This is a genomic window from Capnocytophaga sp. oral taxon 338 str. F0234, from assembly GCF_000192225.1.
Lineage (GTDB): Bacteria > Bacteroidota > Bacteroidia > Flavobacteriales > Flavobacteriaceae > Capnocytophaga.
The window spans coordinates 2012567-2127909 of record NZ_GL872413.1 but is presented as its reverse complement, the minus strand read 5'-3'; the positions used below and the strand labels follow the sequence as shown (position 1 = coordinate 2127909).

The window sequence follows — 115343 nt, the reverse complement described above, 5'->3', positions numbered from 1 at the left end:
TAACAGGGAATATTTTTCTTATTCAAAATGGCATTGAAAAGTATTTCTACTTAAAGCAACAAAATGAATCCCTTTCACAAGAAAATAGAAGGCTACAGGAAGAATTACTTAAAATAAAAGCAGAACGTTTAGAGGAATTATCACAAAAACCTATTTTGTTATTCTCTCCAAATACTTATTCTGTTTTCCGTGCTGAGGTAATTAAGAATAGTTACCATTTGGCAAAGAATTACCTGATTATTAATAAAGGAGAGAAGGATAGTATACGTGAGGATATGGGGGTGGTTTCTCCACAAGGTATTGTAGGAATTATTGATAAGACTTCAAGAAATTTTTCTTCAGTACAATCTGTATTGAATTCTTTATCTAAGATTAGTGCAACCCATCTGAAATCTGGTTATTATGGTACTCTTTCGTGGGACGGCAAGGACCCTACAGTAGTGCAACTCTCGGATATCCCAAGTTTAGCTACTATCTCAGTAGGAGATACTATTGTAACTGCAGGGCATTCTAATATCTTCCCAAAAGGAATTCCTATAGGAAAGGTTAAAGATGTCAATGCCAATACAAGGGATAACTCTTTGCTTTCTAATGTAATACTGTTCTCAAATATGAGGCAATTACAGCATGTATATGTTATTAAGAATAGGGAACAAGAGCAGATAAAAGAATTAGAAGAAGAAATACAACAAACTCAGAATGAATAATCTAATCTATATTTTTCAGCTATTAGGATGGGTACTTCTACAGGGGATTATTCTCAGTAATATAAACTTATTTGGGTATGTGAATCCAGCCTTGTATTTACTTTTCTTTATGACCTTTCCTTTTTTTGAAAATAAAACACCTCTGCTTATTTTGGCTGTGTTAGCAGGGCTTATTATTGATATTCTTTCCCATACAGGAGGGGTATATACCTGTGCTACCTTGTGTGTGGTATTCTTAAGACCTATATTAGTACGTCTTTTTTTTGGACAAACTTTTGATGAACAGTTTATTAATCTGCGACAAGTAAGTCTTACCTTACGAATCCTTTATATCTTTTCTTTTGTTCTTATTTTTCATCTTATTTTTTCCATTTTGGAAACATTTCAATGGCAATTATGGTTATTTTCTCTTCATAAAACTTTGATAAATGTACTTTTTTCAGGAGTTGTATGCTTACTTGTAGAACAAATAATAGGAAATCCTAAGCGGAAAGAGGAATCTTATAGATAAAAAAATAAGGCTTTATACAAGCCTTATTTTTTGTTTTCATCCTATTCAGGGTTATAGGAGTCCTTTTAAAGTAGCTTCAATAGTTGGACTTGAAGGTCTCTCTGCATTGGCGCTTACAATTTTTCCATCTTTGTTAATAATGATAAAGGTAGGGAACTGAAGGATATTATATTCTTGTATGAACTCGGATTCAAGAGCTTTGTCTGCAATGAGTTGCACTCCTTTTAATTGTTTTTCAGTAACCATTTTTTTCCACGCTTCTTTGTTCTCATCAATAGAGATACTTACGAACTCTATATTTTTACCATGGAATTTAGCCTCTAAAGCCTTAAGAGCAGGAATCTCCCCAATACAAGGTTTGCACCAAGTAGCCCAAACATCTATGTATACTACTTTCCCCTTGAAATCATCTAAGGAAGAAGTTCCCCCATTGAAGTTTTCATAGTTGGTGAACTTAGGAGAAGGATTCCCTGCAACTAACTTAGTGGCAATATCATAAGCTTTCTTAGCTTCGTCTTTAGTTTTTTCATTAGTTGCATTTTTGTTGATGAAGTCAAAGATTAGTTTGTTCTGAGCATTCCCAGGCGTGATAAGAGGTAGAACTCCCTTTGCCAAATCAGCACGAATATTAGCAGATTTTAAACTATTTATAGTGTTTATAAAGTTTTCTACCTGTTTAGGGTCATTAGGATTACTTAAGAGATTAAAGTATTCACTACGTACTAAGTCTCTGTAGGAATCTACTAGGTCATACTCTTGTGCATCATCAAAATTGATACTTTCCTTCTCTGCAAAGAAACCATCTGGGAGTATAGCTTCCCTTCCAGAAAAATAGCTATAATAAGTAGGATATACAATTAGATATTCTATGAATTTATATTTAGACCATTTTTCTTGGTTCTTTACAAATTCTTCATTGAAATTATAAGGTTTTAACTTTTCATTGAGTTCATTAAGAAGAGACTTTATATTTTCTTTGAACTCCTGAGGTTTTTGTCCAAATAGGTTGGAGTCAGCGCCATTGATTTTATCAAAAACGAAAGCATTTTTTTCTATCAAGAATTGTGTCTTTTTAGCTTCTTCTCCGGATACTTGTGTCTTGCTAAGATCTTCATTAAGTGTAATATCAAGATTAACCCCTTTATTTAAATAAATAGGTGTCTGAACAGCGGGATTTTCATGCAAATAGTAGAAAGGATTCTCTCCTAAGTCCTTGATGGTATCTCGGAAGGTTCCATCTGCTGATACAGGAATTTCCCTTACTACCTCATCATTTTGTAATAAGAGTAACTTTTGATTTTCTTCTGGGGAGAATACCTTACCAGAGATAACGGCATAATCTATATCTTTTTTCGTTGCCTTATCTCTACAAGCAGATAACAAGCTAATGGCAGCTATACTTGTAATAAAAATTCTTTTCATTTTATTCCTTATTTCTGAATTGAATCACAAAGTTAAAAAAAAAGAATAAACAAACAACATTTACAGGATAGATAACAACCTAAAATATTGTTATTCAGTATTGTAAAGTTTTTAACAAAATAAAAAAGTTTGTTCATATCTTGTAATATGCATAAAAATTAGTATATTTGCTCTCCCTTAGCATAAGATATGTAATACGTGACAACAGAAAAAACACTCAATGAACAATGGGAAATTCTCTTACAGAAACTTATTAAGGACTTCTCTTTGCCTAAGCAAATGGATATAGATAAAGTACTCTATTTGATAGGAATTCAGGAGCTCGGAAAATATCATCAGACTTTCTCCAAAGAAGAGAAAATTAACCTAATACACATTGCTACTTGCTGCGTATTAGCCCCTTATGGATATTATTTTTTTGAATACAAAGATAAGGACGGATGGCCCTTTTACAGAAGAATAAAAGATCATCTCTGCTTACCTCAAAAAGAACAAAATATCCTTTTGAAGGAGGCTATTCTTACTTATTTTAAGCATATAGACTATTTATAATCAATCATATAATTCATTTAATAGTGCACTTATGAAAATACTTACTAATGAGCAAATGTTAGCTGCAGATCAGCAAACCATTCAAGAACAACAAATTACCTCTTGGGATCAAATGGAGAAGGCTTCTTCCACTATTTTAGCTTGGATTAAGAAAAACCTACCAGGAGATAATCCTTACCATATCTATGCAGGTGTTGGTAATAATGGAGGAGATGGACTTGCTTTGGCAAGAATGCTCTTTCAAGCTGGAAAGAAAGTTAAAGTAACGATTGTCCCCTTTAGCGAACTTCATTCAGAGGACTTTACCAAGAACTTAAACCTACTCAAGGAGTTCCATGAAGTAGAGATTACTACAATAGCTCAGCCTGAAACCTCAGAGGACTTCTTACAAGCCAATGAGAAACCTTTCCAAACCCTTAAGGGAAAGCCGGCTAAAGGCTTTGAGGACTTTATCGCTAATAAGTATAATGCTACTCAACCTATTACTATTGATGCTATTTTTGGGATAGGTCTCTCTCGCCGCGTATCTCCTTGGGTTCAGCGTGTATTTGAAGAGATTAACCGACAGAAGGGACTTATTATCAGTATTGATACCCCTTCAGGGCTTTATTTTGGAGAAGATAAGCAAGAGAAAGATATCTTTGTAACCCCTCATGTAGTACTTACTTTCTTTGCCCCTAAATTACCTTTCCTTCTCCCACAGACAGGACGTTATATTCCTTATTGGGAAATACTTCCGTTGCCTTTGTCCTATGACTATCTCAAGGAAGTAACTACTGAATATGACTATACTACAGAACGGGAAATAAAACGATTACTTCGTACGCGCCATCGTTTTACTAATAAAAGCACTTATGGGCATGCTCTTTTGGTAGGAGGTAGTTATGGAAAGATAGGAGCTCCTATCTTGAGTGGAAAGGCGACCCTGCGCAGTGGTGCGGGTCTGCTTACCCTTCTGCTGCCTAAGTGTGGTTATCAAATAGCACAAACCGCCCTTCCAGAGGCTATGGTACTGACCTCCTCCCAAGAGGAGGAACTCGCTCCCACCGATATTCCTTTTTCTCCCAGTGCGATAGGTATAGGAGTAGGCATGGGTACCTCTGCCTATGCACAGGGCACTCTGGCTGCCTTACTTAGGACTTTCCCTAATATCCCTTTTGTCATTGATGCCGATGCACTGAACCTTGTCGCCTCCAGCGAAGACCTCCAGCGAATTCTTCCTAAGAACGCTATCCTCACTCCACACCCTAAGGAGCTTGAACGCCTCATTGGTAAGTGGTCTGATGACCTTGACCGACAAGAAAAAGCCAAACAGTTTGCCAAGAAGCACAAAGTTATTTTAGTACTCAAGGGGGCTTTCACCATGATTACCGATGGTGATCATTTCTGGGTGAACTCCACAGGGAACCCTGCCCTTGCGACCGCAGGTAGTGGCGATGTCCTTACAGGAGTCCTTACGGGGCTCTTATCGCAAGGCTATACCCCACTCAATGCTGCTATTGTAGGAGTATATATCCACGGAAAAGCCGCCGATACCTATGTAAGGAGTACCAAAAAGAATATTATGATAGCCAGTGATATCATTGACTTCCTTAGTTAAGGATGAATGTCAAGTAATCTATAACGCCGATAATTAAGGAATGATTATCGGCGTTAATCTTTTAAACACACAGAAATATAAGTGAATTTGACGATTATTTAGTGAATGACTGCATCAATTACTAAAAATAACTCCCATGCAACAAAAAATTAAAACATTAGAAGACTTAAAGGATAAATTATATCTTTGGAAATCATATAATGAGGAGAATTTAGAGAAAATAGTATCAGAATTTGAAAAATTCCCAAGAAAGGAGTTTTCTATATCCTATATTCCTATGCTAACAGACTCTCTTTTGGCAGAACACTTAATCACCATAGGGAAAATATTCCCAGCCAATACGCACATGTTAATTAATATTATATCAAGTATAGGGAATATGGTTGGACGATATAAGCTATATCCTACGGATAAGGTTTTTGATTTCTTTAAGGAAGCTACCACTCACAAAAAGGTGAATTACTATGTGTCCTTAAATATCTCCTCATTTCCACAATATACCTCTTGGGAGGAAAGGTGGGACTATTTGATTTCAATACCTAATATAAGCCCTAAAAAGAAATCAATAGTAAATTTCCATACAGAAGTGAAGAAGATGCTTTCTGCTAAAGGAATAATTCCTTTTCAAGTGGCTGAAAAGATAGTAATTATATTAAAAAATCATATAAATACAGGTGAATTAAGCGATTATTCTATAGAAGATTACTTAAATACAATTCATGCATTAGAACAAAAAACTTAGATACTCAGGAATTATCTAAGAAGTGTTACCCTTATTAGTTGCTACCCCCTTTGCTAAAAGAGTTTATTTAGTGTTTATTGAAGATTATATCTATCAATACCCCAGCGATGATGACCATACCGCCTATGATAAGGGAGGAAGTGAGGGCTTCTCCGAAAAGTCCCACACTGATAAGCACCGCTACGATAGGCTCAAAAGCCCCCATAATTGCTGTAGGGGTAGAACCTATATAGCGTACCGCATACACTAAGGCGACTAAGGAAAGGGAGGTGGTGATAAGAGCAAACAAAGTAAGGTTACCCACCAAAGATAAGGAGGAAATGGTGATATTTTCTCTAAATATTATAGCCTTGACCAAGAAGTAAATAGAGGAAAAAAACATAGAATAAAAAGAAACCTTTACCCCTGAGGCTTCTATACGTACCTTGTTGATAATTAGTATATAGAGAGCATAAACCAATGCCCCTAATAGAGAGATGGCAAGCCCTACATAGTTAAAGGCAGCTCCCTTCTTGATGCTCAGCATCCCTACTCCTGCCACTACCAAGAGCAAGGAAAGCACTGTCGGTAAGGTGATTTTCTCCTTATAAAAGAGTACCAATATTAAAGCGACGATAATCGGATAACTAAAGAAAATGGTGGAGGCAATTCCTGGGCTAAGGTAGTCATACGCCAAAAATAGAAATTCTGCAGAAAGTGCGTAGAACAAGCCCAAAAGAGTCATAATACCCATTTCTCGAAAGCTAATACGAAGTCTTTCCTTTTGGTAGAAAAGGAAGATGAGGATAGAGCCACTGGCAATAAGAAAGCGATAAAAAAGAGTAGCATCTACCGAGAATGTCTCCGCTTTCTTGATGGGAATCATAAAAAGGGGAATCAGTCCGTAGGTAAATGCCGAAATAAAGGCACATAAGTACCCTTTTACTATATCTTTCATTGGATGATGTGCCGAATGCTACAACAAATCTTTAAAATAAGTGAGATACCAATCAATAGTTTTCACAATTCCCGTCTCGAAGTTCTCTTGTGCATGCCAACCTAACTGGTTTTCTATTTTAGTAGCATCAATGGCATATCTGCGGTCATGTCCGGCACGATCTTGTACGAAAGTGATGAGTTCTTTGTGGGATTTTCCTTTGGGAAGTGGGCGCTTTTGGTCTAACAACTCACAGATGTATCCTGCGATAAAGAGGTTATTACGCTCGTTGCGTCCTCCTATGTTATAAGTTTCTCCTGCTTTCCCCTTATGGAATACCAAGTCAATTCCTGTACAATGATCAAGAACATATAACCAATCCCTTATATTCTTTCCATCTCCATAAATAGGAATGGTTTCTCCTTGTAATGCCTTTCGTATAATAGTAGGAATCAGTTTTTCTTTATGTTGTTTTGGTCCATAATTATTAGAACAATTGGAAGTAGTTACATTCAATCCATAGGTATGAAAGTAAGCCCGCACAATCATATCAGAAGAGGCTTTGGAAGCACTATAAGGAGAATTAGGAGCATACGCAGTAGCCTCGGTGAATAAGCCAGTTTCTCCTAAGGAACCATATACTTCATCCGTGGAAATATGGTGAAAACGCGCTTCTTTGTAGCCTTCTTTGACTACAAAAGGCGCCTCCATCCAGTGGTGGCGAGCTACATCTAAGAGGGTAAAAGTACCGTGTATATTGGTGGTGATGAAGGTATCAGGATTAACAATAGAGTTATCTACATGGGATTCAGCAGCAAAATGAATCACTCCTTGAAAATGATATTTCTCAAAGAGATCTTCAATAAGTTTCCTATTACAGATATCACCTTGTACAAAAGTATAATTGGGAGCTTTTTCTACTTCAGTAAGATTGCCTAAATCCCCTGCATAAGTGAGTTTATCTAAGTTTACCAAATGATAGTTGGGATATTTTTTGGCAAAGTACACGACGAAGTTGGCTCCAATGAAGCCAGCTCCTCCTGTAATTAAAATATTTTTCATCTATAAGGGCTAAAGTTTATAATTGGTCATTAGGGATACCAAAGAATCTCTCCAGTAAGGGATGGGGAAGCTAAAATCTGTTTTTACTTTTGCCTTATCCAATACTGAGTAAGCAGGACGTGCTGCAGGAGTAGGGAAGTCCTCTGTCCTACAAGGAATTACTTTACAATCACTGCCAGCAAGTTTGAGGATTTCTACAGCAAAATCATACCAAGAGCATACTCCTTCGTTGGAGAAGTGGTATACATCTTGTCTACCGCGATAGAGCTTGTTTTCAATAACAAAAATAATAAATCGTGCTAAATCCTTAGCATAGGTAGGTGTACTTACTTGGTCAAATACAACTTTAATTTCCTTACGCTCTTTACTGATACGTAGGATATTCTTTACAAAATTATTTCCAAAGGCAGAATATAACCAAGAAGTTCTTAGAATGAGAAAATCAACATCTGAATGTTGTAAGGCACTCTCTCCTAATAGTTTTGTTTGTCCATAAGCCCCTAAGGGAGAAGTAGCATCAGTTTCTGCATAAGGAGTATTCTTCTCTCCTGCAAATACATAATCGGTAGAGAGATGAATACAGGCACTTCCTTGTTCAGTACAAGCATTAGCAATATTCTTTACCGCTAAGTGATTGACTAAGTTTGCGGTTTCCTTATCTATCTCAGAACCATTTACATTTGTATAAGCAGCACAATTGATAACCAGTTCTACAGCATTTTTCTTAAAGAAAGAATTTACCTTATCAGCATCTGTTACATCTAATTCATTTTTAGTTGTAAAAATGTAATTATTAGAAACAGAGTTATTTAATTCTTGTTTGATTTCCATAGCGAGTTGTCCGCTGGCACCTGTAATGAGTATATTTTTCATATAATTTATGTTTTAATATAATTTCTCTTTATAATCAAATTCCCAGACCTCATGTAAAAGGGGGTTATGTTCATCTTTTTGGGAAAGAATAATGTCCTGAGGAGGAATTCTCCAATCTATACCTATTTCAGGATCATTCCATAAAACTCCTCCCTCGTGAGTAGGAGCATAGAAAGCATCACATTTGTACTGGAATATAGCCTCAGGGCTTAGTACTACAAAACCATGTGCAAAACCTCGTGGAATGAAAAGCTGACGCTTGTTTTCCTCGGTAAGCTCCACACCTATATATTTACCAAAGGTAGGGGAACCTTTACGAATATCCACAGCTATATCCCATACAACACCTTGTACAACACGGACTAATTTGGACTGAGTATAAGGGGCTCTTTGAAAATGTAACCCTCTTAGCACTCCATAGGAGGATTTGGATTCATTATCTTGTACAAAAGTAGTATTACAGATATTCTCTACAAACTTCTTTTGAGAAAAAGATTCAAAGAAGTAGCCTCTTTCATCAGGGAATACTTTGGGTTCTATAATTACAACTCCTTCTATAGCTGTTTTTATTACATTCATGTTAATAGATTTATTGTATTAAGTCCAAAAGATATTGTCCATATCCATTTTTAGAAAGTTCTTTACCTATTTCTTGGACTTTCTCTTTGCTTATCCAACCGCGATGATAGGCAATTTCCTCCAAACAGGATATTTTCAGTCCTTGCCGTTTTTCTAAAGTCTCTACGAAGTTGGTAGCTTCGGTTAGGGACTCATGAGTCCCTGTATCTAACCAAGCAAAACCACGTCCTAAAAGTTGTACCTTAAGTTCTTTTGCTTGTAGAAATTCTTGATTCACTGAAGTAATCTCCAGTTCGCCTCGCGCTGAAGGTTTTATACTTTTGGCAATTTCAATAACCTTATTTGGGTAAAAATATAAACCGACTATAGCATAATTGGATTTAGGATGCTTAGGTTTTTCCTCTATAGAAAGGACATTTCCTCCTGTATCAAACTCAGCTACTCCATAGCGCTCTGGGTCTTTTACATAATAGCCGAAAACTGTAGCTTTTTGCTCCTGCTCAACATTGGCTACCGCATGGGAGAGCATCTGGGAGAAATGTTGCCCATAGAAGATGTTATCACCTAAGATAAGACACACATCGTCCTCTTTGATAAATTCCTCTCCGATAATAAAGGCTTGTGCTAAGCCATCGGGAGAAGGCTGTACAGCATACGAAAGATGGATTCCGAATTGACTCCCATTCCCCAGTAGGCGGTGAAAGGCAGAGGCATCCTCTGGTGTAGTGATAATGAGAATATCCCGAATACCGGAAAGCATGAGTACCGATAACGGATAGTAAATCATTGGTTTATCATAAATAGGAAGTAATTGCTTAGAGACTCCTTTAGTAATAGGATAAAGCCTTGTTCCTGAACCACCCGCTAGAATAATCCCTTTCATAGTAATTTTTTCGCAAAAGTAAAATAAAAAAATGAATCACTATATGATTTTATGTTTTTTTTAGTAATAAAATTAAAGAATTTTTAGAAATAATAAAGAGGGAATAAATTTATTTTTCATTCCCTCTTTAGATAATATTAATTATTAGGTCTCTTTATAGAAAGATACTGCTACTTTCTGCATCAAGACTAGAACTTAGAATGTCATTTAGGTCTTTTTCTATTTCTTCTTTAGGTACTTTGTATTCTCTTAGAGCATCCTCCACTATTTTATTTTCTGCTAATCGATCGGTGTAGATGTGTATAGGAATAGTAAGTTCAAATACTTTATCCTTAGGAAGTGTATCATAAGGCAAATGATTAGGCTTAGTATTAAAATATCCTAAAACAATTCTCATATCAAAATTAATGTATGATTTTCTTACATCAAAGAATCCTTTAAGACCTATGTGTTCTTTTCTCAAAACTCCTTTTTTGGCATTGGGATCCTTATCATGCTTTCCTCCTCGAATATAGAGTTCCTCGGGCTCTGTATCCCTATATTTATAGGAGAAAGCCTCCTTTTGAGAGGGAATATTAGTATTTCCTGCCACACCTACAAAATTCTCTGCAATAAAGAAAAACTGATAATGATTAGGTGCATCTCCAGTGGAGAGTTGGCTATTCACTCGTTTACCATCTTTGTCATAGAAAATGAATTCTACGCCTGATAGAGACAAAGATTGTCCAGGCACATCACTTCCCATCCAGCGGATAGCAGTGGGATTATCAGAGGAGGGAGTTATTTTTCCATCTTTATTCTCAAAATAAAAACGTTGTACTCTTTTGAGATGTTTTACAGGATAATCAGGGTCTCCATGGAAATAACCGTGTGAATGTCCCTGTGAGAAGCGTACCTCTAACTTACTCCATTCAATAGTCTTAGGAGTAGGAGTAGGAGTAGGATTGGGATTAGGATTGGGTACTTCTTTGTTATTATCTTTGCTACAAGAAGAAACAGCAATTCCTATAAGTAGTAATAAACTAATTTTTAAAAGATTGATAATTCTTTTCATGTTATAAATATTTAAATGACAAATAAATTATTTTATAAGTTTGATTAAAAGTTCCATATTGGAATCCAAAACAAAAGCATTGGAATATATCATCACATTGTAAGGACGTATTTTTCCCGTACTTGGTTCTAACTTGTTGGCTACTAAAAAGTGAGCCAGCTTGATACGTAGCCTAAAATCACCTTCAGTAGGATTTTGATTTATAGTGAAAATGCCCTTCAATCCTATAGGATCATTCTCTTGAGGATTCTTTTTATCCCAAGTGCGTTTAAGTAAGCTTACTCCTTCGTTTCCCAGGTAAGCATTTTCAGGGTTTGTATCTTGATATTTATAGCTTACTAAACTATTCATAGTGGAGACCATTTTTTCTCTTCCTTCTGTATTTTTAGGATATTCTCCTTGGTAGAGTTCAAAAAAATGCTGATGAATAGGAGCCATTTTCTCAGTTACGAATTCTCCATTCAATCGCCTACCATTGTTATAATAAATGATTTCAAATAGATAATCCTGTCCTGATTTCCAGACAATGGGGTCGGAGATATCATATTGTATTCCTTTGGGAGATTTGTTTGCTTCCCGTTTTTGCTGTTCTTTTGTAGCCATATTGGTAACAATAAATACCACTTTATCAGGCATTTCGTGACCTCTATCCTTGGTTTCATCTGTGGAGGAAGAAGGTTTGCTACAACTTACCAAAAAAAGTCCTATGGAGGCTAAAAGTAAGGTTGTTTTTAAAAAATTAGATATGATTTTCATATTTGAAAAAAAAATTAATATTTGCATTGATTTTAAAAATTATAACTTAACCGTAGGTGTATATTTCTACCTAAGTCATGCGCGTAATAGCGGAAACGATTGGTATACTCTTTGTAAAGTTGGTTAAGTAGGTTCTCTGCGGAAAGCCTTACCGAAAGGGTTTGTCGCTCTCCTACAGTAATAGTACCTCCTACAGAAGCCTCAAATAAGTGATAAGCATCAGGGGTAGTAGGTACCAGTTCTTGTGAAGGTTCAAAGCGTGTTTGCTTAGCCACAAAGGTATGTCCTATACTTGCTTCAAGACTCTGGAAAAGTCCTTTAGGAGCATTCTTCCACTCCAAGTATTGGGAGAATTTAGGTGCTGGAATGAAAGGGAAATATCGCTTTGTCTTGAATTCATTAGCAAAAACTACTGATCCATTTAATCTGTATGACAAGCCATTGGAGCAAGCTCCCCATTGGGCTAACCTTAGGGAAGCCTCTAGGTCAGTTCCACGGAAAAAAGCATCGGCTTGGGTATATTGGAAGATGGGATATACTCCAGAGAATAAGGTACGTGTTTCTCCCGTAGGATAATCATAGATGTAACCCTTAATCACCTGAGCATATATATCCAAGTTTAGAAATCTTCCCTTCTCTTGGTTATTATACTTAAGAGAAGTAATCCATTTGACTCCTGTCTCAGGGTTTAGTGAAGCATCTCCTAAATCATAAGTACCTGCTCCGTGGTGCAAACCACTACTGTAGAGTTCATTCACCTGAGGAGCTCGCCAAGCTACGCCTATATCACTACTCAGTGATAAGTGTGGGTTTGCCTCCCATGCACCCCCTAAGGAGTAGGTGATGTTATGGAAATTATGTTCTCCTCCGTAATGTTGTGAGAACATATCATAGCCATCGGCATTAAGGTATTTGTAATCATACCGAAGTCCTGCCTCCGCATTCCATTTTCCTGAATGATACTTCTCAATAGCGAAAAATCCATAGCCAATAGAAGCAAAATTGGGAATTACAGGAACTACTCCTGTACCTGGCTGGTTATAGTTGTCTTGATGAGAGAAACTACCTCCTGCCATAGTTTTCCAGCGAGGATTATCTATACTCTCCCAGAAAGCCTCCATTAAGTGGCTGGTGAGTTTCATATTTAAGGCAGGAATACGGGTTCTGTTCAACCTGCGTACACTGAACTCCTGACGGATGTCCTTTTGGAAGGCATATTGTACAGTTAGTTTTCCTCCGAAAGAAGGAAAATAGAATGCTTTAGTCTTAAGGAGATGATGTATTACCTTTTGTTTAGGGGCTTCTATACTATAGGAAAAAGGATAAGTGGTCAAAGGGCGACCAAGTTCAAAACGAGCTAATAAATCATCTAAGTTTCCTATATGAGAACCATAGAACACGCCACTTTCATTTTCATACCTACTATAGAAAAGTTCTGCAGATCCTTTCTCTTTCTGTATTCCTGTTGCTACTGAGAAATCGGCTTCACGGGCTGCAGTATTGTTCACTACATAATCGGCTGTATGGATATCGCCAGAGCGTTTGAGAGTTCCCTGTATACGCCATGCCCAGTGGTGGAGCTTAGGCACGGAACTTTCTACCTTTAGTGTAGTCGCTAACTTTCGCCCGTTGGAGGCAAAAGAGGGAGAGAGTTCTCCATGTAAGCCATCACCATAAGGAAGTTTGTTAGGAGCGATAATGATTACACCTCCTAGAGCATCTGAACCATAACGTACAGCGTCAGCTCCTTTTACAACCGTAATCTTGTCCGCTACAGAGGGGTCTATTTCAGGAGCATGGTCTGCGCCCCACTGTTGCCCTTCTTGACGTACTTCATTATTAAGGATAAGAATACGATTGCTATGCAAACCATGAATGACAGGTTTGGCAATAGTAGCTCCTGTCTGTATCATGGAAATTCCTGCAACAGAGGTAAGCACTTTAGCAAGTTCTTCCCCGGATTTCTGCTGAAGCTGAGACTTGTCAATATCAGTTACAACTTTCACCGGTTGAGTAACTCTTCCCACAAGAGTCGTACCTGAGAGTTGATTCACTTCTTCCTGCATAGTAATTATATAAGGATTTGAGGCAGGAATGGTAATGAAGGCTTCATAATCTAAAAATCCTAAATAGCTTACCTTGATAGGAAACTTTCCCTTGGAGAGCTTAGGAATACTTACTTGCCCCTTAGCATCACTCACAAAATGCTTCCCAATAAAGTGCACAACAGCACTTGGTAAGGGTTGTTTTTGGTTGTCTTCTATTTTTAGATTTAGTGTTTCTTGTCCATATAAGGAAAAAACGCTTACAAAAAGGAAAAGACATAAAATCTTTCGCATAGTATATGCTTGTAATAAACGACGGATATGATTAATAATTTTGGAATAAATGTCTAAATATAGTATAGGCACACATATACTTTTCTACACAAATAGAACTAACTATTTGTCTGAAAATATTTTAAACAAAGAATAAAGAAAATAATGGCGGAGGACCTCTTGAGAAGGTCTCCATGGAGGGAAGTTCTGTACTTTTCTCGTTAAAAAAAAAGGCGACTATATCATTTGTAGAAAGCAGATGATATACGAAAAGAGGGAGTACAAAGGATTGGTGTAACTGGAAGAGTATACAATCATGATGTTTTTCTACAGCAGAAAAATGCATATTGTGGTTACACTTTTTCCCATGAAGATGGGTACATAGCTCACTATCTGAGTGGTGATTATGGAAGAACTCACCCACAGGGAATGCTACTTTCAAGATGCATAAAAGCAATACAAAAGTAGAAAAGTGAATATGTAACTTTTTCCTCTTCATTTGAGAGCACAAAATTATAAAAGGAAAATGATATTTACAATAACTTTGTGAAAATATTTTTAAGGAAGAAAGAATTCCTTGATATCGGGAGAATAATGAAATTTTTTAAAGTCTGTTAGATGAATAAAATTTAACATTTTAAACCGTTAAAAATAAATAAATAATTGTACTTTTGCCTCGTTTAAAATAGGGATAATGTCTTTAACACTTATTGCAGCATTGGATTTGGAAAATGGAATTGGGAAGGATAATCAACTACTGTGGCATCTTCCTGATGATTTTCTGCATTTTAAACAATTGACGATGGGACATTGTGTAATTATGGGAAGAAGGACCTGGGAGTCCTTGCCCAGAATGCTTCCTAATCGCACTCATATTATTGTATCTAAGGAAGAACTCCTTCCAAGAGAACATTGTGTGATAGTCTCCTCTGTGGAAGAGGCTATCCTTCAAGCTTATGAAAGAGATAATACCCCCTTTGTTATAGGAGGAGGAGAAATTTATAGACAGACAATCTCCCTGGCAACAACATTGGAGCTTACACGTGTGCAGGCACACTTGCAAGCAGATGTTTTTTTCCCACAGATAGATACCTCTCAATGGGAACTCGTAAAGCAAGTTTTCCATTCCAAGGATGAGAGACATCTTTATGACTTTTATTTTGAAACATATATTCATAAACAATTGTAAGATGAAGAAGTTTATTCTATTTCTTTTAGGCATTTTTGCCTCAAGTGTACAGGCGCAAATCACCTCAGAGAATTTAAGTTCAAAATCATTAGATGGAACACGAAAGGTTACTGTAGTACTTCCAGAAGGTTATGATAAGAAAGAACAGTACCCTCTTTTTGTAGTACTTAATGCGGATCGGCTTTTGGAGCCAACGGTCAGCAGTATGCGCTATTTTTCCCATACAGGAGAAGTCCCCCCCTGTATTATAGTAGGAATCTATAATACTGAAGATGATGTTACTATTCCAGAAGAGGCAGGAGTACCATTTAATGACACAGCTAATTTCTTTGAATTTGTAGGACAGGTGGTTATTCCAAGAGTACAAAGTAAGTATTCTGTAAATACTTTTAAGGGAATTTTAGGGGATGGTGAAGCAGGAAACTTCCTTAATTATTATTTACTAAAAGAGAATTCTCTATTTAATGCTTATATATCACTGAATCCTAATTTGATGGAAAAAATAATAGAACCATTACCTAATCAGTTGGATTCTTTTAAAATACCTATATTCTACTATTTGGCTTGGACACAGAATGATGATAAAGCGAAAGTTAAGAAAATAGTAGATCTGGACAAACTGATGCGTACTAAGGAGCTTACACATAGTTTCTATTTCTCTGAGGATTTTCCAAAAGTTTCTCCTAGTGCTGTAGCAGCCTCAGGAATTCCTGAGGCACTTAATCTTTTCTTTGAACACTACCGACCTATTACCATGAAAGAATATGCAGAAAAGGTTGTGAAAGTACAAAGTAATACCACTCAATATTTGCAAGATAAGTATAAGACTATTAAGGATTTGTATGGTATAGATAAGTTTCCTCTTTTAGGAGATGTAAAGGCAATTTATGCAGCAATTCTTAAGAATGCGGATTTTGAATCATTACCAATATTGTCCAAGTATATCAAGCCTTATTATAAGGATACCGCTTTGCCTGATTATTTAGAAGGAGATTATTACCTCCGTGTACAAGAACCCCAAAAGGCTTTTCGTGCACTACAGCGCGCTTATGGAGCTAAGGAAATAGATTTTGTAACCAAAGAACTTATTAGCCAAACTCTTGAGAAACTCCAGAAAGAATCCAGAGGTAAACTGAAGGTAAAGAAAAAGGATCTCATTATTCCTGCTAATTCAGAGCAACCTACAGAAACAAATCAAACAGAAAATACTACAAATACAGAAAATGGTAATAGTCCAAAGCAATAAAAGGTATTTGAGGTAGAAAAAAACCTGATATAAAAAATAGTAAATATTATTTGGTGCAAAGGTAAAAATGTTTTACCTTTGCACCTCAATTTAAATAAAAGTTTTATGAATCATTACGAAACTGTTTTCATTTTGAATCCCGTTTTATCTGAAGCACAGATAAAGGAAGCAGTTGAGAAATTTGAAAATTTCTTAACCTCAAAGGGAGCTGAAATGGTAGCAAAAGAAGATTGGGGTTTAAAGAAATTAGCCTACTCCATTCAAAACAAAAAAAGTGGATTTTATCACTTGTTTGAATTCAAAGCTCCTGGAGATATTATTGAGAGTTTTGAAGTAGAATTCAGAAGAGATGAGCGTGTAATGCGCTATCTTACCGTAAAGCTCGACAAAGATGCCGTCGCTTGGGCTGAAAAAAGAAGAGCAAAGTTAAACAGTAAAAAAGCCTAAAAATGTCTATCGAACAACAAGCAAAAGGAAAAAAAGAAGGAGATATCAGATATCTTACTCCACTGAATATAGATACCAATAAGAACAAAAAATATTGCCGTTTCAAAAAATTAGGTATCAAATATATTGATTATAAAGACCCTGATTTCTTATTGAAATTCATTAATGAGCAAGGAAAGTTATTACCTCGCCGTATTACAGGTACTTCGTTGAAATTTCAACGAAAGATAGCAGTAGCTGTTAAGAGAGCTCGTCACTTAGCACTACTGCCTTATGTAGCTGATTTATTAAAATAATTAAACGAAAGGAATCAATGGAAATTATACTTAAAAATGATGTCCCTAACTTAGGTTTTAAGGACGATATAGTGACCGTAAAGAACGGATATGGGCGCAATTATCTTATTCCACAAGGATTTGCTATTCTAGCGACTCCCGCTGCTAAAAAAGTATTGGCAGAGAACCTAAAGCAAAGAGCCTTTAAGGAAAAGAAAATTATTGAAGATGCTAAGGAACTTGCTAAAGCTATCCAACAATTGGAAGTTAAAATATTTGCTAAAGCAGGTGCTGGAAATAAGTTATTTGGTTCAGTAAATCATGATGATATTGCTCAAGAATTGCTTAAGGCAGGTCACCAAGTAGATAAAAAATATATCTATATAGCAGGAGGCAATATCAAACAAACAGGTAAATATGAAGCCTCTATACGCTTACACAGAGAGGTAATCGTTGCGCTCCCTTTTGAGGTAGTCGCTGAAACTAAATAGATTTATTCATAGATTTTAAATAGCCATCTTTCCCTTAAAGAAAGATGGTTTTTTTATATTATTATTGTACAATGAACTTTTCTATCTATAAAGATATTTTGTCAATATTATTCCCTAAATATTGCTTAGGATGTTCTCAAATTATGGGTAGTCAGGAGGATTTTCTCTGTTCTACTTGTAGGCATGAATTAAGGGAAACGCTCTTTCATACACAGGAAGATAATCCTATGAAAGAGAAATTCTGGGGTAGAATTCCTGTAAATAAAGCAGCTGCCTTACTCTATTATGAGAAAGGAAGTATCACTCAGCGGCTCATACATGCCTTGAAATATCAAGGAAAAGAGAATATCGGGAAATGGCTGGGAGAATGGTATGCCTATCAACTTGCCACTTCTGGTTATTTTCAAGGGGTAGAGATGGTTATACCTGTTCCTTTACATCCTAAAAAACAGAGGAAAAGAGGTTACAATCAAGTAACTCTTTTTGGTAAGACAATTGCTCAAGCACTTCAAGTACCTTATTCAGAGAAAATATTACTTAAACAAACCTATAATTCGGCACAAGCTAAGAAACATTGGTTGGAACGACAGAAAGGAACCTCTGAGGAATTTGTCCTTGTGAATTCATCAGCAATTAAAGGAAAGCATATTCTTATGGTGGATGATATTATCACCACAGGAGCAACACTCGCTCGTTGTGCTTCCTTATTAATAGAAAAAGCAGAAGCCACAGTTAGCTTTGCCTGTATGGCATATAGTAATAATGAATAACTATGGCTTACTTAGTTGAGAAGTATTTCCTTATAAGCTTCGTATGAATTAGCAATGCACTTCTTATGACAAGAACTTAAATCCACCTTTGGAGTAGGAAAGGAAGGAATTACTTGTCTGATTACCTCATTAAACTTCTTCGGGCTAGCAGTACTTAGTACCGTTCCATATTGTGAGGGAAGTAATACTTTTTGCAGAGCCAAGTGTCCCACAGCAGAATGAGGGTCAAGTATGTATCCTATGGTATTATGAATATAGGCTATCTCATTCAGGGTTTCTTTATCGGAGATAGTTTCCCCTATAATCATTTTGCGAATAGCATCCAGATTATTATGGAAGAGTTCCTGAATACGTACAAAATTACTAGGATCTCCTACATCCATAGCATTGGAAAGAGTGGCTACTGATGGTTTTGCATGATAATTCCCTGATTGTAGATAGAGGTAAAAAGTATCATTGGCATTGTTGGCTGCTACAAACTTACTTATAGGAAGTCCCATAGCGTGAGCATATAGGCCAGCGGTTAGGTTGCCAAAGTTCCCACTGGGGACGGCCACTACCCAATCCTTACCTCCTAAGAGGTTTTTCACCTGCTTATAGGCAAAGAAGTAGTAAAGCATCTGGGGGAGAAAGCGGGCTATATTGATAGAGTTGGCACTGCTTAGCACGCGTTCTGCCTTGAGGGAAGCATCCGAAAGGGCTTGCTTGACAAGGGCTTGGCAGTCATCAAAGGTACCCTCTACCTCTACCGCTTGGATATTGGCGCCTAAGGAGGTCATTTGGTATTCTTGGAAAGGGCTTACTTTTCCTTTAGGGAAGAGAATGACTACTCTTACTCCCTCCACTTTGTAAAAGCCATTGGCTACAGCACTCCCCGTATCACCAGAGGTAGCCACCACTACCGTAGTCGGATTATCCTTATCGGAGAACTTGCCTAAGCAACGTGCCATAAAGCGAGCTCCTACATCCTTGAAGGCCATCGTAGGCCCATGGAATAGTTCCAATACAGAGGTATTACTTAAGAGTTCCTTTACAGGCGTATCAAAGACAAAGACTTCTTCCAAAACCTTTTGGAGCTCTTCCTTAGAGAAACTGTCATTGACATAGGGGTAAAGTGCCTCTGTAGCGATTTCTATGTTACTTTTCTGAGTAATTTCCTCAAAAAAAGCCGCAGGTAAGGTAGGGATATGTTCGGGAACAAAAAGACCTTTGTCCTTTCCCAATCCCCTTAGGGTAGCTTCCTTGAAGGAGACGATTTCGTCCTTATGTTTGATGTTATAATAGTTCATGTGCAATGTGTTTGGTGTGGTTCTGATATTTTTCTATGATTAGCCAGCAAAGTCGTCCAACATATCTAATGAAGGGACAAAGAAGAGGGTACCTGTTTGGGCAGTACTGAAATCCAACAAGCGATCATAATTACCTATAGGATTGCCTACGAACATATTGGTAAGCATCTTCTCTACAGTACTGAAGGTGTTCGCATAGCAAATAAAGTAAGTACCCATCTGGTGGCTCGCAGGGTCATGGAAAGGCATATTGTCTCTGACTACTTTTAGGTCGTCTCCCACATTGGCAAGGGCAGAATGGGCATTGGAAGGCTTGGTATCATCGTCCATCTCTAGCGTCCTATTACTTTTTCCTGTTCGCTAACAGGAAGGGCACGCCAAGCATTCATATCATGTACGTATTTTTGTACAAATAGATAACTTCCCCCTTGATAAAGGGGATCTTCATTACCTACTACGGCAAACTGTTCTCGTTCTTGTCCTTGAGGATTTTCAGTTCCATCTACAAAACCGATGATAGCACGTCCGTCCCAATACCTAAATCCTTGTACATTGACTATACGATCAGCTACAGGCTGCATCACATCGCTGATAGTCGTTGCCATATCATAAGCCAAGCTGGGGTTGTGTGCGCGAATATGAAAATGTAGATCACCTTCGGTAGCCACAGCCGTGTGTTTGCTACCTTTGATAGGCTGAAAATCTTTAAGTTCTTTAGGTAGAGGTTTAGGTAACCCCAAGGTAAGCCATCCGCTATGGCTGATACCTATAGTTACACTCGCACGGGCTTCGGGGAATCGGTCTGCAGCTGAGTGGTTGAGATTTCCTACCAAACTACATGCTTTTGCAAAAGTAACAGAAAGTTGTGCTTTGTCCAAATTCTTTTTAAATACCCATACCAAAAACACTGTGTTGTTATTGGGTAAGTCTGTTACGTTTTGATATTTTTTCATACAATTTTCTTTTTTAAGGAATAGACGAAATAACAGGAAGTTACATTATCTATTTCTGCTTGTTTTCTTTAGAGGCAAAGATAAAATATTTCTTTGAGCTTTGCAAAGAGTTTTTTACTTGTTTCAGTAAGATGGGCTATATACTACGTACCAAATACAATAGAATATTTCCAAAAAATTATTTCTTTTGTCTGTTTTTATGAGAGATTTGAAATAATTCGTTGTATTTTCTCTCTATATCATCTTTTATGTTTTCCCAACTTTCATTTATAAGGCTAATAACTTTATTATTTCTTTCTTTTTCATTATTTGCATCCTCAAAATATATTAGAGACCTTTTTGCCATTTCCAAATTATCAATATTATATTTTCTTTGATAGTCATCAATGATCTCTTTTAAGGTAAATTCTTTTAATAATTCATGTAAATCATAAAAATCTTTACGAGAACCTCTGTTGGTTATGGCACTAATTTTCATAGTACTGATATCAGATTTTGAGGCTAAGCGAATCCCCTTTATTGTTTCTACCTCGAAAAAAGGAAAAGGATATTCAATGATATCGACTTTTATCTCACCTATGTACAGGAAAATACCTATTTTATTAATACTGATAATCTCAGCAGTAGGGAAAACCTTTTTAATCATATTTGAGATCATCATATTTTCTTCTATATTAGCAGAAGGATTATGTCTAAATATATCTAAGTCTATTGATATTCTGTGTCCATACCTTAGAGCTAGATTAGTTCCTCCGACTAAACAATATTAGGAAAGGTACTCTAATGACATTAATTTATTGAGTAACTCTATTTGAGATTTTCCTACAGCTTTATTATCTTCTATTTCCATAGTTGTATAATTTTTGGTAATAATTTATACATATATCATCAGTTTCAGTAGATTTTTCCACAGCGTCTTTTATCTCTTTCAAAGAAAAGTTATCTTCTATAAAATGGATTTCCCTATCTGTTCCTCTCATCATAATTCTACCGATGATAAAGATTTTATCTTTCTCTAAATCTAAATCTTCAAAAGAACAATCCCAAAAAACTCTTGGATTTATATTTTTTCTAAATCTTTATTCATAAATTTTTATTTTTTAATCTATTTTAATTTGTACAGAAGTAAAATCTTAATTTCCTTGTGCCATTCCATATATAGCTATTAGTGGAATACAAAGCAATTCTAAGAATAACAGCAACCCTATTAACATAATGAGCCATAAGCTACGCATTTTGGGTTGTTTTCTCCAAAATAATATACAAAAAACGATACTTATGAGTAATTGTAAGACAGTAATAGGCAATATAATTTGAATAGGATAGGCAAACTTGCTATTATCATACCTTAAAAGCCCTCAAACTGCCATAAGATAGACTCCAAAAAGCACAATGGCTATTGAAATATTATATTTCCCTAAAACTTTTATGGAATTATTTATCATTAGTTATAGGCCTTTTATGGATAAATAGAAGCATCAAACAGCATATAACCAAGCTAAAAAAGAGAGATGTAAAAAGTCCTATGGTCATATCGTTTATACTTTCCATAACATTGGTTCCTATCATATCTTGTTGGCTATTGGATTTTAATCCATAGTAGCTATAAAATATAACAGATAATTGCAGGATAGTGTATATACAAACAAAAATAGGGATAGACTTCTTTTTTTCTTCAATTATATTTCTCTTGTTTCTGAAAAGAATATATTCCCCCAATAAAGAGATGATTAAAGCATTGATTATGGAAAAAAAGGCAACTTTATCAACAAAATTATATATTACATCTATGATTGTGGAGCTAACATTGTCTTCTATTTGGAATTTTAGGGATACATAACACCCTATAAGATACATAATATCAAATACAATAAAGAGCAACAATACTAATGTAATTAGTATTTTGATGATATTTTTCTTCATATCAATTTTTATTGCGTCTTAACGAATTAGACTATACAATCATTTTCTACTATTAATTGGCATTATTATCCTTTAGCTTCCAGATTGCCTCAAAGTAATCACGAGTGTTAGAAAGGCGCGGAATCTTATGTTGACCTCCTAACTTGCCGTTTTCCTTAAGCCAGTCGTGGAAGAGGTTCTTTCGGGCAATGTGTATCTTGGGCATAGCAAGGGTCATATCGTTATAGCGCTTGGCCTCGTAATCGGAGTTAAGTGCTTTTAGTTCAGTGTCCAAGGTACGGGTGAAGGCTTCTATATCCTCAGGGGCGGTTTCGAACTCAATGATCCACTCGTGCCCACCGCTCTTGTTGCCCTGCATGAAAATAGGTGCCACGGTGTATTCTATCACGCTACAATGGTGCTTATGACAGGCTCTCTTAAGCGCTTCCTCGGTGTTCTCTATGATAAGCTCTTCCCCAAATACGTTGATATGGTGCTTGGTGCGTCCTGTGATCTTGATACGATAGGGCGAGGTGGAGGTAAAGCGTACTGTATCGCCTATCTGATAACGCCAAAGCCCTGCATTGGTAGTAATCACCATGGCGTAGTTCTTACCAACCTCTACTTCCCATAGTGGAATGGCCTTCTGGGCAGGGGTGCCAAAGCTGTCCATAGGGATAAACTCATAGAATATACCATAGTCCAGCATCAGTAGCATTTCGTCGCTGTTGTTTCTATCCTGTATGGCAAAAAAGCCCTCGGAGGCGTTGTAGGTCTCATAATAGCGGAAACTATCGGAGGGAATAAGTTGCTTATATTGCTCTCGGTAAGGGACAAAACTCACCCCGCCATGGAAATATACCTCTAAGTTTTTCCATATCTCCAATATGTTTTCCTTACCTGTATAAGCAAGAGCTTGTCTTAGGAGTACCATCATCCATGAGGGGACGCCTACCAAGCTGGTTACATTCTCCCGTGAGGATTCGGCAATGATAGCCTTCATCTTGGCTTCCCACTCGCTCATTAGGGACACTTTAGTGGAGGGGGTACAGCTGAATTCCGCCCAGAAAGGGAGGTTGTCTATAAGTATGGCTGATAAGTCGCCAAAGATAGTCCCATTTTCCTCGTATAACTCCTTACTGCCCCCAAGGCGTAGGCTCTTTCCTGTAAAGAGGTTGGAGTCGGGATTATTGTTCAGGTACAAACAGAGCATATCCTTACCTGCCTTGTAGTGGCAATTTTGGAGGGCTTCCTCGCTTACGGGGATAAACTTGCTTTTGGCATTGGTCGTACCACTGCTCTTGGCGAACCATTTGATAGGGGTACACCAGAAAAGGTTCTGCTCCCCACGGCGGGCACGCTCTATCATGGGTTCTATGTCTTCATAGATAGTGATAGGGATACGGGAGGCAAAATCCTCATAGTTTCGAATGGAAATAAAGTCGTATTTCTTGCCCATTTCGGTGGCTTGTGCCGCTTCTAAGAGCTTGGCACAGACATTCTCCTGTACTTCGTGAGGGTGTTTGATAAATTCTTCTATTTGGTCTATACGCTTGCGTAAAAACCAAGAAGCTATGGAATGAATAATCGTTAAAGCCATATTTTTCTTTAAAAAGGTATATGAAGTTGATTTATTTTTATTATTTTTGTCTTTGATAAAAACAGGACGTAAAAGTACAAAAAATATGAAAACCTACCAAACGGTTTTAAGAAAAATGCGAACTGAGGCACAAGCCCCTGTACAGTATTACCTTCCCTTGGAACAGGGAGAGTTCCCAATGAACACCTTATTGGGGCAACGAATCTCCTTGTGCTTTGTGGGTTACCAGTGCTTGCATTGTGGGCAACACAAAGAGATCTATAGGCAGGGACTCTGTAAGAAGTGTTTCTTTGAAGCTCCTGAGGTAGGGGAATGGATCATCCGCCCAGAGCTAAGCAAGGCTCATCTGGGTATAGAGGATAGGGATTTGGCTTATGAACAGCAGATACAACTACAACCGCACCTACTTTATTTAGCCAATTCCAGCGAGGTAAAAGTAGGCGTTACCCGAAAAACACAAATGCCTACCCGATGGATTGATCAGGGAGCGCACCAAGCACTTATTATATTGGAGGTACCCAACCGCTACTTAGCAGGGATAGGGGAGGTCGCCCTCAAGGCGCATATCTCCGATAAGACCAATTGGCGTAAGATGCTTACCAACCAACTTCAGAGGGTAGACTTACCCTCAGTGAAGCAAGGACTCAAGTCTTTCTTACCTCAGGAGGTACTTCCCTATTTCAGTGAAGGAATACCTGTATATGATATTACCTATCCAGTCCTTAGGTATCCTACCAAAGTAACCAGCCTTACAATGCCCAAGACCCTACAATATCAGGGAAAACTTATAGGAATCAAAGGGCAATACCTCCTCTTTGAGGATAATACAGTATTTAATGTACGCGGACACGAGGGGTTTGTAGTGGAGATTAGTTTTTCTTAAATTACATTCGGTTGTTTTCCTCCTCACTCGTTTCTTTTCCTTTGTATTTGCTTTGGGTAGTGTTGAAGTTATAGCTTATCCCTATCTTGAAACTAAAATTACTGTAGCTATAGGCGGTACTGTTACTGATGTATGAGTTTTGTATACGGGCATGTCGGTTCAGCCCATTATAAAAGTCGGAGGCTACAGCATATACAGAAAGTGATTGGTGGAAGAATGCACGTGCTACTCCTACAAATACACCACTTCCAGGCTTGTATATGTAGGCTTCTTGCATAGAACCTTTGCTCTTATAGAGAAGCATAACTAAAAAAAGCCAATTTTCTGAAGGGGTGATTTGGTTCATCCATTCTACTGAAAAAAGTCCTTCACTTTTGTAAAACACCTTATCAGCAAAAGGCTTTTCATAGGTAAGGGTAAGTTTAGGCATCCACTTTCCTATTTGTTTTTGAGCATTAAGTGCACATTTCAGTAGGCTAAAATCGTCATAATTACGAAGGATTTTTTCTACTGCATCGGAGTTGATAGAAGAGAGTTGGTAATCGGCATAAATTCCCTTGTGAATATGGGAATAAGTAACGGAAGCTGATATAGGTCCATAGGTGGCCAGAGTGTTCCACTCATCAGTGAGTTGAGGTGTAATATAAGGGTTTCCGCGATTGTACAGGAAAGAAGAAACATAGCTATTGTAGTCACTGAGTTCATGGAAGGCAGGGCGCTTAATCTTGCGAGCATAGCTGAAAGTTATTTGAGTTTTCTCCCAAGGGAAAGCCACCGATACATTAGGCAACCAATCTCGATAGGTCTTACTTTTCGCTTCACTTTTCTGCTCGTTTTCATAATAATCAAAATCAGCATACTCATAGCGTGTGCCAAGTTTTAGATTTACCTTTTTGATAGGATAGGAAAAGCTAAGAAAAGCATCCGAACGAGTTTCGTTATTTTTAATATTGAAAGCAGAAAATACATTGTCTTGGTAATTCTCAGTGCGGTGTAGGTTACTTACCTCAACACCATAACCAAGAGTCCCTTTGCCTAACTGTTGAAAGAAGGTGGTCTTGAGTCCCCACCAATCGGAAATCACATCGGAATGCGTGTGTACGTTGCGAGAGGTTGTATTAAGGAGGTTGTGCTCAACAATGTCTGAAGTATTATCAGAACGCAGACCGATATAATCCACATCAGTTTGCATTTTTAGCACATCAGTGAGTTTGCCTTCGTAATAGGCATTGACACTGAGTTTTTTGTCTTGCTCAAATTGGTCATACTCGTTGCGCCCCCGAGCAGTAAGCAATTGGTCCTTATAAGTGGTCGTTTCTTGAGTGCTAAAGTTATGTCCGATGAAAGGTATAATACTCCCTCTTATGCTCATACCCAGAGAGTGTTCTTCAGAGAATTCGTGTGCAAATCCTATCTTTGTTTTAATGTTTTTGTTCTGATTTTGATGGGTTTCATCATTGAGTACTCGCCACTGGTTATTTTTGGTAAATACTTGCAAATCCTGAGCTACATTATAGTCTTCTTGGTTAAAATGATTATCATTACTTATGCTTGTAAACCAGTCGGTTTTCCCTTTACGATAGTTGAGGCTTAGCCAAGTTTCATCCATTATGCCTTTTTTGAAGAAATAGAAGGTGTTTTCAACTGCCCCACTAAGTCCATCTCCTGGTTTCTTTTTGAGTATGATGTAGATAACAGCGCCTACTGTATTATCGAAAGCGGCACCTGGTTGGGTTTCCATCTCTATACTCTCAATATCTTTTGGAGATAGCTGATACACTTCATCAAGGTTACGCACCCTGCGATTATTAATATAGAAGATGGGATTCCCCTTGCCAAAAACTTCGAAACCACCGCCTGTATAGGAAGTACTAACCCCAGGTAGAAAGTTCAATAGCATATCGGTAGTGGGCAATTTTTGCAAGGTAGATTGTGCTACATTGGTACTAATGCGAGTGCCTTTCTGTTCCAAAATAGGACGGCGGCGGGCAGTAACAACCACAGCATCTAATTCATTAGAAGTAGGAATTAGAACAATTGTACCCAAATTACTACTTGTAGGAGGAAATACTTCCCCTTGATATTCCAAATGTGTGATTTTAATAAGCACCTTTTTGCTGTTAGCGGGATTGGGTAGTTCAAAAAAACCATATTTATTGCTGATAGCTCCCTTTACTAAGGTAGAATCAGGGAGCGACATCAGAATAATATTCGCATCACTGATGGGCTTCTGATCGGGGTTGACCAATGTGCCTCTAAAAGTAGTCTGTGCAGCAGTGGTGGCACTAATGATTAAGAGTAGTGATAGGATAATATTTTTCATCTTTATATTTTTGGTTAATGAAGATGGTTGTTAATTCTTTATCACAAAAGTATAACAAAATAGAGTATTATGCAATACATGGTATTGTTAAAAATTTATTTTTCTAAGAGTAATCTTATTCCTGGTCATTATATCTTTATTATTTGGAATATAAATGTATGATGGCTAATTTACAACTATTGTAATATATAAAGCCCCAAACTTAAAACTTGGAGCTTTGTTATGTGTTAAAAAATTTGTATTGTTATCGAAGGTTTATAATGCCCAATTTAAGGGTAGTGGGGCTCTCTGAAAAATGAATCAAAAAGAGTGAACTTAGTTGTCATTTTACTATCCATTTTTCGTTTTTCTCTTAGAGCGGTGTAACCCAGAGGATATCATCTTCTTTGCTGACAGCTGCTACTTTCTTAGCAGTAAGTCCTTTGATTGCCTTATCCCATTTTTTATTAGAAAAACCCGTTTGAGTTTTCAGATTCTCCAAGAGAGATTTTCCTTCCTTTTTAAGGATTTCGAAGATCTGTTTTTCATCATCGGAGAGTTCTACTTCCTTGCGTTCGGGGCGCATTTGTGGGAAGAAAAGTACTTCTTGTATAGTCTCATTGTTGGTTAGAAACATAATAAGCCTATCCATACCGATACCCAATCCAGAAGTAGGCGGCATACCATACTCTAAGGCGCGGAGGAAGTCTTGGTCTATGAACATTGCTTCGTCATCACCACGTTCGGAGAGTATCATTTGTGCTTCAAAGCGTTCGCGCTGATCGATAGGGTCGTTTAGCTCGGAATAGGCATTGGCGATTTCCTTACCACATACCATCAGTTCAAAGCGTTCAGTAAGGTTCTTGTCGTTGCGGTGTTCCTTGGTAAGTGGCGACATCTCTTTAGGGTAGTCGGTGATAAAAGTAGGCTGGATAAAGTTGCCTTCGCACTTTTCTCCGAATATCTCATCAATGAGCTTACCCTTGCCCATGGTGTCATCTACTTCTATACCAATGGATTGGGCAAAGGCTCTAAGTTCGTTTTCGCTCTTTCCTGTAATGTCAAAGCCTGTAAAGCGTTTGATGGCTTCGGTCATCGTAACACGCGGATAAGGTGCTTTGAAATCCACTTCGTGCTTGCCAAAGGTTGCTTTGGTAGTGCCATTCACCGCCTTAGCACAGTACTCCAAGAGGTTTTCGGTGAATTCCATCATCCAGTTGTAGTCCTTGTAAGCCACATATATTTCCATTCCTGTAAATTCAGGATTGTGGGTTCTGTCCATTCCCTCGTTGCGGAAGTTTTTGGCAAACTCATATACCCCATCAAAACCGCCTACAATTAGGCGCTTAAGGTAGAGTTCGTTGGCAATACGCATATAGAGCGGAATATCCAAAGCGTTGTGATGAGTAATAAATGGACGAGCGGAAGCGCCCCCAGGAATCGCCTGAAGGATAGGGGTTTCTACTTCTATATACCCATGATTGTTGAAATACTCACGCATCGCATTGAATAGGCGGTTACGCTTGAGGAACACCTCTTTTACCTGTGGATTCACGACCAAATCCACGTAGCGCATACGGTAACGTTGTTCTACATCATTGAACTCATCGTGTACCTTTCCTTGGGCATCTACTTTGGGGAGCGGTAGGGGACGTAAAGTTTTGCATAATACCTTGAAATGCTTTACGTCTATGGATTTTTCCCCCATTTGAGTGGTAAAGAGGGTACCTTTCACTCCGATAAAATCGCCTAAGTCGAGAAGCTTTTTGAACACCTCGTTGTAAAGAGTTTTGTCTTCTCCTGGACATAATTCGTCCCGTTTGAAATAGAGCTGTACGCGTCCAGAACTATCTTGTAAAGTAGCAAAAGATGCCTTTCCTTGTATACGAAAGGACATAATACGACCGGCGACGGTAACTTCTTTTCCTTCCTGATATTGTGTTTCTATGTCTTTAGCGAGGAAGTCCACAGGGAATAACTCCGCAGGATAGGGATTGATGCCTAATTCTCTGAGCTTGGTGAGCTTCTCTCGACGGATAATTTCTTGTTCGGTCATTTTATTAAATTTATGAGGGCAAAAGTACAAAATAATGATTAATGAACAATGATGAATGAGTATTTATTATTTATTAATAGTATTCTTATTATGGTAAATATCCTTTTCTAAAAGTACTTTTCCCCGAGCTATTTTCCCCTGCAACCACTGTGATCCCGCTAATTTGAATAGCAGCATGACCAATGGTGCGGAAATTCTCAGTAACTACTTTTATATTGGATTGCATATTTTTTTACTTTTCACTTTTCATTATTCACTTAAAACAATGTCGGTTGCCCATCATGGAAGCGTACTTTTCCTAAGTGCTTATAAGCAAGGTCGGTAACCTCACGTCCGCGAGGGGTGCGGATGATAAACCCTTGTTGGATCAAAAAAGGTTCATAGACTTCTTCAAGGGTTTCGGCATTCTCAGAAACAGCAGTGGCAAGGGTGGTGATTCCCACAGGACCGCCTTTGAACTTGTCAATGATAGTAAGGAGGATCTTGTTGTCCATCTCGTCTAAACCATGGGCATCTACATTGAGGGCTTTCAGCGCAAAGCGAGTAATTTCTATATCTATCTTGCCATTACCCTTGATCTGGGCAAAGTCACGTACACGCCTTAGCAGTGCATTGGCGATACGTGGAGTACCTCGACTACGTCCCGCCAGTTCTATAGCAGCCTCCATAGAGATAGGTACACCAAGGATGTGAGCACTACGTTGGATAATATCAGCCAAGAGTTCGGTAGTGTAGTATTGTAATCTGCTCTGAATGCCAAAACGTGCACGCATAGGAGCGGTAAGCAAACCCGAACGGGTAGTGGCGCCAATGAGAGTAAAAGGATTGAGGTTAATCTGTACGGTACGGGCATTGGGGCCGGACTCTATCATGATGTCTATCTTATAATCCTCCATAGCCGAATAGAGGTATTCCTCTACGATGGGGCTAAGGCGGTGAATCTCGTCAATAAAAAGTACATCACGCGGCTCTAAGTTGGTTAGAAGCCCTGCTAAGTCACCAGGTTTGTCTAAGACAGGGCCTGAGGTAATTTTGATGCCTACTCCCAGTTCATTGGCTAAAATGTTGGCAAGGGTAGTCTTCCCCAGTCCAGGAGGTCCATGAAAAAGAGTATGGTCAAGAGCTTCTCCACGAAGATTCGCCGCCTTGACGAATATTTTAAGATTTTCCAAAATAGCTTCCTGCCCCGTAAAGTCGTTAAAGGAAAGTGGACGTAGTGCACGCTCTATATCCAACTCTTGAGGAGAAAGGTTATTTTTCTCAGGATTCAGGTTTGCGTTCATAGAATCATTGGGTCAAATTAACCACGCCACAAAAGTACAATAAATTTCCTTAGAAAGCAAGTCTATAGCACGCTTTTAAGGACTTCCCATGAGTGGGGAATCTTAAAGGCGGGTAGGTGCCAGCGATAGTAGTTCAGCAGTTGTTCTAAGAGGTCATTACGCTCCTCTCGGCTCATTTTCAGTTGGCTAATCTCCTCCATGGAGTGGGTGAGGAAGAATTTTAAGAGGAGGCTTTCCTTCTCATTCATAAGAAAATGCCCATTGTGCACAGAAACAAATACCCCTGCTTCCAGGTCAAAATAAGGCAATTCCATAGCAGAAGTATTGGGTAATACTCCTAAGTAAAGAGTGAGGTCTACAAGAAATTTTAGATGAAAATTGGTAAAACTTTCAGCTTGATCATACCACTGTAAACTTTCTTCCCAGAAGGAAAAAAGAGGGAGGTTGGGATGTTCTTCCTTCAGTACACTGCTCCCTATTTCTGCTAAAAAGAATAGTACAGAGCTGCGTATGACACTCTGATGTAGCTTCTTATAAGGATAGTTTATCTTTACTTCCTTGATATATTCTAAAGTCCCATCATTACGCTCTGTAGTGATAAGTTCCAACTGGCTTAGAGGCTCAAAATATGCAGGGGTAATAGCTTTTTTTTTAGGTACTAATACTCCCTTGAGTAGGTATGAGCGTACTCCTTCCAGTGTATAACAGCGTACAATAAGGCTGGTCTCCTGGAACTTTAAATGAGAGAGGACAATGGCTTTGGTATGTATCATTCTTTCGAAGGAGGTGTTTTGTGAGGATTGATAGTGAGGGTATCACTACTGTTTAGGAGTGTTCCAAGCTTATCATCAAGACTCTCTTCATTAAGAAAATTGATATAACGAATTACCGAAGAAAATGCATTACGAATGTTTAAGATTCCTTGTTGTACTTCTTCCTTGTTTAGGTTAGGATTTTCCTTTACTTCACTTGAGAGGCTTCTTACATAAGTTTCAAAGAGTTTGAGACGGGATTTTATCTCATCACGATTAAGTTTTTCAGGAAAATTTCCTTTCGCCCATAGCTGTCGGATTTCATCTTCTAACTGAAAAAGCCAAAAATAGATACTGTTATAGGAACTTTTGATGTTTTTCTCTTTACTTAAGAGTTTTTCAGCTGATTTTTCTATTTCTTCTTGGTATTTTTCAGGCAAAAGAAGCTCTGTTCGGTAAAAAGAAATGTAGTCCTCAGCTACTTCTTTTTCGTCATATATAATAGTAAAAGTATATTCTCCATACAAAGGAGTTTCTACTTGCATATCCACTTTAAGCCAACCTTCAGCAAGAGATGTAAGTTTGGTGTAAGGCTCTAATGTATTGAGAGAAAGACTATCCAAATGGAGGAACTGCTCTCGAATAGCTTTCTTGTCTTTCTGGCGAATGATTTCCATTTTTATTGTCTTGATACCAGAGGAAGGGGTAACCCGTATAGAAAAAGTATAAGGAATATCTTTGAGCAACATTTCTTGCCAAGCAAAAGAAGCATTTTCATCAGCTTTGCGCTTGACAAACTTATAAATAGTATCAGAAGGGCTCTCTGATGCACGCCAATCCTGTTGTATGCTTCCGTTAATCTGTATATTCTCCCTGGTGTTAGGGTAGAGCCTTTTATATACATAGAGGGAATCAGGATTAATATTTTGTAATATAGAGACTGCTTGACGTTCAGGAGAAATGCTCAACAGAATTTGGTAAATGGTTTTCAATTCATACCAATCACGAATATTCTCTGCAGCTTTCTCTGAGAGTTCAGGATAGGTGTATTTTTTGATATACACACTTTTTGATTCTTGTCTTTGAGATGTATTTTCTTTTTGATTGTGCTCGCAGGCTACTGCAAAGACAATGAACAGATATAGGGCTATTTTTTTCTTCATTTTTTATATTTAATGAAAAAAGGCTACCTCACATAATGGCAGCCTCTGAAAGTTTGTTGTAGTGCATTATTTATTGTATACACTTTCTTTCTTGAAATGTTTGGTCAATAAGTAATAAACTACTGCACGATACTTGTTCTTGTTGGACTTACCGTATTTTTCTAGTACACTATTAATGGCGGTATCCAGTTCAGGACTGTCTTTTAATCCTAACTTTTTGATTAGGAAATTGTTCTTTACCAAGTCCAATTCTCCTTGGTCAGAGCCTGAAACTTTGGAAGCATCATTATTGTAAATAGAAGGACCTAATCCCTTAGTTACTTTTGTTAGTAGTTCCATATCAGGTTCTGCTACACCACATTTTTCTTTTAAGTCAGCAGTGTAAAGCTCAATTAATTCAGCTTGTGTACTCATATTTGTATATATTTATGATTAACAGCCGTAAAAGTAGTACATTTTTTTATCTCTAGTGATACTTTAACAAAAGATTATCACTTGTAATATCTTATCAGATAATTTCTCCTTTGTACTGATAGAGAATAACTCTTTAATTTCCATTGTTTCATGATGGTTGATTTGATTTATACAATTTTCTATATACTAGAAGATTACCATATTGTTACTTTTACCTCTATAATTTCTACCTCAAAACTTAAAAACTCTCTCAGGAGTTAGTACGTAGTCTAAAGGAATATCTTCTTTCCTGATACCCTCTATAGCGGTTTCAGGCAGGAAGAAGGAAAGCCCCACTTTGAGGGTAGTTGTCAGGCATTCGGCTAAAAAATGGTCATAAAAACCCTTGCCATAGCCTACACGGTTGCCCTTGATATCATAGGCTAAGAGGGGAATAAAGACCACTTCGATCTCTTCACTTTTCACAAGGGTGCCCCCTTGTGGTTCAGGGATATGCCATTTGTTGTTGGTTTGTATTAGGGAAGGGTCATAAAGGAAGTGCTCCATACGTACGGTCTCCATAACGGTACGGGAGACGACCAATTGCTTGCCTCGCTCCAAGATAAGGCGGATAAGGTAGCTGGTATCTACCTCGCCAAAGGAGAGGATAGAAAGAAAGCAGTGGAAAACCTGCTTATCCCAAATGGGAAGCTGTAGCGTTTGCAGAGCTATCTGCTGGCTTAGTAGGGCTTGCTGCGTTGGGGTAATGGCTGCCCGCTTTTGCTTATAGAGGGTTCGGAGGGCTTGCTTATTCATAGATATTGTCCTGTATAGCTGTTTTTATTCTTTTTAATCTCCTCTGGGGTACCTGCCGCGACAAGGTTGCCTCCTAAGGCTCCTCCTTCTGGACCTAAGTCTATGATATAGTCAGCTCGGCGAATGACCTCTACATTGTGTTCAATGACGATGATGGAATGTCCGCGCTCAATCAAAGCATTGAAGGAGCGTAGCAGTTTGCCTATATCGTGGAAGTGAAGCCCTGTGGTAGGTTCGTCAAAGATGAATAGGGTAGGGGTCTCCTGATAGGATTTCACTAAGAAGGAAGCCAACTTGATACGCTGGGCTTCCCCCCCCGAAAGGGTAGAGGAGGGCTGACCTAAGGTTACGTAGCCTAAGCCTACTTCCTGCAAGGGAAGTAGCTTTTGGGCGATTTTCTCCTGCTTGTGCTGAGTAAAGAAGGCTATGGCATCGTCAATGGTGGTTTCCAAGAGGTCGTATATGTTTTTCCCTTGGAAGGTAACCTCCAGAATCTCAGGCTTAAAGCGCTTGCCATCGCAGGCCTCGCAAGTTAGGTGTACATCAGCCATGAATTGCATCTCTATGGTAACCTCTCCTTCACCCTTACAGGTCTCACAACGACCTCCTTCAGTATTGAAAGAGAAGTGTTTGGCAGTATAGCCCCGCATCTTGGCGAGCTTTTGGGAGGCAAAGAGCTGACGAATATCATCGTAAGCCTTGATATAAGTTACAGGATTGGAGCGAGTAGACTTTCCTATGGGGTTTTGGTCGACAAACTCAACCCACTTGATATGGGAGAACTTTCCGTCCATACTGCTGTACTCGCCTATCTTGTCCGTAGGTTGGTCGAGCTTGCGCAAAAGGGCAGGGTAGAGGATATGCTTCACTAAGGTACTCTTCCCGCTACCAGATACACCGGTTACTACGGTGAGCATATCCAAGGGGAAGGTAACATCTATATTCTTTAGGTTATTGGCACGGGCGCCTTTGATTTCGATAAAGTGCTTGGAGGTACGTGCTTTCTTAGGCATTTCTATAGTGCGCCTACCGCTGAGGTACTCCCCAGTAAGGGTTGGTGCTTGGAGGATTTCCTTATAGGTACCAGTAGCGACCACCTCACCACCAAGGGTTCCCGCTTCAGGACCTATATCTATGATATAGTCGGCAGCTTTCATAATATCTTCATCGTGTTCCACGACGATAACGGTATTGCCCAAATCTCTAAGAGATTTGAGCACATGAATAAGGCGCTCGGTGTCCTTGGGGTGTAGCCCAATACTGGGTTCGTCCAAGATGTACATAGAACCAACCAAGCTGCTACCCAAGGAGGTGGCCAAGTTAATGCGCTGGCTCTCTCCCCCTGACAGGCTGTTGGATTTGCGGTTGAGGGTTAAGTAACCCAGCCCCACATCCAAGAGGTAGTGTAGGCGATTGTGTATCTCCCTTAAGAGGCGTTCGGAAACCTTCTGTTCGTAGGGGCTGAGGGTGAGATTGTCAAAGAAAACTATCAAGTCGGAGATCGGCATAGAAACCAAGTCCGAAATAGACTTGCCTCCTATATGCACATAATTGGCTTCGGGGCGGAGTCGCTTGCCTCCACAGGCATAGCAGGTAGTCTTACCACGGTAGCGGGCAAGCATCACCCTATTCTGTATCTTATAGTTCTTTTCCTCCAATTCCTTGAAGAAGGCGGTGAGCCCTGTAAAATACTCATTACCGTCCCATACAAGTTGTTTTTCTGCCTCAGTCAACTCATACCAAGGACGATGAATAGGAAAATCAAACTTATAGGCATTATTGACCAACTGGTCTTTGAACCACGACATGGTTTCCCCACGCCAAGGGTAAATCGCATTGTCATACACCGAAAGGGAGGTATTGGGGACAATGAGCGTCTCGTCTAAACCTATAGTGTCGCCATAACCCTCACACACAGGACAAGCCCCATAAGGGTTGTTAAAGCTAAAGAGTTGTACATTGGGTTCCAAAAAGGTAATTCCATCGGCTTCAAACTGGTTGGAAAAGTGATGTTCCTTACCAGTGGTTAAGTCCTCCACGCTACAGATTCCTTTTCCCTCAAAAAAAGCTGTCCCTACCGAGTCGGCTAAGCGCTGAGCTGTTTCTTCTTCATGATCTACTACAATACGCTCTATGACTAATTGAAAGTCGCTTTTGACCTTCTTGAAATCCAAATCACTAAGGCGTACGACTTCCCCTTGGTACTTAATACGGGCATATCCCTGCTCTTCTAATAGGCGAAGGGTTTGCTCGTAGGTACGCCCAGCACTAAGGGTAATAGGGGAGAGGAGCAATAGCTTGTGCTCATCGGGAAAAGAAAGTATAAAATCCACCACATCGGAGACGGTATCTTTCTTAACCTCTCTACCCGATATAGGGGAAAAGGTATGTCCCACTCGTGCAAAGAGTAGCTTTAGGTAGTCATACACTTCAGTGGAGGTACCCACAGTGGAGCGAGGATTGCTGGTATTGACTTTCTGTTCAATAGCAATAGCAGGGGAGATGTTCTCAATGAAATCCACCTTAGGCTTGTCCAGCCTACCCAAGAACTGGCGGGCATAGGAACTTAGGCTTTCCACATAGCGGCGTTGTCCCTCCGCATAGAGGGTATCGAAGGCCAATGTAGATTTTCCAGAGCCTGAAAGCCCCGTTACCACCACTAATTTCCCCTTGGGAATAGCTACACTGATATTTTTAAGATTATGTAATTTAGCTCCTTTGATAAGGATTTGTTCTTCTTTCATTTTTTTTACTTTTCACTATTCATTTTTCACTCTTCACTCTTCACTTTCTTGGTACCACTGTGCATACTTCACATAAGCATTGGCGATACGGTTTATTTCTCCTTCGGTAAGTTCAGGGGATATGTTCTTAATCTTCTTAGCGGGGATACCTGCCCATACCTCACCCGAACCTATATGGGTGCCTTTGGTAACGACCGCTCCTGCTGCCACGATGGAGTTGCTCTCCACTACACAGCCGTCCAAGACAATCGCCCCCATACCAATAAGTACATTGTCCCTGAGGGTACAGCCATGTATGATGGCATTGTGCCCTATGGAGACATTGTTGCCGATAGTGGTAGAGGTTTTCTGATAGGTACAGTGTACCATGACATTGTCCTGTATATTCACTTTGTTACCGATAACAATAGCATTCACATCGCCCCTAAGGACGGCATTGTACCATACACTACAATCCTCTCCGAGGGTAACCTCACCGATAAGGACGGCTGTCTCGGCTATAAATACGTTCTTTCCTATAATGGGAGCTTTCCCCCTGAGTTCTCTGATGATAGACATAAAATAGTTTTGTAAAGGGTTCAAAATCAATCATTAAGTGATAGTTCTTTTGGGATACATCTATTGGGCAAAGATACGATAATTTATTTAGAGTATTTAACCCGATAGGCCTGAGTATATCAGAGTTATTAGTAGAAGCTACCTTTGTCATAGTGGTAGTAGGCATAAAATGGCTTTATAACTTCAAAAGTATTAAGGTTTTGAGGTCTTCTTTTTCTTTTTGTTCTCGAAAATATTTCCTTTGTCAGGGATTACTTCTACTTTGGGTTGCTGTGCTCTAAGGGCTTTTTCTTCTTCCCAAGTAGGAAATTTACGTTCCTTGATAGAAAGAAGTCTCTCCTTAAGAAAAGGGAGAAATGCTTCTGCATTAAAATCTGTAAAACGTTTCTTATACTTTAGTAGATAGTACTCTAAGAGGTCGTAAAGATCATCACAGAATTTCTTGTGTATTTCCTCATTGCTCAGTTCCTCATAGTCCTCAGCTATAAATACAGGGTCTATATGGAGGTATTCTTTTTTTATGGTATATTCCCTAATGACTTCTTCCTTTTTGTAATAACGGGCATAAGTCTTACATTGGGTAACTCTAGGGAATACCCTTATAGCTAGGCTTACCTTCTTAAAGTAATTAAATTTCATTATATCATATACCTTATCAGGATATTGTACAAAGATTTCATCAGGATATTCTTCAGCAGGTCTGAGTATCTTATCCTTATCTTTCCATTCTTTTATAAGGATACCTCCTATAGCATCTTGCCAGTCTCCCTCTAAATAATCCCTTATGTAGTGGATACTTTCGTAGAAAACCTCATATTTTTTATAAGCATATACTTGTGCAACACAACTAAAGAACCTCATATATTTTATAATTAGAGTTATCCGAAAATGTAAAACGATATTACCTTCTCATAGTACTCGTAACATGGTTATACAAAGACTTTCTTAAGGTATATATACATCATAGATAATGACTTCCTCAGCCCCATCATTTATATAGCAGGAAAGTGCAAGCATCAGGTCGCTTCTGCCTTCTTCTTTTGTCCAGAAGGGAATATATACATCAAGGCTCTTTTTCTCCTCAATAAAATAACTTTCCGCTAGGTCAAAGGCTTCATCAGGCAAAGGAATTATCGTATAAGGATACAAATGAATTACATAAGCCAAATCCTCTACAAGGATATCTCCATTTTGACCCTTGCGCTCTATGGAAGCATAATCATCAATAGAGATATGGTATACCATCTCCTTGATGATAGGGATAAAAGTACTCAGTTCTAAATCCATTGACACATTGTTCAATTGGTAATAAATTATATCTCAATTCATCGCCTCATCGCCAAATCGACTCATTGACTCATTGACTCATTACTACATCACCTACTTATTCAGTTCCCCTTTCTTTAGCAAGAAATAGGTAGTCTCGTAAGCGGAAATACATTCTTTCATCAGCTTTTCATCAGGTTGAGCTACTTTGAGCTGTTGGTAAAAAATAGGAAGCTCCGCCTTAGGTTGTTCTGCCTCTGGAACAATTTTATATTGTATCTGCTCACGCAAAGGCTTGATAATGGAAAGAGTGTCAGGGGTAAGGTATCCCAGCTCTCGGTAGGTAGCTATATAGGCACGCGGTTGGTAATACCATGTGCGAATATTCTGACCTAAGAACTTGCTCTCATAAGAAAAGTTTAAGAGTCCCATTACGGTAGGCATCACGTCTATTTGAGAAGCGAGCTTATCTATCTGTTCGGCTTCTAAGAAGTCAGCATAGATAAGGCAGGGAATACGGTATCTATCCAAAGGCAATTCGGTACGCCCAGCACTCGAAGCGCAGTGGTCGGCAACAATCACAAATACCGTATCCTTAAACCACGATTCTTTTTTAGCCAACTCAAAGAACAGCTTGAGTGCATAGTCAGTATATTTTACCCCACCTTGGCGCGACTTAGCCGTACCAGGGATATCAATGCGACCTTCTGGATAGGTAAAAGGACGGTGATTGCTCACGGTCATCCAGTGGTTAAAGAACGGTTTGCCTGTTTTTGCTTGGGCGTTCATCTCCTTAATGGCTTTGCGAGCCATATCTTCATCACTGACCCCCCAGATGTTGGCAAAGGTAATCTCCTCTGGAGTAAAGTTGTCTCTATCTATGATATCGTAGCCGTTACCAGCGAAGAAGTCTTTCATATTGTCAAAATAGCTATACCCCCCATAGAGGTATTTGACACTATACCCTTTGGACTTGAAGACACTCCCCGTGGTGAATTTGTCCTTGTTATCCTTGCGCTTAACGATACTCTCACCAGGGGTAGGAGGTACACAAAGGGTCAAAGCCTCCAAACCTCGCACTGTGCGGTTGCCCGTAGCGTATAAGTTGGTCAGGAAAATACTCTTTTGCGCTAAGCTATCGAGGAAGGAAGTAATGCCCTCTGTATTGCCATAAGCAGCCATAAACTCCGCAGAGAGACTCTCTACTGAGATAAGCACCACATTTTTATGCTGTTCGTCAATATTTCCTTTTACAGAATATCCTACTACAGAATATGGTAGCTGCTTAACAGAATTATAGTATCGTGTCTCACAGCTTGGTATAGGGGTCTCTACCAGCTGTGTCTTAAAATGCTTGAAAAAGGTGGTTCTTGCTTCCTCTTCGGGTAGGGTAGGGTAGAACTGGAAGAAATCCAGCTCGCTATGGGTGAAAGCATAATAGAACTTATAGACCCCGTTGGCGCGTATCTCCTGAACAAATACGTTGTTGGACTTGATATCGTCAAACTTAGGGGTAGCCCACAAGCTCAAGAGGAACAATGCCACATAGCCCCCCAAGAACAAGCCTTTTTCTTTAAGGCTAGGGATAGTCTCAAGGGTAGATTTTGTTTTCTTATAGAGGAAAATAGTCAGAGCAAGTACCACGACAAATACTCCTGAGAAGAGCGGTACTACAGGGTAGCTCTCCATAATATTTCCGATAACCTCTGTGGTGTAGATGAGGTAATCCACCGCGATAAAGTTGTACCGTATCCCGAACTCATTCCAAAAGAAATATTCGCTAACAGCATTCATCACTATAGCAAAGGTATAGATAAATAAGGTAATGAAATAGAGTACATTACGCACTTGCTTGCGCCACTTACCCGCAAAGAGCATCGCTGCAAAGCAAAGAGTCTTTGCCCCAAAGAAGTACAAGGCGATTTCCTCAACTGAGCCTCCATATTGGTAGAAAATATTGTTGGGGACAAACGCTATATAGCCCAAGAGCAAGAGCATTGCCCCAAGGATAATATAGCCATAGGGCTTTTGGTACTTCACATTGGCAATAAAAAGGAAGTAGAGCACTAATATACTACTGGCCAAGATGATGATAAACACATCGTTCAGGGTGCCCACAAGAAGCATTCCCAAGACCTGACCCCACGAAAAGGAGGTGCTGGTAATGGGGTGCCCCATAAAGATAATTCTAAGGATAAAAGAGATAACTATATACAAACCACCTACATACAAGAATGGTTTGAGCCTACTGAGCCATGCTTTCATAAAGAAAAATTTTTGGCAAAGATACAACAAACAAATGAATAAGTGGCTATCTTGAAAATAATTCTTATTTTTGCCCCACCAAATAGTCTGCAGATGCTTATCGTTGAAAATCTATCTTATACTTATACCGATACTAAGGTACTTGACAGTATTCACTTCTCCCTTGCCCCAGGGGAGGTACTCTCCATAGTGGGCGCAAGTGGTTCGGGCAAGTCGACCTTGCTCAAGGCTATCTATGGCTTATTTGACCTTGAGCAAGGTAAGATTTCTTGGAGAGGGACAGCAGTCTTAGGCCCTTCGCACAATCTGGTGCCTGGTTTTGCTAAGATGAAGTACTTAGCGCAGGATTTCGGCCTGATGCCTTATATGACAGTGGAGGAAAATGTAGGGAAGTACCTCTCTAACCTTGACTTGCGTAAAAAGCGTGCTCGTGTGCAAGAGCTGCTGGAGATGACCCTGATGCAGGACTATGCCAAGGTGAAACCAATTTTTCTCAGTGGTGGACAGCAACAGCGTATAGGATTGGCACAGGTATTGGCTCAAGCTCCTGAAGTGCTTCTCTTAGATGAACCCTTTAGCCAGACAGATAGCTTTTTGAAGAATAAAATACGACAAAATCTCTTTACTTTTCTTAAAGAAAATAGGATTACTTGTATTATAGCTACTCATGAAAGTAATGAAGCCTTAGGTTTCTCGGATAAAATTATGATACTTCAGGAAGGAAGGCAGCTTCTTATAGATACGCCTGATAGGGTGTATCATACACAAAATGAATATATAGCTTCTCTCTTTGATCTTGTAAATAAGGTGAATAAAGGAGAAAAAAAACTTCTTTTATATCCTCATCAAATCACTATTGTGCCTCAGTCCAATTGGAAAGTTATTATACAAAATTGCTTTTTTCAAGGAAGTCATTATTTAATAGTTTGTAAGGAGGATAAAGGAGAACTGATATATGTAAGACATACGGAAAAAATAGAAAAAGGAAAAAAAGTTTTTTTAGAAGTAAAAAAATAGAAAAAAATTGTATATTTGCACCAGTTAAAAACAACAACATTATGACAACATTTTTTAGAGAAATTAAATATTTCTTTGAGGAAATAGCCTTTGCTCCTTATGATTATTTAAGACACTTAGAACTCTCTTCTTGGTGGTGGGCTAATATCATTACATGGATTATGTTAGTAGTACTATTGGGATTTTTCTTCTATTGGGTGAAGCAATTGGTTAAGTTCTCCAAAGAAGGTACAGAAAGAGTAGATATTACGGCACATTCATTCTTTAAATAACAAATAAAAAAAGAGAAGAATATTAAAAGGCGACTTGCTTTCACCAAGTCGCCTTTTTACTAAAAAATTGTTCGTTTTATTATATGTATCTGATAATTAGATAATTGTATTATTTTAAACAAGGTTTTTACTTAATAATATTAAAAAAAGCATAAAAAATACTGTTATATTAAAAAAAAACGTAAAATTGTATTCTACAAAAAATATTCTAAAAATGAGAACTAAAATCTGTTATTTATGGCTGTTTTTAATGGCTATTTCATTGAATGTGAGTGCTCAAAAGAAAATGATCACTCTGGAAGACATTTGGACAAATTATACTTTTTCTTCCAAGAGAATGTCTAATTTATCAGCATTGAAGAATACCAACCAGTATACAGTGCTGAATTATGATCGTAGTAACTCAAATTATACCATTGATTTGTATAACTTTTCTACTTTGGAAAAAGAAAAAACGCTTTTTGATACTAAGAATTTTTCAGAAATTAAGCGGGTGGATAGTTATACTTTCAACAAACAAGAAGATAAGCTTCTTATAGCAACCAATAGTGAACCAATTTTTAGACGTTCTTTTTTTGCTGATTTTTATATCTTTGACCTTAAAAAACAAGAACTTACTAAGCTAACAGATAAAAAAATACAAGAACCTCTTTTCTCCCCTAAAGGTGATAAAATAGCCTATGTATTTAAGAATAACATCTATATATATGATACTCAATCTAAAAGAGAACAACAAGTAACTTTTGATGGAGAGAAGAACAAAATTATTAATGGTACCAGCGACTGGGTATATGAAGAAGAATTTGCTATTGTAAGAACTTTTGATTGGAATGCTGATGGAACACAATTAGCTTATATTCGTTTTGATGAACATGAAGTGCCAGAGTTCTCTATGGACATCTATGGAACAACCTTATACCCTACTGAGGACACTTTCAAATATCCAAAGGCAGGTGAAAAAAATTCTGTAGTAAGTCTTCATTTGTATGATGTAAAGGGAGGAAAGGCTACACGAATTCCTTTGGATGCTTACTATATTCCACGATTGCAATGGACAAAAGAAGCAAATATTCTTAGTGTACAAACTCTAAATAGGCATCAGAATGATTTTAACATCATCTTTGTAGATGCTTCTACTAAAAAATATAAATCTGTATATCATGAAGTAGATAAGGCTTATGTAAGTATCACCGATGATCTTACTTTCTTGGATGATAATAGCTTTATTATTTCTTCTGAAAAAGATGGAAATAATCATCTTTATCATTATGATAAAAATGGGAAATTAATTAAGCAAATTACTCAAGGAAAATGGGAGGTAACTGAGTATTATGGATATAATTCTAAAGCTAAACAAATTTATTACCAATCCACTGAACCGGGATCTATCAATCGTGGTATTTATAGTATTGCTCTTTCAGGTAAAGATAAGAAAGCCTTAGCTATTGAGAAAGGAACTAATAATGCAACTTTTAGTCCTGATTTTTCATTGTTTATCAATCAATATTCTAGTGTTGCCAAACCACCTATCTATACATTGAATAATAGTAAAACAGGTAAAATAATCAAAGAAATTCTTAATAATAATGATTTAGAAAAGAAGGTAGCCCAATATGATTTGAGTAAAAAGGAATTTTTTGAAATTACTACTAAAAATGGAGATAAGCTTAATGCTTGGATGATTAAGCCTGCTAACTTTAATGAAAATAAGAAGTACCCATTATTTATGTTTCAATATTCAGGTCCTGGTTCTCAACAAGTATATAACTCTTGGTATAATTCTAATGATTACTGGTATCACATGCTTGCTCAAAAAGGATATATTGTACTTTGTGTAGATGGACGTGGTACAGGATACAAAGGAGCGGCTTTCAAAAAATGTACTTATAAACAGTTAGGTAAATATGAATTAGAAGACCAAATAGAAGCTGCTAAGATTGTAGGTAATTACAAGTATATTGATAAGAGTCGTATAGGAATCTGGGGTTGGAGTTTTGGTGGTTTTATGGCTTCTAACTGTATTCTGAGAGGTGAGGTATTTAAAATGTCCATAGCAGTGGCTCCTGTAACTAATTGGCGCTTCTATGACACTGTGTACACAGAACGATATATGCAAACACCTCAAGAGAACCCAGAAGGATATGATAATAATTCTCCACTTACTTATGCTAAGAATTTGAATAAAAAATTCCTCTTAGTACATGGTACTGCTGATGATAATGTACATGTACAAAACTCTATGAGATTAATAGAATCATTCGTACAATATAATAAGAGCTTTGATTGGGCTATTTATCCTGATAGAAATCATGGTATTTATGGAGGAAATACACGTCGCCATTTGTATGAAAAACTTACCAATTTCGTTTTAAATAATTTGTAAATATAATAGCATAATTTAAATTAGATAAGATAATGAATACAGAAAAAAAAGGACACCCAGCGGGGCTCTATCTTGTGTTTTTTACAGGGATGTGGGAGCGCTTCAGCTACTATGCAATGCGTGGTATTTTGGTGCTTTACCTAACAGCAACATGGCTTAATGGAGGACTTGGGTATGATGAAAAGTTTAGTACCACTCTTTATGGTATAGCAACAGGACTTTGTTATTTCACTCCTCTTTTCGGAGGATGGCTTTCTGACAGATATTTGGGACAGCGTAAATCTATTCTTATTGGAGGATTTATCATAGTATTAGCACTATTTGTCCTCTTTGCCCCTGAGCTATTTACCTCTACAGCATCTAATTTGTCCGCAGAAGATATTCAGTCCAATCAATTAATAGGTCGTATAGGCTTGTATGTGGGCTTACTCTTATTGGTTATTGGTAATGGTTTCTTCAAACCTAATATTTCTTCTATTGTTGGGGATTTATATGAACCAGGGGATAAACGTTTGGATTCAGCTTTCTCTATTTTCTACATGGGAATTAACTTAGGTTCTGTAACTGCTCCATTGATTGTAGGATTACTTGCTGACAATATATTTGCAACTACTTATACTGATGCAAATGGTGTTCTTCAGATTTCTCATGGTTATCGTTATGGATTCTTAGCCGCTTCTATAGGTGCTCTTTTAGGACAACTTCTATTTGTGTTCTTGAGTAAGAAATATTTAGGAGATATAGGAATAAAACCTAAAAATGCAAATGTTAAAGTTTTAGACAAAGGTGAAGAAAAAGAAGAAAAGGCGCCTCTTACACGTATAGAAAAGGAAAGAATTGCTGTAATATTTATTTTCTTTTTCTTTGCTGTATTCTTCTTCGCAGGGATGGAACAGGCAGGTGCTTCTTTTAATCTGTATGCCAATAAATATATAGATAGAAATGTATTTGGATTTGAGATACCTACTGCTTGGTTGCAGATGGTTAATCCTTTCTTTGTGATAGTATTAGCACCAGTATTTGCTTATTTTTGGAATACCCGCTTGGGACAAGCACTCAACACTCCTTTGAAGATGGGATTTGGACTAATTGTATTGGGAATTGGATTCTGGTTTATGCTTATTGCTGGTTTCCAAAGAGGTGCCGAATGGCATGGTGGCTTTAATATCATAGATAATCCTGATGGTATGGTTAAAGCCAGTATGATTTGGATGATTCTCACTTATTTGCTACACACCATAGGGGAGCTTTCCCTCTCACCAGTAGGACTTTCTATTGTAACCAAACTCTCCCCAGCACGTTTTGCTTCCTTATTTATGGGAGTGTGGATTATGTCTACTGCTTTTGCCAATATGCTTGCAGGACTTATCTCTTCCTATGTAGTAGAGTTAGGGGCAAGTACTGTATTTGCCACTATTTCAGCCTTTGTGCTCATATTGGGTATCGTCATGGTCTCTCTCAATAGAGTGATAGAGCGCATGATGCATGGAATAAGATAAAGGTTTTCATAATTTATTTTTTATAAATAGATCATTCTTTCTTAGGATGATCTATTTTTTTTCTAAATATTTGTTTTGAGCGTCTATCTATATAATTTGATACGAATGAATAATCTTGAAAATATGATTTTATTACTATTTAATAAAAAAATATTATAATTGTTAATAACTTTTAAACATGTAAGATGCTGTTTTTTAGATTATTAATAATTTTCTAATTGAATTTTAATTTCTAAGGAAATAAAATATTTGTATAATCATTTGTTTTTATTGTAACTTTGCGCGGTCATAAATAAAAAGATATGTTAAAAAGAGGAATACGATTTACAGTATTACTAATGCTGATTATACTGACAGATCAGATACATGCACAACAGGACTCTCAATATACACAGTACATGTACAATACAATGATGATTAATCCCGCCTATACAGGTTCTCGCGGAGGAACTAGTATTTTTGGATTATATCGTAATCAATGGGTTGGTTTGGATGGAGCCCCTAAAACGGCGACCTTAAGTTTCCATACTCCTATTGAATCCAAGCATATAGGATTAGGAGCTGCTATTTACCATGAAAGCATAGGACCTCAACAAACTAATGTTATTGATGTAGATTTCTCTTATACTATTGAATTCGAAGAATCTAAATTGGCTTTTGGATTGAAGGCAGCAGCGGCTTGGTATAATTTTGATAGAAATAAGCTACACTTGATAGATGCCAATGATTATGCTTTCGATGGTAAGCCGAGTACTTTTCTGCCTAATATAGGAGCTGGAGTATATTATTACGGAGAAAAATATTATATAGGATTTTCTATCCCTTATCTGTTGGATACAAAGACTTTTTCCAAAACAGATGATAGGAAAATTTCTGATGTTAATGAAAAGCAACACTATAATCTTATGGGAGGATATGTATTTGATCTTTCTGAAAATACTAAATTCAAACCTGCAGCTTTGATGAAAATGGTGCAGGGTAGCCCTTTACAGTTTGACCTCTCGGCTAATTTTCTATTCAATGAACGCTTCACTTTAGGAGCTGCTTGGCGTTGGAGTGCCGCTGTAAGTGCAATGGCAGGTTTTCAGATAGATAAAAATTGGTTTATTGGTTATGCTTATGATTGGGATACTACTGATTTGAGAAAATATAATTCAGGTTCCCATGAGATCTTCTTAAGATATGAATTCTTTAGAGAAACTAAGAGGATTATTTCCCCACGTTTCTTTTGATTTAATAGATTATAAAAAACGAAAAAATGATAAAAAAGATAACAATATTTTCTCTCCTCTTTCTTTCTTTTTCCTCTATTTTTGCACAAGTAGATAATAAACAAAAGGAGGAGAATGAGAAGAAGGCTAAGAAAGCGAATGAACTTTATAGTAAATACGCTTATGTAGATGCGATTAAGATATATGAACGTATAGCCGAGCAGGGATATATAGATCAAACAATCCTTGAAAATTTGGGAAACTCTTATTACTTTAATGCAGATTATACAAATGCATTGAAATGGTATGACCAACTCTTTAAAAATGCTCAAAAGGATAATTATAATCTTACTGCTGAATATTATTATCGTTATGCTCAGACTTTAAAATCAGCAGAACGTTATGAGGAGGCTAGTAATATCCTAAAACAGTTTCTAAAGCTTACTGGAAGAGATGACTTACGTGCACGTAAATTGGAAGAACATACCGATTATTTGCAAGTTATCAAAGATAATTCAGGTCGTCTTACTATAAAACCTGTAGATATTAATACTGAATATTCTGAATATGGAACGGCTTTCTATGGAACCGATGCAGTTGTATTTACGGCTAGTAGGAAACCGTCTTTATTTAGGGAGGCTTCTAAATGGACTGGAGAAGGGTATTATGATCTTTTCAAAGCTACTCTAAAAGATAGCAATCTACAAGGAGAAGAACGCTTTTCTTCTGTACTTAATACTCCTCTAAACGAGTCCAGTGCTGTTTTCACTAAGAGTTTGGATACTATTTATTTTACTCGTAATTATCAGGTGCCTCAAAGCAAAGAGGAGAAAAGAAAAAAAGTAGATGAAAAATTACTTCTGGAATTGTATCGTTCTGTGAAAAATGGCGACACATGGTCAAATCCCATTCGCTTGCCTTTTAATGTAGTTGGATATAGTGTAGCCCATCCAGCGCTTACTCCTGATGGAAAATATCTTTATTTTGCAGCTGATATAGCAGGAACTCATGGAAAATCTGATATTTTTAGGGTAAAAATAAACCACCAAAAGGGAACTTATGGCAAACCAGAGAATTTAGGGGAAATTATCAATACTGAAGGCAGGGAGACATTCCCTTTTATTTCCAATAATAATGTGCTTTTCTTTGCTTCAGATGGACTACCTGGATTAGGAGGGTTAGATATCTTTGCGATAAAAATAGAAAAAGATGGCTCCTTAAGAGGATTACAGAATATAGGACGTCCTGGTAATACTCCAGATGATGATTTTGCCTTTGTTCTTGATGAACAAAAGGGCATGGGATTCCTTTCCTCTAATCGTCCTGGAGGAAAAGGTAAAGATGATATTTATTTCTTCACACAGAAAAGACCTTTGGAGTTTGATTGTTATAAAACTGTAAAAGGGGTTGTAAAAGATATTGATACTAAGGAGGTGCTTTCAGGGGTATTACTTACTCTCTCAGATAGTGAGCAAAAAGAAATTATACATAAAACCAATGATACAAATGGTAATTTTGACTTTGGAAAAAGTCAAGTGAATTGTGATGATACTTTTGTTTTTGTTCGTGCTCAGAAGGAAAATTATGCAGTGGTTGAAGAACAAATTAATATTCGAGAAAAAGGAGAAATTCATAAAGAAATCTTTTTGAAAAGTATTAAGAAAAATGTTACAGTGGGAGATGATTTAGCAAAATTCTTTGGTATAGAGATTATTTATTTTGATTTTGATAAATCTAATATACGTTCTGATGCTGAAGTGGATTTAGCTAAGATTGTAGAGGTGATGAAAGAGCATCCTAATATTAAGATTGCTATCAAATCACATACTGATAGTCGTGGTTCTGACCAATATAATTTAGCTCTTTCTGACAGACGCGCAAAGTCCACTTTGGAATGGATTGTAAAACAAGGAATTACTCGTAGTAGGCTCACTGCTAAAGGATATGGAGAAACACAACTGGTAAATGGTTGTTCTAATGATGTTCCATGTACTGAAGAGGAACATCAGAAAAATAGAAGAAGTGAATTTATTATCACTGAAATGTAAAATTTTTTCATAGTTTATATTTTTTACGGTAGTTAAGGTAACTTGCTACCGTTTTTTAATGATTTTAACTTATGGTAAAATTAAAATAATAAAAGACTTGATTTTTAGGATATTTTTTTTAATTTTGTGCCTTGATATAAAGTGAAAGAACTAATTCTAAGATATTTTTTAAAGAGAAGATTTATGAGAAAGATATTGTTTTTTTTCTTCCTACTGATGTTAACAAATGTAGCGAGTGCTCAGTATACAGATATTATTAACTCCAATAAACCAGGTCGTTCTATGGGAGCTTATGCTGTAGGAAGAAAAGTGGCTCAAATGGAGACAGATATTTTTTATGAAACGAATAAGCATGAGTTACTTGATATTTCTCAGGACAACATAGGGCTTAATTATATGGTACGCTATGGAGTATGGCGTGATCAATTTGAGATAGTTGGAGATGGTACATTCCTCTATAGCAATCGTTCAACAGAAGGAATTTCTGAAAGCAGATTGGGGTTCCAACGGAATACCATTGGAGTGAAATATCTTTTCTATGACCCTCTATTTCTTAGTAATAAAAATATATACAGTTGGAAGGCAAATGCGGAATTTCGCTGGAAAAAGTTAATTCCTGCAATATCTCTTTATTTTGGTATAAATGTATTAGAAAAAAATCGTTATTTATATGAGTTGATGAATGATAGCTATGCGGCTTTTACTCCTAAAGCAATTATAGCTTTACAGAGTCACCCCTTACAGGAAGTAGCTTTGGTATTGAACTTAGTAGGAAATAATATGGCATCAATACATGCCCAATATAGTTATATTTTTACACTTACTCATAATCTGTATGATGATAGATGGAGTATATTTTTGGAGAATGAAGGAATTACTAGTGATTATTACAAGGATTCTTTAATAAGAATGGGGGCTACCTATCTTATTGATGAAAGATTTCAAATAAATGCTTCTGTAGGAGCAAGCTGGAAAACAACTCCTACTCGATATCTGGGAGGAATAGGCATATCCTATCGTTTCTATGACCGATATAAGGATATTGAGTACATTGAGAAGAAGAAGGCAAGGGACAAACAAAATAAAGAAGATGCTAGAATCTTTGGATTCTAATTATTTATTAACAAAAAATGTTTTGATGAGAAATATACTTTATTTATTATCAATTAATTAAATATGGTATTAACAAAGATATTTATTTTGTTGATGAAAAAATTATAGTTAAAAGTTGTATTTTAGAGAAAAACATCGTAGTTTTGCGAAGAGTTATAACCTAATTAAAATTAAGAAGTATGATTTTAGATGAATTTAAAAGATATACAGAGCAAATAGGAGCTCAACTCTCTGGAATACTTTCTGTTAGTTTTATAGGAACAGAACACGGAGAGATACTTTATAATCAATCATTTAGTGGATTAGATTATTCTGCCACAGCAAAGTTTGAGGCTGAAATTGCTAAGAATGCACTTCAAGAAATTAGATATATTGATAATATCCATGAAGACTCTCTCCGAGAGATTACTATCTCAAATAATGAGCAGATACATGTCATATATGTATCCAAAGATTTTGATTACCTGATACATATTATTACCGATGCAACCAAAGTCAACTATGGTATCCTTAGTATTATACATAAGCAGTGCTATGAGGCAATGACTAAGGTAGTTACTTTTGATGAGGTACAAAATGAGCTTTATCCTGAAGTAACTAAAGAAGCACCTAAAAAAGAAAGTCATTTTAGAAAATTATTTTTTAGTTAAGAGAAATGATAGAACAATTTTTAGATGAATATGCACAGCAACTTTTTACCAATGTAGGAGGAACTATTTCTGTATCATTAGTAAGCACTCTTGATGGTTCTATTTTAGCTTATAAGTCGCGTGAGGGGGTTGATAATCGTCTGGCAAGTTCTTATCAAGTAGAAATTTTTAGAAATGCTATACTTTCTTTTGAGAATACAGAGGGATTATCAAATAAGAGTGTAGATGATGTATGTTTGGTATATGAAGGACAAACACATTTAATAGGTCTCTTGCAAAGTAAGAAAATTTTAGATCATGTTATTCTTGATGATACGGCTAATATAGGATTAGCAAAGCTTCTTATCCGAAAAATTCGTGCAGAAGCGGAAAGCAAATTCTTCTAATGAAATGACTAATAGATAAAAATCATACTTTATTGCTATAACTTGCCAAAATTCATTTCTTGTTTTTTGGTAAGTTATTTTTTATAGGTTATTATGAAAAAAATAATTATAGCTATTGACGGATACTCCTCTACAGGGAAAAGTACTATTGCCAAACGTATTGCCAATATTTTACACTATATATATATTGATACAGGGGCAATGTATAGAGCAGCTACTCTTTTAGCTCTTAGAAGAGGTTTCATCACTACAATAAATAGTGTAATTCATATTCAAGAGAAAGCTCTTATAGAAGCACTATCCCAAAGCACATTTAATTTTATTTATAATCCTGCTTTGAAATTGTCAGAATTATATCTTAATGATGAAAATATAGAAAAAGAAATTAGAGGAATACAAGTGGCAAACTTTGTAAGCGAAATAGCAAGAATTCAAGAAGTGCGTACATATTTAGTTGCTTTACAGCGTAAGATGGGAATAGAAAAAGGTATTGTTATGGACGGACGTGATATAGGAACTGTGGTTTTTCCTCATGCTGAACTTAAAATATTTATGACTGCCTCTGAAGAGATACGTGCTCAAAGAAGATTTCTTGAACTTCAAGCAAAAGGAGAATCTACAACCTACGAGGAGGTATTACAAAATATCCAGAAGAGAGATTATCAGGATTCCCATAGATCAGAATCCCCTCTAATAAAAGCTATTGATGCAATAGAGATAGATAATTCATACACAACAATTGAAGAAGTGGTTACTCATATAGTTCATCTTGCAGAAGTTAGGATAGAGGCATAGCAATTTCTCTTTTTATTATAAGTATTTATCTGCATCAGGCAATATTCCTTTCACATCATAAATTACGCTATGAGTCTTTCTTATTTTTTTCCAAGGTATAGATAAGAACTCTCTGTGAGCCACAGCAAGCACGATGGCATCATATTCTTCTATGGGAAGAGAGGGGTGAGAATGTATTTGATGTTCCTCCCATACATCTTCAGGACTTGCCCAAGGATCATACACAGTTACTTGTGTATGGAAGGACTCTAACTGGCGAACTACATCCGTAACTTTTGTATTACGAACATCTGGACAATTTTCTTTAAAAGTAATTCCTAAAACTAAAATATGAGCTCCATTGATAGGTATATTTCTCTCTATCATGAGTTTAATTACTTGGTCAGCAACATATTTCCCCATAGAATCATTCATTCTTCGACCAGCCAAAATAATCTCAGGGTGATAACCAACCTCTTGTGCCTTTTGAGCTAAGTAGTAAGGATCAACTCCTGTACAATGACCACCCACCAATCCAGGTGAGAATTTGAGAAAATTCCATTTGGTACCTGCTGCTTCCAAAACAGCTCTTACGTCAATATTTAAGATGTTACATATCTTAGCTAATTCATTTACAAAGGCTATATTAATATCTCTCTGAGAATTCTCAATAACCTTTGCTGCTTCAGCTACTTTAATCGTAGGAGCTAAGTGAGTGCCTGCTTCTATAATTGATTGATATAGAGCGTTCACCTTTTGAGCTGTTTCAATAGTGGATCCAGAAGTGATTTTTAGGATATGTTCTACAGTATGCACTTTATCTCCGGGATTAATACGTTCAGGAGAGTATCCTACAAAGAAATCTTTATTAAAAGTAAGCCCTGATGCCTTCTCCAGAATGGGAACACATTCTTCTTCTGTACAACCGGGGTAAACAGTGGATTCATAGATAACTATAGCACCTTTCTTTAGATATTTTCCTACTATTTCACTTGCAGAATATAGGGGGGTAAGCAAAGGACGATGGTGTATATCCACAGGAGTTGGAACTGTAACTATAAAATAATTACAAGAAGCCAATTCATCAGGATCAGATGTACAGAAAAGTCCCTTTTCCTCCGTAGAAGTAGGATTTTTATTTATTAAAACTTCATGTAAAAGAACAGAATCTACCTCAAGGGTAGTGTCCTCTCCTTTTCTTAAGGCTTCTATACGAGAATGCTTTTTATCATATCCTATCACAGGATAGCGTGTAGCAAAGAGACGAGCCAATGGTAAGCCTACATATCCAAGTCCAATAACAGCTATTTTAGGTACATTCATTGTGAACTACTTATACTGAATAAAAAGGCAAAGTTACTAAAAAAAAATAAATAAGCATGTTATTTTGGTAGAAAATCTTCTTTTAGGGATTGAATTGATGAGACAAAAAAATACTTTTTTTATTGAAAATATTGAAAAAAATTCTTATCTTTGTCCTCTTAAATTAATTTTAAAATATGTTGAAAAGAAATTTGTTTTTAGGGATTTCTGCGATAGCAACATCGCTTACTACTTTTGGGCAATCTTATCAATGGAAAGAAGCTCAGAGTGGGGGATATACTTACAAATATGTAACCAATGATCCTACTAATGCAAGGTTTTATACACTAAAGAATGGACTCACTGTTATTTTAAGCCCAACTAATAAAGAACCTCGTATTCAATGTTACGTAGCTGTAAAGGCTGGAAGTAAAACAGACCCAGCTACCAATACAGGTCTTGCTCATTATTTGGAACATCTGCTTTTCAAAGGTACTGATAAATATGGGACTCTTGATTGGGCGAAAGAGAAAGTAGAACTTGATAAAATTGATGCTTTATATGAGAAGTATAATAAGACCAAGGACCCTGCTCAGCGCAAAGAAATTTATAAAGAGATAGATAGGGTTTCGGGGATAGCAAGTAAGTATGCTATTGCTAATGAATATGATAAGCTGATGTCCGCTATGGGAGCACAAGGAACTAATGCCTTTACGTCATTTGAACAAACTGTCTATATGGATGACATTCCTGCTAATGCTTTAGATAAGTACATTGCAGTGCAAGCAGAACGTTTCCGAAATCCTGTATTTCGTATCTTCCATACTGAATTGGAGGCTGTTTATGAGGAGAAAAATCGATCCTTAGATAGTGATGATCGATTGGTATTAGAAACATTGCTATCCAATTTATTTAAAAAACATAATTATGGACAACAAACGACCATCGGAACAGTGGAACATCTTAAGAATCCCTCTTTAAAAGAAATCCGCAAATATTTTAATACTTATTATGTACCTAATAATATGGCAATTATACTTTCCGGTGATTTTAATCCAGATATTGCAATTGCTAAGATAGATAAGGCTTTCTCCTATATGAAAGCTAAAGAAGTACCCCAATATACTTTTGAGCAAGAAGATGCGATCACAACTCCTGTTATTAAGGATGTGACAGGTCCTGATGCTGAGAATGTAACTATTGCTTTCCGCTTACCAAGTAATCAAGAAAAAGATGCTATATTGGCTAATTTGGTAGGCTCTATTCTCACTAATGGGAAGGCTGGGCTTATTGACCTCAATTTGGTAAAAAAGCAAAAATTATTGAATGCTAGTGCTTTTACTTACTTGCTAATTGATCATGGCTTATTATATATATCAGCATCTCCTTTGCGGGGACAATCCTTGGAAGAGGTGAGAAAGTTATTAATAAATGAGATAGATAACCTTAAAAAGGGTAATTTTGATGATGATTTAATCCCTTCTATTGTCAATAATCTAAAAAAACGAAAAGTCCAAGAGACAGAGTCCTATGGAAGTAGGGCGGATATGCTTATGGGGGCTTTTACAGGAAAATTGGACTGGAGAAATCAAGTAGCTTATGTAAATGATTTATCTAAAATAACTAAACAGGATATTGTAGCATTTGCTAATAAGTATCTTGGAAATAATTATGTAGCCGTTTATAAGCATAAGGGAGAGCGTACTGATGTGGAAAAAATTGAAAAACCAACTATTACGCCCGTGGAAACCAATGCAGATAAGCAATCTGCTTTTGTGAAGATGATTAAAGAGATGCCAAGTACTCCTGTATCTCCTGTATTCTTGGATTTTAATAAAGATATACAGAAATCCAAATTAGGTAAAGCTGAAGTGTTCTATGTTCAAAACAAGGAAAATCAACTCTATCGATTGAATTTTCGATATAAAATAGGAACATTTAATGATCTTAAGATGAGTTTGGCTTCTCAGTATATCCAATTCTTAGGAACGGATAAGAAATCAGCGGAACAAATCTCTAAAGAATTCTATAAAATAGCCTCTAGTTTCAGAGTATATACAGGAGAAGAATATACCTTTGTAAGTATTGAAGGATTACAAGAGAATTTCGAAGCTGCTGTAAAACTTTATGAGGATTTGGTACTTAATGCTAAGGCAGATAATGAGGTTCTACAGTCACTTAAGGCAAGAATTCAAAAATCCCGTTCCGATGCTAAAGCAAGCAGGAATCAGATTATGCAAGCTCTTACAAGTTATGCCTTGTATGGAGCTAAAAATAAGTATAATCATACCCTTTCTAATGCAGAAATTGAGGCTACTACTGCACAGGAATTAGTGGATAGGCTTAAGAATCTTAACAATGTAGAGCAAATAGTACTTTACTATGGCCCTGCTTCTCTTAAGGAACTAACCTCTAAACTTAGTAAGTTACATAAGGTTCCCACACAGTTCGCTAAAGTAGCCCCTGCACGAGAATTCAAGCAAGTAGAGCAAACTAAAAATCAAGTACTTTTTACAGATTATGAAATGGTGCAAGCCGAAACACGTTGGATAAGGAATACAGTCCCTTATAACCCTAATGAAAGTACGATAATAAAAGTATTCAATAATTACTTTGGAGGTAGTATGGGGTCTTTAGTATTTCAAACCATCCGTGAAAGTAAAGCGTTGGCTTATAGTACTTATGGTATGTATAGAACTCCAAGAAAGAAAACTGAAAAATACTATATGTTAGCGTATGTGGGGACCCAAGCTGATAAACTGAAAGAAGCTATCTCAACTATGAATGATCTACTTACTACCATGCCTGAATTACCTGAAAATCTCAATCTGACAAAAGCCCAACTTAAAAAAGATATCCAGACAGAGCGTATTACTCAGGATAATATTATATATACCTATTTGAATGCAAGGGAATTAGGTCTTAATGAGGATATTAGGAAATCCATTTATCAAAATATAGATAAGATTTCTATGGATCAAGTAAAAGCTTTCCATGACAAATATCTTTCTAAAAAGCCTTATACTTATGTAATATTAGCTTCTGAAAAGAAGCTTTCAAAGGAGGAACTTCAAAAGATAGGAGAACTTAAAAAATTAACCTTAGAGGAACTTTTTGGATACTAAATTTTTGAGTATAAAAGTAAAAGGTAATAGGTAAAATAACTCCTACCTATTACCTTTTTTCGTTTTTTGTTTTTATCTTTCATAGTTTTTCATTTTTACCTTTCTAAGGTTGGGTAAGAAATAGGTAATAAGTCCCATTAAGGGGAGATAAGAACATAGCTTATATACAAATTCTATACTGGTCATATCAATAAGTTTGCCTAATATAGCAGAGGCTAATCCTCCCATGCCAAAAGCGAAGCCATAGAATACTCCTGAAATCATGCCTATTTTCTTAGGGAGTAGTTCTTGTGCGTATACTAATATTGAAGCAAAAGCAGAAGAAATGATAAAGCCAATAAGTATCACCAGTGTAGCTGTTGTGTGAGCATTGGCGTAAGGTAACCACAATGCAAAAGGGGCTGTTCCTAAAATGGAAAACCAAATAATAAATTTTCTTCCTATTCTATCCCCAAAGAAGCCACCAATGAGAGTGCCCGCTGCCGCTGCCCCTAAGTAATAGGATAGGTATATTTGAGCTTGTGCATTGGTGAAACCAAACTTATGGATAGTATAGAACTGAAGATAATTACTAATACCTGCCGTATAGAAATTCTTGGAGAATACTAAGAACATTAGTATAATCATGGAATTACGTATCTGTGCATGAGTAAGGTCTGGCAGAGGAATTTCTCTTTTATTTAGAGCTTGTGATTGTTTTAGGAGTTTTTTGCGCCATCTGCCTACGAAAAATAGAATGGTAATAGCCAGCATAGGGAACAGAACAAACCATATAAGATTCTCTAAATGGTTTTCTTCTATAAGGCTACCATTCACTGTCTTTCTTGAAAGAATAATTAAAATAACAAATAAAGGTGCAATAGCACTTCCTGCATTTCCTCCCAATTGGAAGATGGCTTGAGCGAAGGAACGTTTTCCCCCAGATGCCAAGAAGGAGATACGAGAGGATTCAGGATGAAAGATAGAGGAACCTATACCCACAAAAATTACTGAAAGCAAGATCAGGTGATAACTATTTGCATAGGAAAGCAATCCAATTCCTAAGGCACTGAAGCTCATTCCTATTACTTGTGAATAAGGCATAGGATGCTTATCAGTGTAAGTCCCTACTAGAGGTTGCAGAATGGATGCTGAAAGTTGATAACAGAAGGTGATAAGTCCTACTTGTGCCATAGAAAGAGCAAATTTGCTTTGTAAGGCAGGATATATAGAAGGAAGTACTCCTTGCAATAAATCATTAAGAAAATGAGCTACGGCAATAAGAATAAGAATATGATAGTGTGTACGTGGAGTATTATCCATAAGACTATATTTTTTAGGATTGCAAAAATACAAATAATTAAGTTCTTTTTTCCTTTGCAAGAACATTTTTTATAAACTATTTTTATTTTTGATATTATATCATTATCTTTGCCACTTGTTAAATTTATCCAGATGAGAAATTTATTATTCTTCTTCCTAATGACTTCTTTAATGAGTGTTAATGCCCAAGAGAGCAATATACGTATAGGAGCGAAAGCAGGGCTTTCTCTTTCTACTTTTTCAAGAGGCTTTTTCTATCAGCAGGATGATTTTTCATATATCCCAAGTTTCTATGCCGGAGCACTCCTTACAGTACGTACGGATCGTTCTATTAGTGGTAAGTTAGAACTTATGTATTCAGGACAAGGTTCTTATTATAAGGCTACTTATAATACACAATATGGAGGAAGGTATTCGTTAGGGTATCTCTCTTTGGGATATATCATCCATTTTCGTTTGTTTGAATATCTTTTCTTGGACGCTGGACTTACCACAGACCTCTTAGTAAAGAAGGATAATAAGGTACCTTCTCCTAAAACTTTTGATGTTGCAGGACTTGTAGGAGTGGAAGTGCCAATACTTCCTTCATTGAGTCTTGAAGCACGTGTAAAATCAGGTAGAGGAAGTATTAATAATTATACAGATTATTATGGATCAGCTCCTTTTCAGACAGAATTGAATAATTTAGTGGTACAGGTGGGAGCTATCTATTATTTTTAATTTGAAAAAGAAATGATTTTATAGTCACTAAAAACTCAAAAATCGAAACTCAAAATGAATAAAGTACTTATTTTAGATTTTGGTTCGCAATATACCCAACTTATAGCACGTAGAGTGCGAGAACTGAATGTATATTGTGAAATTCATCCTTATAATCATCTGCCAAGTGTAACCGATTTCTCAGCAGTTATTTTCTCTGGGTCGCCTTATTCAGTTCGCTCAACCGATGCACCTCACATCGACCTTTCCCCCTTTCGTGGTAAAGTGCCATTGCTTGCAGTATGCTATGGAGCACAGTATTTAGCACATTTTTTCAAAGGAGAAGTTGCTCCTTCTGATGTACGAGAATATGGACGCGCTTCTTTAGTATTTATTAAGGATGATGAACCTCTTTTTACAGGGATTCAACAAAATAGTCAAGTATGGATGAGTCATAGTGATACTATTAAGCGACTTCCTATAGGAGGAGTTTGCCTTGCTAGTACTCCGGATGTGGTTAATGCTGCCTATCGTATTGAGGGGGAACCTACTTATGCTATTCAGTTTCATCCTGAAGTATATCATTCCACAGATGGGAAAAAGCTTTTAGAGAATTTTCTATTTAAAATAGCTAAAATTATTCCTTCTTGGACTCCAGATAACTTTATAGAAGCTACAGTGCAAACTCTCAAAAAGCAAGTAGGTAAGGAAAAGGTAGTATTAGGACTATCAGGAGGGGTGGATTCTACAGTAGCAGCAGTACTTCTTAATAGGGCTATTGGAAGCCAATTGCATTGTATTTTTGTTAATAATGGGCTTTTGCGTAAAGGTGAGTTTGAAAGTGTTTTACAACAGTATCAGGGGATGGGGCTTAATATAAAGGGGGTGGATGCCTCTAAGGAGTTTCTCTCAGCCCTTTCGGGAATTGCAGATCCTGAACAAAAGCGTAAAATTATAGGGCGGGTATTTGTAGAAGTATTTGATAAAGAGGCTCATAAAATTAATAACGTTACTTACTTAGCTCAAGGAACTATTTACCCAGACGTAATTGAGTCAGTTTCTGTCAAAGGTCCATCGGCAACTATTAAGAGTCATCATAATGTGGGGGGCTTACCTGATTATATGAACCTTAAGATTGTAGAACCTTTGCGTACACTTTTTAAGGATGAAGTACGTCGTGTGGGAGCCTCTTTGGCAATACCAGCAGAACTCTTAGGTCGGCATCCCTTTCCTGGACCTGGATTAGCCATTCGTATCTTAGGGGATGTTACTTTAGAGAAAGTAGCTATACTTCAGGAAGTTGATGCCTTATTTATCAATGCTCTCAAGGCTAATAATCTCTATGATAAAGTATGGCAAGCAGGAGCAATTCTATTGCCAATTAACAGTGTAGGAGTAATGGGCGATGAGCGTACCTATGAGAAATGTGTAGCTCTAAGAGCTGTGGAGAGTGCTGATGGAATGACTGCAGATTGGGTACACTTACCTTATGATTTTTTGCAAAAAGTATCCAATGAGATTATTAACAAGGTAAAAGGAGTTAACCGAGTGGTATATGATATTAGTTCTAAACCCCCTGCAACAATTGAATGGGAATAAAAATAATAAATTTAACGTTATTTATAATTTAGAGTTGAAAAACATGGAAATTAAAAACTACATTGAGCAAAATAAAGATCGCTTTGTAAGTGAATTATTTGACTTATTACGTATGCCTTCTGTGAGCGCAGATTCAGCATACAAACCTTCTATTGAGGCTACTGCTCAGTGGCTTAGGGAAGCTCTTCTTAAGGCAGGTTGTGATAAGGCGGAAGTATGTAAAACACCTGGAAATCCTGTAGTATATGGGGAAAAATATGTAGGAGATAATCTTCCAACGGTACTTGTATATGGGCATTATGATGTGCAACCTGCTGACCCTATAGAACAGTGGCATACAAATCCTTTTGCCCCTGTAATTAAGAAAACGGAATATCATCCTGAAGGGGCTGTTTTTGCTCGTGGTGCTTGTGATGATAAAGGGCAGATGTTTATGCATATAAAAGCCCTTGAGTATATGGTGAAAGAAGGAAAGCTTACTTGTAATATCAAGTTTATGATTGAAGGAGAAGAGGAAATTGGGTCTAAAAATTTGGCTTGGTTTGTTAAGAATAATCAAGAGAAACTAAAAAATGATATTATTCTTATTTCTGATACAGGAATTATAGCGCGAGATACACCTTCTATCAATGTAAGCCTTCGAGGGCTTACTTACCTTGAAGTAGAAGTAACAGGACCTGACAAAGACTTGCACTCAGGTGTGTATGGAGGAGCAGTGGCTAATCCAGTGAATGTGCTCTCTAAAATGATTGCCCAACTCCAAGATGAGAACAACCATATTACAATTCCTCATTTTTATGATAAGGTAAAAGAGATTACTCCAGAGACAAGAGCACTATTTGCAGAAATACCTTTCTCTTTAGAGAATTATAAAAAAGGGATAGGGGTGACTGATGTACAAGTAGAAAAAGGTTATTCTGTGATAGAAAGTTCTACAATTCGTCCTTCTTTGGATGTTAATGGAATCTGGGGAGGTTATATAGGAGAGGGTGCTAAGACAATTATCCCAAGTAAGGCATTTGCTAAAATCTCTATGCGTTTAGTCCCTGACCAGGATTGGGAGGAAATTACAGCCCTTTTTACTGAATATTTTACACAGATAGCCCCTAAAGGAGTAACTGTCAAGGTAACCTCTCTTGGAGGAGGTCCCGCCTATGGTATATCTATAGATAATGATGGTTATCATGCTGCAGAAAAAGCGATGCAAACTACTTTTGGCAAACGTCCTATCCCTACTCCTGAGGGAGGAAGTATTCCCATTATAGCTCTCTTTGAAAAAGAATTGGGGTCTAAATCGGTTCTTATGGGATTTGGCTTTGATTCGGATCTTATACATTCCCCTAATGAACATTATGGATTATTTAATTTCTTTAAGGGAATAGAAACCATTCCTTATTTCTTTGAATATTACGCACAAATGTATAAAAAATAAATTATTTTAAGGGGAGAATGAAGGATTATTCATTCTCTCCTATTTTATATAAATCTATATCATAAGTAGTTAGTGGAAATGAGGAGGAAGCTATTGTTAGGGGGGTAAATATTAACTTTTTATTTGAATTTATATCCTAAAAAAACACTAACTTTGTTATTTAAAAACGCAAACTAACTGTAATGGATTTAGAAAAATTTCACCTTGTTACTCGTTTTGCCTCACAAGCAGCTCTTTATGGAGATCGTGATGCAATACGTCACTGGGAAAATGGACAATGGTGTGCTACCTCTTGGAGACTATTTAACCAAAGAGTACAGCAGATTGCTTATGCTCTGTTGCATCACCAAGTGGATATACAAGAAAATATCGGAATTTTTGCACCAAACTCTCCTGAATGGACTATGGTGGATATGGCGGCAGCACATCTGAGAGCCTGTGCAGTACCTATCTATGCTACAAATACAGCTGATCAAGCATCTTATATTATAAATGATGCTAATATTCGTATTCTTTTTATTGGAGAAAAAGAACAATATGAAAAAATACAACAAATAAAGGAAAAATGTCCTCAGTTGGAATTAATAGTTGTTTTTAATGGAGCTCTTGTAAAAGGAATTCTCCCTTTTGTAAATACATTATCACAGTTTACAACAATTCCTAATCAGGAAATATATACTGAAGAACTTAAAAAACGTTTTTCACAACGTAATTTACAGGATATTTATACTATTATCTATACTTCAGGAACTACAGGAAAACCTAAAGGAGTACTCATAGATTATGAAAATGTGGCTTATCAGCTTATTAATCACGATGAGCGACTAACAGTAAAGGAGGGAAATGTATCTATGTCCTTTCTACCACTCTCACATGTGTATGAACGATTGTGGCTTGCATACGTACTTCACAAGGGAGTAATTAACTGTTATTTGGATGATACCAACCGTGTAGCAGAGGCACTTAAGGAGGTGAAACCTCATTATATGTGTGTGGTACCTCGTCTTTTGGAGAAAATATATACAAAAATATATGAAAATGTAGGTAAGCAGTCTCTAATCAAACGTATGATATTCTCCTTTGCGACGAGAACAGCTAAAATACATCTTAAGCAAAAAAGAAAAGGAAAGAGAGTTTCTTTTATATTGCAAGAACTCTATAATTTTTCAGATAAGCTTGTATTTAGGAAACTAAAAGAGGCTCTTGGAGGTAATATTCAGATGATTCCATGTGGAGGGGCTCTTCTTGAACCTTCTATAGGGCGCTTTTTTCGTGCTATCGGAGTAAATGTAACTCTTGGCTATGGAATGACAGAGACTACAGCTACAGTTGCCTGCTGGGATATAAAATTCAAACTTAAGTCTGTGGGAACAGTACTTCCTAATATTGAGGTTAAGATAGGAGAAAATAATGAAATTCTTCTTAAAGGAGGCTCTATTACTAAAGGATATTATAATAATCCTGAAGAAAATGTAAAAGCATTCACTTCGGATGGTTATTTCCGTACAGGAGATGCTGGATATCTGGACAAAGAAGGAAACCTCTTTATTACGGAACGTATTAAAGAATTAATGAAGACTTCTAATGGTAAATATATAGCTCCTCAACAAATAGAAGGAAAAGTAGGAAAGGATAGCTTTATTGAGCAAATAGCTATCATTGCTGATGCTCGTAAGTATGTATCTGCCTTAATAGTACCTAATTATGATGCTTTAGTGGAGTATGCCAAATCACTTAACCTAAAATATAAAAATTATTCTGATTTGATAAAAAACAGTCAAATTGTGGATTTTTTCCAGAAAAGACTACAAAATTTGCAACAAGGATTAGCTGCCTATGAGCAGATAAAGAAGTTTACCTTACTTACTACTCCTTTCTCTATCAATAATAATGAACTTACTCCTACTTTGAAGCTCAAGCGCAAGAATATTTACAAAAACTATTTCAAAGAAATAGAGGCAATGTATGTATAGGATTAAGAAAATATTTTTTATGAATTAGTAAAAAGAAAAGCAAATGGGAAAAATAGTAGTGGAGCTCAAGGATGTCTCTATTTTCCAGAGAAGAAATCTAATACTCAGTGATATAAATCTTACCATTGAGCGAGGAGAATTTGTATATCTGATAGGGAAGACAGGAAGCGGGAAAAGCTCTTTACTTAAGATACTCTATGGAGATTTGCCTCTGAAAAAAGGAACGGGAATGGCAGTGGATTTCAACCTCACTACCTTGAAAGAATCTGAAATTCCCTACTTAAGGAGGAAGATAGGGGTTGTTTTCCAGGATTTTAAATTACTTCCTGATAGGACAGTATTTGGTAATCTTGAGTTCGTCTTACGTGCTACAGGTTGGACAGATGAAAGAAAAATAGAGGCTCGTATTAATAGTGTATTGACGAAAGTAAAAATGCAAACTAAGTTGCAAAAACATCCTCATGAACTCTCCGGAGGAGAACAACAACGAATAGCGATCGCTCGTGCTTTGCTTAATGACCCAGATTTAATTCTTGCCGATGAGCCTACAGGGAACCTGGATCCAGAGACCAGCGTGGAGATCATGAAGGTCATGCGTGAGATCAACGACTCAGGTCGTTCTATACTTATGGCTACCCATGATTACGCCCTGATACTCAAGTTCCCGTCCAAAACTATCAAGTGCGATGCAGGGAAACTCTTCGAGGTTGTCCAGCGTACAGTGTAGTTAAAAATTAAATTTCAGTTGAATATCAATGAGTTGAAATGTTTTTCTATGGTACTCACAAGCACCAAATTCAAGGATAGCTGCTCGGTGTTCACGGGTTGGGTATCCTTTGTTTTTATCCCAGTGATACATAGGGAATTGCTTATGAAGTGATTCCATATAAGCATCGCGATGGGTTTTGGCAAGTACCGAAGCGGCAGCAATACGCATAAAACGTGCATCGCCCTTTACTTGACAAGAATAAGGAATCTCTTTGTATGGTTTAAAACGATTACCATCTACCACGATAAATTCAGGGGTGAGGGAGAGTTTGTCCAAAGCCTGCTGCATAGCCTCTATAGAAGCATTGAGAATATTGATTTGGTCAATCCGCTGGGGGGAAAGATGTACTACAGCATAGCTTAATGCTTGCATCTCTATGATAGAACGTAGCTCGTTGCGCTGCTTTTCGGTCATCTGCTTGGAGTCATTGAGCAACGGGTGATAGAAGTCTTCAGGGAGTATCACCGCTGCTGCTGTAACAGGTCCTGCCAAGCAGCCACGTCCCGCCTCATCGGTACCCGCTTCTTGAGGAGAGAAAAACCATTTTTCCATAGGGTTAATTTTGTAAAACTAATAAGTTGCAGCCACGAATATCCGCAGCATCAAAGCGCCCCAATACCTCAAAGGAGCCATCGGGATAGGCTTTGCCCAAATCCTGAGTAGCGATAAAACTACAGGAATAGTAATTGGCAAGGTCTATCACATTAATCCCCCCAATTTTGCCATAAGGTAAGGGAGAGAGAGCATCCTCGCTATCGCGGATTAGGACTTTCATCCAAGGTACAGGGTAGAACAGCCCATTTCCTTGACTATAGGCTTGGGAAAGTAGCTCCGTCATCCCATATTCGGAGTGAATTACTTCAGTACCAAAGCCCCTACACAGCAGTTCGTGTAACTCCTCACGAATCAGTTCCTTGCGCCGTCCTTTCATGCCTCCTGTCTCCATAACAATGGTGTTTTTCAGCGAGAATTGGTATTGCTCTACCAAGTCCAAGAGAGCAAAGGATACCCCCATAAGGAAGACTTTTCGCCCCTGTGTGTCCCATGATTTGAGTTTTTGAGCTAGTTCCTCTTGGTTGTAGAGGTAAAAGCCGCTTTCCTTTTGGGCATTGTGAATCAAGTCATCAGCCATATAGATAAGCGATGAACCTTTGCGCTCCAAGTAGGAGGGGAGCAGTGCCAGAAAGATATAATCCTCTATCCTTCCATAGAAGTGGGCAAATCCCTTTCGGAAACTCTCCCTATAGAGCATAAGGGAGCGTACCAAGTGTCGGGACGTTTGGCTACCTGTGGTACCACTGCTGGTAAAGGCCTCCTCAGGAGGCTGAGTAGCGGCATATACCTCCTTACTCTTGAAGAACTCTATAGGTAGGAAAGGAATTTCCTCAAGAGTATGTACCCTCTTAGGTGTCTTGCCGAAATAGTTACAAAACTGCTGATATACAGTATTGTTCTGATACTGAAAGGCGAACACCGCCAGGGCCTGCGCCTCGAATTCCGTGGGAGTATAATCGTGAAAGAGGTTATTCATGTAACAAATTACTTACTTCTTTTTGTAGGATAGGAAGATATTGTATAACAATAGCCCAGAGAATATTGTCAGAGACAGAATCATAACCGTGTATAATTCTATTACGAACATCTACAATCTGTCGTGCATTGGAGATATTTATATTACTATCCTTTTTTAGGATACGATTCATAGCCTCTCCTATAATTTCAATATTTCTCTCAATGGCTCGTTTGGTTCGTATATCACCTTGAAAGATCTCAAAACTTATATTATCGCCAATAAAGCTATCAATTTCATGAATAGCATTCAGAATATCATAGAGCCATGTATTAATTTCATTATCCATAAAGAAGTTGCTTTTTTTGGTTGATATTTTCTATAAAATAGGGATTTTTTAAAGCCTTTTCTTCTAATAAATCAATTTTTCTATTGAATAAGGTCTCTAATTCAAATTTGAATTGGAAATAATTAGAGGTATATTGTAATGCATCTTGGTCTAAGAAATCTACAAGCAAATCAATATCGCTATGAGTATCAAAATCAGAGGTCAATACAGAGCCAAAGACATATAATGTCCTGACCCTATAGCGCTCACAAAGGGTTCTGATCGTATCAAGCTGATTTCTAAGAATAAGATTCATAGTATAAACATTATAATGATTAATGACAGAACGCTATCATATCTAATTGGTTGCTAAGGCAGAATGCGATATTCTCCTTGAGTCCCATAATATGTTCGTAAGCAAATCCCTTTTCTTCGTCGTCCTCCTCCTCTCCGTCAATCATAGCTTCTACTTCTTCCTTTGTCTTATGGACTTTCTCCAAGAGGGAAGCCAGATGTTTCAGTCGGTCTTGGTCAATGAGACTTATCATAGGAAAGTCTTCTATCTTAGGTAACGGAAAGGGGTGAAAATGATCTTCGGGGAATAGTTCCGTGTCTATTGCTATCTCTATATCATAGTCCTCAGAGAGCGTTCGGTTGATAAGGTCAGTCTCGTACCAGAACTTCATTTCTTGAGTAAAGGGCAATTCCTTTCCTAAAGTAGCGCAAATTCCGATAAAGGCATACCCATAGGCATATCCCTTTTTCTCATCAAAGGGGCGTCCCATGATGATATCGGTAAGAGCCTTAGTAGTTTCATTATCATCATCTTCTTCGGCGTAGTTTTGGAAGATTTCATTCTTCTGAACCTCAGCGAGTAAGGTTTCGTTTTTAGAGGCAAAAGTTGCCTGAAGCTCAGGAGTATTTACCCCATAAGCAAACATATAATATCCCATAGGTAAAGATTTTTTCCTATGGCAAAGGTAGTATTTTATTTTTAGAAAACAAAATATTTATGAGTTAGGGAAGAAAATCTATTTTTGCCAAATTGGAGAAATAGGAAGGAATAAAAAATGTTTTGTAAGTTGGACGAATGTTGCTATATTTGCACACAGAATACAAAAAGACTCTTATGAAAAAACATATTATGTTTCTCTTATTGATAAGCCTTAGCCTGATTGCTTGTGGGAAAAAAAATGTAAAGAATCCCCATCAACAAGAAAAAACAGTTCAGGTAGATTTTCAAGGCAATCACTTTAAAAAAACAGATTGGGAGCTATTGGGTTTGCGTGGGAAAGTAAAACGATTGGAAGAGATCTTTGATTACTATGAATATGCAGAAGATGGCTCTGCAAAGAAGTCGGATAGGGTTGTTGTTTCACCAAGAGAAGATACATTTTTCAGTACAGTAAATGGTCTTCCTCTTATTATTGATTTTGACGAAGGAGGTTATATTATAGGCACACGAAGATATGAAGATACAGAAATAGATTCTCTTATCTACAACTATAAAAGAGAAAACCATTACTCAATATACGGGAGATGAAAAACAGTATATAAATCGTTATAAATATGATAAAAGAGGGAATGTAATAGAAGAGATATGGGGCACAGTAGTCCTCCCTTCTTATAAATACTATCATATTACGTATAACAAGAAAGGGCAAAAAATAAAAGAAATTTCCTCTATAAGTAAGACAGAAATTAAATTAGGGGAGGAAACTATCTATAAATATGACTCAAAAGGGCGTATAATTTATGAGGAAAAAAAGGGGATTTTAGGAGATATAAGAGAATATACTTATAATAAAGAGGGTGATATTCAGACTATTAGAAAGAAACCCTTCCTTGAACCAGAACAAGAACTCAGGTATGAATATACTTATGATAAACAAGGTAATTATATTAAAAGCATTCTTTATATGGAGGATAAAATAAAAGAAAAATTAATATCACGAGTAACACAACGAAAAATAACGTATTACTAAAAACAACAAAGGCTGTCGCAAACTAAAATTTACGACAGCCTTTTATTTGCTAATTGACAAATTTTCTAATTTGCTAATTGAATATTGAGTTCCTTAAGTTGTACCTCATCAATAGGAGAAGGTGCATCAATCATCACATCTCGGCCGCTGTTGTTCTTAGGGAAGGCGATAAAGTCGCGTATGGTTTCTTGTCCTCCGAGCAATGCTACCAATCGGTCAAAGCCGAACGCTAAACCACCGTGAGGAGGAGCACCATAGCGGAAGGCATTCATTAAGAAGCCGAACTGTGCCTGTGCCTGATCAGGGGTAAAGCCGAGTAGGGCAAACATCTTGGCTTGCAATTCGCGGTCAAAGATACGTATAGACCCACCACCTACTTCGTTGCCATTGAGTACAAGGTCGTAAGCATTGGCACGTACAGCTCCTGGGTCGGTGTCGAGCAAAGGAATATCCTCAGGCTTAGGCGAGGTGAAAGGATGGTGCATCGCAAAGAAGCGGTTTTCCTCTTCGTTCCACTCAAGCAGAGGAAAATCCACTACCCATAGTGGGGCATATACATCGGGATTGCGCAAGCCCAAACGCTCGGCTAGTTCCATACGTAGGGCGCTGAGTTGCCCGCGTACTTTGTTGGCCTTGCCTGAGAGGATACAGATAAGATCCCCTGCTTTGGCGCCTGTACGTTCTGCCCATGCCTTGAGGTCGTCTTCGCTGTAGAACTTATCCACAGACGATTTGAAAGTGCCGTCTTCGTTGCATTTTACATATACCAAGCCTGAAGCCCCTATTTGTGGACGTTTTACCCATTCTACTAGGGCATCTATCTCCTTGCGGGTGTAGCTATTAGCCCCTGGTACGGCAATACCTACCACCAATTCTGCCTCATTGAACACCTTGAAATCGCGGTGCTGTGCAAGGTCGTTGAGCTCGCCAAACTTCATTCCAAAGCGGATATCGGGTTTGTCGTTACCATACGTCTTCATTGCCTCAGCGTAGGTCATACGAGGGAAAGCGCCGAACTCTAATCCTTTGAGTTCTTTGAGCAAGTGCTTGGCCAAGCCCTCGAAGGTCTGGATAATATCCTCTTGTTCTACAAAAGACATCTCGCAGTCTATCTGAGTAAATTCAGGTTGGCGGTCAGCACGGAGGTCTTCGTCGCGGAAACACTTTACGATTTGGAAGTATTTGTCAAGTCCCCCTACCATAAGTAGCTGCTTAAAGGTTTGTGGGGATTGTGGCAAGGCGTAGAACTCCCCAGCGTTCATGCGGCTAGGCACCACAAAATCGCGTGCCCCCTCTGGAGTAGATTTAATGAGGACAGGAGTTTCCACCTCTATAAAGCCTTGAGCAGAGAGGTAGTTGCGCACCATCATACCCACCTTGTGGCGGAAGATAAGGTTTTCACGTACAGGCGTACGGCGGATATCAAGGTAGCGGTACTTCATACGGAGGTCTTCGCCCCCATCGGTATTGTCCTCAATGGTAAAAGGAGGTACTTCCGAGTGGTTGAGCAGGGTGAGTGCTGTAACAAGGATTTCTATTTCCCCCGTAGGGATATTGGCATTAACAGCCTCACGCTTAATGACGGTACCTTGAATTTGAATCACATCTTCACGGGAGAGGGTTTTGGCTTGTTCAAAGACCGCTTTGTCAGTACGTTCTTCATCAAAGATTAGCTGGGTGATACCATAGCGGTCGCGTAGGTCTATCCAGATCATAAACCCTTTGTTACGAATGCGTTGTACCCAACCGCTAAGGGTTACTTGTTCACTCAGGTGAGCACTGTTAAGCGCTCCACAGGTATGTGTTCTGTACATTTTTTAAGTTTTTAGTTATATTCTATTGAGATTTAACTTCTTGGGGTTGTTTCTGTTGTTCCAAAAAGATAGAATCTCAATAGTTTGTGTTTCTTCAATAAAGTGATAATACATTGAGTAATTGCGAAGTATAACAACTCTTCTTAGATTGTTATTTTTTCAATAAGCTCTCTTGCTCCTTTCATTACTTCTTCATTAGATTTAAGAATACTATCTTTTGCTTCTTTGATTCTTTCATTGAGAATGTGTAATTCGGCCTCTGAAAGCTTTATAGAAGGCTCTTCCATTGAGTAATCTTTGCTTAGGAGCATTTCTTCTTCTGTTATTGTAAGTGTATTCATAGCTATTTTTCTAAAAGAAATTATTAAGTTATTGATTCATAAGGTGTTTTACTTCTGATACTCCTCCAGTTCCTTAGTAAGCATATCTACATAAGGTTGGTGTTTTGGGTGATAGATAAAAGAAATATAATGGTTACCCATAGATATATTAGGGATAATCCTATTACTTATAAGTAGATCTTTGGGATTTTCCTTTACAAATAAAGTATGAAATAGATAATTCCTAAAATGTTGAGGAGAGATAAAATGATGCTTATTAGTGTCCCTATAATAGATAGGAGTACTATCTGCATAATAATACAATATCACCTCTCTATGAGATAAATACTCTACGATTTTCTTAATAATAAAAGAAAAAACTTTTAGAGGATTGGTGTTATTTTTCTGTTCTTTAAGAGCTAAAGAGATCTCAACTACAGGAATTATAATATTAGAATCAGGCTTATATTCGGAAAAAATTAAGGAATATAAATTACCTTCTTCTGTTTTAAAAAGAATCTCTATATCTAAATTCACGGCTATATGGTTATATAATCTTCTTCTTTACATACCTTACTCATAATTTCTTCCTTACGTTTTTTTGCTCTTTCAGCAAGTTTATCCATAAAAGCTAATAGTTTTTCACTTGGATTCTTGATAAGTATAGTCTCTGAATTATGGGTCTTTTCAAGAACAACTACTTCATTTACTTTCTCTGGAGTGGTATTTACTTCTGTCATAATAGTTTGTTTTAATAGATTCTAATAACTTGCAAAAATACTCATTAATTTTGAAAACTGCAAGATATGAGGCGATTTTATTATAGGAAGCAATAAGATAGTGAAAAGTGTTGGATAAAACAGAAAAATGAGACACAGAATTTTTATAATGAGAAAAAAATGTGTATTTTTGCCACTGATAACGAGCTAATTATTGCTAAAAATGGAAAGCCCTACCCAACAACTAATAGATATACTTATGACCTCTCCCAGTGTGGAGTTGCTCAAGTCTAAGAATAGGGTGCCTATGCTTACTTTTTTCATAGAGACCTTTACGGAAGATCATAAGGTACTGGCTCAAGAGGTGCTTTTTCAGCAGTTATCAGACTTTATTGAAACCCAACACTTGGAAGAGGAGGAAAGTGAGGTTACCTTTGAGGTGCTTTTTGAAGAAAAGGCAAAGAATTATGTACGCAATTGGCTCAGTAAAGGCTTTTTGACTAATTATCAGGATGAGCAGGGGGAGGTGTATTATGAACTTTCCTCCCATTCGGTTAAGGTAATTGATTGGCTTTCGTCTCTGAAGAAGGAGGAGTATATAGGGACAGAATCCAAGTTCAGTAGTATCTTTCATCAGCTCAAGGAATTGGTGGAATTTACCAATGAGGACAGGCAGGAGCGTCTTCTGTTGCTGGAGCGGCGCAGAGATGCACTACAGGAGCAGATAGATAAGCTCAAGCGAGGGGAAGAGGTGCAGGTATATGAGGAATATCAGATAGTTCCCCGCTTTAACCAGCTCACTCAGCAGGCTAAGGAACTGCTATCGGACTTCAAGGAGGTGGAGGATAATTTCAAGGAAATTACCAAGGAAATCTATCAGAAGCATTCGGGAGAGCAGACCAAGGATGCCATATTGGAATTTACCTTTGATGCCTTAGACCAGCTCAAGAATAGCCCACAAGGAAAAAGTTTTTATGCCTTCTTTGCGTTTTTGGTCAGCCGACAGTTGCAAGAGGAATGGGAATTCCTAACCAAGAAACTTTATGAAACTCTACAGGAAAAGGATATTCCCATAAGAGATTATTTCCTAAAGGGAATGAGAGGACACTTATACCTCTTGAGCAGGCGCGTAGATAAGGCTAATGACAAAATGGCCGAGAAGCTCAGCCGTATCATTCGAGAAAATGATACCATAGATAACCAAGCTACCAAACAGACTATAAGAGAGATTAAGGACTATCTCATAAGTCTGAGCAGAAGACAGTTGAAACCCGACGTGTCCTTTGAAATAGAGAGAGATGTTTATATTCGAATCCCTTTTGACAGGCGACTTACCTACCAAAAGAAAGAACAAGGAACTTACAAAGAGCGCTTTGAAAATGCAGATACTACCCTTTCTGATGTGACACAACTCGGTAAGCTATTTTCAGATAAGATTATAGATAAAGAGATCCTGAGAGAAAATATCTGCTCTGTACTACAGCAGCGAGGACAAGTTTCTTTGACAGAGCTTATCAATGCACAAGGAGGACTAAAGAAAGGCTTGACGGAGCTTATAGCCTATTTTAGTGTAGCCACCGAATACAAACATGTGATTAATGAGGGAAAAATGCAGGATATTATCTTTGATATCCCTAACCAAAAACGGATCCAATTCCCTGAAATAATTATCTCATTATGAAAAAGTTAGAAGAAGTAAGAGAAAACTACAGCCAAGCAATTGTCAAATTGCTCAAAGGAACTGTTGATAAGGAATCAGAGGTATGGGAGGATATTCTTTTTTATCAGACAGAAATACAAGATTATATACAGACCATAGGTTTGGAATTGGTTGTAAGAAAAGAGGAAGGATTTGCTTTTGTAAAACAATTGGAGGACGAACAGGGTAATACCTTAGGCTTAGTCAGAAGACTCTCTATGGGGTTTGAGAACTCTGTAGTACTGGTGGTACTCAGGCAACTATTAGAGGATTTTGATAACAATCCTACTGATTTTCAATCTTTTGAAAAAATTATCTCCCATTCCGAGATCAAGGAAGAGGTGAGTCTTTTTCTTCAAGAGGGCTATAACAAGGTAAAGTTCTCAAAGGATATAGACAAGTGTATCAAGGATATAGAGGATTGGGGCTTCCTTAAAAGAGTCAATTCTAAGGAAGACACACGTTACCAGATACATAGAATCATAAAGCAAAAGATTACCTTGGATATACTGGAGGAGTTTAAACAAAAATTATCGGGCTATGTGGGAACTATTTAGCACCAATTCAGATACAGCAGGTTTTCGGCTGCAATATATGGAGGTACTCAACTGGGGGACTTTCCACAAGGAAATTGTAAGGATAGCCCCCCAAGGGAACAATTCCTTGCTCACGGGCGCTAATGCATCTGGGAAAAGTACTTTCATAGATGCGCTCCTGACCCTTCTGGTGCCCATGCACAACAAGCGATTCTATAACCAATCTTCGGGGGTAGAAAGGCGAGGAGATCGTACCGAAGAGTCCTATGTATTAGGCTACTATGGAAATATACTCAAGGAAGGTTCTTCCTCCACAACAACCCAAATGCTTAGGGAGAAGCAGAATACTTACTCTATCATATTAGCTTCTTTCTCAAGTACTACCCAGCAGACAGTAACACTGTTTCAACTGCGTTGGTTCAGTGGAACAGAGCTTAAAAAAAATTATGGCATAGCCCATCTTCAATTGGAAATTGCTAAAGACTTTCCTAAGTTTGATAGCGGAGGAGACTGGAAAAAGCTGTTGGATGCTAAGTATAACTATGACAAATCCAAGCGTAAGCAAGTGGAGTTTTTCTCTGGACCTAAGGACTATCAGAGTGCTATGTGCTCTCTCTTTGGTATGCGTTCGGAGAATGCTTTTTCCTTATTTAACCAAATGGTAGGGGTGAAGGTCTTGGACGATTTGGACGACTTCATCTCTACCCATATGCTGGAGGAGCGAAATACAGAAGAGACATACAAAGAACTCAGAACGAGCTTCTTTACCCTGACAGAGGCTAATGATAATATAGAAAAAGCCAAACTACAAGTGGAATGGCTCACCCCTATCTGTCAGGATATAGAAGCCTTACAACAAGCCACCCAGCAGGGCAAGGAGCTAGTACAGCTACAATCCGAGAGTGTGTATGGGTTCGCCAAAAAGTATGTAAGTCTCGCCACAGACGAGATAGCTGAACAAACAGCTCTTTTGGAAGAAGTAAGGCAGCGCAATGCTACACTGCAAAAAGAAGCAGAAGCCCTAAGTGTTAGGTACGCAGATTTAGAACAAGATATTTGCAATGATGCAGTGGGTAAGCAGATAGAAATGCTCAAGAAAGAAAAGCGAGAAAACCTATCGGCCAAGGAGGAACGTATGAGTAATGCTGAGCAATATAACAAGATTGTAGCTTCTTTGGGGCTAATGACAGATCCTGATGAGGAGACTTTTAAGACAAACAGAACAGAAGCTCAGCTTTTATTCAAGGGAGTCCATACAGAGGAGCTGTTACAAGAGGATAATATCCGAAAACTGACCAACGAAAATGAGGAAATAGCCCAGCAGATGGACGCTTTGAGAGAAAATATAGACATGTTGCGCAAAAATAAGAATAATATTTCGGGTCGAGAGGCAACTATACGAGACGAAATCCTCTTAGCAGTAGGGGCTACTAAGGAGGAAATCCCTTTTATTGGCGAGCTTATAAGGGTAAAAGAAGCAGAAAGTGCTTGGGAGTATGTCATAGAGAAAGTTCTGCACCAAACTGCTCTGCACTTAGTGGTGCCTCCTAAATTCTATTCTAAGGTCAATGCGTATGTCAATACACACAACCTCAAAGGACGTATCCGCTACTATAAGTATGAGCAGCCTGCTCCTAAAATATTCCAAATGCCACAAAAGGAACAGCGACTGCTGATAAATAAGATAGAGATAAAGCCTAAGCATCCTTATTCCCTATGGGTCGAATATCTTATAGAGAACCAGCATAACTTTGTCTGTGTGGAGGAATTGAGCGAATTTGAACAATTTGTTGAAATGGCACTCACACCCAAAGGGTTGGTAAAGTATCGCAAGGGCAAGCATGAAAAGGACGACAGAGAGGCTATGGCAAAGCGTAGTAATTATGTCTTGGGTTGGGACAATAAGGAGAAGCTCAGCGAACTCTCCAAGGAACTTGTGCGCCTACAGGAGACAAAAAAGAAGAATGACACTACTCTGAAGACGTTACAACTCAAGAGAGAGGAGCTCAGGAGCAGGCAATTTATTATTAGTAACTTAAACGATAAATTCACCAAGTTTGACACTATCAACTGGCAGGTCTATGCCCTGAAAATTCAAGAATTAGAGACGGCTATAGACCAATTGGAGCAGACGAACAATCGCATCAAAGCACTTGGAGAACAACTTAGGAAGGTCAAAGAAGAGCAAGCTGCTCTTAAAGCAACGATCAAGGAAGAGGAGAAAAAAGAGTTCGTCATAGAACAGGCAATAACTAATATTACAGAGAAGAAGCAACAACATCAGGATATTTTGGAAACAAACCCAGAGGTGGATACAGCGTTGTTTGTGGACAAATATTCTCATTTGTTGGAGTTGTCTTATGCTAATATAGAGACATATAGGCAAGCCTTTGCCTCAGAACTCGCCAAGCAAATAGAGCAGAATAAGCAATTGATTAATAAGAAAGAAATGGAGATCACCAGAGCGACTGCTAAGTTCAGGAACCCACCAGCCGCAATTATAGAGAAATTCAAGGATTGGGCAGCCGATGTGTATCCATTGCCTGAAAAAACAGACCCCGTACTTTTGACAGAGTACCAGCATTATTTGGACAAACTTAAGAAGGATAACCTACCTAAGTATGAAAAAAAGTTCCGAGACTACCTACATGAGACGACCATTCACAAAATGGGAAGTTTTGCTACTTTCTTTGACAGTTGGGCAGAAGAGATACGAGAAAATATTCGTCAGCTCAATGAATCACTCAAAGAAATAAACTTCAATACCCAGCCCGATACTTATATACAGCTGGTACATTTCCAAAGAGAAAGCAAAGATGTTGCCGAATTTAAGGATTTACTCAGGCGTGCAAGGGTCAATATCAATGAGTTTTCTAACCAAGAAGATGGCCGTAGATTGCACTTTGAACAACATATAGCCCCCTTCATCAAGCGGTTAGAAAATGAAACTTGGCGCAAGAGGGTACTGGATGTACGCCAGTGGTTTAGCTATAAAGCTGAGGAATCTTTTAGAGAGACGGGCACTAAGGCCAAAACTTACGAGCGTATGGGGCAGCTCTCAGGTGGGGAGAAGGCACAGCTCACTTATACAATTTTGGGTTCTGCCTTGGCCTATCAGTTTGGTATGCTCAAGGACGGAATGCAGGGTAATTCTTTCCGCTTTATCGCTATAGATGAGGCCTTTAAAGCACAGGACGAGGAGCGTGCATACTACCTCATCACCCTCTGTCGCCAGCTACACCTGCAATTGCTGGTGGTAACTCCTAGTGATAATATTCATATAGTGGAGAATGATATTGCTTTTGTACATTTTGTCTCTCGTGCCAAGAATAAGACCTCACACTTGATCAATATGCCTATAGAACAATTCAAGGCTGAACGGGAAAAATACTTTCAATCATGATAATCCCTGAGGAAATACGTAAAAAAGCCACCCAAAAGTATCTGCCTTATCTCTCTGATATAGCGGCTGATATTCCTTTTACACCTATTGAGATACGGGGGGATAAGACCTATACCAAGAATGATTTTTCGGATTTTGCTCACCAAATAGAAAGCCTTAACAGTCAGGCCAAATCACACAAAGGCTTTGGCTATACCGTGGATTATAAGAGAACACGTACCAAGTACTTAGGTGAGCAGGATATACCTGTGAGTATCTACTTTGGGACGGAAGAGGATTTCCTTCGATTCCTTTCCAAAGAAAAGGAAGTTGCCAAATTCAGAGAAAATATAGCCCTTATTACCTCAATTTTTCCTCAACTAACCCCATGGATACAGAAGAATCCAAAGAAAGTAGTGCAATATGAGACAGAATGGACGGATATTCTGAAGGTCTGTAGCTATTTTAAAGAAAATCCTCATCCTAATTGCTATATTAGAGAACTACCCATAGCGGTACACACCAAGTTTGTAGAGCAACACAAGGGCATACTTCAGGAATTGCTCAATATACTGCTGGCTGATACTCTTGAGGCGGGAGCTACCCACTTTGAACAACGCTTTCACCTCAAGGACAAAGAGCCATTGGTACGTTTTCGTATCTTGGATCAGGATATAGCTGATGCCTATTTTCAAGGAATAGATGATATGGCCATTCCTATTTCTCACTTCAATCGTTTGGATATCCCTGTAGAGCGTATTTGGATTGTAGAGAACAAAACATCGCTCTATACCACCCTTGCTTTTCCAGCTATGGAGAGGAGTATCGCTATTTTTGGGAGTGGCTATGGGGTGGCTGCACTTAAGGAAGCCAGCTGGCTTGCCACTAAAAAGCTCTACTATTGGGGGGATATAGATGCTCAAGGCTTTGAAATTCTCTCCCAATTTCGTACTTATTTCCCTTCAGTAGAGAGTTTTCTTATGGACGAGGCTACATTTGAGCATTTCTATGAGGCATACGAGGGCACTCCTTCGCCTATTACGGTGGAACTGAGGCTTACCCCTGAGGAAAAAGCTCTTTATGAAAGGGTTAAAACCGAAAATCTCCGTTTGGAACAGGAGAAAATCCCACAAGATTGGTTACTACAAACTTTGGTACTTATAACTACCTATTTGTAAATAATTCACTACCTTTGTCGCCCAAAACTTATATGTCATGGCGACAAGCAAAAACTACCTAAAGAAAACCCTACAACTGGTGCTCCCCTTGCTATTGGGGCTATTTCTGTGTTGGTATGCCTTTGCCCAATTCAGCGCAGAGGAGCTATCGCTGATCAAGGAGCAATTCCTTAGGGCAGATTATTCCTTTCTATGGCTCTCGGTAGCGATGGGCTTCTTAAGTCATGTATCACGAGGTATACGTTGGCAATATACCTTGGCCTCTATGCACTATTTCCCTAAGCGATACAACTTGGTTTTGGCTGTATTTATCGGGTATTTGCTCAATCTTACCGTACCACGTTCGGGGGAAGTCTCTCGTGCTTTGCTTATCAATCGCTATGACAAAGTCCCCTTTGACAAGGCTTTCGGAACAATCCTTACCGAACGAGTGATAGACATGTGTATCTTGCTACTATTTATTGCCATTGTCTTTGTCTTTCAGTTTGATCTGGTATGGCACTTTTTAGAAAGCTATTTTACTTTTTCCTATATCATAGTGATACTCTTGGTCTTGGGACTTGTGTTTGTAGCCTTTCTTTATTGGATTTACCGCTCTACCTCTTCCATAGCGCAGAAAATCCGTAAAATGCTTTCAGGCATCAAGGAAGGAATTTTCTCTATAGTCCATCTGAAAAAGAAATGGCAGTTTATAGCCCATACCCTATTTATTTGGCTTATGTATTTTTTGATGTTCTATGTAGTGTTTTTTTCCATGGAGCAAACTAAGGATCTCTCACTGATACAAGTACTTACCGCTTTTGTAATAGGGAGTTTTGCTATTGTCTTTACCAACGGAGGCTTAGGTGCTTATCCGCTCTTTATCGCCAAAGTGTTATTGCTTTTTGGCGTAGCCGAGACCATAGGTACAGCCTTGGGCTGGGTGATATGGATCGCCCAGTTCCTGATGATTGTCCTTTTTGGAGGATTGTCCTTTTTACTTTTACCCCTCATCAATAGAGGTCAGCGGTCAGTAGGTAGTAGTCAGTAGTCAGACTATAGCACTGTTCGTTATTCACTTTTCACTATTCACTAATTATGACTTGTTATCACTGTGGAAATAATTGTGATCCTAAGCACCCCATTGTATTTGACGACAAATATTTTTGTTGTCAAGGGTGCCAAACGGTCTATGAAATCCTATCAGCCAATAAATTAGACAAATATTATACCTACGAGCAAACCCCAGGAGCACGCCCTGAAGAGGCAGGGGAGAAGTACCATTTCTTGGACAATCCCCAGATTGTGGCCAAGCTCCTAGAGTTTGACGAGGGGAACACCCAAATTGTCTCTCTCTATATCCCACATATTCACTGTAGTTCGTGTATCTGGATATTGGAGAATTTACAGAAATTACACCAAGGTGTGATACATGCCTTAGTGGATTTTCCTAAAAAGACGGTACGAATTAGTTACCTAAAAGATAAGATCACCCTGAAAGAGTTGGTAGTACTTCTCTCCAAAATAGGCTATGCACCCTATATCAGTTTGGACGATTATTCTCAGAAGAAAGACAAAAAGGGACAAAAGCAGCTATTGTACAAGTTGGGAGTGGCGGGGTTTGCCTTTGGGAATATTGGACTGTTGTCTTTCCCTGGGTTCTTTGAAGACAACGAATTTTGGTTCAATCGGTATAAGGACTTCTTCCGCTGGCTGATGTTTGCTTTCTCCCTACCTGTGATGTTCTATGCAGCCACGGATTATTTTGTCTCCGCCTACAAGGGGATTCGCAACCGTTTTCTGACCATTGATATTCCCTTGGCCTTGGGTATCCTCACCATGTTTGTCCGTAGTACTTATGACATCATATCGGGTAGGGGACAGGGTTTCTTTGATAGCTTGGCTTCCTTGGTCTTTTTGTTGCTCATAGGCAAATTCTTTCAGCAACGCACCTATTCCTTTCTCTCCTTTGAGCGAGATTACAAAAGCTATTTTCCGATAGGGGTGACTCGTATGACAGGAGAGCAGGAAGAGAGTATCCAAGTATATGATATCAAGGAGGGTGACCGCTTACTGATTCGCAATGAGGAACTGATACCTGTAGATGCTGTGCTTATTCGTGGCATAGGGCAGATAGATTACAGTTTTGTTACGGGAGAATCTAAGTGGACGGAGAAGAACAGCGGGGACAAACTCTTTGCAGGGGGCAGACATAAGGGGGCGGCTATAGAGATAGAAGCTACCAAAACCGTTTCCCAGAGCTACCTCACCCAGCTATGGAGCCAAGAATCCTTCCAGAAGAATAAAAACGAAGGTATCAAAACCCTAACCGATAGGATCAGCCAGTACTTTACCTTCTTTGTACTGCTCATTGCCTTCCTAACCTTAGCCTTTTGGCTTTTCTATGGTACCCCTACCGAGGCGTTCAATGCCTTTACAGCGGTGCTTATCATCGCTTGTCCTTGTGCCTTGGCGGTTTCAGCCCCTTTTGCCTTGGGAAATATGCTCCGACTCTTAGGCAAACGCCATTTCTACCTCAAGGATACCCAGACTATAGAACAAATGGCACAGGTAGATACCCTTATCTTTGACAAAACAGGTACTATTACCCAAAGCAATACTCAAGAAATCACCTACGAAGGCCAAATGATGAGCGCCCAACAACGCTCCTTGCTCAAGAGTGTATTGCGTAACTCCAACCATCCTCTTTCTCGTCAGCTATACCAATACTACAAGCAGGTAGATATACACCCTCTTGACCATTATCAAGAACTGATAGGCAAAGGTATGGAAGCTACATGGGGAGGGGATAGTATAAAGATAGGCTCGGCTAAGTTTGTAACGGGTAAGGAAAACAAAGATGAAACAGCGGTATATGTGAGTATTAATGGGCAGTTAATGGGCAAATATACCTTTAAGAACCCTTATAGGGAACATATATTTACCGTTTTCCATGAGTTGGAGGACAGGGGCTATACTTTAGCGTTGCTTTCAGGGGATACTGAGGCAGAAAAAGCCTTCTTACAAAGCCAACTCTCAGCAAAAGTATCACTACACTTTAACCAAAGTCCTGCCGATAAGCTCCATTATATAGAGCAATTGCAAAAGGAAGGCAAGCGGGTGATGATGCTCGGTGATGGGCTGAATGATGCAGGTGCTCTCAAGCAAGCCCAAGTAGGTTGCGCCGTGGCAGAAAACAGCAATACCTTTTCACCAGCCTGTGAGGCGATCCTTCAAGCCTCTGAGATAGAGCAACTTCCACGCTTTCTCGCCCTAAGCAAGAAGACCATGCAAGTAATCAAGATGAGTTTTGTACTCTCCCTATTATATAATTGTATAGGAACATTCTTTGCCGTAACAGGGAACTTAGAGCCCGTAGTAGCGGCAATTCTCATGCCGATCAGTTCTATTAGCATCGTGCTTTTCACTACCTTATCTACAAATGTATTAGCAAGAAAATACCTAAGATAGTGTAGATTTATCTAACCTTATTAGTTCATATTATTGAGTATAATTAAAAATACTATTTGGTATATTTATAAATAATTATTATCTTTGCCCCTGATTTACAATGATTTTATGAAAATAAAGAGTGGCTTTATACTTCTATCTTTGTTTTTTGCAGTAAATACTTTTTCCCAATCTATAGAACAAAAAAAAGATAGCGTTCAAAAATTAGGAGAAGTAGTAGTTTCTGCTAAGCAGATATTAGGTAGTAAAATTCAGGCACGTAACCGAACGGGTTCAGCTTATTATATTTCTCCTCAAGAGATTCAAAAAATGGGATATACTGATATTAATCGTATGTTAAAAGCCGTTCCTGGTGTGAATGTTTATGAAGAAGATGGCTATGGATTACGTCCTAATATCAGTTTGCGAGGTACTAAGGCAGAACGTAGTGAGAAAATTACTTTAATGGAGGATGGTATATTGGCAGCTCCTGCCCCTTATTCAGCTCCTGCAGCTTATTATTTCCCAAATGCTGCCCGAATGCAAGCCATTGAGGTAGTCAAAGGAAGTAGCCAAGTTCAATATGGACCTTTTACTACAGGAGGAGCTATTAATATGGTCTCTACTCCCATTCCTAATAAATTCTCAGCACGACTGAATGCCACTTATGGGACTAATGATACTTTCAAGACTCATATAAATATAGGCGATCATAAGAAACATTTTGGCTATATGGTGGAATATCTTAGATATCAGTCTGATGGATTTAAGCATTTTGAGGATCATCAGAATGCTGGTTTTAATCGCAACGATGTAGTAGCTAAAGTTATTGTTAATACAGCCAAAAGTGAGGGAGTGAATCACTCATTTGAACTTAAAGCAGGTTATGCCGATGAGGATTCTAATGAAACTTATGTAGGGCTTACGAAAGCTGATTTTGCTAGAACACCTTTCTTACGATATGTAGGTTCACAGAAAGACCATTTGACAACCCGCCACTACCAGTGGGTGGGGACTTATCTTCTACAATTCTCTCCACGACTGAAATTTACAACCCATTTCTATTATAATTACTTCTTTCGTAATTGGTATAAACTTGAATCAGTAAAATATGGTACTTCCTCTAATGAGAAACGTACTATAGGACAAATACTTGCCGACCCTGAAACTAATGCTGCTTATTTTGATATTCTATCAGGAAATGCAGATAGTCGTGTGTTTTATAGTGATTATGAGCGTCTGAAAAATAACCCAGGTCTCTTTGTACGCGCCAATCATCGTGAATACTTGTCACGAGGTGTGCAAACCAAGGCTGAATATAAAGCAATATGGGGTAATTGCTTCCTTAGTAATGAATGGGGTTTGCGCTATCATGCTGACCAAGAAGATCGTAATCAATGGGATGATATTTATGCAATGAAAGGAAGACGGATGCAGTTGCTTTGGAAAGGCATTAAGGGAAGTCAAGCTAATAAAATAACTAGTGCTAATGCACTTGCTGCCTATTGGCTTTCAAAGATAAGTTATAAAAAATTGACTGTTACAGCAGGTTTACGCTTTGAGCATATTGAACTTTTAGAAAAGGATTATACTACTGATGATACACGTCGTACAGGGCAAAAGCGCATAGAGACTACTAATGTAGCTAATGCAGCGATACCAAGTCTTGGGGTACATTACAAAATTAATGATTGGTTTTCAGCTTTTTCAGGGATTCACAAAGGTTTTTCACCTCCAGGAGTAAGCAAAGAAAAGCGAGTGATGGACAGGAATGGAAATATTACCTTGTTGACTGAAAATCAGAAACCTGAAAGTAGTATTAACCTTGAAATGGGGTTGAGGGTTAATAGTCAAAGTTTAGAGACAGAACTTATTGGCTTTTATAATAATTATAGTAATATGTTAGGTAGTGATCTTGCTGCTATGGGAGGAACGGGCTCATTGGAACAGTTTAACGTAGGAGAAGCAGTAGTGAAAGGGTTAGAGTTTATTGTGCAATATCAGCCCATCCCCGAGGATTATGCCCTCAAAATTCCTTTACAGCTCTCTTACACCTTCACTGATACTGAGATGAAGAACTCTTTTGAAAGTAACTCATGGGGGCGAGTAATAGCAGGTGATGAGATCCCCTATATTAATCGCCATGCATTTAACTTGAGCATAGGGACTAGCTACAAACGCTATGAGTTAAATATAGGGGTGCGCTATAATAGTGCTGTACGTACTGAACCAGGACAAGGTGCTATAGCTGATCGACAAAAGATACCTGCTTATACCATTGTAGATGCTTCGGCAAAAGTGAAAATAAATGAAAACTTTACCATTAACCTAAATGCTATCAATCTCACTAACAAAACCTATTTAGTATCACGTCATCCTTCAGGTTTACGTCCAGGTCACCCTTTTGGTGTGTTTGGTGGGTTTATATTAAAGTATTAAGAGACTATGAACAAATTTTTATGTATTCTTTTTTTACTCCTTATAAGTACATCACTAAGTGCACAGACTTTTACTCTGAAGGGTACTGTGAGAGAAGTAAATGGTGATCCTTTATTAGGAGTTACTGTTATAATAAAAGAAACACATGCGGGTACCAGTACCGATATGAAAGGTCATTTTACCATTAAAGCGCAAGTAGGACAGACTTTAGTGGTAAGCTATGTAGGGATGAAAACCCAACATATTAAAGTAAAAGAAGAACCTCTGCATATAGTGCTCAAGGAAGAAGCCGAAGTTTTAGGAGGTTTAGTGATTACTGGATATCAGAAGATACAAAACCATGTATTTACAGGAGCATCTACTTCAATAAAAATGGATGATATTAAGATAGAAGGGGTTGCTGATGTATCGCGTATGCTTGAAGGACGTGTGGCAGGACTTTCTATTCAAAATGTAACAGGTACCTTTGGGTCGGCACCACGTATTAATATTCGCGGAGGCGCTTCCATCATAGGCAATGTACAGCCTTTATGGGTGATTGACGGAGCTATTTATGAAGATTTAGTCTCTTTGAGTCTTGACCAACTGGTCTCAGGTGATGCAGTTACTTTAGTCAGCTCGGCTATTGCAGGGCTTAATGCTGCCGATATAGAAGATATACAGGTACTTAAAGACGCTTCAGCGACTTCTATGTATGGGGCTCGAGCTCTCAATGGGGTGATAGTGATTACTACCAAATCAGGTAAGCGTGATACTCCTAACCGTATCACTTACTCTTATGAACAAAGTTTTCGCCAGATACCGTCTTATAAAGATTTTGATTTGCTGAACTCACAGGAAACAATGTCGCTTCTCCAAGAAATGGAACATAAAGGCTATTTTAACCTTCAGAATACCCTTTATGGTAGGCGTAGTGGTGTTTATTACCAATGGTACAAAGGAGTGAGTACACTTAATCCACAAACGGGTAACTATTACTACCCTAATACCTTATCAGCAAGAAATACTTTTATGAGAGAACGTGAGTATGCCAATACCAATTGGTTTAAACACCTTTTTTCTATCAATCCTATACAGAGCCATACGATTACTCTCTCAGGAGGAGGTAAAAATACTACAACTTATGCGTCTTTGGGGTACTATCATGATAGTGGTTGGACAATAGCCGATAATGTAAAGCGTATCACAGCAAACCTGAAAAGTACTTTCTACCTTAATGAACAGTTAAAAGCTACCTTTACGGCAGTGGGTAATATCCGTCAACAGAAAGCGCCAGGTACCTTTACCCAGCGCAAGAATACTACTATAGGAGCTTTTGAACGTGATTTTGACATCAATCCTTTTTCCTATGCTTTAGGCACTTCACGTACTTTACGTCCTAAAGATAATAATGGAAATCTTGAGTATTATCGCAACAATTGGGCTCCTTTTAATATCTTGAATGAATATCAAAATAACTACATGAAAATAGATGTGCTTGATTTTAAAATACAAGCTGAAACATCTTATAAAATCAACTCGCATTTAGAAACTACTGCTTTAGTATCGGCTCGGCAAGCACAAACTAATTCATCTCACTATATTACCGAACAATCGAATGTAATAAAGGCTTTTCGTGCCAATGAAACACCCCAAGTGGCTGCTGATAATATATATCTGCTGAAAAATAAAGACAATCCTTTAGCCCCTCCGCAAATAGCTTTGACCAATGGAGGTATCTTTAACAAGACTGGATCCTCCTTAAAAAGCTACATGGCACGTGTAGCAATGGATTATAATAGGAAGATAGGTGATTATCATGACCTTAAAGCCTTTGGATTTGCAGAAATACGCTATGCTGACCGAACTGTTACTCCTTTTCAAGGGTATGGTATTCAGTATGATCGCGGAAATCAAGTGTTTACCAATCCTCTTATCTTCCAAAAGCTTCTCAATGAAGGAAATAATTATTTTGCTCTTACCGAAAAATATGACCGTGGACTTACTTTCTCTGCTAGTGGTACTTATGCTTACCAAGGTAAATATATAGTGAATGCAGTGCTGAATTATGAAGGTTCTAATACAGCAGGACGTGGCACACGTTCACGCTGGTTACCTACATGGAATATAGGTGCTAAATGGAATATAGACCGTGAGAAATTCTTTAGTAGTAAAAATATCAGCACTCTTGCCCTGAGAACAAGTTATGGACTCACTGCTAAGATGAATGAACAAGCTATCAACTCTTATAGTGTTTTTCAGAACTGGATACAAAATCGTTATCGGTTCAGTGATAGAGAGAACGCTTTGCGTTTACTCCACTTAGAGAATCGAGATCTCACATGGGAAAAAATGTATGAGCTAAATATAGGGGCTGATGCTGGCTTTTTTGATAATCGCATAAGTCTTTCTTTAGATGTGTACCAGCGCAACTCATTTGACCTGATAGATCTCATCCGTACTTCAGGGATTGGAGGTGAATATTACAAATATGCCAACTTTGGTGATATGCGTACTCGAGGAATAGAACTTGCTTTGAATACCAAAAATATTCATACTGATGATTTCAAGTGGCATACTACCTTTTCATTTAGCTATATGAACCAGAAGATTACTCGCTTACTGAATACCCCCAATACTTTTGATATGGTATCAGGCACAGGTCGTGGTAATATAGTAGGTTACCCTAAAGGCTCTTTGTTCTCCTTTAATTATCAAGGTGTAAATAATCAAGGACTACCTACCTTTGATTTTGGACTTTACCCACTCAATAACCGTCCTTATGCTAATGTGGTAGGAGCCGATTTTTCGGATACTCGATACTCAAAATCATACCTTATCTATCATGGCTCGGTAGAGCCAAATGTTATAGGAGGAATTTCTAATACCTTTACCTATAGAAACTGGGAATTTTCGTTCTTTATCACAGCTCAAGCGGGCAATAAAATACGATTAAATCCTACTTTTGACCCATCCTTTGGAGATCTTAATGTCTTTTCAAAAGAATATTATAACCGATGGTTACACCCTTACGATCAATTGCGCACTCAAGTACCTGCTTTGCCTTCACAGAGTCTTATTAACCTTATTGGTAAGGAGAATATAGAACGTGCTTATAACACCTATAATTACTCTCAAAATCGTGTAGCTGACGGTAGTTTTGTTCGTATGAAAAACATATCTATAGGTTATAGAGTACCTAAAAATAATTTAGACCATTATGGCATCAGTAACTTAATAGTGCGTTTGCAGGCTACCAATCCGTTCCTCATTTATTCTGATAGTAAGCTCAATGGACAAGACCCAGAGTATTATAAATCAGGAGGGGTGTCATTACCTACTCCTAAACAATATACTTTATCTTTTCAGATAGGATTTTAGTTAAATAAGAAGTAACAGATAAACTCATTGAAAGTTCATGTTGAGTATGTGAATAACAAGTAACAAAAAATAGAATGAAATATGTGATTAAAATAATAAGTATTATCTTTAGTAGTCTTTGTATAAGTTGCAATTATTTGGACAAAGATCCCGATGCTTCTCTAAATGTACCTCTCAATTCAGAAGAGAAAATAGCAGAACTCCTTACAGGAGCTTATCCTGATGCAAGCTATTTTCCGTTTCTTGAACCACGTACTGATAATGTAGCCCAGCGCGAAAATGGAGTACATACACGCTTGAATGAGGCTATGTATCGTTGGGAAGACGAAGATCAAGAAGATCTCGATACGCCCTTACACTATTGGAACAGCTGCTATAGGGGTATTGCTCAAGCTAATAAAGCCTTAGAACTTTTGGCTAAATATCCTAAGACCAATCGTGTAAAAGCACTATATGCCGAAGCCTTCTTACTCAGAGCTTACTTGCACTTTATGCTTGTAAATATATGGGCAGAGCCTTATAAAGGGGAAGCTTCTAAAAATGATTTAGGAATTCCTTACCTTACTACGCCTGAGAAACATGCTTTAGTGAATTATAACCGAGGCACGGTATATGATGTTTATCAGAAGATAGAAGAAGATCTTAAGTTAGGAATTACTTTGGTGAGTGATAGTTATTATAGCAAACCCAAATTTCATTTTAACAAACGGGCTGCTTATGCCTTTGCCTCACGTTTTTACCTATTTAAAGGAGAATGGCAAACAGTAATAGACTATGCCAACTATGTGCTCACCCAGCCTAAAACACAATTACGCCATTGGAAAGCCTATTATGATGAATATGGATTTAATAATCGTACTCATCTATACCAGCAATATACAAAGACTGAAGAGGAAGCGAACTTGCTTATAGCTACAACACAATCACGTTGGACAAGAGAGCTCCCAACGGTTAAGTACGGACTGACTACAAACCTTATCAATACTAATTTTAGCTATTATGCTCCAGCCACTTCTCCTATACCTATTTATAATGGTATGTATATAGCTAAGTTTGATCAGCTGTCTCTCTTTGGAAGTACAGGAAGCAAGCCTACTGACCTATATGTCTCCAATGTGCTTCTCACCACCGATGAGGTAATGCTCAATCGCATGGAAGCATACGTTATGCTTAAAAACTATAATCAGTTTCTTTTAGAGTATCGAGAATATTACAAGGTCAAATTTGATATTACTAAAAATACTACAGTAGAAGAACTTACTCTTTCTACAGATGATGATTACCAAAACTTTTCACCTTTCTATGGGCTTACTATTCGGCAGTTGGGGGCTATTAAGAATATTGCTCTATTGCGCCAGTGGGAATTTATGCATGAAGGGATGCGTTGGCTGGATATTAGGCGCTTTTATATTCCTGTAAATCGCACTGCAGAACCTCTACAGAAAGAAGACCTGCGCAAGGTAATACAGCTTCCTATAGAAGCTATTAATCGTGGATTACCCGCAAACCCAAGATAGGAGTGATATAATAGACATTTTTACAATATTAATAATAATTCAGTATGAAAAATCTTTTAGAAATAACCGCTATAGCATTTTTGTTCCTTTTGGTAAGTTGTCATAAAGAAAAACTATCTTCACAAAGTGTAGTAGAGTCCGAGACCACTCAGCAAGCTTATACCGAATTAGATAGGTGGATAGAGGATAATATCACTTTGCCTTACGGGATTGCTATTGAATACCGCTGGGATAAAAATGCTGCTCAGAAAGGCACCTATACTTATCCTCCAGAGGTAACTAAAGTAAAACCTGTACTTGAGGCTATTAAATACCTATGGCTCGAACTTTATACCGAAGCTTCACTAGGCGGTAGTAATTTTTGGAAAGGAAAGGCACCTTTAAAAATATATCTTTATGGAGGAAAAAATGTTGATGGCAATGGGCAAGAACTTATTAATAATAACTCAGCAGTAGGGCGTGAGTTTCATCTGTATAATATTAATGACTTCAACCCTCGCGATAAAGACAAAGTATACGTACTGATGCGTAGTGTGCATCATCAGTTTGCTCGTTTGCTTGGAGATGAAATATATCCTTATGACCGTCAAACATTTCTTAGTATTAGTCAGAAAGATTATCGTACTGTTTTTAATAATCAACTATATGGCTTGCCTACTGATGGGATAGCCCTATACGCTCTACGCTATTATCCTAAGAAGCGTGATCTAAACACTTGTACAACTGAGCTGCCTTTTCAGTATTTTCAATCACTCGCTCAGTGTCAGAATGCTCATGCCCAAGCGGGTATTAGTGAGGATTGCTACTTTTGTAACTTTACACAAAATACTCCCAATCATGCAGGTTTCTTTACTTTCCAAGCAATGATCTCCGCTGAAAATGATTTTGCTGAGATGATAAGTATTCCTCTTACTAATCTTAGTTCTCAGATAGATATTGCCAAGAATATCGCCAAGACTCCCACAGGTAGTACTGAGAAGGAGATGCAACGTGCTGCCCTATCGTATAATAACTTACTTAAAAAAGAAGCCTTTGTAGCTGAATATTTTAATAAGAAGGTAGGCTTTAGTCTTAAGCGCTTACAGCTTTTAAGCCTTCAGCGCATGAATCGATTTAATGCCCAATAAATATGACTTCTATGATGAAAATAACTACTTTTATAACTTTGTTTGCTTTGCTGATAGCTTGTCAAAAACAAGAAAATGTTTTTGAGTATTCGCCCTCTCAGCGTATGTCTCAGCATCGTACTGAGTTGCAGAATGAACTTACTGAAGCTCCTTATGGTTGGAAAGTACTTTACTTTCCACGTACTGATTCGTTACTCTTTGCCACCCCTACCAAACCCGAGAAACGAAGTGAATCAAAATATGTGGAGAAACTAATTACACAGGGATTTGGTGGGTTTTATTTTTTGATGACTTTCCATAAAAATAATACTGTAGATATTTTAATGGATACCAATACCCAAACTATCCAAGTCGCTAAAACCAGTGAATATGCGCTCACTCAAGAATCACAACTCCAGCTGTCGTTCACTACTTATAATTATATTCATCGTCTGGTAAATAATCGCTTTCGTGCTGCTGCCGATTTTCTGTATGTAGGCAAAGATACCCTACAGAATATTGTCTTCAAGACTGCTTCCTATGCCGAACCTGCTCGTGAATATATAGTTTTTGAAAAACTGAAATCAATTACTGATAAAGAACAATTCTTACAAAAAGCATATAATAATAGACAATTCTTTGAACAGATGAACAATCCACAAATCGTCATTAGGCGTGGTAGTAAGATTTACTACCAAAGTGATGTATACTTAAAAGGTAACAATTTTGGGTTGAACACTCCCTTTTTGGAGGGATTTGTAGCCAATAGATATTATGTGTTCGAATATCGCACTAACCCACAAGAAGATCCTTCAACAGGCAGATACAAAAGTCAGTTTATAGGTTCTGGTTATGTAGGTACTGAAAAGGGACTTACCTTTAGAGCAGGATTACGCTATAATAACTCTCTTATATTTTACGATTTTGTGCGTGAAGGGAATCGTTTTATTGCTCATCATTATGACAAGAAAGGTATTGCCACAGGTTATATTGCTGAAATATTTAATAATTAAAAAATTAGCAATGAATATGATGCGTTTTTTTATCTATTTAATTATAAGTTTATTTCTATTGGCTTGTAATACCAAAGAAGAAGACCCTGCACAGGAGGATTACCGGAAACTCTTTCCCTTTAAAGGGATTGAGAAACCTACCATTAACTATGAAGACCTTGTGCATAAACAGTGTGATATAGACCATTATACTTATCCTGGTGTGGAAACTACACAGCAGGGACATCAGTATACTCTTACCCTTACTTACCAGTGTAAGAAAGGAAAAGATAATGTTCGTGATCCTCGTTATTATGTGTGTTATGTAAATGCTCAAAAGGAGTTAGTTACCTTACGTGCTACCACTACGGAGCAAACGGTTCGTTTTTCTCTCCCTTCAGGTTATCCTCTCTATCTATCTGTTTATGGTGGAGGGGAAAGAGAATCAAGAGTAAGTGCTCAGTTGAGTGCTGTAGATACACAAGGAATAGTAAGTATTCCTACTTTGCAGTATAATGCTGCTCAGAATACCGATGGTACTGATAATGTAACTCCCTATTGTGAATATATAGTTTTACCTTAGAAAATGAATAAAATGAAATATAATCTCTTATTATATGGACTATTGGGTTTTGCATTCTGGGCTTGCCAAAAAGGAGAAGGCGAGACTGTAGAAACGGCTAATATACTTCGTCCACAGGCTGATATACCCTATACTTTCAGTCGTAACGGTCAGTCAAGTGTGGATGAACACACTGTTGCCCTTTTGCGTGAACCTCTGGATATTATAGAACGACGTTTGCTCTCTGGAGCTATCTCTGATTTTACATATACTGAAATTCTTCGCTATTATACTGAAGGTACTTCTTATGTGAAACCTATTGATGAAATAGCATCTTCTTCGTTAGTGCCTACTGATAGGATTAAGGAAGACATTATCAATCTCTTCCTCTCTGCAAAAAATATTCCACTCAGGGAAGCCCATCCAGGAATTTCAGGCGATGCAGGGCGTAGAGTAGGCGATGCAGAACGTGTGTATGTAGATGAAAAAGGAATAGCTCCCGCCCAGGTATTTATGCGTGTCATAGATGGGGCTATATACTTAGATAAAATACTCTTATTGCACTTAGATGAGCGTTATTTCTCTGATACTACTCTGCGCCGTAATCATCAAAATGTAATCTTACCACCAGGTGAAAACTACACTGAGCTAGAACATCATTGGGATTTGGCTTATGGTTACTTTTTACACTTACAATCACTCACTCAGTCCGATGGGGTAGCTGCTTTGGCGGGTGTTGAACGTAAAATACGAAATGCTTTTGTACAAGGACGCATTGAATTGGGACGTTATCGCTATGAAGCACTCTATACCCAAATGCGTATTATCCGTGAAGAACTTTCCAAAGCAATTGCCATTCGTGCTATTAATACACTTACTGGGGTGATTACCCTTACCAATTATACTGAAGCTCCTAAACAAGCCTTTAAATATCTATCACAAGGCTATGGATTTTTATATGCTTTGCAATTCACTCGCAGAGCCGATGGCACTCTTTACTTTACTTATGATGAGGTGAGAGCCCTTCAGAATCAACTCATAGCAGGTATTGGTTTATGGGATGTTACACGCTTATTAGCCCCTACTGTCCAGGAAGGCTCTCTTAAAAATATTACACAACAAATTGCTGAACGCTACCAATTATGATAAAAAAACTTCTTTTCCTTCTTTTTGCTTTAGTGCTCTATGCTTGTGAAGAAAAAGCAGACACTTCTCAGCCCATTAAAATAGGTACTGAGAATACTTCACTTGTTCACTTGACTCTTTATCCTCAGAGCCGACATGATATATTACTCTCAGGAGGTAATCATAAATATACAGTAAATGTAGCTAACTCGCGTTTGGTGGGAGCCTCCATTAGTCAAGATACTCTTAAAATTCAGAGTTTTCAAGAACAAGGTAGTACCTTTATGATAATTCGTTCTCATGACCAAGCAGCACGCTTGAATATTACCGTACAACCTAATGAACTCAATTTTACAGCCAAAGAAGTAACCCTTGCACCTACGGACATCAATAAAACTATTCAATTAGGGGGAGGTGATATAGTGAGTATTACTACTGCTGATCCTGATGATATAATGAAAACTACATGGGATGGTAATAGTGGTATCTTGGAAATAAGAGGTAAAGCCGAAGGCGATGCCACTATCATAGCTTCCTCAGCAGGACTTACCTCTAAAGAGCTTAAAGTAAAAGTACGCTGTATAGATGATAAGCATTTTCTTGATAATTTAGGCGTTAATAAAAATACCAGTAGATACATCACTCAAGCTATTAATCCTACTGTCATTCAAAAGAGCCAAACTACCGGTACACTCTTTTCGGGACAGAATAATATTAATGCTACTAATAATTCATATTATAGAATTCCTCCTATTATAAACCCAGTACAAGGTACTTATATGGATTTACGCATTGAGTATAAGAAAATTAGAGGTTCGGTTACTTATGAAACTCTTAAATTTTATGTGGAGGAAGTACGTACCATTACTCGCCAAGTAGTATTACGTGGTAGGACTCTCAAGATAGTAGTTCCTTATTATTAGATAACAATATTTTATTAATTTTAATTATATTTTTTCGTATGAAGAATATCCGACTTTTGTATGTATGGGCAACTTTTGTAGCCCTCTTGTTCTCAGGTTGTAAAAAAGATGATGACAACAACGAACAAAAACTTAAGAATCTCACTTTGGAGAAAATCGCAGTAACTATGAAGGCAAGCGAAAATATTGCTGTGCGAATTACCGATGGCAATGGAGGTTATACCGTCGCATCTGCCAATAAAACTATTGCCACTGCTGTTATTGAACAAAACAATGTGAAAATCAATGCTATAGCTGAAGGAAAAACTACTCTAACAGTCTCTGATGCTAAAGGAAAAAAAGCTAACATAGCAGTAACAGTGATCAATCTCATTGTCCCTGGTGAATCACTCACTATAGAACAGGGTAGTACGCTGACCAAAGCACTAACTTTTGGCACGAGCTATACAGTTTCTTCTACCAATGAAACTATTGCTGCTGCCTCTATAACAGGAAATACGCTTACCATAACAGGGGTAGGTAAGGGGAAAACTCAAATTATTGTAAAGGATACGCCGACCCAGAAAGCGCAAACTTTTAATATAGAAGTAACTAGTTCTTTTGCTGTAGAAAAGGCAAAACTTACTCTTGTAAATGGACAAGAAGAAGTAAATGCTGTTATAAAAGGAAAGGATAAATACACTCTCTCTGTAAGTCCTGAAGGTATAGTTGCCGCTACAGTTGAAGACCGTATAGTGAATGGTAATCCTGATGGTAAAAATATTCGTGTAAAGGCTCTTAAGGTAGGTGAGGGGCAAGTTACTGTAAAAGATGATGTTAGTGGTCAAATAGCTACTTTTAAAGTAACCATTACTGCAGCTGATCTTACTATTGCTAAGACTGAAGTTGAGATGGCAACAGGAGCTACTGTTGAAGTTCGTATTAATACTGGTAATCCCGGTTATACTGTTAGCTCTTCCCCTACAAACGTAGTTACTGCTGAAGTAAAGGAAAAAACTGAAAAAGTGGCAGGTAAAGATGATACACATCATTATGTAATTATTAAAGGAATAGCTGCTGGTAATGCCACCATCACCCTCAAAGATAGTGAAAATAAAACTATAACTATCCGTGTAGTTGTGAAATCGAAAGATGATATTTTTGAGATAGATAGTAATGGTGTAGTAACCCTTAAGAGTGGTGCTATTGCTAAAGGAGATATAAGAATTCCAGATGCTGGGACAAGTATAGGAGCAGGGGCTTTTTCTGGGAATGCAGAGATTACTTCTATTGATTTCAATAACGTAACTAAGATAGAGAGAAATGCTTTTCTAGCATCTAAAAAATTAGTTTCTATTACAGGAAGTAAAATACAGGTAATAGGTCGAATTGCTTTTGCTTCGTCTCTTGTGCTTAAAGAAGTAACTCTTCCTGAGACTATAACTACTATAGGTCAAATGGCTTTCATGAACTGTAAAAAATTAGAAAAAATAACTATAAAAGCGACTGTTCCTCCTACAGTACCGGTGAATGCTTTTAAAGGTATCAGTACCAATGCTATACTTTATGTACCAAAAGGAGCTAAATCATCTTATGAAGGACATGTTGAATGGAAAGAGTTTAAGGAAATAAAAGAAATTGATTAAAAATTTTGGTAAAAAGGAGTTCATATTAATGGTGAACTCCTTCTTATTTGCATAAGAAGAAGCTATACTTCAACTATTTGTGATTAAAAAAAGCGATACTGCCTCTGATCGAAGAAAATTATGAATTTTATAGAGAGAGAAAGAATTATTAATATTATTGAGAATAAATGAAGAAAAAATTCTTAACAGCTTTAGACAGAGCAGCATTTAATAATAAGAGCCCCTTTTCTTAAATCATCTTTTGCTTTAGGTTCTACTTTTATTTTATAGGGAGATTCCATATTCAGAAGCTACTTCATTAATCATAACATCAAAGTCTTCACACTCTTCAAAAGGAGTGTTACATGTTTCTATTTCGTCAAGAAAAGCCATTAATCTTGGCGTCATTTCAATAGGCTGAGGTATGTCTTCTTCTTGAATGATAGGTACATTTAAAGACTTTATAAAATCTTTTATTGAATTTAGTTTATTTACATCAGAGGTAGCAAATGTTACAGCTGTTTCCATAGTCAAATGTTTTTAAGAGTTAATATAAAAGCAAAAAAATCACTACTTAAAAAGTAATGATTTTTAAATTTTTCTCTATTGACAGATAGATTTGTACTCGGAGCGGGACTTGAACCCGCACAGGCATTGCTGCCCACTGGATTTTAAGTCCAGCGTGTCTACCGATTCCACCATCCGAGCCTCTTATGATATACATAAAAAGAGCGAAAAACGGGATTCGAACCCGCGACCTCAACCTTGGCAAGGTTGCGCTCTACCAACTGAGCTATTTTCGCATTTCATCTTTTCCTTAAGACGGTGCAAAGATACAACCTTTTTTGAAACTGACAAAGAAAAAGATGATTTTTTCATGAAAAGGATAATTGTGTTTGTATATTGTTTATAATAAATATGCTACAAGGCAATTCTACTTATTAAAGATCCTTTTCATTGTAAGTCCCGCTAATACTAAATATACCAAACACAGTGCCCACATTCCCAGCCAATATGGCATAATGGTAGTGATATGAGCTCCCATCTGAGTAATAGATATAAAACCCTTGCTCCCTAAAGTAGTAGGTACAATATACGAAAAAACACTCAGCCATTCGGGCATCGCTACGGTAGGCCACGAAAAGCCAGTAAGCATTACCGCAGGCAAAGAGGTATACATAATGAGCATAATGGCGTCTTCACGACGGCGCAAAAAGTTCAGCAAGCAAAGCCCCATAAATACAATCGACAGGATAAATGGTATCATAAAAACCATAGTGCTTAGTATCGTGCTACGTACAGGAATGCCAAACAAAGGCATTATAATTCCTAAAATAATGAGTAATATCACCATTGAAAAAGCTAAATAAGTAGTAGCTTTTCCCATCACAATAGGCAAAGCTCCCCAAAAACTATCGGAGTTAGGATATATTTTTTTTAGTTTGTTGCCTTCTCGCATCGTTCCTCCTAACATACCTACGGCAGTGAGTATGGTAGTTTGAAAGATAATCACAAGCACTATGGGAATAAGGAAAGTAGCATAACCCAAAGAGGGATTGTATAAGCTCACTACTTGGGGACTCACGGGCATTGCCTCATCATGTGCTTGGGTAGGGAGTTTGCCTTGTGCCGAAGTGCGTTTCACCTCAACCCCTGCATTCAGGTAAGTAGCCGACACTTTAGCGGCGGTAAGTATTTGCTTGTAATAAAGCATATAAGAAGCATCGGCATAGACCGATATAGTGGGTTGTTCTCCGCGTTGTAGGTCACGTGCAAAACCGTTGGGAATGGCTACTATTCCGCGTATTTTCTCCTGCTGAAAGGCTTTTTCAGCTTCGTTGAGGTTGAGGTAACTGCTGTAAATAGCGGTCTGACTCGTGGCATCAATCATACGTAACAACTGACGGCTTTGGGCAGTATTATCCTCATCTACTACTCCAATAGGAAGCTCTTGCAAAGTCTCTTCGGAATAGAGATAAGTATAGATAAACGACACGGCAATCGCTACAATTACAAACGAAAAGAACACCGCCTTGTCGCGAAATATATATTTGGCTTCCCAAAGCATCGCACGAGTGAAATCGGCTGAACTTTGATATATGTAACTTCTAAACTGTTTCATAACCTCCTGATTTTATCTTTTTCACAAACATAGGATAAGCCACTATAAGCAACAGTCCAAAGAGTAACAATGCCAAAAGTGGTTGCCACGTCATCTCTACAGGAATGCCCTTAATGGCGCGATTTACATAATATTTCATAAAATGAGCATAAGGGAAGATTTGCGCTAAATACTGCAAACTCTTAGGTAGCCCTTCCATAGGAAAAGTATAAGCTGCAAATGAGAAGGCTATAGCTGTAAAACCACTGCCTATGGTAAGTGCCGACCTAAAATTAGGCAATATAGAAACGAGTGCAATACCTATAATCTGATAGATAACAACCAAGGCAAAGGTAATGAGTACCACATTGAACATCGGAATGTGCAGGGGTGTGCCTATAAGCCCAAAGAGTAGGTAATTCATCCACCACGCTACAAAGAAAAGTACTAAGGTATAAGGCAGAAGTTTGCCAACCAAGGCTTTCAGTGGGCTACCACCTGCTTGCTTGAGCCAATGCTTACCCTGATGATAGCGCAGCTCTACTCCCAATACATAGACCGTTACCATCATTACAATCATTTGGAGCATCATAGGCAAGAGTGCTGTGAGCAGGTAATAGGCATAATTAGAATAAGGATTGTATAGACCGTGGTCGTCTACCTTTACGGGTTGAGCTTCGGCGCGTACCTTCTTAGTTTGTTGCCCTTTTTGCATTTTCTTCTTCATCACCAAGCCTGCTGAGAACATCCCTACGGTAGTTTGGAAATCTTTTTGGATAAGACTTGCCCCCAACATAAACTGACTATTAGTATAGCAAATCACCGATTGGTTTTCACCTTTGAATAGTTTCTGCTGAAAGTCGGCAGGAATGACGATAAAGCCCATTATCTGCTGTTGCTGGATAAGGCGTTGGCCTTCTTGTTCATCGGTGAGTTTGATTTTCAGGTCGATGTTTGGGGTAGCATCGAGCATACGCAAAAGGTTCTCGGACAGCTGGCTCTGGTCGTAATTGATATACGCCATAGGCAGGTCGCGGGGTACTCCTTTGTAGAAAATAGCCGCAAAGAACCCAAAGATAACCAAGGGGAACACCAAAACGTAAAACAGCCGTTTGGGTGATAGGAAAAGGTTCTTGCATTCGGTTTTAAAATATTTCATAGTATAATTAGCAAATTAGTTCATTTGTATTGCTTTGAGAAAGCCTTTGGTGTGTAGGATATAGAAAAACTGTATATTCTCTTCGGGGACATCGCCTAAAGCACGCAGTACACTTACCGCAAAATGCAAAGCACTATCCCCCTTGGCGGTTACTACCTTGTGATCAGTTACGGCTTCATTGGTGGTAAGTACAAAATTCTCGCCATTGGTATAGAGAGGAGCATCTTTTATCTCATCAAAAGTATTAGTGGTATGCTTTACATCATTCAGCAAACCATTCACAGCACAAAAGCGTGCACTATCACAAATAGCTCCTAATACTTTGCCATTAGCTTTTATCTTTTGTGCAAGGGTTACCAGCTGAGAGGTTTGCTCCTTAGAAAGATTATGCCACGAGCCTTCTGCCCCAATAAATATGAGAGCCGAAATATCTTCGGGAATTTCGCAGATACTAAGGTCGGGTAAGGCTTTGAGATTGCCGATAGAGGTTTTCACTTCTTTATCGATTGAAGCATACAAAACAGTGTATTGTGCTGTACCTAATTGTTTATCACCAAGGGCAGCAGAAAGATAAGCCAGTTCCCAATTGGCAAACTTGTCTAAAATGATGAATACTATTTTTTTCATACGATGTTATATGAGTTTTAAAAAGTCACCAACTTGGTGGCTTTTTGTAAGTTGTTGATTATAATTTAATTATATTTCTTCGGAGTCTTCTAAGTTTTCTATTAGGATAGGGGTTTCTTCTTTAAAATGAAAAGAAACGCCATAAGGCTCGCAAAAGCTGAAACCTCCTTCAGCAAAATGCAATATCCATTCTTTGTTGTCATAAAATAGGAACTGTGGACTTTCAAAAGGAACTTCCTGTAAGGGAACACTTAACAAACGTTTTTCTTCATCCGAAAGATGAAAGCCTTTTGAGCATATCGGCAGTTGTTCTTGAAAATAAGAAAGTGCCTTGGCAACCAACTTATCTGCCTTGGTAAGGATTTGTTCAATAAAAGCAATAGTATCAGGGCTGATGGTTTTACTTTTGCTAAACACAGAAAAAGGCAGCTGTAGAGTTTCTTTGTAGAAATCACTTTTCCACTGATATGAAGCCTCCCAAAAATACTCGTCTCCCACTTTTTGTGAGAAAGCAAGAGTGCTAAACTTGGTGTTATAACTTGATGTGTTCATTGCTTTAACCAATTAATTTCTTCTTTACTAAGGAGAAAATATTTATATACAAAGTTTTCGCAGGCTTCTTGTTCGCTATCAAAAGACTGTTCATCAGAGAAACTATGCCAATCGGCAAGGCATACCACCCATTGGTTTTCTCGTTGCAGAAAGCAAGTGTTATCCACAGCTACATTTCCTTGCTCAAAAGTATTTGTTTTAAAATAGCACTGAGCAGGGTTATAGTTCAAGGCTTCTAAAGCTTGTAACAACTCTTTGAACGTGGCAATAGGGAGCTGTTCTTTTATCCGAGTTAAAAGTTGTTGTCTTTTCTTCCTTTCTTGTTTGTTTTTTATCAAAAACCAAATGAGTATAAATACCCAAACCAAAACAGCTATTAATAGAGGGGCAAGTATATTGTAATTCACAAGAGCATTCCACATAGGCTTTTAGGTTTATTCAAATATAATGAACAAAATTGAGGCTATTCTGAGGGTGATTTTGTTATTGTCTTCTTGTTTTTAACGAGTGTCGTAATTCCTAATACAAAAAATAATACCCAAGAAAGTACCACAAAGATACATTTCATAAGAGAAAAATAGGGTGCTAAGGTCTCTATCCATAAGTTTTCAGGATAGTGTGTGAGCATTGTAATGGTACTAAAATTTTCGAAATAATCAAAAATACCTCCTATTATTGGGAAGTATGATAAGAAAAGGAGCTTTCTTTGGCTGAGTTTTTCTAAAAAGAAACGTATCAGTTGATAGTAGGTAATAGCAAACAGACCGGGATATATCATATCCACAGGAATTTGTCGGTATAAATAGAAATGGCGACCTTCTTCACCTAAACGCCTAAAAAGCTCTTGAATGTAAGTGGCATCATAAAACGGAGGCACATCTAAAATATCCATTCCTCCAGCCATTGCTTTAAGAGCTGGTACGGTCACCAACATCAAATAGGCATATAGCGAAGTGGTAATGATAAAAAATATCCAAAGTTTTTTCTTTTTCATTTCTAATTAATTTTTGTTGTTTTACTAAATTATCACGGATATTCCCAATCCTAAGAAAGATTACGGAGTTTACCTCTCTAATGCTTCTCTTTCCTTCTTCGGTATTTTGGCAAGTACTTGGTCGTAAGAGTGCTGTATCATCTCCTTGATAAGGGTAGGGGGTAAGCCTTCTAAAAGCACAGTATTCCAATGTTTTTTGTTGAGGTGGTAGCCCGCTATAATCTTGTCGGGGTATTGCTCGCGGAGTTCTATCGCGCGCTCGGGGTCGCACTTGAGACTCACCCGCAAAGGTACTGAATCTAAACTTGTAAGCACAAAAATACGATTACAAATCCGAAATACTAAAATATCCTCGCCAAAAGGCATATCCTCAGTAACGTGGGGCAAGGAAAGGCAATATTCTCTAAGTTCTTCTAAGTTCATTTTATTTAGATAAAAGATTTCAGTAATTAGTTATTAGGTTTCAGATCATATAAAACTCCTATATATTCACACACACTACAGATAAGTCTTTTTCCTTATTGCGGACAATGCCATAGAAACGTTCTTTATACCAAAGCATCTGTTGCTCGTAATCAATAGTGTATTTGCCTATGTCTAATGAATGGATGATCTCTCCAGTTAAGGCATTTATAAGCATAGGCTTTTGTTTTTTATCACTTATGATAATACGTTCTCCATTTCGTACAAAGTGTACGGTTTGTCCTGTATTATAACTAAATACAGTTTGTCCGTTATTTAGTGAAACTCCATGAAAATAGCCTCCTTTACCTGCTGTACCAAAGTATAAGATATCGTTATACTCCTCTACTTGAGTGTAAAGATAAGCAGAGAGTTTGTATTTCCAAAGTGTTTTTTGGTTTTGTTTATCTCGGCAACTCATCATAAAGGGAGATTGCATAAAAACTTCTTTATCTCCAAAAGAATAGACTTTAGCATCATTGAGAATTCGCTTTTGAGGGATAACGCAGAAAGATTGTTCTATCACTTCATTTTCAGTAATTTCAAATACCTTATTGGTTACGAAAATGTTGCCGAGTTTATAGTATTCAATGAGCATAAAAAGTCGTTCGTCTTCCCAATAATAGTATACATCACTATTATAGCAAGTTTCTTCTTCCTCAAAAAAGAAAGAAAGTCGTTTTTGTGATGTAAAATCTTCTGAAAAGATATCTACAAGAATATAACGATCTACATACACTCCGTTTTTCACCATTTTTTTAGAGACATTGGTTGAGGCAAATTGCAATACAGCTATTTTCTCCTGAAAAGGGACGATATCTATCACCCTATAATGGCGAAAAGGGTTATTAAAAGTGTTTAAGGTATGGTAGTTTGTCATATATTACTCAAAAACTAAACGATTCTCAATAAAATGGTTTCTTTAGGTAGTGGGTTATACTTATTTAGTAACGTTTCTTCCTCTCCTTCGTGTAGCAAGGTAAGAAATGTATAACAACCTCCAGATGTAAGTTTTCTAGTATATTCTTTAATCTCTCTTTTGTAAATTTCCTCTAATACCTCCGCTTGTTCTTCCGTTAAATAGGGACGATGAGTACGAAGTGTCTGACGTAGATTTTCATAGAAATCCCCATAACAAATAAAACTTATGTCGTGAAAATGCGCTACCAACCATTTTATTAATTGGTAAAAGATAAAGTTCTGCAAATTGCTTGAAAGGATATCTACCTCTCCATCTTCTCTAATAAATACTATACTTGGTTCTTGCGTTGGTTTTTCTTTGTCATAACAAAAACAATAAACCATATAATCATCCACTACAGCCCTTGCAAAGGGAGCGAAGAAGAACTTTTGGTTCTGAGGATATTGTGTTAAATGCTGATTTAAAAACTCAAACTCTTTCGCAAGTTGTGAGGGGGTGAGTACCTGAAACCAATCTACATACAGAAACAAAGGCGGGTTCTCTTTCAGTTTAGGATATTCTTGTTCTAACCACTCCTTATTAGGCAATCTATCACCATTTTTGTATTCCATAGGACAATAAGAATGATATGGATATTTTGCGCCCATATTCAGCATTCCATTCTCATAAAGCTGATGATATAGCTTGGGGTACTGAAAGCCATAAGTTTGTTCTATTTTTTGTAATGGGTTCATCTTGGATGTTTTTTATGCAACAAAAGTGCTTGACGTTCTGTTACTATTTTCTGTAATTGCTGGTGCAAAATAGCTCGTGAGGAGAACTCAGTAGCCAACTCAATTATCGCTATAGTGTTGTGACAATTTGTAAATCATTCTTATGTCAATTAGTCAATTTAATAATTCAATATTAAGTTACTCACTCGAGAAGGAAAAAATGTCTTTCTTCTTCAGAAACTAAAATAGGATTGTATTCCTTCATTAGTTCTTCAAATTCTTCATCTGAAAGAAGAGCAGTATAATCTTGGTAATGTATCAAGGCAGTTAAAAGATTATCTTTTTTAACTTGTATAGCTTTGTAGGCAGTGAGTTTACGGCTGTAAATCTTCTCAATTACTTCAGCTTGTTCCTCAGTAAGGTAAGGGCGATGTGTACGGAATAAATTAGCAATGTTTTCATAAAAATCACCCAAACAAATAGGAGCTTTTGTATAAATGCTATGTACCATTGATAGCATCCCATAAAAGATGAAATTTTGTAAGTTATCTGCTATAATTTCAGCAGAATCAAAGTCGTACCAGTCCTTTACGATAACAGGAGGTTGCTCTGGTTTTTCTCTATTATAGAAAAAACAAACATCTCCTGCACATTCTGAAGCAAAAGGCACCAAAAGATATTCAGCTTTAATTCCTCGTTGAGATTTATAATCTTCTATTAAATTTACAATCTCTTCTGCATCATCCAATGCCATAAATTGATCTCTAAATAAAAGTAATGGAGGATTCTTTTTTAACTCAGGAAATATATTTTTCCACCAACCTTCTTGCCAGCGAATATCCAACATACCATCTTCCCAAAGTTGATAGTATAACGTTGGGTATTTGAAATGATAAGTTTGTTCTATTTCTTGTAGTGTTATCATAGGAGTTAGGTGTCGGCCAAGTCAAACTATTAGACAAAGTTTAAATCGTAATCTCCACCATATTGCCATCAGGGTCAAGGACAACACTCTCATAATAACCGTCACCTGTGGTGCGAGGAGCACTAAAACACTCGTAACCTGCGGCTATGATTTTCTGAGTAAGCGCATCAACTGCTTCTTTACTCCCTACACTGAAAGCAAAGTGTATAAGCCCTTCATTCATTATCTTGTCCAAACGTTCACTAAGATTGGGACGCCACATAATTTCTAAGCGAGCTCCACTATCAAAACTTAGAAAGTAAGTATGCAAGTCCGTTTTAGGATTATGGTACAACTCGTTTGATTTTGCCCCGAAGAAAGTCTCATAAAAGGCTTTAGATACTTCCAAATCTTTTACATATAAAGCGATATGATCTATTTTCATAGTGATAATTTATTAATGAGCCAATTAAGCAGTTTTTACCATTTTGTATTTCTTCCTTTCTCCTTCAACAGTGGCTACTACTTTAAAACCAAGTTTTGTATAAAGACCTTTAGCTATGGGGTTGTCATCAAATACATTTAGGCTAATAGAATGAACTCTTTTATCCTCAAAAAGCATTGCGATAAATAACTGCATTGCTGAGGTGCCTAATCCTTTTCCTGTAAGCGAAGGATTGATAAGAAATCTACCAATATGTACGTTGTTCCCTTCTACTCTTATTTGCTGAATCATCCCTATAAAACTACCCTCTGCCTCAATACGAAAGCAATGAGACAAAGCATTGAGTGCTTCTATGGTAAGAGGATAAGACAAAGCATCTCCTGCCCATTGTTGCAAGAAATCAGCTCCTTTGCTATTGGTCCAATGTATAATAGCTTGCTTATCTTTAGTTGATAATCCTTCAGTTATTCTCATTTTTCACTTACTAATACTGACATTCCGGGTCTTAAATCCTTTACTTTTTGAGTGGGGTAGGCTTTGATAGCAAAAGTTTTCTTGTCGAAGTCGCCTTTGCTCTTGGTGGCTGTCCAAGTGGCGAAATCAGCTTGTACGGCGATGTGTTTTACTTCCAACTCTATCTCCTGATTGCCAAGGGCGGGTACGATGCCTTTGAATTTAGTGCCTATCTTGAAATCTGCCATTTTATCTTCGCGTATGTTGAACACCACCCACTCGTCTTGGGTATCGATGAGGTTCATCACAGGGTAACCCGCATTCACGATTTCGCCTTCGTTGGGGATAATAGTTTGTATCTCAGCATCGGCAGGGGCAAACACTTTAGCACCATCTTTATAGGCATTTACCTCAGTAATGACCCCTTGCGCTTGGGCTACAAGGGCTCGGGCAGCGGTTTTATCTTCTACACGAGCTCCGTTTTTCGCCATTTCGTATTGTGATTTGGCTGCTTCGGCTTGTTTTTGTAAGGCAACCATTTGGGTGTAAGCCTCATCTTTCTTTTGAGCGGGCAATACCTTATCGTTATAAAGGTTGCTCACACGCTGATAGGTTTTCTCAGCGAGCTGGGCAGCCGCTTCGGCTTGTTGCCATACATTGTAAGCCCCTTGAATCTGTTCGCTGCGGGCACCGCGTTGTGCTTTGTCGGATTGAGCTTGTGCTGCCAAACGTGCCGCTTCGGCTTGAGAGAGTTTGGCATCGAGTTCAGTGCTTTCGAGTTCCAAAAGGAGGTCACCTTTGTGCACTTGGTCGCCTTCCTGCTTGTAGATAGCTTTCACTCTACCAGGTACTTTGGGGGCAACGTTGATTTGTTTGGCTTCTACTTGTCCTTGCAAATACACAGGTTCGCGATTGCTAAAGAAGTAGATAGAGAGAATAAGAACTACCGCAAACACAGCGATAGTGATAATAAGACCGATGATATTTTTATTTTTCATAGAATGAATAATTAACGCTGCAAAAGTATTGAAGTTTTATTAAATAAAGCCTCTTTCATACGTTAAAAATTTTAATCTATCTTAAATTCGTAAAACAGACATTCTAAAAAAAATGTATTTTTTTCTTCGGATAATTACCATAAAAGTGGTAACTTTGCCCTACTAATAGGAGATATTTTTCTTTTTGACCGAAAAGCTAACAAACAACTATAATATCTTATGGAAACATTGCGTGAAATTATTCATTCTATACAGCAAAACAAAATCCGTACTTTTATGTCCGGCTTTGGGATTATGTGGGGGATTTTCATTTTGGTACTCCTCTTGGGGGTAGGTAAGGGAGTAGAATATGGGGTGCAAGACCTGCTTAAGAGGTTTGCCTCCAAAACAATATTTATTTGGAGTGGGGAAACCTCCATGAAGTATAAGAACATGCAAGAGGGAAGGCAGATTTTCTTCAACAAATACCTCTTGGAAGATATCAAGCGCAAGTTTCCCGAGATAGAAGGACTTTCTCCACGAACAACTATTTCTAAAAATGCTATTTTTGGAAAGAAAAATTACTATACTTCTGTCACAGGAATTACACATGATTATTGGTCTTTCTCGAGTTACAAGATGATAGAGGGAAGCCGCCCTTTCAATCTTATGGATGACAAAAAGGCACGTAATGTGGCTATTATAGGAAAGAAGGTTGCTACCAAGCTCTTTCTTAACGACAATCCTTTGGACAAGTTCATTGATGTAGGGGGAGTGTATTACCGCGTGATAGGAGTGATGAAAAATGATGATATGATTAGTCAGCAAGCAGAATCAGAAATCTTCGTACCCTATCCCAGTTTTACCCGTAATATCCAAGATACTCCCGATATTTCTTCCTTTGGCTTCTATTTGCGTGATGATGCACAAATCTCTGTTTTAATTTTTAAGAAGAAGATAGTCAACTATTTGGCACGTACCCTTCGTTTTGATGAGGATGATCCCAATGCCATCTATGTACAAGCATTGGAGGAACAGCTTTCCAGTATCAATAGTATCTTCACAGGGATCAGTGTCTTTATCTGGATCGTAGGGGCTTGTTTCCTTATTAGTGGGATGGTGAGTGTAACTAATATTCTATTTATTGTAGTCAAGGAGCGTACCAATGAATTTGGTTTGCGTATGGCCATAGGAGCTACTCCTTACCATATTACCATACAAGTACTCTTGGAAGCACTGATTATTACCTTAGCTTCGGGGTTGATAGGGATGTTCTTGGGGGTAGGGGTACTTAAAGTTATCAATATGGTTCTTACGGCTACGGGTGGTATGGGCTTACTGAAAACTACAGAAATAGATATGGGTATTGCCTCCTTGGCAGTCTTTATTATGGTGCTTTCGGGTATCTTTGCAGGTACTTTCCCAGCACACAAAGCATCCAAGATAGAACCAGTAGCTGCTATGCGATATGAGAATAGAGGGTAAGAAGGAGTGAAGAATAGGTGAAAGGGGGCGAAAAAAATCTTACTTTTATTCGGATATTTTCTCAAAAAGTAGTAACTTTTCCCTACCAAATAATATTGTGTTTTGTAAAGAAAAGGATAAACCAACTAATAACTACAATATCGTGGAAACATTGCGTGAAATCATTCATTCTATACAGCAAAACAGAGTCCGTACTTTTATGTCCGGCTTTGGGATTATGTGGGGAATTTTTATCTTGGTACTCCTCTTGGGGGTAGGTAAGGGAGTAGAATATGGGGTGCAAGACCTGCTTAAGAGCTTTGCCCCTAAGTCTATTTTCGTTTGGGGAGGGGAAACCTCTATGAAGTATAAAAATATGCAAGAGGGAAGGCGAATTTTCTTCAACAAATACCTCTTGGAAGATATCAGGCGAAGATTTCCCGAAATAGAGGGACTTTCACCAAGAACTTCTGTTTCTAAAAATGCTATTTTTGGGAAGAGGAACTACTATACCTCTGTAACAGGGCTCACCCATGAGTATTGGTCTTTCTCCAACTTCAAGATGATAGAAGGCAGCCGCCCTTTTAATCTCATGGACGACAGAAAAGTGCGCAATGTGGCTATTATAGGGAAAAAGGTGGCCACTAAGCTCTTCCTCAATGACAATCCTTTGGACAAACTCATTGATGTAGGAGGGGTGTATTACCGTGTGATAGGGGTGATGAAAAATGATGATATGGTGAGTCAAAGAGTTGAATCAGACATATTTGTACCTTTTCCGAGCTTTACTTGCAATATTCAAGATGCCCCCAATATGTCTACTTTTGCGCTCTATTTAAGTGATGATGCACAAATCTCTATCTCCGATTTTTCAATAAAAATAACCAATTACTTGGCACGTAATCTGCGTTTTGATGAAAGTGATCCTAATGCGGTCTATGTACGCGCTTTCGAGGAAGAAATATCTAGTGCTAATAGTATTTTTACGGGTATCAGCATTTTTATTTGGATAGTGGGACTATGTTTCCTTATTAGTGGGATTGTGAGTATAACTAATATTCTATTTATTGTAGTCAAGGAGCGTACCAATGAATTTGGTTTGCGTATGGCCATAGGAGCTACTCCTTACCATATTACTATACAAGTACTCTTGGAAGCACTGATTATTACCTTAGCTTCGGGGTTGATGGGGATGTTCTTGGGGGTAGGGGTACTTAAAGTTGTCAATATGGTTCTTACGGCTACGGGTGGTATGGGCTTACTGAAAACTACAGAAATAGATATGGGTATTGCCTCCTTGGCAGTCTTTATTATGGTGCTTTCGGGTATCTTTGCAGGTACTTTCCCAGCACACAAAGCATCTAAGATAGAACCAGTAGCTGCTATGCGATATGAGAATAGAGGGTAATAAAGAATCTCCTATGATCGCTTATTATTTGAGATATAGCTTTTTATAATGGTATTAAAGTCCTCTTGAGCGGTTTCTGATAGGAAATAAGTTTCAATGGGAAGATAAAAAATTTCAGGAAGATACTCTGATAACCGAACAAAATCCTTTTCGGTAGTGAGGATCTTCCTTTTTTCTTGCAAAAATTGTATTTCTTTGGCTGAAAAATGGTGATGATCATTGTATTGCAAATGCTCAAAAGAAGCATTTTCTCCTTTTAGAAAATGTACTAAAGGAAGGGGATTAGCAATTCCTGTTACCAAAGTAAAGGGAGTTTGTATAAAATTAGTTAGAGGAATCCTATTATCATTATTTGTATATACCATTTCACTATAATGAATCCCTGTGAAAAATACTTTTTGATAGGGGAAGGGATTGAGTTCCTTAAGGATCTTTTGTTGTTCTTCCTTGGAAAGAGAAGGACATTTGGTAACAATAATAACCTGTGCCGCTTTTGAACGTTGAGTTACATCTCTGAGGTTGCCAACAGGGAGCAGAAAATCTTTTGTATACAAGGTAGGGTAGGAGGTGAGTAGTAGTGTAAGCCCTGCTTGAACTCCTCGATGTTGCATAGCATCGTCCAAGAGAATTACCTTTGGGGTGTAATGAGCTAATAAAGTTTCTATTCCTGTGGCGCGACTTTCACATACAGCTATTTTGCTTTGAGGAAATTTGCGATGAAACTGATAAGGTTCATCTCCTAAGCTTAAGGCAGAGGAGAGGTTGTTTGCAAGAGAAAAACCTCTGGTCTTGCGCTTGTATCCACGGCTTAGGATAGCTACATGTTCCTCCCCAATAAGGCGTACCAGGTATTCAATCATAGGTGTTTTCCCTGTCCCTCCTACGGTTAAATTTCCTACACAGATGATAGGGAGCGGATAACTTTTGGACTTGAGCAGATGATGATCATATAGAAAATGACGCAAACGAACTCCTAATCCATAAAGGAAAGCAAAGGGGAAAAGTAAATATCTCAATATTTTCATAAGGTTATTTGATAGAAAAGAGGAATTCTACAGTAGTTTCTTTTTTTGTTTAGGAGGAAAGATAAAACTCATAGGGGCTTTTTTCAAATGCCTGAAAACAGCTTTAATAAGAGAAAAGACTTCCGGAGAAGGGATGTTTCTTGAACGGAATGCTATCCAAATAGAGAGTCCAAAACTGACAATAAAATTGATAAAACCAACAATGATTAGCCCAATAAAAATCCATATCCACATACTCCAAATCAGATAAAAATGTGTACCATAGAGTCCCATAGCTATATTTCCACTAACAAAAGTAATGTGACGGATATCCAGGTCAAGCCCCAAGAAACTTCCTATAGAGAAGGTACTGCCCATAAATACCCCAAACCAGAAGTTGGAGATAATACCAGGATACTTATGTGCTATCCAGAGTCCTAATTTTTTAGATTTTGAAGTGCCAATCATTCGTTTTAAGAAAGGATGTTCTTCTATACGATAGGCAATTTGGTTATGTTTTTGATTATTAGAAACATTCCCCGCAATAATTCCTGAAATGAAGAGAAAAACACCAGCAATAGCCGCATGTAAAATAAGTTTGGAATGGGCAGGACTGGCATCGGAAAGCAATTTCTCCCAACTATGAGCTACAATATTTTCCCCCAAGAACTTGTCTATTCCCCATACAAGTAATAGGGCAACCCCAAAAGCCATAATAACATTCCCTACGAAAGCAATAAACTGAGAGCGCCATAAGCGAGCAAAGAATTCAGCAAATTCACTGTGCTTATCTTCTTCTTTACTTTGTTTCTTCATCCCTTCTTCCACTACACGAGCCACTGTAGTTGCTGTCATAGAAGGTTGTTTGGTGGCTAATGCGGAACCTGTGAGATAGATGAGGATAAAGCCAAAGGCATAGTTCATACTATAAAGAAAAGCATGTCCAAATTCACTAGTATCTACCTTATGGAAGAGTATCTTGAAAATACATAAGAAACCAACAATAAATCCTGCACCAAGACTTGCTCGTAGCATCTTAAAGTAGTCTTTAGCTGTCTCAGTGATATATTTCTCTCCGGTAGAGGCATTGAACTGAGTGATTTCATAGGCAACTGTTTGGGTACTTTCCTTGATAAAGGAGCGAATATTATTCTTATAGCAGTTATATTCTATTAGTTTGAGTGCCATACAGATAGTGTTATCTATCTTATCTTTTTTGGTATTGACAACTAACAAATCTATAAGTATTTTTACCCGTGCTAATTGTTGGTTAATACGAAGAAGTCCCTGATTGACTCGCATGGTAATTCCATACTTAGAAGTATTTTTATAAGCATGTTGTACAAAATCTTGACACTGACGAAAAAGTACCATAAGTTGCTTATAATTGATGTTATTCTCTTGGAGAGGTTCCCCATGAAGAAGATTTTCACGTACTCCTTCAAACTCGCGTTCAAAGCTCAAAAAAGGACTTTCTAAATATCCATATTCAGGTACCATATAGATAATATCCGACTCCAATGAGCGACCACTCATACGCTGGGTAATAAGCCCAATAGCATTACACAATTGATTAAGCCCGTAAGATGAAGTTTGTTCAGAAGCAAAAATATCCGTAAAATTTAACAGTTCAAACAAGGAACGATATTCATTATGATCTATCTTTTCAAGCCATATATAATCAGAAGCTCTATAAAATACTTGATTTAGCACATATTGCAGTGTGTCCTTTTCAGGTTGAAAAGGAATGAATTTTTCCATGATACGTTTTCTTAATTCATAGAAAAAGCTAGAATCTTGTAAAATACCTACTTCGGATATCATTCGCCCAAAGTGACGATTGGAAAGTAAGTTCTTAATATAATCTGATAGAATCCTACAATGGGAAGGATGCTCCTGTAGGTAGCCAATAAGTTCTAACAAAGAAATAGTATGGCTTGCTCTTTTAGGGCGGAAATAACGAACTAAATCATATAATAAATGTAATTCATTATGAGGAAGAAGCGCTTCTCCCTTTATATGTGTTTCAAAGACTTCTTTTACACTATATTGTTTTTTTGTTTTTATCATACAAATGGATAGTTTTTTACAGTACAAAAATAGATAAAATAGTGATTATATTTCCTTTTTAAGTTTTTTAAAAAAGGATTTTTCACGTTGAGCTATTAAATATAATCTTTGTGAGATATCCTCATATACATTGAGCGTATTATTACGATTCTTGTAGAGACGAGCTATCACTACGGCAAAGTCACGCCAAAGGTCTCCTATCTGAGTAATTTCTTGTGAGAGTTCTTTCAATCTTTCATTTTTTAGAATCTCAGAGGCTTCCTGTAAAAAGGCACCATAGATAAAGCGAAATCCACCTCCTCCTGTACCAATTTCTTCCTGCATACGTATCATTTGAACAAGATAATGATTGGTAGTTTTATTTCCTAATTTTTTTTGCCATTTTAGAATGTCTTTGCTTACACGTTCTATTGCTTTTACCCCTACAATAGGTATAGGGGAGAGCATCCAATTGCAAGTGTTCTTAATTCCTTGAACAATAGCTTTTTCTAAGGAGAAAGATTCAGGTAAATGAGTTGGGTAGTATATATGCCCCTTGGGGGACAAGACGCCTTTGGCAAAACGTACTTTCTCGAGCTCCTGTGAACTTAGTTGGGTAGGGTGTTCTATAACAGGATCACTAATAAGATAAGTATCCCCTTTCTTACCATATACAACAAGGTTGTGCGCATTAAAGTGAAAACGGTATTGATCGGGAAAGTAGGGAAGATGAAAAACTCCTACTTGCAACCCTACGGGGATTCCTTTTTGAAGGGTTTGGTCTAAAACTCTTTGAGCTGTTGCTTTTGAGGAAAATTTTTGTCTTTTTATCTGAAATCCTAAACGCTTTGCCACTTTTGAAAAAATCTGTCCAGGCATGGTACGGTAGCTAATGACAGGTGCTTGATTGACTTTTATCCAAGGAAAATAAAAAAATAAGAGACCAGAACCAATTCCAAAAACCATAGGCTCACTAATATCTAATCCATAGTATTTCAATAAATTAGAAGCAACTCCATTCTCACAGTGAGCAGATTGCTTGTGTTCAAATTCTAATTGCATATCTTGATAATAGGGGGCAAAATTACAAAAATTTTTTTTAAAGAATAAGGTATTGGTAGTATTTCTAAAATATAGTATCTTTGCACGCAAAAAATATACATAGTTATTATAGTAAAAATGCTTATTTTACAACAATTTACATTTAATCCGTTTTCAGAAAACACCTATATATTATATGCTCCTCAAGGAGCAGCTTTCCTTATAGATCCAGGCTGTTTTAGCCATAGTGAGGAAGTTATGCTGAGGGATTTTATTAAGCAGAAGAAACTTACTATTGAGAGAATTTTGCTTACTCATGCACATATTGACCATGTTTTTGGTTTGCAATGGGCTTATGATACTTTTTCTGTACCTATTCATCTGCATGTTGCAGAGAAGGAAGTATTAGAGAGAAATCCTCAAGATGCACGACTTTTTGGTTTTGACTTCCCTGCCTTTGAAGGACAGTACACATTTATAGATGAAAAAACAACTTTGTCCCTGGAAGGGATTCCTATTACTATACGTTTTGTACCAGGACATTCGCCCGGAAGTATTGCTTTTTATATAGAAAGTCAAGCAATGATTATCTCTGGAGATGCCCTATTCCATAGAAGTATAGGACGTACAGACCTCTATAAAGGGAACTACCAACAACTCCTTACGAGCATTCGTACTCAGTTGTTTTCCTTACCTGAGCAAACTCAAGTGTATAGTGGTCATGGTATGACCACTACTATAGGAGAGGAAAAGCAACTTAATCCTTTTTTACAAGCTAATTAATGATGAAACCAACTACTTCACGATTAGTCTTTATTGATGTCATTCGAGCTTTTGCTATTTGCATGATGCTTGAGGGACATTTTATTGATGGCTTATTGGCTCCTGAATATCGTGATGAAAACAATTTACTTTTTGCTACATGGCTTTATATTAGGGGGATGACAGCTCCAGTATTCTTTACAGTTTCAGGATTTATCTTTACCTATTTGCTTATTAAAGAACAAAATCCGGAAAAAATGGGGTGGAAACATATACGTGTACAAAAAGGAATTCGGCGGGGAATTTCACTTATTATCATTGCTTACTTGCTAAGGACTAATTTGTTCAATATCTTTTCTGATTATACAGATATGAATGTCAGAATGGTAGATGTGCTTCACTGTATTGGGTTATCTCTCTTATTCCTTATTGCTATTTATCTATTTACTTATAAAAGAAGAGGGTACCTTCTGCCTATTATATTATTAGGAATTACTTTTGTTTTATTTGTTTTTGAACCTATTTATGGACATCTTACATACCAGTACTTACCTATATTTGTAGCTAATTATTTTACGAAGATTAATGGATCTGTATTTACTATTTTCCCATGGTTTGGCTATGCTTCTTTGGGAGGGTTTATGGGTTATTTATTCTATAAAAACAGAGCATATCCTCATCTTTATCGTAATGCTATTCTATGGTATATTATATTAGGGATAATTCTATTGTTTTTTCCCTTATGGATTGGGGAGATAGCTCAAATGATGCATTCACATACATTACAGTTAATTGCCAATGGAGATTATCTAATAAAGCGAATAGGAAATGTGCTTCTCTTCTTTGCTATTTTTATGTTATTGAGAGGAGTTACTACTTCTGCTCGTTTGCAGAAAGTAGGTCAAAATACACTCACTGTATATGTTATTCATTATATCATTCTCTATGGTAGTTTTACAGGATTAGGGTTATATCGTTTCTTCTATCATAGGCTTTCACCCTGGCAGGCAGTGATAGGCGCAATTCTTTTTATCTTAGTAACTATCTTTTTCACATTTATTTATACTAGGAAAGAAGCTTTAATAGATGAAAAAATAGATTTTGTAAGCGAAAAAATATTACTCTTCTTCAAAAAAGCAAACCAATATACAAGAATCCTTTTTTATAGAATAAAGAATAAAATTGTATCGTTTTTTTGTAGGCAAAAATATTAAAAATATATGGTATTATGATTGAAGAACAACATTTGCTTACTTATTTAGAGGGGTTCATTACACAGGAGCGTAAGGAACGATTCTCCCAAATACTTGCACAAAGGACTCAGTACTTTACAGTAGCTATAGAGGATATTTTTCAAATGCATAACACAAGTGCGGTAGTCCGTACTTGTGAGGTCTTTGGAGTACAGACAACTCATATTATAGAAAAAAAATATGGAAAGCGCTTAGATTCCAAAATTGCCATGGGTGCTGAGAAATGGGTAACTATTAAGCGCTATTCTAACACACAATCCTGTATAGAGGAACTTAAGTTACAGGGCTATAGAATAGTGGCAACGGTTCCTGCTCCTTCAGCAATTCCTTTGGAACATTTTAATATTGATGCTAAAAGTGCTTTCTTTTTTGGTACAGAGAGAGATGGACTTTCTCAGGAGGTAATCTCCCAAGCAGATGAATTCCTTACAATTCCTATGGTAGGGTTTACAGAAAGCCTTAATATTTCAGTAAGTGTAGCAATAATTTTACAGTATCTTACTAATAAATTGCGAAAATCTTCTATTAATTGGAGACTTTCGAAAGAAGAAGAATTATTATTGCAATTACAGTGGACAAAAAACTCTGTCCGTAGCCTTACAGATGTCTTATCCCGATATTATTCAACAAAGAAGTTATGACGAAAAAATACTATGTTGTATGGAAAGGATATCAAGTAGGTGTGTTCTCCTCTTGGGAAGAGTGTAAGAAAAGTATCTCAGGCTATCCTACAGCCAGATATAAGTCATTTCCTACTAAAGAATTAGCTGAAAAAGCTATTAAGGAAGATTATAGTCTCTATTGGGGTAAGAAGGAGGTTAAGCCTATATTTACATACGAGGAATATAACCCTAACAGTATAGCAGTGGATGCCGCCTGTAGTGGTAATCCTGGCACTATGTATTATCGAGGAATAGACCTTACTACAGAGGAAATTCTCTTCTCACAAGGTCCTTTCTTACAGGCAACAAACAACATAGGGGAATTCTTAGCTATTGTTCATGCTCTTGCCCTATTATCACAGGAAGAGGGGGAGCGTATTATTTATTCTGATAGTAAAATAGCTATTTCTTGGGTAAAACAAAAAAAATGTAAGACCAAGCTTGTTCCAGAGCATGCCAATAAGAAAGTTTTTGACCTGATCGCTCGTGCGGAGAAGTGGCTGTACACCCATAGCTATCGCAATCCAATCCTTAAGTGGGAGACCCAACTTTGGGGAGAGATACCGGCGGATTATGGGAATAAACGATAAAATAATATTCTGGCGAGCGAGAGATTGACTAAAAATTTCTATCAGTTCCTCAGATATTAGGAATTAGAAGCAATAGTCAAGGATAAGATATTAGAGTAGTG

Annotated in this window: 104 protein-coding genes, 2 tRNA genes and 2 pseudogenes (1 of these 108 cut by a window edge); 50 read left to right on the top strand and 58 right to left on the bottom strand. The window is 37.6% G+C overall.

All coding sequences use genetic code 11. The features are described from left to right. Window positions 1-707: the 3' portion of a rod shape-determining protein MreC gene (gene mreC / locus HMPREF9071_RS09630; protein WP_009746440.1), read on the top strand. It extends 136 nt beyond the left edge of the window; the window shows 707 of its 843 coding nt (coding positions 137-843); the start codon falls outside the window, past its left edge; the stop codon is at window positions 705-707. Further along, complete coding sequence (gene mreD, locus HMPREF9071_RS09625; RefSeq protein ID WP_009746439.1) at window positions 700-1218, top strand: rod shape-determining protein MreD; 519 nt, start codon at window positions 700-702, stop codon at window positions 1216-1218. Before mreC ends, mreD begins: the two co-directional genes overlap by 8 nt. A 51-nt stretch (window positions 1219-1269) precedes the next feature. Here the strand turns inward: mreD and HMPREF9071_RS09620 are convergent, their stop codons facing one another. Further along, a complete protein-coding gene (locus tag HMPREF9071_RS09620; RefSeq protein WP_009746438.1) occupies window positions 1270-2640 on the bottom strand; it encodes a TlpA disulfide reductase family protein in 1371 nt (456 codons plus the stop codon). 198 nt (window positions 2641-2838) lie between these two features. On the opposite strand from HMPREF9071_RS09620, the gene HMPREF9071_RS09615 reads away from it, so the two are divergent. From HMPREF9071_RS09615 to HMPREF9071_RS09605, 3 genes are all read left to right on the top strand, one after another. Next, complete coding sequence (locus HMPREF9071_RS09615; protein ID WP_009746437.1) at window positions 2839-3192, top strand: hypothetical protein; 354 nt, start codon at window positions 2839-2841, stop codon at window positions 3190-3192. Between the two features lie 31 nt (window positions 3193-3223). Further along, window positions 3224-4792: an NAD(P)H-hydrate dehydratase gene (locus HMPREF9071_RS09610; protein ID WP_009746436.1), complete on the top strand. Its 1569-nt coding sequence runs from the start codon at window positions 3224-3226 to the stop codon at window positions 4790-4792. Between the two features lie 136 nt (window positions 4793-4928). Continuing rightward, the gene (locus tag HMPREF9071_RS09605) at window positions 4929-5534 is read left to right on the top strand and encodes a hypothetical protein (protein WP_009746435.1); all 606 of its coding nucleotides are present in this window, start codon (window positions 4929-4931) and stop codon (window positions 5532-5534) included. 67 nt (window positions 5535-5601) lie between these two features. Here HMPREF9071_RS09605 and HMPREF9071_RS09600 read toward each other — a convergent pair whose 3' ends face one another. The 9 genes from HMPREF9071_RS09600 to HMPREF9071_RS09560 all read right to left on the bottom strand — a co-directional run bounded on the left by HMPREF9071_RS09600 (window position 5602) and on the right by HMPREF9071_RS09560 (window position 14474). Further along, on the bottom strand, window positions 5602-6471 hold the full coding sequence (locus tag HMPREF9071_RS09600) for a DMT family transporter (protein ID WP_009746434.1): 870 nt from the start codon (window positions 6469-6471) through the stop codon (window positions 5602-5604). Window positions 6472-6489: 18 nt separating this feature from the next. After that, window positions 6490-7512 carry a dTDP-glucose 4,6-dehydratase gene (rfbB, locus tag HMPREF9071_RS09595; protein ID WP_009746433.1) on the bottom strand — a complete coding sequence of 341 codons (1023 nt, stop codon included), beginning with the start codon at window positions 7510-7512 and terminating at the stop codon, window positions 6490-6492. 9 nt (window positions 7513-7521) lie between these two features. Further along, a complete protein-coding gene (gene rfbD, locus HMPREF9071_RS09590; protein WP_009746432.1) occupies window positions 7522-8385 on the bottom strand; it encodes a dTDP-4-dehydrorhamnose reductase in 864 nt (287 codons plus the stop codon). Between the two features lie 12 nt (window positions 8386-8397). Beyond that, a complete protein-coding gene (rfbC, locus tag HMPREF9071_RS09585) occupies window positions 8398-8964 on the bottom strand; it encodes a dTDP-4-dehydrorhamnose 3,5-epimerase (protein ID WP_009746431.1) in 567 nt (188 codons plus the stop codon). Between the two features lie 10 nt (window positions 8965-8974). Continuing rightward, window positions 8975-9847, bottom strand: a complete 873-nt coding sequence (rfbA, locus tag HMPREF9071_RS09580; RefSeq protein WP_009746430.1) for a glucose-1-phosphate thymidylyltransferase RfbA — start codon at window positions 9845-9847, stop codon at window positions 8975-8977. Window positions 9848-10001: 154 nt separating this feature from the next. Further along, window positions 10002-10901, bottom strand: a complete 900-nt coding sequence (locus HMPREF9071_RS09575) for a hypothetical protein (RefSeq protein ID WP_009746429.1) — start codon at window positions 10899-10901, stop codon at window positions 10002-10004. Window positions 10902-10928: 27 nt separating this feature from the next. Beyond that, on the bottom strand, window positions 10929-11657 hold the full coding sequence (locus HMPREF9071_RS09570) for a hypothetical protein (protein ID WP_040358097.1): 729 nt from the start codon (window positions 11655-11657) through the stop codon (window positions 10929-10931). Between the two features lie 32 nt (window positions 11658-11689). Next, window positions 11690-13996: a TonB-dependent receptor domain-containing protein gene (locus tag HMPREF9071_RS09565; protein ID WP_009746427.1), complete on the bottom strand. Its 2307-nt coding sequence runs from the start codon at window positions 13994-13996 to the stop codon at window positions 11690-11692. A 121-nt stretch (window positions 13997-14117) separates the two neighbouring features. After that, a complete protein-coding gene (locus HMPREF9071_RS09560) occupies window positions 14118-14474 on the bottom strand; it encodes a hypothetical protein (protein ID WP_050784934.1) in 357 nt (118 codons plus the stop codon). A gap of 195 nt (window positions 14475-14669) precedes the next feature. Here HMPREF9071_RS09560 and HMPREF9071_RS09555 point away from each other — a divergent pair, with 195 nt between their 5' ends. The 6 genes from HMPREF9071_RS09555 to HMPREF9071_RS09530 all read left to right on the top strand — a co-directional run bounded on the left by HMPREF9071_RS09555 (window position 14670) and on the right by HMPREF9071_RS09530 (window position 18393). Continuing rightward, window positions 14670-15164 (top strand): dihydrofolate reductase, encoded by a 495-nt coding sequence (locus HMPREF9071_RS09555; protein ID WP_009746425.1) that lies wholly within the window; start codon window positions 14670-14672, stop codon window positions 15162-15164. 1 nt (window position 15165) lies between these two features. Then, window positions 15166-16410, top strand: coding sequence for an alpha/beta hydrolase (locus tag HMPREF9071_RS09550; RefSeq protein ID WP_040358096.1), 1245 nt, complete (start codon window positions 15166-15168; stop codon window positions 16408-16410). 105 nt (window positions 16411-16515) lie between these two features. Then, window positions 16516-16857, top strand: coding sequence for a 30S ribosomal protein S6 (gene rpsF, locus HMPREF9071_RS09545; protein ID WP_009746423.1), 342 nt, complete (start codon window positions 16516-16518; stop codon window positions 16855-16857). Window positions 16858-16859: 2 nt separating this feature from the next. Next, window positions 16860-17153 carry a 30S ribosomal protein S18 gene (rpsR, locus tag HMPREF9071_RS09540; RefSeq protein WP_002670530.1) on the top strand — a complete coding sequence of 98 codons (294 nt, stop codon included), beginning with the start codon at window positions 16860-16862 and terminating at the stop codon, window positions 17151-17153. 17 nt (window positions 17154-17170) lie between these two features. Further along, the gene (gene rplI / locus HMPREF9071_RS09535) at window positions 17171-17623 is read left to right on the top strand and encodes a 50S ribosomal protein L9 (RefSeq protein ID WP_009746422.1); all 453 of its coding nucleotides are present in this window, start codon (window positions 17171-17173) and stop codon (window positions 17621-17623) included. 71 nt (window positions 17624-17694) lie between these two features. Then, entirely contained in the window at window positions 17695-18393 is a 699-nt protein-coding gene (locus HMPREF9071_RS09530; protein ID WP_040358095.1) for a ComF family protein, read from the top strand. A gap of 11 nt (window positions 18394-18404) precedes the next feature. Here the strand turns inward: HMPREF9071_RS09530 and thrC are convergent, their stop codons facing one another. The 5 genes and pseudogenes from thrC to HMPREF9071_RS09500 form a co-directional block, all read right to left on the bottom strand. Continuing rightward, a complete protein-coding gene (thrC, locus tag HMPREF9071_RS09525) occupies window positions 18405-19682 on the bottom strand; it encodes a threonine synthase (protein ID WP_009746420.1) in 1278 nt (425 codons plus the stop codon). 39 nt (window positions 19683-19721) lie between these two features. Beyond that, window positions 19722-20635: pseudogene (locus HMPREF9071_RS09520) on the bottom strand (Dyp-type peroxidase). Window positions 20636-20813: 178 nt separating this feature from the next. Beyond that, a pseudogene (locus HMPREF9071_RS09515) lies at window positions 20814-21383 on the bottom strand (nucleotidyl transferase AbiEii/AbiGii toxin family protein); the annotation flags it as partial. Between the two features lie 85 nt (window positions 21384-21468). Then, a complete protein-coding gene (locus HMPREF9071_RS12685; RefSeq protein ID WP_050784933.1) occupies window positions 21469-21699 on the bottom strand; it encodes a hypothetical protein in 231 nt (76 codons plus the stop codon). A gap of 911 nt (window positions 21700-22610) precedes the next feature. Then, complete coding sequence (locus HMPREF9071_RS09500) at window positions 22611-24137, bottom strand: GH3 auxin-responsive promoter family protein (RefSeq protein WP_009746414.1); 1527 nt, start codon at window positions 24135-24137, stop codon at window positions 22611-22613. A gap of 85 nt (window positions 24138-24222) precedes the next feature. Between HMPREF9071_RS09500 and HMPREF9071_RS09495 the strand changes: the two genes are divergently transcribed. Continuing rightward, the gene (locus tag HMPREF9071_RS09495; RefSeq protein WP_009746413.1) at window positions 24223-25020 is read left to right on the top strand and encodes a DUF2797 domain-containing protein; all 798 of its coding nucleotides are present in this window, start codon (window positions 24223-24225) and stop codon (window positions 25018-25020) included. Between the two features lies 1 nt (window position 25021). Here HMPREF9071_RS09495 and HMPREF9071_RS09490 read toward each other — a convergent pair whose 3' ends face one another. From HMPREF9071_RS09490 to HMPREF9071_RS09435, 13 genes are all read right to left on the bottom strand, one after another. Then, window positions 25022-27343 (bottom strand): TonB-dependent receptor domain-containing protein, encoded by a 2322-nt coding sequence (locus tag HMPREF9071_RS09490; RefSeq protein WP_009746412.1) that lies wholly within the window; start codon window positions 27341-27343, stop codon window positions 25022-25024. Window positions 27344-27695: 352 nt separating this feature from the next. Next, window positions 27696-29378 carry a lysine--tRNA ligase gene (gene lysS / locus HMPREF9071_RS09485; protein ID WP_009746411.1) on the bottom strand — a complete coding sequence of 561 codons (1683 nt, stop codon included), beginning with the start codon at window positions 29376-29378 and terminating at the stop codon, window positions 27696-27698. Between the two features lie 88 nt (window positions 29379-29466). Continuing rightward, a complete protein-coding gene (locus HMPREF9071_RS12260) occupies window positions 29467-29604 on the bottom strand; it encodes an ATP-binding protein (protein ID WP_162859662.1) in 138 nt (45 codons plus the stop codon). Between the two features lie 31 nt (window positions 29605-29635). Beyond that, window positions 29636-30661 (bottom strand): Holliday junction branch migration DNA helicase RuvB, encoded by a 1026-nt coding sequence (ruvB, locus tag HMPREF9071_RS09480; protein ID WP_009746410.1) that lies wholly within the window; start codon window positions 30659-30661, stop codon window positions 29636-29638. Window positions 30662-30723: 62 nt separating this feature from the next. Beyond that, window positions 30724-31434, bottom strand: coding sequence for a DNA repair protein RecO (gene recO, locus HMPREF9071_RS09475; protein ID WP_009746409.1), 711 nt, complete (start codon window positions 31432-31434; stop codon window positions 30724-30726). Then, window positions 31431-32576, bottom strand: coding sequence for a hypothetical protein (locus tag HMPREF9071_RS09470; RefSeq protein WP_009746408.1), 1146 nt, complete (start codon window positions 32574-32576; stop codon window positions 31431-31433). The genes recO and HMPREF9071_RS09470 overlap by 4 nt, the downstream gene beginning before the upstream one ends. A 66-nt stretch (window positions 32577-32642) precedes the next feature. Beyond that, window positions 32643-32990 (bottom strand): DUF2853 family protein, encoded by a 348-nt coding sequence (locus tag HMPREF9071_RS09465; RefSeq protein WP_009746407.1) that lies wholly within the window; start codon window positions 32988-32990, stop codon window positions 32643-32645. A 231-nt stretch (window positions 32991-33221) separates the two neighbouring features. Beyond that, entirely contained in the window at window positions 33222-33785 is a 564-nt protein-coding gene (locus tag HMPREF9071_RS09460) for a 5-formyltetrahydrofolate cyclo-ligase (RefSeq protein WP_009746406.1), read from the bottom strand. After that, window positions 33782-36529: an excinuclease ABC subunit UvrA gene (gene uvrA, locus HMPREF9071_RS09455; protein ID WP_009746405.1), complete on the bottom strand. Its 2748-nt coding sequence runs from the start codon at window positions 36527-36529 to the stop codon at window positions 33782-33784. The genes HMPREF9071_RS09460 and uvrA overlap by 4 nt, the downstream gene beginning before the upstream one ends. Window positions 36530-36562: 33 nt before the next feature. Continuing rightward, window positions 36563-37087: a gamma carbonic anhydrase family protein gene (locus tag HMPREF9071_RS09450; protein WP_009746404.1), complete on the bottom strand. Its 525-nt coding sequence runs from the start codon at window positions 37085-37087 to the stop codon at window positions 36563-36565. Between the two features lie 192 nt (window positions 37088-37279). Continuing rightward, a complete protein-coding gene (locus tag HMPREF9071_RS09445; RefSeq protein ID WP_009746403.1) occupies window positions 37280-37948 on the bottom strand; it encodes a hypothetical protein in 669 nt (222 codons plus the stop codon). 84 nt (window positions 37949-38032) lie between these two features. Then, entirely contained in the window at window positions 38033-38374 is a 342-nt protein-coding gene (locus HMPREF9071_RS09440; protein WP_009746402.1) for a hypothetical protein, read from the bottom strand. Window positions 38375-38467: 93 nt separating this feature from the next. Continuing rightward, window positions 38468-40618, bottom strand: coding sequence for an LTA synthase family protein (locus tag HMPREF9071_RS09435; RefSeq protein ID WP_009746401.1), 2151 nt, complete (start codon window positions 40616-40618; stop codon window positions 38468-38470). Between the two features lie 93 nt (window positions 40619-40711). On the opposite strand from HMPREF9071_RS09435, the gene HMPREF9071_RS09430 reads away from it, so the two are divergent. From HMPREF9071_RS09430 to cmk, 10 genes are all read left to right on the top strand, one after another. After that, window positions 40712-41635, top strand: coding sequence for an ABC transporter ATP-binding protein (locus tag HMPREF9071_RS09430; protein ID WP_040358094.1), 924 nt, complete (start codon window positions 40712-40714; stop codon window positions 41633-41635). 41 nt (window positions 41636-41676) lie between these two features. Continuing rightward, on the top strand, window positions 41677-41907 hold the full coding sequence (locus tag HMPREF9071_RS09425; RefSeq protein WP_009746399.1) for a hypothetical protein: 231 nt from the start codon (window positions 41677-41679) through the stop codon (window positions 41905-41907). Between the two features lie 214 nt (window positions 41908-42121). Beyond that, window positions 42122-44290 carry a S9 family peptidase gene (locus tag HMPREF9071_RS09420; RefSeq protein ID WP_009746398.1) on the top strand — a complete coding sequence of 723 codons (2169 nt, stop codon included), beginning with the start codon at window positions 42122-42124 and terminating at the stop codon, window positions 44288-44290. 32 nt (window positions 44291-44322) lie between these two features. Beyond that, entirely contained in the window at window positions 44323-45789 is a 1467-nt protein-coding gene (locus tag HMPREF9071_RS09415; protein ID WP_009746397.1) for a peptide MFS transporter, read from the top strand. Between the two features lie 302 nt (window positions 45790-46091). Then, a complete protein-coding gene (locus tag HMPREF9071_RS09410) occupies window positions 46092-47021 on the top strand; it encodes a type IX secretion system membrane protein PorP/SprF (RefSeq protein WP_009746396.1) in 930 nt (309 codons plus the stop codon). Between the two features lie 26 nt (window positions 47022-47047). Next, window positions 47048-49048 carry an OmpA family protein gene (locus HMPREF9071_RS09405; protein WP_009746395.1) on the top strand — a complete coding sequence of 667 codons (2001 nt, stop codon included), beginning with the start codon at window positions 47048-47050 and terminating at the stop codon, window positions 49046-49048. Between the two features lie 183 nt (window positions 49049-49231). Further along, complete coding sequence (locus tag HMPREF9071_RS09400) at window positions 49232-50161, top strand: transporter (RefSeq protein WP_009746394.1); 930 nt, start codon at window positions 49232-49234, stop codon at window positions 50159-50161. Between the two features lie 179 nt (window positions 50162-50340). Next, window positions 50341-50811 carry a hypothetical protein gene (locus HMPREF9071_RS09395; protein WP_009746393.1) on the top strand — a complete coding sequence of 157 codons (471 nt, stop codon included), beginning with the start codon at window positions 50341-50343 and terminating at the stop codon, window positions 50809-50811. Window positions 50812-50816: 5 nt separating this feature from the next. Continuing rightward, complete coding sequence (locus HMPREF9071_RS09390) at window positions 50817-51197, top strand: hypothetical protein (RefSeq protein ID WP_009746392.1); 381 nt, start codon at window positions 50817-50819, stop codon at window positions 51195-51197. A gap of 93 nt (window positions 51198-51290) precedes the next feature. After that, a complete protein-coding gene (gene cmk, locus HMPREF9071_RS09385) occupies window positions 51291-51992 on the top strand; it encodes a (d)CMP kinase (RefSeq protein WP_009746391.1) in 702 nt (233 codons plus the stop codon). Window positions 51993-52007: 15 nt separating this feature from the next. On the opposite strand, the gene HMPREF9071_RS09380 is transcribed toward cmk, so the two are convergent. Beyond that, on the bottom strand, window positions 52008-53294 hold the full coding sequence (locus HMPREF9071_RS09380; protein ID WP_009746390.1) for a nucleotide sugar dehydrogenase: 1287 nt from the start codon (window positions 53292-53294) through the stop codon (window positions 52008-52010). A 176-nt stretch (window positions 53295-53470) separates the two neighbouring features. Between HMPREF9071_RS09380 and HMPREF9071_RS09375 the strand changes: the two genes are divergently transcribed. Beyond that, entirely contained in the window at window positions 53471-56398 is a 2928-nt protein-coding gene (locus HMPREF9071_RS09375; RefSeq protein ID WP_009746389.1) for a pitrilysin family protein, read from the top strand. Between the two features lie 72 nt (window positions 56399-56470). Here the strand turns inward: HMPREF9071_RS09375 and HMPREF9071_RS09370 are convergent, their stop codons facing one another. Next, a complete protein-coding gene (locus HMPREF9071_RS09370) occupies window positions 56471-57700 on the bottom strand; it encodes an MFS transporter (protein ID WP_040358093.1) in 1230 nt (409 codons plus the stop codon). A gap of 132 nt (window positions 57701-57832) precedes the next feature. Between HMPREF9071_RS09370 and HMPREF9071_RS09365 the strand changes: the two genes are divergently transcribed. From HMPREF9071_RS09365 to HMPREF9071_RS09345, 5 genes are all read left to right on the top strand, one after another. Then, entirely contained in the window at window positions 57833-58420 is a 588-nt protein-coding gene (locus HMPREF9071_RS09365) for an outer membrane beta-barrel protein (protein ID WP_040358092.1), read from the top strand. A gap of 54 nt (window positions 58421-58474) precedes the next feature. Beyond that, window positions 58475-59998: a glutamine-hydrolyzing GMP synthase gene (gene guaA, locus HMPREF9071_RS09360; RefSeq protein WP_009746386.1), complete on the top strand. Its 1524-nt coding sequence runs from the start codon at window positions 58475-58477 to the stop codon at window positions 59996-59998. Between the two features lie 43 nt (window positions 59999-60041). Then, complete coding sequence (locus tag HMPREF9071_RS09355; protein ID WP_040358518.1) at window positions 60042-61430, top strand: dipeptidase; 1389 nt, start codon at window positions 60042-60044, stop codon at window positions 61428-61430. A 182-nt stretch (window positions 61431-61612) separates the two neighbouring features. Further along, window positions 61613-63403, top strand: a complete 1791-nt coding sequence (locus tag HMPREF9071_RS09350; protein ID WP_009746384.1) for a long-chain fatty acid--CoA ligase — start codon at window positions 61613-61615, stop codon at window positions 63401-63403. 43 nt (window positions 63404-63446) lie between these two features. Further along, window positions 63447-64130, top strand: a complete 684-nt coding sequence (locus HMPREF9071_RS09345) for a cell division ATP-binding protein FtsE (RefSeq protein WP_009746383.1) — start codon at window positions 63447-63449, stop codon at window positions 64128-64130. Here HMPREF9071_RS09345 and HMPREF9071_RS09340 read toward each other — a convergent pair whose 3' ends face one another. From HMPREF9071_RS09340 to HMPREF9071_RS09320, 5 genes are read right to left on the bottom strand one after another with little or no spacing between them, the layout of a single operon-like run. Beyond that, window positions 64131-64724, bottom strand: coding sequence for a ribonuclease HII (locus HMPREF9071_RS09340; RefSeq protein ID WP_009746382.1), 594 nt, complete (start codon window positions 64722-64724; stop codon window positions 64131-64133). A 4-nt stretch (window positions 64725-64728) separates the two neighbouring features. After that, window positions 64729-65703 carry an acyltransferase gene (locus tag HMPREF9071_RS09335; protein ID WP_009746381.1) on the bottom strand — a complete coding sequence of 325 codons (975 nt, stop codon included), beginning with the start codon at window positions 65701-65703 and terminating at the stop codon, window positions 64729-64731. Further along, window positions 65696-66031: a DUF86 domain-containing protein gene (locus HMPREF9071_RS09330; protein ID WP_009746380.1), complete on the bottom strand. Its 336-nt coding sequence runs from the start codon at window positions 66029-66031 to the stop codon at window positions 65696-65698. Before HMPREF9071_RS09330 ends, HMPREF9071_RS09335 begins: the two co-directional genes overlap by 8 nt. Continuing rightward, window positions 66024-66326: a nucleotidyltransferase family protein gene (locus tag HMPREF9071_RS09325; RefSeq protein WP_009746379.1), complete on the bottom strand. Its 303-nt coding sequence runs from the start codon at window positions 66324-66326 to the stop codon at window positions 66024-66026. The genes HMPREF9071_RS09330 and HMPREF9071_RS09325 overlap by 8 nt, the downstream gene beginning before the upstream one ends. 19 nt (window positions 66327-66345) lie before the next feature. Then, on the bottom strand, window positions 66346-66963 hold the full coding sequence (locus tag HMPREF9071_RS09320) for a hypothetical protein (RefSeq protein WP_040358091.1): 618 nt from the start codon (window positions 66961-66963) through the stop codon (window positions 66346-66348). A gap of 176 nt (window positions 66964-67139) precedes the next feature. Here HMPREF9071_RS09320 and HMPREF9071_RS09315 point away from each other — a divergent pair, with 176 nt between their 5' ends. Continuing rightward, window positions 67140-67553, top strand: coding sequence for a hypothetical protein (locus HMPREF9071_RS09315; protein ID WP_040358090.1), 414 nt, complete (start codon window positions 67140-67142; stop codon window positions 67551-67553). Window positions 67554-68060: 507 nt separating this feature from the next. Here HMPREF9071_RS09315 and aspS read toward each other — a convergent pair. From aspS to HMPREF9071_RS09295, 4 genes are all read right to left on the bottom strand, one after another. After that, complete coding sequence (gene aspS / locus HMPREF9071_RS09310; protein ID WP_009746376.1) at window positions 68061-69809, bottom strand: aspartate--tRNA ligase; 1749 nt, start codon at window positions 69807-69809, stop codon at window positions 68061-68063. A gap of 143 nt (window positions 69810-69952) precedes the next feature. After that, a complete protein-coding gene (locus tag HMPREF9071_RS12555; RefSeq protein ID WP_009746375.1) occupies window positions 69953-70150 on the bottom strand; it encodes a hypothetical protein in 198 nt (65 codons plus the stop codon). Window positions 70151-70198: 48 nt separating this feature from the next. Further along, window positions 70199-70666, bottom strand: coding sequence for a hypothetical protein (locus HMPREF9071_RS09300; protein WP_009746374.1), 468 nt, complete (start codon window positions 70664-70666; stop codon window positions 70199-70201). Between the two features lie 2 nt (window positions 70667-70668). Then, window positions 70669-70869 carry a hypothetical protein gene (locus tag HMPREF9071_RS09295; RefSeq protein ID WP_009746373.1) on the bottom strand — a complete coding sequence of 67 codons (201 nt, stop codon included), beginning with the start codon at window positions 70867-70869 and terminating at the stop codon, window positions 70669-70671. A 202-nt stretch (window positions 70870-71071) separates the two neighbouring features. Here HMPREF9071_RS09295 and HMPREF9071_RS09290 point away from each other — a divergent pair, with 202 nt between their 5' ends. The 15 genes from HMPREF9071_RS09290 (at window position 71072) to HMPREF9071_RS09220 (ending at window position 94721) form a co-directional block, all read left to right on the top strand. After that, window positions 71072-72529: a DUF3375 domain-containing protein gene (locus HMPREF9071_RS09290; protein WP_009746372.1), complete on the top strand. Its 1458-nt coding sequence runs from the start codon at window positions 71072-71074 to the stop codon at window positions 72527-72529. Beyond that, complete coding sequence (locus HMPREF9071_RS09285) at window positions 72526-73104, top strand: DUF4194 domain-containing protein (protein WP_009746371.1); 579 nt, start codon at window positions 72526-72528, stop codon at window positions 73102-73104. The genes HMPREF9071_RS09290 and HMPREF9071_RS09285 overlap by 4 nt, the downstream gene beginning before the upstream one ends. Next, the gene (locus HMPREF9071_RS09280; protein WP_009746370.1) at window positions 73088-76486 is read left to right on the top strand and encodes an ATP-binding protein; all 3399 of its coding nucleotides are present in this window, start codon (window positions 73088-73090) and stop codon (window positions 76484-76486) included. Before HMPREF9071_RS09285 ends, HMPREF9071_RS09280 begins: the two co-directional genes overlap by 17 nt. Continuing rightward, complete coding sequence (locus tag HMPREF9071_RS09275) at window positions 76483-77643, top strand: Wadjet anti-phage system protein JetD domain-containing protein (RefSeq protein ID WP_009746369.1); 1161 nt, start codon at window positions 76483-76485, stop codon at window positions 77641-77643. The genes HMPREF9071_RS09280 and HMPREF9071_RS09275 overlap by 4 nt, the downstream gene beginning before the upstream one ends. A 37-nt stretch (window positions 77644-77680) precedes the next feature. Next, window positions 77681-78673, top strand: a complete 993-nt coding sequence (locus HMPREF9071_RS09270; protein WP_009746368.1) for a lysylphosphatidylglycerol synthase transmembrane domain-containing protein — start codon at window positions 77681-77683, stop codon at window positions 78671-78673. Between the two features lie 47 nt (window positions 78674-78720). Continuing rightward, window positions 78721-81093, top strand: a complete 2373-nt coding sequence (locus tag HMPREF9071_RS09265) for a heavy metal translocating P-type ATPase metal-binding domain-containing protein (RefSeq protein WP_009746367.1) — start codon at window positions 78721-78723, stop codon at window positions 81091-81093. Window positions 81094-81201: 108 nt separating this feature from the next. Then, window positions 81202-83511: a TonB-dependent receptor domain-containing protein gene (locus tag HMPREF9071_RS09260; protein ID WP_009746366.1), complete on the top strand. Its 2310-nt coding sequence runs from the start codon at window positions 81202-81204 to the stop codon at window positions 83509-83511. 6 nt (window positions 83512-83517) lie between these two features. Continuing rightward, the gene (locus tag HMPREF9071_RS09255) at window positions 83518-86871 is read left to right on the top strand and encodes a SusC/RagA family TonB-linked outer membrane protein (RefSeq protein WP_009746365.1); all 3354 of its coding nucleotides are present in this window, start codon (window positions 83518-83520) and stop codon (window positions 86869-86871) included. 74 nt (window positions 86872-86945) lie between these two features. After that, window positions 86946-88388: a RagB/SusD family nutrient uptake outer membrane protein gene (locus HMPREF9071_RS09250; RefSeq protein WP_009746364.1), complete on the top strand. Its 1443-nt coding sequence runs from the start codon at window positions 86946-86948 to the stop codon at window positions 88386-88388. Window positions 88389-88432: 44 nt separating this feature from the next. Next, the gene (locus HMPREF9071_RS09245) at window positions 88433-89515 is read left to right on the top strand and encodes a putative zinc-binding metallopeptidase (protein WP_009746363.1); all 1083 of its coding nucleotides are present in this window, start codon (window positions 88433-88435) and stop codon (window positions 89513-89515) included. Between the two features lie 11 nt (window positions 89516-89526). Next, complete coding sequence (locus HMPREF9071_RS09240; RefSeq protein WP_050784943.1) at window positions 89527-90507, top strand: DUF4302 domain-containing protein; 981 nt, start codon at window positions 89527-89529, stop codon at window positions 90505-90507. 10 nt (window positions 90508-90517) lie between these two features. Continuing rightward, the gene (locus tag HMPREF9071_RS09235) at window positions 90518-91069 is read left to right on the top strand and encodes a hypothetical protein (protein ID WP_253908274.1); all 552 of its coding nucleotides are present in this window, start codon (window positions 90518-90520) and stop codon (window positions 91067-91069) included. Between the two features lie 3 nt (window positions 91070-91072). After that, the gene (locus HMPREF9071_RS09230; protein ID WP_009746360.1) at window positions 91073-92194 is read left to right on the top strand and encodes a DUF4856 domain-containing protein; all 1122 of its coding nucleotides are present in this window, start codon (window positions 91073-91075) and stop codon (window positions 92192-92194) included. Next, window positions 92191-93096 carry a hypothetical protein gene (locus HMPREF9071_RS09225; RefSeq protein WP_009746359.1) on the top strand — a complete coding sequence of 302 codons (906 nt, stop codon included), beginning with the start codon at window positions 92191-92193 and terminating at the stop codon, window positions 93094-93096. Before HMPREF9071_RS09230 ends, HMPREF9071_RS09225 begins: the two co-directional genes overlap by 4 nt. Window positions 93097-93134: 38 nt before the next feature. After that, window positions 93135-94721: a leucine-rich repeat domain-containing protein gene (locus HMPREF9071_RS09220; RefSeq protein ID WP_009746358.1), complete on the top strand. Its 1587-nt coding sequence runs from the start codon at window positions 93135-93137 to the stop codon at window positions 94719-94721. 264 nt (window positions 94722-94985) lie between these two features. Here the strand turns inward: HMPREF9071_RS09220 and HMPREF9071_RS09215 are convergent, their stop codons facing one another. The 16 genes from HMPREF9071_RS09215 to HMPREF9071_RS09140 all read right to left on the bottom strand — a co-directional run bounded on the left by HMPREF9071_RS09215 (window position 94986) and on the right by HMPREF9071_RS09140 (window position 105030). Beyond that, window positions 94986-95228, bottom strand: coding sequence for a hypothetical protein (locus HMPREF9071_RS09215; RefSeq protein ID WP_009746357.1), 243 nt, complete (start codon window positions 95226-95228; stop codon window positions 94986-94988). A 94-nt stretch (window positions 95229-95322) separates the two neighbouring features. Further along, window positions 95323-95408, bottom strand: a tRNA-Leu gene (locus HMPREF9071_RS09210). 22 nt (window positions 95409-95430) lie between these two features. Further along, a tRNA-Gly gene (locus HMPREF9071_RS09205) sits at window positions 95431-95503 on the bottom strand. A gap of 131 nt (window positions 95504-95634) precedes the next feature. Further along, the gene (locus HMPREF9071_RS09200; RefSeq protein ID WP_009746356.1) at window positions 95635-96822 is read right to left on the bottom strand and encodes an ABC transporter permease; all 1188 of its coding nucleotides are present in this window, start codon (window positions 96820-96822) and stop codon (window positions 95635-95637) included. Continuing rightward, window positions 96809-97960 (bottom strand): ABC transporter permease, encoded by a 1152-nt coding sequence (locus HMPREF9071_RS09195; RefSeq protein ID WP_009746355.1) that lies wholly within the window; start codon window positions 97958-97960, stop codon window positions 96809-96811. Before HMPREF9071_RS09195 ends, HMPREF9071_RS09200 begins: the two co-directional genes overlap by 14 nt. Window positions 97961-97975: 15 nt before the next feature. Beyond that, window positions 97976-98587, bottom strand: a complete 612-nt coding sequence (locus HMPREF9071_RS09190) for a DJ-1/PfpI family protein (RefSeq protein WP_009746354.1) — start codon at window positions 98585-98587, stop codon at window positions 97976-97978. A 69-nt stretch (window positions 98588-98656) separates the two neighbouring features. Further along, the gene (locus tag HMPREF9071_RS09185; RefSeq protein WP_009746353.1) at window positions 98657-99139 is read right to left on the bottom strand and encodes a hypothetical protein; all 483 of its coding nucleotides are present in this window, start codon (window positions 99137-99139) and stop codon (window positions 98657-98659) included. After that, window positions 99136-99561 carry a hypothetical protein gene (locus HMPREF9071_RS09180; protein ID WP_009746352.1) on the bottom strand — a complete coding sequence of 142 codons (426 nt, stop codon included), beginning with the start codon at window positions 99559-99561 and terminating at the stop codon, window positions 99136-99138. The genes HMPREF9071_RS09185 and HMPREF9071_RS09180 overlap by 4 nt, the downstream gene beginning before the upstream one ends. Before the next feature lie 41 nt (window positions 99562-99602). Beyond that, entirely contained in the window at window positions 99603-100133 is a 531-nt protein-coding gene (locus HMPREF9071_RS09175; protein ID WP_009746351.1) for a hypothetical protein, read from the bottom strand. A gap of 69 nt (window positions 100134-100202) precedes the next feature. Then, on the bottom strand, window positions 100203-100556 hold the full coding sequence (locus HMPREF9071_RS09170; RefSeq protein ID WP_009746350.1) for an MmcQ/YjbR family DNA-binding protein: 354 nt from the start codon (window positions 100554-100556) through the stop codon (window positions 100203-100205). Between the two features lie 58 nt (window positions 100557-100614). Then, window positions 100615-101475: a dehydrogenase gene (locus HMPREF9071_RS09165; RefSeq protein WP_040358088.1), complete on the bottom strand. Its 861-nt coding sequence runs from the start codon at window positions 101473-101475 to the stop codon at window positions 100615-100617. Window positions 101476-101489: 14 nt separating this feature from the next. Beyond that, complete coding sequence (locus tag HMPREF9071_RS09160; protein ID WP_009746348.1) at window positions 101490-102251, bottom strand: hypothetical protein; 762 nt, start codon at window positions 102249-102251, stop codon at window positions 101490-101492. A gap of 181 nt (window positions 102252-102432) precedes the next feature. After that, complete coding sequence (locus HMPREF9071_RS09155) at window positions 102433-103155, bottom strand: hypothetical protein (RefSeq protein ID WP_009746347.1); 723 nt, start codon at window positions 103153-103155, stop codon at window positions 102433-102435. 40 nt (window positions 103156-103195) lie between these two features. Further along, entirely contained in the window at window positions 103196-103579 is a 384-nt protein-coding gene (locus tag HMPREF9071_RS09150; RefSeq protein WP_009746346.1) for a VOC family protein, read from the bottom strand. 24 nt (window positions 103580-103603) lie between these two features. After that, window positions 103604-104053 (bottom strand): GNAT family N-acetyltransferase, encoded by a 450-nt coding sequence (locus HMPREF9071_RS09145; protein ID WP_009746345.1) that lies wholly within the window; start codon window positions 104051-104053, stop codon window positions 103604-103606. Continuing rightward, window positions 104050-105030, bottom strand: coding sequence for an HlyD family secretion protein (locus HMPREF9071_RS09140; protein ID WP_009746344.1), 981 nt, complete (start codon window positions 105028-105030; stop codon window positions 104050-104052). Before HMPREF9071_RS09140 ends, HMPREF9071_RS09145 begins: the two co-directional genes overlap by 4 nt. Window positions 105031-105249: 219 nt before the next feature. Here HMPREF9071_RS09140 and HMPREF9071_RS09135 point away from each other — a divergent pair, with 219 nt between their 5' ends. Beyond that, complete coding sequence (locus HMPREF9071_RS09135; protein ID WP_009746343.1) at window positions 105250-106494, top strand: ABC transporter permease; 1245 nt, start codon at window positions 105250-105252, stop codon at window positions 106492-106494. Window positions 106495-106636: 142 nt separating this feature from the next. Continuing rightward, on the top strand, window positions 106637-107881 hold the full coding sequence (locus HMPREF9071_RS09130) for an ABC transporter permease (protein WP_040358509.1): 1245 nt from the start codon (window positions 106637-106639) through the stop codon (window positions 107879-107881). Window positions 107882-107892: 11 nt separating this feature from the next. On the opposite strand, the gene lpxK is transcribed toward HMPREF9071_RS09130, so the two are convergent. From lpxK to HMPREF9071_RS09115, 3 genes are read right to left on the bottom strand one after another with little or no spacing between them, the layout of a single operon-like run. After that, window positions 107893-108906, bottom strand: coding sequence for a tetraacyldisaccharide 4'-kinase (gene lpxK / locus HMPREF9071_RS09125; RefSeq protein ID WP_009746341.1), 1014 nt, complete (start codon window positions 108904-108906; stop codon window positions 107893-107895). Between the two features lie 27 nt (window positions 108907-108933). Beyond that, a complete protein-coding gene (locus tag HMPREF9071_RS09120; protein WP_009746340.1) occupies window positions 108934-110955 on the bottom strand; it encodes a recombinase in 2022 nt (673 codons plus the stop codon). Window positions 110956-111000: 45 nt separating this feature from the next. Continuing rightward, window positions 111001-111996: a BtrH N-terminal domain-containing protein gene (locus tag HMPREF9071_RS09115; RefSeq protein ID WP_040358506.1), complete on the bottom strand. Its 996-nt coding sequence runs from the start codon at window positions 111994-111996 to the stop codon at window positions 111001-111003. A gap of 117 nt (window positions 111997-112113) precedes the next feature. On the opposite strand from HMPREF9071_RS09115, the gene HMPREF9071_RS09110 reads away from it, so the two are divergent. Genes HMPREF9071_RS09110 through HMPREF9071_RS09095 form a run of 4 tightly spaced genes read left to right on the top strand, consistent with a single transcriptional unit; the run spans window position 112114 to window position 115242 of the window. Continuing rightward, complete coding sequence (locus HMPREF9071_RS09110) at window positions 112114-112758, top strand: MBL fold metallo-hydrolase (protein ID WP_009746338.1); 645 nt, start codon at window positions 112114-112116, stop codon at window positions 112756-112758. Next, complete coding sequence (locus tag HMPREF9071_RS09105; protein ID WP_009746337.1) at window positions 112758-113951, top strand: heparan-alpha-glucosaminide N-acetyltransferase domain-containing protein; 1194 nt, start codon at window positions 112758-112760, stop codon at window positions 113949-113951. The genes HMPREF9071_RS09110 and HMPREF9071_RS09105 overlap by 1 nt, the downstream gene beginning before the upstream one ends. Before the next feature lie 14 nt (window positions 113952-113965). Next, on the top strand, window positions 113966-114631 hold the full coding sequence (locus tag HMPREF9071_RS09100; protein WP_009746336.1) for an RNA methyltransferase: 666 nt from the start codon (window positions 113966-113968) through the stop codon (window positions 114629-114631). Beyond that, complete coding sequence (locus HMPREF9071_RS09095) at window positions 114628-115242, top strand: viroplasmin family protein (RefSeq protein WP_009746335.1); 615 nt, start codon at window positions 114628-114630, stop codon at window positions 115240-115242. Before HMPREF9071_RS09100 ends, HMPREF9071_RS09095 begins: the two co-directional genes overlap by 4 nt. Window positions 115243-115343: the final 101 nt, after the last annotated feature.

What these genes read in the sequence shown, in the direction of transcription:
- mreD (WP_009746439.1), top strand. Translation starts at nt 700, where the DNA reads ATGAATAATCTAATCTATATTTTTCAGCTATTAGGATGGGTACTTCTA.
- HMPREF9071_RS09620 (WP_009746438.1), bottom strand. Translation starts at nt 2,640, where the DNA reads ATGAAAAGAATTTTTATTACAAGTATAGCTGCCATTAGCTTGTTATCT.
- HMPREF9071_RS09610 (WP_009746436.1), top strand. Translation starts at nt 3,224, where the DNA reads ATGAAAATACTTACTAATGAGCAAATGTTAGCTGCAGATCAGCAAACC.
- HMPREF9071_RS09605 (WP_009746435.1), top strand. Translation starts at nt 4,929, where the DNA reads ATGCAACAAAAAATTAAAACATTAGAAGACTTAAAGGATAAATTATAT.
- HMPREF9071_RS09600 (WP_009746434.1), bottom strand. Translation starts at nt 6,471, where the DNA reads ATGAAAGATATAGTAAAAGGGTACTTATGTGCCTTTATTTCGGCATTT.
- rfbB (WP_009746433.1), bottom strand. Translation starts at nt 7,512, where the DNA reads ATGAAAAATATTTTAATTACAGGAGGAGCTGGCTTCATTGGAGCCAAC.
- rfbD (WP_009746432.1), bottom strand. Translation starts at nt 8,385, where the DNA reads ATGAAAAATATACTCATTACAGGTGCCAGCGGACAACTCGCTATGGAA.
- rfbC (WP_009746431.1), bottom strand. Translation starts at nt 8,964, where the DNA reads ATGAATGTAATAAAAACAGCTATAGAAGGAGTTGTAATTATAGAACCC.
- rfbA (WP_009746430.1), bottom strand. Translation starts at nt 9,847, where the DNA reads ATGAAAGGGATTATTCTAGCGGGTGGTTCAGGAACAAGGCTTTATCCT.
- HMPREF9071_RS09575 (WP_009746429.1), bottom strand. Translation starts at nt 10,901, where the DNA reads ATGAAAAGAATTATCAATCTTTTAAAAATTAGTTTATTACTACTTATA.
- HMPREF9071_RS09570 (WP_040358097.1), bottom strand. Translation starts at nt 11,657, where the DNA reads ATGAAAATCATATCTAATTTTTTAAAAACAACCTTACTTTTAGCCTCC.
- HMPREF9071_RS09565 (WP_009746427.1), bottom strand. Translation starts at nt 13,996, where the DNA reads ATGCGAAAGATTTTATGTCTTTTCCTTTTTGTAAGCGTTTTTTCCTTA.
- HMPREF9071_RS09560 (WP_050784934.1), bottom strand. Translation starts at nt 14,474, where the DNA reads ATGAAGAGGAAAAAGTTACATATTCACTTTTCTACTTTTGTATTGCTT.
- HMPREF9071_RS09555 (WP_009746425.1), top strand. Translation starts at nt 14,670, where the DNA reads ATGTCTTTAACACTTATTGCAGCATTGGATTTGGAAAATGGAATTGGG.
- HMPREF9071_RS09550 (WP_040358096.1), top strand. Translation starts at nt 15,166, where the DNA reads ATGAAGAAGTTTATTCTATTTCTTTTAGGCATTTTTGCCTCAAGTGTA.
- rpsF (WP_009746423.1), top strand. Translation starts at nt 16,516, where the DNA reads ATGAATCATTACGAAACTGTTTTCATTTTGAATCCCGTTTTATCTGAA.
- rpsR (WP_002670530.1), top strand. Translation starts at nt 16,860, where the DNA reads ATGTCTATCGAACAACAAGCAAAAGGAAAAAAAGAAGGAGATATCAGA.
- rplI (WP_009746422.1), top strand. Translation starts at nt 17,171, where the DNA reads ATGGAAATTATACTTAAAAATGATGTCCCTAACTTAGGTTTTAAGGAC.
- HMPREF9071_RS09530 (WP_040358095.1), top strand. Translation starts at nt 17,695, where the DNA reads ATGAACTTTTCTATCTATAAAGATATTTTGTCAATATTATTCCCTAAA.
- thrC (WP_009746420.1), bottom strand. Translation starts at nt 19,682, where the DNA reads ATGAACTATTATAACATCAAACATAAGGACGAAATCGTCTCCTTCAAG.
- HMPREF9071_RS09500 (WP_009746414.1), bottom strand. Translation starts at nt 24,137, where the DNA reads ATGGCTTTAACGATTATTCATTCCATAGCTTCTTGGTTTTTACGCAAG.
- HMPREF9071_RS09495 (WP_009746413.1), top strand. Translation starts at nt 24,223, where the DNA reads ATGAAAACCTACCAAACGGTTTTAAGAAAAATGCGAACTGAGGCACAA.
- HMPREF9071_RS09490 (WP_009746412.1), bottom strand. Translation starts at nt 27,343, where the DNA reads ATGAAAAATATTATCCTATCACTACTCTTAATCATTAGTGCCACCACT.
- lysS (WP_009746411.1), bottom strand. Translation starts at nt 29,378, where the DNA reads ATGACCGAACAAGAAATTATCCGTCGAGAGAAGCTCACCAAGCTCAGA.
- HMPREF9071_RS12260 (WP_162859662.1), bottom strand. Translation starts at nt 29,604, where the DNA reads ATGCAATCCAATATAAAAGTAGTTACTGAGAATTTCCGCACCATTGGT.
- ruvB (WP_009746410.1), bottom strand. Translation starts at nt 30,661, where the DNA reads ATGAACGCAAACCTGAATCCTGAGAAAAATAACCTTTCTCCTCAAGAG.
- recO (WP_009746409.1), bottom strand. Translation starts at nt 31,434, where the DNA reads ATGATACATACCAAAGCCATTGTCCTCTCTCATTTAAAGTTCCAGGAG.
- HMPREF9071_RS09470 (WP_009746408.1), bottom strand. Translation starts at nt 32,576, where the DNA reads ATGAAGAAAAAAATAGCCCTATATCTGTTCATTGTCTTTGCAGTAGCC.
- HMPREF9071_RS09465 (WP_009746407.1), bottom strand. Translation starts at nt 32,990, where the DNA reads ATGAGTACACAAGCTGAATTAATTGAGCTTTACACTGCTGACTTAAAA.
- HMPREF9071_RS09460 (WP_009746406.1), bottom strand. Translation starts at nt 33,785, where the DNA reads ATGAATAAGCAAGCCCTCCGAACCCTCTATAAGCAAAAGCGGGCAGCC.
- uvrA (WP_009746405.1), bottom strand. Translation starts at nt 36,529, where the DNA reads ATGAAAGAAGAACAAATCCTTATCAAAGGAGCTAAATTACATAATCTT.
- HMPREF9071_RS09450 (WP_009746404.1), bottom strand. Translation starts at nt 37,087, where the DNA reads ATGTCTATCATCAGAGAACTCAGGGGGAAAGCTCCCATTATAGGAAAG.
- HMPREF9071_RS09445 (WP_009746403.1), bottom strand. Translation starts at nt 37,948, where the DNA reads ATGAGGTTCTTTAGTTGTGTTGCACAAGTATATGCTTATAAAAAATAT.
- HMPREF9071_RS09440 (WP_009746402.1), bottom strand. Translation starts at nt 38,374, where the DNA reads ATGGATTTAGAACTGAGTACTTTTATCCCTATCATCAAGGAGATGGTA.
- HMPREF9071_RS09435 (WP_009746401.1), bottom strand. Translation starts at nt 40,618, where the DNA reads ATGAAAGCATGGCTCAGTAGGCTCAAACCATTCTTGTATGTAGGTGGT.
- HMPREF9071_RS09430 (WP_040358094.1), top strand. Translation starts at nt 40,712, where the DNA reads ATGCTTATCGTTGAAAATCTATCTTATACTTATACCGATACTAAGGTA.
- HMPREF9071_RS09425 (WP_009746399.1), top strand. Translation starts at nt 41,677, where the DNA reads ATGACAACATTTTTTAGAGAAATTAAATATTTCTTTGAGGAAATAGCC.
- HMPREF9071_RS09420 (WP_009746398.1), top strand. Translation starts at nt 42,122, where the DNA reads ATGAGAACTAAAATCTGTTATTTATGGCTGTTTTTAATGGCTATTTCA.
- HMPREF9071_RS09415 (WP_009746397.1), top strand. Translation starts at nt 44,323, where the DNA reads ATGAATACAGAAAAAAAAGGACACCCAGCGGGGCTCTATCTTGTGTTT.
- HMPREF9071_RS09410 (WP_009746396.1), top strand. Translation starts at nt 46,092, where the DNA reads ATGTTAAAAAGAGGAATACGATTTACAGTATTACTAATGCTGATTATA.
- HMPREF9071_RS09405 (WP_009746395.1), top strand. Translation starts at nt 47,048, where the DNA reads ATGATAAAAAAGATAACAATATTTTCTCTCCTCTTTCTTTCTTTTTCC.
- HMPREF9071_RS09400 (WP_009746394.1), top strand. Translation starts at nt 49,232, where the DNA reads ATGAGAAAGATATTGTTTTTTTTCTTCCTACTGATGTTAACAAATGTA.
- HMPREF9071_RS09395 (WP_009746393.1), top strand. Translation starts at nt 50,341, where the DNA reads ATGATTTTAGATGAATTTAAAAGATATACAGAGCAAATAGGAGCTCAA.
- HMPREF9071_RS09390 (WP_009746392.1), top strand. Translation starts at nt 50,817, where the DNA reads ATGATAGAACAATTTTTAGATGAATATGCACAGCAACTTTTTACCAAT.
- cmk (WP_009746391.1), top strand. Translation starts at nt 51,291, where the DNA reads ATGAAAAAAATAATTATAGCTATTGACGGATACTCCTCTACAGGGAAA.
- HMPREF9071_RS09380 (WP_009746390.1), bottom strand. Translation starts at nt 53,294, where the DNA reads ATGAATGTACCTAAAATAGCTGTTATTGGACTTGGATATGTAGGCTTA.
- HMPREF9071_RS09375 (WP_009746389.1), top strand. Translation starts at nt 53,471, where the DNA reads ATGTTGAAAAGAAATTTGTTTTTAGGGATTTCTGCGATAGCAACATCG.
- HMPREF9071_RS09370 (WP_040358093.1), bottom strand. Translation starts at nt 57,700, where the DNA reads ATGGATAATACTCCACGTACACACTATCATATTCTTATTCTTATTGCC.
- HMPREF9071_RS09365 (WP_040358092.1), top strand. Translation starts at nt 57,833, where the DNA reads ATGAGAAATTTATTATTCTTCTTCCTAATGACTTCTTTAATGAGTGTT.
- guaA (WP_009746386.1), top strand. Translation starts at nt 58,475, where the DNA reads ATGAATAAAGTACTTATTTTAGATTTTGGTTCGCAATATACCCAACTT.
- HMPREF9071_RS09355 (WP_040358518.1), top strand. Translation starts at nt 60,042, where the DNA reads ATGGAAATTAAAAACTACATTGAGCAAAATAAAGATCGCTTTGTAAGT.
- HMPREF9071_RS09350 (WP_009746384.1), top strand. Translation starts at nt 61,613, where the DNA reads ATGGATTTAGAAAAATTTCACCTTGTTACTCGTTTTGCCTCACAAGCA.
- HMPREF9071_RS09345 (WP_009746383.1), top strand. Translation starts at nt 63,447, where the DNA reads ATGGGAAAAATAGTAGTGGAGCTCAAGGATGTCTCTATTTTCCAGAGA.
- HMPREF9071_RS09340 (WP_009746382.1), bottom strand. Translation starts at nt 64,724, where the DNA reads ATGGAAAAATGGTTTTTCTCTCCTCAAGAAGCGGGTACCGATGAGGCG.
- HMPREF9071_RS09335 (WP_009746381.1), bottom strand. Translation starts at nt 65,703, where the DNA reads ATGAATAACCTCTTTCACGATTATACTCCCACGGAATTCGAGGCGCAG.
- HMPREF9071_RS09330 (WP_009746380.1), bottom strand. Translation starts at nt 66,031, where the DNA reads ATGGATAATGAAATTAATACATGGCTCTATGATATTCTGAATGCTATT.
- HMPREF9071_RS09325 (WP_009746379.1), bottom strand. Translation starts at nt 66,326, where the DNA reads ATGAATCTTATTCTTAGAAATCAGCTTGATACGATCAGAACCCTTTGT.
- HMPREF9071_RS09320 (WP_040358091.1), bottom strand. Translation starts at nt 66,963, where the DNA reads ATGGGATATTATATGTTTGCTTATGGGGTAAATACTCCTGAGCTTCAG.
- HMPREF9071_RS09315 (WP_040358090.1), top strand. Translation starts at nt 67,140, where the DNA reads ATGAAAAAACATATTATGTTTCTCTTATTGATAAGCCTTAGCCTGATT.
- aspS (WP_009746376.1), bottom strand. Translation starts at nt 69,809, where the DNA reads ATGTACAGAACACATACCTGTGGAGCGCTTAACAGTGCTCACCTGAGT.
- HMPREF9071_RS12555 (WP_009746375.1), bottom strand. Translation starts at nt 70,150, where the DNA reads ATGAATACACTTACAATAACAGAAGAAGAAATGCTCCTAAGCAAAGAT.
- HMPREF9071_RS09295 (WP_009746373.1), bottom strand. Translation starts at nt 70,869, where the DNA reads ATGACAGAAGTAAATACCACTCCAGAGAAAGTAAATGAAGTAGTTGTT.
- HMPREF9071_RS09290 (WP_009746372.1), top strand. Translation starts at nt 71,072, where the DNA reads ATGGAAAGCCCTACCCAACAACTAATAGATATACTTATGACCTCTCCC.
- HMPREF9071_RS09285 (WP_009746371.1), top strand. Translation starts at nt 72,526, where the DNA reads ATGAAAAAGTTAGAAGAAGTAAGAGAAAACTACAGCCAAGCAATTGTC.
- HMPREF9071_RS09280 (WP_009746370.1), top strand. Translation starts at nt 73,088, where the DNA reads ATGTGGGAACTATTTAGCACCAATTCAGATACAGCAGGTTTTCGGCTG.
- HMPREF9071_RS09275 (WP_009746369.1), top strand. Translation starts at nt 76,483, where the DNA reads ATGATAATCCCTGAGGAAATACGTAAAAAAGCCACCCAAAAGTATCTG.
- HMPREF9071_RS09270 (WP_009746368.1), top strand. Translation starts at nt 77,681, where the DNA reads ATGGCGACAAGCAAAAACTACCTAAAGAAAACCCTACAACTGGTGCTC.
- HMPREF9071_RS09265 (WP_009746367.1), top strand. Translation starts at nt 78,721, where the DNA reads ATGACTTGTTATCACTGTGGAAATAATTGTGATCCTAAGCACCCCATT.
- HMPREF9071_RS09260 (WP_009746366.1), top strand. Translation starts at nt 81,202, where the DNA reads ATGAAAATAAAGAGTGGCTTTATACTTCTATCTTTGTTTTTTGCAGTA.
- HMPREF9071_RS09255 (WP_009746365.1), top strand. Translation starts at nt 83,518, where the DNA reads ATGAACAAATTTTTATGTATTCTTTTTTTACTCCTTATAAGTACATCA.
- HMPREF9071_RS09250 (WP_009746364.1), top strand. Translation starts at nt 86,946, where the DNA reads ATGAAATATGTGATTAAAATAATAAGTATTATCTTTAGTAGTCTTTGT.
- HMPREF9071_RS09245 (WP_009746363.1), top strand. Translation starts at nt 88,433, where the DNA reads ATGAAAAATCTTTTAGAAATAACCGCTATAGCATTTTTGTTCCTTTTG.
- HMPREF9071_RS09240 (WP_050784943.1), top strand. Translation starts at nt 89,527, where the DNA reads ATGATGAAAATAACTACTTTTATAACTTTGTTTGCTTTGCTGATAGCT.
- HMPREF9071_RS09235 (WP_253908274.1), top strand. Translation starts at nt 90,518, where the DNA reads ATGAATATGATGCGTTTTTTTATCTATTTAATTATAAGTTTATTTCTA.
- HMPREF9071_RS09230 (WP_009746360.1), top strand. Translation starts at nt 91,073, where the DNA reads ATGAATAAAATGAAATATAATCTCTTATTATATGGACTATTGGGTTTT.
- HMPREF9071_RS09225 (WP_009746359.1), top strand. Translation starts at nt 92,191, where the DNA reads ATGATAAAAAAACTTCTTTTCCTTCTTTTTGCTTTAGTGCTCTATGCT.
- HMPREF9071_RS09220 (WP_009746358.1), top strand. Translation starts at nt 93,135, where the DNA reads ATGAAGAATATCCGACTTTTGTATGTATGGGCAACTTTTGTAGCCCTC.
- HMPREF9071_RS09215 (WP_009746357.1), bottom strand. Translation starts at nt 95,228, where the DNA reads ATGGAAACAGCTGTAACATTTGCTACCTCTGATGTAAATAAACTAAAT.
- HMPREF9071_RS09200 (WP_009746356.1), bottom strand. Translation starts at nt 96,822, where the DNA reads ATGAAACAGTTTAGAAGTTACATATATCAAAGTTCAGCCGATTTCACT.
- HMPREF9071_RS09195 (WP_009746355.1), bottom strand. Translation starts at nt 97,960, where the DNA reads ATGAAATATTTTAAAACCGAATGCAAGAACCTTTTCCTATCACCCAAA.
- HMPREF9071_RS09190 (WP_009746354.1), bottom strand. Translation starts at nt 98,587, where the DNA reads ATGAAAAAAATAGTATTCATCATTTTAGACAAGTTTGCCAATTGGGAA.
- HMPREF9071_RS09185 (WP_009746353.1), bottom strand. Translation starts at nt 99,139, where the DNA reads ATGAACACATCAAGTTATAACACCAAGTTTAGCACTCTTGCTTTCTCA.
- HMPREF9071_RS09180 (WP_009746352.1), bottom strand. Translation starts at nt 99,561, where the DNA reads ATGTGGAATGCTCTTGTGAATTACAATATACTTGCCCCTCTATTAATA.
- HMPREF9071_RS09175 (WP_009746351.1), bottom strand. Translation starts at nt 100,133, where the DNA reads ATGAAAAAGAAAAAACTTTGGATATTTTTTATCATTACCACTTCGCTA.
- HMPREF9071_RS09170 (WP_009746350.1), bottom strand. Translation starts at nt 100,556, where the DNA reads ATGAACTTAGAAGAACTTAGAGAATATTGCCTTTCCTTGCCCCACGTT.
- HMPREF9071_RS09165 (WP_040358088.1), bottom strand. Translation starts at nt 101,475, where the DNA reads ATGACAAACTACCATACCTTAAACACTTTTAATAACCCTTTTCGCCAT.
- HMPREF9071_RS09160 (WP_009746348.1), bottom strand. Translation starts at nt 102,251, where the DNA reads ATGAACCCATTACAAAAAATAGAACAAACTTATGGCTTTCAGTACCCC.
- HMPREF9071_RS09155 (WP_009746347.1), bottom strand. Translation starts at nt 103,155, where the DNA reads ATGATAACACTACAAGAAATAGAACAAACTTATCATTTCAAATACCCA.
- HMPREF9071_RS09150 (WP_009746346.1), bottom strand. Translation starts at nt 103,579, where the DNA reads ATGAAAATAGATCATATCGCTTTATATGTAAAAGATTTGGAAGTATCT.
- HMPREF9071_RS09145 (WP_009746345.1), bottom strand. Translation starts at nt 104,053, where the DNA reads ATGAGAATAACTGAAGGATTATCAACTAAAGATAAGCAAGCTATTATA.
- HMPREF9071_RS09140 (WP_009746344.1), bottom strand. Translation starts at nt 105,030, where the DNA reads ATGAAAAATAAAAATATCATCGGTCTTATTATCACTATCGCTGTGTTT.
- HMPREF9071_RS09135 (WP_009746343.1), top strand. Translation starts at nt 105,250, where the DNA reads ATGGAAACATTGCGTGAAATTATTCATTCTATACAGCAAAACAAAATC.
- lpxK (WP_009746341.1), bottom strand. Translation starts at nt 108,906, where the DNA reads ATGAAAATATTGAGATATTTACTTTTCCCCTTTGCTTTCCTTTATGGA.
- HMPREF9071_RS09120 (WP_009746340.1), bottom strand. Translation starts at nt 110,955, where the DNA reads ATGATAAAAACAAAAAAACAATATAGTGTAAAAGAAGTCTTTGAAACA.
- HMPREF9071_RS09115 (WP_040358506.1), bottom strand. Translation starts at nt 111,996, where the DNA reads ATGCAATTAGAATTTGAACACAAGCAATCTGCTCACTGTGAGAATGGA.
- HMPREF9071_RS09110 (WP_009746338.1), top strand. Translation starts at nt 112,114, where the DNA reads ATGCTTATTTTACAACAATTTACATTTAATCCGTTTTCAGAAAACACC.
- HMPREF9071_RS09105 (WP_009746337.1), top strand. Translation starts at nt 112,758, where the DNA reads ATGATGAAACCAACTACTTCACGATTAGTCTTTATTGATGTCATTCGA.
- HMPREF9071_RS09100 (WP_009746336.1), top strand. Translation starts at nt 113,966, where the DNA reads ATGATTGAAGAACAACATTTGCTTACTTATTTAGAGGGGTTCATTACA.
- HMPREF9071_RS09095 (WP_009746335.1), top strand. Translation starts at nt 114,628, where the DNA reads ATGACGAAAAAATACTATGTTGTATGGAAAGGATATCAAGTAGGTGTG.